The following is a 113699-nucleotide window of genomic DNA, read 5'->3' as shown; positions in this document are numbered from 1 at the left end:
AGTCGAAACCGCCAACCAGAGCCCGAATGGCACCGTCTTCGGGATTAATTGCCACGAAGGCCGACTCCACCTCAGGTAGCTGGGAAATCGACCACTTGCCGGCATCGTCCTTGATTACCCGGATGATGGCTCCACGGCGAATCCGCTTGTTGGGTGGCGCCTTGTCGTCGAGCATGCGTTGCGCGAAGCGGATGCCGTCTCCCGTGAGCGTCAGTAATTCGCCACCTTTGACATAGGCTTGAACGCTGTTCTGCGCTGTCTGCAAGACCAGGGCCGGGCGCAGGTCGCCAGCGTCGTGGATGTCCTGAAGCAGGATGTCGATTGTCTCGTCCTGATCGGAGCTCAGGCTGCTCATGTCGATGTAGGATTCCGCGCCGCGATAGCCATTGCGCCGGTCGTAGTCCATAACCCCCTTGCGCAGCGAGCGATAGGCAGCCTCCTGGTCCGCTCGGATCAAGGTGGTGTAGACCTTCATGCCTCGCGTATAGACGTCTTCCGGGAAGCTGTCGGCGGCAATCTGCCGCGCCATTTCGGCGACGAATTCGGCATTCACCGCATACTCGGAAAGCTCGCGTTTGATGACTAGCGGTTCCTTGAGTGCTTGCTCGTGTTGTGCTTCGGAGATAAAGCCGAGTTCGAGCATGCGGCGCAATACATATTGTTGGCGGATTCTGGCGCGTCGGGGATTGGCGATCGGGTTGTAGGCCGAGGGGGCTTTAGGTAGCCCTGCCAGCATTGCGGCTTCGGCAATCGAAACACCTTCCAGTGGCTTGCCAAAATAGATCTGGGCTGCCGCGCCGAAGCCATAGGCTCGCTGCCCAAGGAATATTTGGTTGATATAAAGCTCTAGGATTTGATCCTTGCTCAGGTTGCTTTCAATTTTCAGCGATAACAAGGCTTCATAGAGCTTGCGTGTATAGGTTTTTTCCGAAGTCAGGAAGAAGTTGCGTGCTACCTGTTGCGTGATTGTCGATGCCCCTTGTTTTTTTCCGCCGCTAAGAAGGTTGGAGGTGGCGGCGCGTATGATTCCGGTATAATCGATCCCCATGTGCTGATAGAAACGATCGTCCTCTGCAGAGAGAATCGCCTGCTTCATGATGTCGGGGACTTTTGCAATCGAAACGACAGCGCGCCTTTCCTCGCCGAACTCGCCAATTAGGTGGCCGTCGGCGGTGTAGATCCGGAGGGGGATCTTGGGGCGGTAATCGGTCAGTACTTCGAGCGAGGGCAGGTTCGGGTAGGCTAGGGCAATCACGATCATGGCGATCGCCAAGCCAACAAGAGCGATGCCAAGGATGGCGATGATTGGGTAAGCGATTAGGCGAAGCGCACGGGGCATGGATTATCGTCGGGTGTGGCAAGTGTGGGGGCATTATACGCTGAGGTCATTTTCGGGGTATAAAAGAGCTTTACACTGCTATGGCTTGTTGTTAGCATCTGAAGTGAATTATTGGTTTTTCTTCTAAGATCGTAATCCGTAAGGACTTTCTGGGGGTGTGGTGGGCTTCGATATCTCAGCTTTGCTTAATCCCAAGGCGCGCCCTCTGCTGGGGCTTGACATCAGTTCGTCGGCTGTAAAGCTTGTCGAACTGACCGCTAACGGGAGAGATGGCTATCGCGTCGAGCGGTACGCCATAGAAGTGTTGCCAAAGGACGCCGTTTCCGATGGCAATATCGCGAATCTCGATGCCGTGGTTGAGGCTGTCAAGCGGGCTTGGAAACGGCTTGGGACTTCGACGCGGAACGTCGCTATGGCGCTTCCAGCCTCCGCGGTAATCACGAAGAAGATTATTGTGCCTGCTGGGTTGCGGGAAGAGGATCTCGAGATTCAGGTCGAGACTGAGGCCAACCAGTACATTCCCTTTTCGATCGACGATGTAAATCTTGACTATCAGGTCCTGGGGCCTGCGCCTTCAGTGCCAGATGAGGTGGAGGTTTTGATCGCCGCTTCCAAGAAGGAACGGGTTGAAGATCGCGTAGCGGTTGCCGAGGCGGCCGGGCTCAAGGCCATTGTTGTCGACGTCGAGTCTTTCGCCACCTTGGCGGCTTTTGAGTTGGTGGAGCGCCAGCTGCCAGAGGGAGGCAAGAATCAGGTTGTCGCACTGGTCGATATTGGCGCCAACGTGATGAATCTCACGGTCATGCGCAACGGACAGCAAGTCTATGCGCGCGAGCAGGCGTTTGGCGGAAGTCAATTGACGCTGGATATATCCCGCCATTACGGAATGGCGCTCGAAGAAGCGGAACTGGCGAAGCGTTCAGGCAATCTGCCGGAAGGGTATGAGGCAGAGTTGCTTAACCCCTTCATGGAAAATTTGGCGCTTGAGGTTTCGCGATCGCTTCAATTCTTCTTCACTTCGACGCAGTTCAATCAGGTTGACCACATTGTTCTGGCTGGTGGGTGCGCGGTGATCCCAGGGATTGACGAGGTCGTGGCTACGAGAACGCAGTTCAATACCTTGGTTGCCAATCCATTTGCAAACATGCTGCTGTCCGATCGAGTTAGGGCGCGAAATCTGCTTGCCGACTCCTCGTCTATGATGGTGGCTTGTGGTTTGGCTTTGCGGAGGTTCGATTCAGCATGATACGTATCAACCTTTTGCCACACCGCGAAGAAGCCAGAAAGGCTAGGCGCGAGCAATTCTACGTCATGGCCGGGCTCGTTCTGGCGCTAGGCGTTCTTGTTGTGTTCGCAATTTACTCGCTGATTGATGCGAAAATTCAAGCTCAGAATGAGAGAAATGAATTTCTCAAGCAGGAAATTGCCGTTCTGGATAAGCAGTTGACTCAAATCAAGCGCCTCAAGGAACAAACCCAAGCCTTGCTGGCGCGCAAGCAGGTGATTGAGGATCTGCAGCGTGATCGCGGCGAGACGGTTCATTTGCTTAGTGAAATGGTTCGACAGGTCCCCGAGGGCGTATACCTCAAGTCCCTTAAACAGGAGGGGCTGAAGGTCAATATCACGGGCTATGCGCAGTCTAATGCCAGGGTGTCGGCCTTGATGCGCAATATCGAAGGTTCTCCTTGGCTTGAGAATCCTCGTCTCATCGAAACCAAGGCTGTCGTACTGGATGGGCGCAGGGTCAATGAATTTGGTATGGACTTCGCGCTGACCCGTGTGCCGCTTGAGGGGGCAAAACAGTGAGCCCAAAAATGCCTGCTTTGACTCAGAAAATGTCGAGTGTGAGTTACCAAGCAATCCTCGATGATTTTCGCTATATGAACCCCAATGATCCAGGGGCATGGCCTGTCATTCCGAAAGTCACCGTGTTGATGGGGGTTTTTCTGGTCATCTTGCTTGCTGGCTGGTGGTTTTTTTGGAGTGATCAGCTAGGGCAGCTCGAAGGCGCAGGACAGGAAGAATTGAGCCTGAAGGATCAGTACCTCGCCAAAAAGCGTCAAGCGGTCAACTTGGATCTCTACACTCAGCAACTGGCCGAAATTGATCGTTCTTTCGGTGCCTTGCTCAAGCAATTGCCGAATAAGTCGGAGATTGAGGCGCTGTTGATTGAGGTAAACCAAGCGGGCCTTGGCCGTGGTTTACAGTTTGAGTTGTTCCGTCCGGGGGCGGAGCAGATCAAGGACTTTTACGCCGAATTGCCCGTGACGGTGAAGATCAATGGTTCGTATCACGATATCGGAGCTTTCGCCGCCGATGTGGCAAAGTTGCCGCGTATCGTGACTCTGAACAGTATTTCCGTCGCCCCTCTGAAGAACAGTGAGACTCTTTCACTGGATGCAACGGTGAAGACTTTCCGTTATCTCGACGACGAAGAACTGGCCGAACAGAAGCGGGCGGAGGAGAAACTCAATCAATCAGACAAGGCAAAGGGGGGCGGCAAGTGAGACATATTGCGCTTGTGGCCTTGTGTATCGTTCTCTCCGCTTGTTCGGGTAGCGAGCAGGATGAACTTCGGTCGTGGATGGAAGAAAACTCCAGGGACTTGCGGGGCAAGGTTGAGCCTTTGCCTCAGGTTAAGTCTTACGAACCGGTGCCCTACGAGGCTGCTGACATGATCGAGCCGTTCCGGGCCAAAAAGATCGATCCGGATACGAAAAATCGCTTCGGTACAGGCAAGGGCGGGCAGTTTCAGCCTGATTTCGAGGCGAGGGAATTGCGTAACAGCGTCCTGGAAAAATACCCTCTTGAGTCCCTGACCATGATTGGCCGGCTGGTGGTGAATAAGCGTCCCATTGCGGTCATCAAGTATGAAAATAATGTCAAACAAGTGAAGGTTGGCGATTATTTGGGGCTGGATTTCGGCATGGTGACCGAGATTGGCGAGGGCGAACTGAAATTGAAGGAACTGATTCAGGATTCTGCCGGGGAATGGAGTGAGCGCCAGAGTTCGCTGTTCCTGCAGACCACGGAGGGGAGCAGTAAATGAAATTGGCCAACTACGTATCCGCCGTCGCGGCAATCTGCCTATTGATGGCTTCCCCGCTACGGGCAGAAACCGCTGCGGCGAACGCTATCGAGGCGCTCAATGTCGCACAGCAAGGCAACGAAACAGCTGTAAAGATCGATCTTAAGGAGGCTTTGACGACGCCTCCTGCTGGGTTTGCCGTCGCTAATCCCGCGAAGATTGCATTCGATTTTCCCGCTACCTCTAACGCTCTGGGTAAGACAACGGAGGTGCTCAATCAAGGTGATCTCCGCAGCGTGAATATTGTTCAGGTTGCCGGTAGGACGCGCTTGGTGCTGAATCTTGTGCGCAACATGAACTATCGGACTCGACTGGATGGAAAGTCCTTGTACGTCACCCTTACTCCAATCGAACGTCTGGGCGATGCCGTGGCAGAACGTTCCGTGCGCTTTGCCGAAGAAAGTTTGGTTGGCGCACGTCATGCTGTGCGAGATGTGATGTTCCGTCGTGGTAAGGATGGGGAAGGCCGTGTTGTGGTCGAGTTGAGCGACGCCGGTACGGGGATCGATATCCGCAAGCAGGGGACAGGGTTGATCGTCGATTTCATGAAGACGAGTGTTCCCGAGCATCTGCGTCGTAAGCTCGACGTGACTGATTTCGGTACTCCTGTCTTGGGGGTGGAAACCCGGGTCATGGGCGACAATGTGCGTATGACGATCACCCCGAAGGGCGTGTGGGAGCACAATGCATATCAGACCGACAATCAGTTTGTGGTTGAGGTCAAGGAGATTGTCGAGGATCCGAACAAGTTGGTTCAGGGGACCAAGATTGGCTACCAAGGGCCTCGCGTCAGCATCAACTACCAAAATGGCGATGTGCGTGCCCTGCTTCGTCTCATGGCGGAAGAGCTTGGATTGAACGCTGTGATCAGCGAGACGGTTACTGGAACCACCACCTTGGTACTCAAGGATGTTCCGGCCGATCAGGTGATCGACATAATTTTCCAGCAGAAGGGTCTCGACATGCGCAAGAAGGGCAATATCATCATGATTGCCCCGCGTGACGAAATTGCCACCCGCGAAAAGCTGGATTTTGAGTCGCGTCAGCAGATCAACGAGTTGGAGCCATTGCAGATGGAGCAGTTCATGCTCAACTATCAGCGGGCTGCTGATGTGGCTCGGCTGCTGTCGGGGGCCGAGCAGCGCGGAGGCTCCGCTGCCGAAGGTGGTGGGGCGATTGCTACCCAGAAAATTTTGAGCAAGCGCGGAAGTGCGGTGGCTGATCCGCAGTCGAACATCCTCTTCGTCACGGACATTCCGTCGAAGCTCGCCGAAATCCGCACCTTCATTAAAACGATTGACGTCGGTGCGCGTCAGGTGATGATCGAGGCGCGAATCGTCGAAGCTCAGGATAACTTTAACCGGGAGCTTGGGGCAAAGATCAACTTCATTAATTCCAAGGCAGTGCAGCTAGGCGGCTCTGGTATCTATACCGCGGGTGGTTCCATGACCCCCGCGACCAGTACCACTTCCGGTGGTGTTACGACGACTACGCCGCCGACCCTGGTTCAGAATCCGATGATGGGAATCAATTTGCCATCCTATTCGTCGACTGGGGGAACCTTCGCACTCAGTCTCTTCAATGCGGCGGCAACACGAATTCTCAATCTTGAGCTTGCCGCTCTGCAGAGCGATGGTCTAGGGAAGATCATTTCGAGTCCGCGGGTCGTAACTGCCAACAACGTCGAGGCCAAGATCGAGGACGGTACGGAGATTCCGTACGTAACTCCGGCTAGTGGCGATTCGCCAGCGACGATTACGTTCAAGCCTGCGAAGTTGATGTTGACTGTAACGCCGCAGATCACACCTGAAGGAACGGTGAAGATGAAGCTCGAAGTCAAGAAGGAAGAAGCGGACTGGACTAAGGCGGTGGCTATCACTGGTTCGAACGGCGTGTCTTATCTCAATCCGCCGATCAAGAGCTCCGTGGTTCAGACGAACGCCGTTGTTGAGAATGGTGGAACAGTCGTTGTTGGGGGCGTGTTCATCAACGATATTCAGAACGGTGTCGAAAAAGTCCCGTTCCTTGGTGATCTTCCGGCACTCGGGTGGCTCTTCAAGTACAAGTCTGAGAAGACCACGCGTCGTGAATTGCTGGTGTTCATCACGCCGAGGATTATTTCCGACAAGCTGCGTCTGAATTAATAGCAAGTCGTTTCGCGAGAAAAGTGAAGGCCGGCATTAGCCGGCCTTCTTTTTGGTGCTCCGGAAAGAGTCGGCTAGAATTCCAGGCGTGAAAAAACATACCAACATCTATTTGATCGGGCTGATGGGGGCCGGGAAAACCACGATCGGTCGCCAGTTGGCAAGACGCCTGGGGCGGCCGTTTTTCGATTCCGATCATGAAATCGTGGAGCGAACCGGTGTTCCCATTCCGACGATATTCGAAATCGAAGGCGAGGATGGTTTTCGCCGAAGAGAGGCGCAAACGATCTTCGAACTGACCTCGGTTAGCGGGATAGTCATGGCGACTGGCGGTGGTGTGGTGCTTGACCCAGAGAATCGGCGACGCTTGCGCGCGACCGGTTGGGTGGTCTACCTGAATGTTCCGCCGCTCATGCTGTATCAGCGAACGCGTCATGATCGGAATCGTCCGCTGCTTCAGGTGGAGGATCCGTTGGCGCGTCTTGAAAGTCTTCACGAAGCGCGCGATCCCCTGTATCGCGAGTCGGCGCACTTGGTAGTAGAGGGAGGGCAACTGGTGGCATCCGGTGTTGTCCAGTACCTGATTCGTGAATTTGACCAATTGTGCCTGGAGATGTGATGCATACCTTGGATGTGGCGTTGGGGGATCGGGCATATCCGATCCATATCGGCTCCGGCCTGCTGGCGCGTGAAGACTTGTTACTGCCCCATATACGTGGTCGCCAGGCGGTGGTGGTGAGCAACGAGACGGTTGCTCCTCTCTATCTGGATGTTCTGGTGGCGACACTCGCCCGTGGAGGCGTGAGCGCAATTCCCGTGATTCTTCCGGATGGTGAGGAATTCAAGACCTGGGAGACCTTGAATCTCATATTCGATGGTTTGCTGGCGAACAGGTGCGAGCGAAATACGACGCTCATCGCGCTGGGGGGCGGGGTGATTGGCGATATGAGCGGATTTGCCGCAGCCTGCTATCAACGAGGGATGCCTTTTGTGCAGGTGCCGACGACACTTCTGGCGCAAGTGGACTCCTCCGTCGGGGGGAAGACGGCAATCAATCATCCGCTGGGCAAAAACATGATTGGCGCGTTTTATCAGCCGCAGATGGTTCTGGCTGATGTGGCAACTCTGAATACCTTGCCGGACCGCGAGTTACGTGCGGGACTGGCCGAGGTCATCAAGTATGGTCTGATACGCGACCTGGACTTTTTGGCATGGGTCGAAGGAAATCTCGGGCTCCTGCTCAACCGTGACCCCACTGCATTGATCTATGCAATCGAGCGTTCCTGTCGAAACAAGGCAGAAGTCGTGGCGGCCGACGAGCGGGAAAGCGGAGAACGGGCATTGCTCAACCTTGGCCACACGTTCGGCCATGCGATAGAAACCGGTTTGGGCTACGGCCTGTGGTTGCATGGCGAGGCGGTTGCAGCGGGCACGATGATTGCTGCCCATTTGTCACGGGGGCTTGGGTGGTTATCGGAATGCGATGTGGCGAGAGTGCTTCGCTTGTTCGAACGCGCCGGCTTGCCGGTTCGGGCGCCGGATCTCGGCGCGGCGCGATATCTCGATTTAATGCGGCACGACAAGAAGGTTCTGGATGGCAGGTTGCGCTTGGTCTTGTTGCAGCGACTTGGGTGTGGGGTGCTCACGGAAGTGGCAACCGAGCAGCAGATAGTGCAGGCAATCGAGCAAGGATGCACCTGACTGGTGTCTGGCGCGCGCTCGAATGCCGATGTTGGTGCAAAACAGTTTCTTGAATAGAAAGAGCTTTTTCCGCTAAAATTAACGGTTGCCTGTGGGGTTTTGCTTGCCGGAGCGGATATTATCCAGCCCGGCTTTCTCATGATTGGTCGCTCAATCGACCAAATTATTTGAAGGAATGCGTGTGATGGAATCGGCTGTACCTGAGCGGCAGGGGTTGTACGACCCCGCCAACGAGCACGACGCTTGCGGTGTGGGCTTTGTGGCCCATGTCAAAGGCCAGAAGAGTCACAGCATCGTCGAGCAGGGGTTGTTGATCCTGAAAAACCTCGATCATCGTGGCGCTGTGGGTGCAGACCCTTTGCAGGGCGATGGTGCCGGTATCCTGATTCAGATTCCCGACCAGTTCTATCGCGAAGAAATGACCAGGCAGGGGGTCGAGCTGCCGCCTGCCGGCGAATACGGTGTTGGCATGGTCTTCCTGCCCCAGGAGGCTGCCTCGCGGCATGCCTGCGTTGAGGAGATCGAGCGCTCGATCAAGGCGGAAGGCCAGGTTCTGCTCGGCTGGCGGGACGTCCCGGTCAATGCCGCAATGCCGATGTCGCCTACCGTGCGTGCCACGGAGCCGGTGATCCGCCAGGTGTTCGTTGGTCGCGGCCCCGATGTCTTCGTTACCGACGCGCTCGAGCGCAAGCTGTACATCATCCGTCGGCGTGCCGCCAACGCGATCAAGTCGCTCAAGCTCAAGCACGGCCAGGAATTCTATGTTCCGTCGTTCTCGGCGCGGACGATCAACTACAAGGGTCTGCTGCTCGCCGACCAGGTCGGCGTGTACTACGAGGACCTCCAGGACAAGCGCACGGTTTCCGCGCTGGCGCTGGTGCATCAGCGCTTCTCGACCAATACCTTCCCGACCTGGGACCTCGCTCACCCGTTCCGCTACATTGCCCACAACGGTGAAATCAACACCGTGCGTGGCAACGTGAACTGGTTCAAGGCCCGCGAGCAGGCGATTTCCTCGCCGATCCTCGGTGACGATCTGGCCAAGGTCTGGCCGTTGCACTATCCCGGTCAGTCCGACTCGGCGTCCTTCGACAACGCGCTTGAACTGCTGGTCATGGGCGGCAGCTACTCGCTCGCCCAGGCGGTGATGCTGATGATCCCGGAAGCCTGGGAAAAGCACACGCTGATGGACGAAAACCGTCGTGCGTTCTACGAATACCACGCTGCCATGATGGAGCCTTGGGATGGTCCCGCCGCCGTCGCCTTTACCGATGGCAGGCAGATCGGCGCGACCCTGGATCGCAACGGCCTGCGGCCTGCGCGTTACCTGGTGACCGACGACGACCTGGTAGTCATGGCCTCCGAGTCCGGCGTGCTGCCGATCCCGGAAAAGAAGATCGTCAAGAAATGGCGCCTGCAGCCGGGCAAGATGTTCCTGATCGACATGGACCAAGGCCGTATCATCGACGACAAGGAACTCAAGGATTCGCTGGCCAAGGCCAAGCCTTACCGCGAGTGGATCGAGAAGATCCGCATCAAGCTCGACGAAGTGCCGTCTGCCGACGAGCAATGCGTCGGTGCCCGTGCTTCGTTGCTCGATCGCCAGCAGGCCTTCGGCTTCACTCAGGAAGACATCAAGGTCATCCTCGAGCCGATGGTGCAGAACGGCGAGGAAGCCACTGGTTCGATGGGGACGGATTCGGCCCTGCCGGTATTGTCGAGCAAGAACAAGGCGCTCTACGCCTACTTCAAGCAACTGTTCGCGCAGGTCACCAATCCGCCGATCGACCCGATCCGCGAGGAACTGGTCATGTCGCTGGTGTCCTTCATCGGACCGAAGCCGAACCTGCTCAACACCAACGACATCAATCCGCCGATCCGTCTCGAGGTGTCGCAGCCGGTGCTGACCTGCGCCGAGATCGAAAAGCTGCGCAACATCGAAAAGTACACTTCGAGCAAGTTCCGCTCCTTCGAACTCGACATCTGTTACCCGGTGGCCTGGGGCAAGGCTGGCATCGAAGCCCGTCTCGCTTCGCTGGCGGCCGATGCCGAAGATGCGGTGCGTTCTGGTGCCAACATCCTGATCGTCTCCGACCGCATGGTCGATGCCGAGCATGTCGCCATCCCGGCGCTGCTCGCCACCTCGACGATCCACCAGCATCTGGTCAAGAAGGGGCTGCGCACCAGCGCCGGTCTCGTCGTCGAAACCGGTTCCGCGCGCGAAGTGCATCATTTCGCGCTGCTCGGCGGCTACGGTGCCGAAGCCGTCCACCCCTACCTGGCGCTGGAAACCATCGAGGCGCTGGCCAAGGGCGACGCCGAGAAGGCCGAGAAGTTCGTCAAGAATTACATCAAGGCGATCGGCAAGGGGCTGTGCAAGGTGATGTCCAAGATGGGCATTTCGACCTACATGTCCTACACTGGCGCCCAGATTTTCGAAGCGATCGGTCTGCAGAAGGGGTTCGTCGAAAAGTACTTTACCGGTACGCCGTCGAACATCGAGGGGATCGGTGTTTTCGAAGTCGCCGAGGAAGCCATCCGTCTGCATCGCGATGCATTCTCCGGTGACCCGGTCCTGGCCAACATGCTTGATGCCGGCGGCGAATACGCCTTCCGTATCCGCGGCGAAGAGCACATGTGGACGCCGGATTCGATCGCCAAGCTGCAGCATTCGACGCGTTCGGGCAAGTACGAGACCTACAAGGAATACGCCAAGCTGATCAATGATCAGACCAAGCGTCACCTGACCCTGCGCGGCCTGTTCGAGTTCAAGCCGCAGGGTGCCCCGGTGCCGCTGGAAGAAGTTGAGCCGGCGAAGGAAATCGTCAAGCGTTTCGCCACTGGCGCCATGTCGCTCGGCTCGATCTCGACCGAAGCGCATACCACGCTGGCGATCGCCATGAACCGCATCGGCGGCAAGTCCAATACCGGCGAAGGCGGTGAGGACGCCAAGCGCTTCCTGCCGCTCAAGGCTGGCCAGAAGCTGTCGGAAGTCGTCGGCGCTTCGCGCATCGAGCGTGATTACGAATTCAAGGAAGGCGACTCTCTGCGCTCGGCGATCAAGCAGGTTGCTTCCGGTCGTTTCGGCGTCACCGCCGAGTATCTGGTCAATGCCGACCAGATTCAGATCAAGATGGCCCAGGGCGCCAAGCCTGGCGAAGGCGGTCAGTTGCCCGGCCACAAGGTGTCCGAGTACATCGGCTTCCTGCGCCATTCGGTGCCGGGCGTCGGCCTGATTTCGCCGCCACCGCACCACGACATCTACTCGATCGAAGACCTGGCACAACTGATCCATGACCTGAAGAACGCCAATAGCCAGGCCTCTATCTCGGTCAAGCTGGTATCCGAAGTCGGTGTCGGTACCGTTGCCGCCGGCGTAGCCAAGGCCAAGGCCGACCACGTCGTGATCGCCGGCTTCGACGGCGGTACCGGCGCCTCGCCGCAGTCGTCGATCAAGCACGCCGGCACGCCGTGGGAACTCGGCCTTTCCGAAACCCAGCAGACGCTGGTGCTGAATCGCCTGCGTTCGCGTATCCGCGTCCAGGTCGACGGCCAGATGAAGACCGGCCGCGACGTCGTCATCGGCGCCCTGCTCGGCGCCGATGAATTCGGCTTCGCCACCGCGCCGCTGGTTGTCGAAGGCTGCATCATGATGCGCAAGTGCCATCTGAACACCTGCCCGGTCGGCGTCGCCACCCAGGATCCGGAACTGCGCAAGCGCTTCACCGGCCAGCCGGAACACGTCGTCAATTACTTCTTCTTCGTTGCCGAGGAAGTGCGCGAAATCATGGCCATGCTCGGCATCCGCAAGTTCGACGACCTGGTCGGTCGTGCCGACCTGCTCGACACGCGCGCCGGTATCGAACACTGGAAGGCCAAGGGTCTCGATTTTTCCAAGGTTTTCTACCAGCCGCCGGTGCCTGCCGAAGTGCCGCGTCGCCACACCGAAGGGCAGGATCATGGCCTCGAGAAGGCGCTCGATCACAAGCTGATCGAACAAGCCCGTCCGGCGCTGGAGAATGCTCAGAAGGTCCAGATCGAAACCTCGATCATCAACGTCAATCGTACCTGCGGCACCATGCTCTCGGGCGAGGTGGCGCGCCGCTACGGCAACGCCGGCCTGCCGGACGACACCATCCACGTCAAGCTGACCGGTACCGCCGGCCAGGCCTTCGGCGCTTTCCTGGCCCGCGGCGTGACGCTGGAACTGAGCGGTGAAGGCAACGACTACGTCGGCAAGGGTCTGTCGGGCGGCCGCATCATCATCAAGCCGAGCCCGGATTTCCGCGGCGATACGCAACACAACATCATCTGCGGCAACACCGTGATGTACGGCGCGACCGAGGGTGAGTCCTTCTTCGCCGGTGTCGGCGGCGAACGCTTCTGTGTCCGCAATTCTGGCGCGACGGCGGTGGTCGAAGGCGTCGGTGACCACGGTTGCGAATACATGACCGGCGGTACCGTCGTCGTCCTCGGCATGACCGGGCGCAACTTCGCCGCCGGTATGTCCGGTGGCATCGCCTACGTCCTCGACGAGGAGGGCACGTTCAAGCAGCGCTGCAACCTGGCCCAGGTGGCCCTCGAGAAGGTCCTGCCGGCTGGCCGTCATGCTGCCGGCGAGCCCCTGCATCGCGGGCTGGCCGACGAGGTTCAACTGAAGGAACTGCTGACCCGTCACGTCGAATACACCGGCAGCGCCACCGCCAAGAATATTCTGGCGAACTGGGACGTCTACCGCGAGAAATTCGTCAAAGTCTATCCGCACGAATACAAGCGGGCGCTCACCGAGATGGCCGCTGCTGCACGCAAGGAGGCCGCATAATGGGTAAGCCGACTGGATTCATGGAATTCGAACGCCTCGAAGAGGCTTACGAACCGGTCGAACAGCGTCTGACGCACTACAAGGAATTCGTCCAGACCCTGTCGGACGACGCTGCCAAGACGCAGGGTGCGCGCTGCATGGATTGTGGCATCCCGTTCTGCAACAACGGCTGCCCGGTCAACAACATCATTCCGGACTGGAATGACCTGGTGTACAAGGGCAACTGGAAGCAGGCGCTGGAAGTGCTGCATTCGACCAATAATTTCCCCGATTTCACCGGCCGCATCTGCCCGGCGCCCTGCGAAGCTGCCTGTACGCTGGGCATCAACGCAGCGCCGGTGGGCATCAAGTCGATCGAGCACTTCATCATCGACAAGGGCTGGGAAATGGGCTGGGTCGTACCGCAGCCGGCCAAGGCCAAGACCGGCAAGAAAGTCGCCATCGTCGGTTCCGGCCCGGCCGGCATGGCCGCGGCCCAGCAACTGGCGCGCGTCGGCCACGACGTCACCGTGTTCGAGAAATCGAGCCGGATCGGCGGTCTGCTCGGCTTCGGCATTCCCGATTTCAAGCTCAACAAGTCGGTGATCGACCGTCGCGTCGCGCAGATGGAAGCCGAAGGCGTCGTCTTCCGGACCAAGGTCATTGTCGGTGACAAGTCCATCCCGGCCGGCATCAACAACGATGCCACCGAGACGGTTTCCGCCGCGCAGCTGAAGAAGGATTTCGACGCGGTGATCCTCGCCGCCGGTTCCGAAGTGCCGCGTGATCTGCCGGTGCCGGGCCGCGAGTTCAAGGGCGTCTACGCCGCACTGGAATTCCTGATTCCGCAGAACAAGGAAGTGCAGCAAGGGATCAAGAATCCGATCAACGTCAAGGGCAAGCACGTCATCGTCATCGGTGGCGGCGATACCGGTTCCGACTGTGTCGGTACCAGTTACCGTCACGGCGCAGCGTCGGTCACCCAGTTCGAACTGATGCCGGCACCGCCGGAGCAGGAGAACAAGCCGCTGACTTGGCCGTACTGGCCGCTGAAGATGCGCACCTCGTCGTCGCACAAGGAAGGCGCCACCGTCCGCGAGTTCGCCGTGGCGACCAAGGAATTCATCGCTGACGGCCAGGGCAACGTCAAGGCGCTCAAGGCGGTGCGTGTCGAATGGGCGGGCGGCAAGATGAGCGAAGTCGCCGGTTCGGAATTCGAACTGCCGTGCGACGCCGCCTTCCTGGCCATGGGCTTCGTCAATCCGGTGGGCAGCCTGCTCGATGCCTTCGGTGTCGCCAAGGATGGCCGCGGCAATGCCAGCGCGACGACCGACGGCGAAGGCTGCTACCGTACGAGCGTCGATGGCGTGTTTGCCGCCGGCGACGTGCGGCGCGGTCAGTCGCTGGTCGTCTGGGCGATCCGCGAAGGCCGTCAGGCCGCTCGCGAAGTCGATGCCTTCCTGATGGGATCGACCTCCCTGCCGCGCTGAAGCTGGATGAATAGAACATAAAACCCCGCCGGTTCCGACCCGCGGGGTTTTTGTTTGTGCAAGAATGCAGGGATATAAACAGGGGGAAATAATGGCATCGGAATTGCAGCAGGCATTCCATATGGATTTGCCGAGTCCGGTACTCGACGGACACATGCTTCTGATCCTGGCAATCATGGTACTGGCCGGGATTCTTGGGGGAACCGCCAACTTTTTTCTCGCCGAAAAGGCGAGCGAGCAGGACCGACGCAACTGGACGCGCTATGCGGTATTCGGGGTGATTGCGGCGCTCACTGTTCCTCTTTTCCTGAACATGATATCCAGCACCCTGCTCGAAGGGGCGCGCAACAAGCCGGTGGATTTCTATGTTTTTGCCGGTTTCTGCCTGATCTACGTGGTCGCCTCCCGGCGTCTGTTCGAGAATCTGGCCCAGCGTCTGCTCGGCCAGATCGAACAGGTTCGCGACGAGGTCGGCCACCTCAAGCAGGCGCGCGACGCCTTGCCGCCGGTGAAGGAGACGGCCGAGACCAACCCCAATGAAGTGCTCTCCTACAACGATGTCGAGATCCTGCGGGCGCTGGCCCAGGAGAAGTTCGTTTACGGCAATCTGGCTGCCGTCTGCGAACGCACCGGTTTACCCCGGGAATACGTCAGCCAGCGCCTGACCGTGATGAAGACGCTGGGCGTCATCGAAACCCGGATCAACGACAAGAACGTCCTCCACTGGTTCGTCTCCGCGCGCGGCAAGGCCGTGCTCGAGGAAATCATCGGCAACCACCAGGACAAGAAGCTCGCCTGAAATCAACGCCGGACGCCCGGCCATTACCTGAAAAATCACCATGAACATCGTCATCCTCGCTGCCGGTCAAGGCAAGCGCATGCATTCGAATTTGCCCAAAGTACTGCATCCGATCGCCGGCAAGCCGCTGGCCCAACACGTCATCGATACCGCGCGCCAGTTGGCGCCGGAAAAACTGATCGTGGTTTACGGCCACGGCGGTGAAATCGTCCGGGCGACGCTGTCCGCTCCCGACATCCTGTGGGCCGAACAGGCGCAGCAACTAGGCACTGGCCACGCACTGGCACAGGCCGTCCCGCAACTGGGCGACGGGGCACAGACGCTGGTCCTCTACGGCGATGTGCCGCTGACCTCGCTGGCAACCCTGAAACGGCTGCTGCAAGCTGGCCGCGACGGGCTGGCCATCCTCACCGTCGATCTCGCCGATCCCACCGGCTACGGCCGCATCGTCCGCGACGAGGGCGGCCAGGTCTGCCGCATCGTCGAACAGAAGGATGCGAGCGAGGCCGAGAAGGCGATCCGCGAAATCAACACCGGCATCATGGCGATGCCGACCGCAAGGCTGGGCGAATGGTTGTCCAGCCTGAAGAACGACAACGCCCAGGGCGAGTACTACCTGACCGACGTCGTCGCGCTGGCGGTCGCCGAAGGCCTGCCGGTGCGTACCGCGCAGCCGGATGGCGAGTGGGAAGTGCTCGGGGTCAACAGCAAGGTGCAACTGGCCGAGCTGGAACGCCAGCATCAGCGCAACATCGCCGATCAACTGCTGGTCGGCGGCGTCCGTCTGGCCGATCCGGCGCGCATCGACGTCCGCGGCCAGCTTGCCCACGGGCGCGACGTGGCGATCGACGTCGGCTGCGTTTTTGAAGGCCAGGTCGAACTGGGCGACGCGGTCGAAGTCGGCCCTTACTGCGTCCTGAAGAACGTCAAGGTCGGCGCCGGGACACGGATTGCCGCCTTTTGCCACTTCGAGGACGCGGTGATCGGTCCGGACGGCGTGCTCGGCCCCTACGCCCGTCTGCGGCCGGGCACCGAACTCGGTCCCGAGGTCCATGTCGGCAACTTCGTCGAGATCAAGAAGAGCGTCATCGGTGCCCAGTCGAAGGCGAATCACCTGGCCTACATCGGCGACGCCGAGATCGGCCAGCGGGTCAACGTCGGCGCCGGCACCATCACCTGCAACTACGATGGCGCCAACAAGTTCAAGACGGTGATCGAGGACGACGTTTTTATTGGCTCCGATACCCAACTGGTGGCGCCGGTCACCGTCCATCGCGGGGCGACCCTCGGTGCCGGCACGACGCTGACCAAGGATGCGCCGCCCGACGCACTGACCGTCTCGCGTCCCAAGCAAATCACGGTGGCTGGCTGGCAGCGTCCGGTCAAGGAGAAGAAGTGATGGATGGCTGGTTCGTCGCCTTCGCTATCATCAGTTCGCTGCTCATGGCCGGCGGTGGTACCTTGCTGCTGGTTGGCTACATCAACACCTTGCCGGCGGCACTGAGTTTCGGTTGGCGCACCGCCTTGCCGGTTGTCGTGCTGCCGGTGGTCGGCCCGCTCTGGTTCGCGTGGACCCAGGGCGAGGAATTCCGCCGGGCGCGCTACCAATTGATTGCCGCGCTTGCCCTGCTGGCCGCTGCCGGCGTTCTGATTCTTGCTTTTGGCCCTTATTTTGCGGGACGTTTGATCGCCGAAATGGTCGAGGCGGCGAAAATGCGTTAGCGTTGTACCGACAATTTGCTCAGGGAGAAGAAGATGTCCAAGTTCACCAGTGAATCCCTTCGTAGTGTCGTCCTCGTCGGCCACGGTGCCGCTGGCAAGACCACACTGGCCGAGGCGCTGCTCCACGCCACCGGCGCGATCGCGGCGAAAGGCAGCATCGAGCGTGGCAGTACCGTCTGCGACAGCGACCCGCAGGAAAAGGAAGCCGGCCATTCCCTGAGTAGTGCGGTTTTCTCGATCCGCCACGAAGGCATTACCATCCACGCCGTCGATACCCCGGGCTACCCGGATTTCGCCGGTCAGGCGATTGCCGCGCTGGCCGCCGCCGATACCGCGCTGGTGGTGATCAATGCCCAGGCCGGTATCGAACTGACCGCCGAAAGAATGATGCGCCTGGCCGGCGAGCGCGGCCTGTGCCGGATGATCGTCGTCAACAAGATCGACGCCGACAATCTCGACCTGCCCGGACTGGTCGCCGAGATTCGCGAACGCTTCGGCAGCCAGTGCCTGGTGCTTGACCTGCCGGCGCATGGCGCCGCCGACGTCGTCGAGGTCCTCGAACACGATGCCGGCGATGCCGACTTCGCTTCCGTCGCCGCCGCCCACCGGGCGCTCATCGACCAGATCGTCGAGGAGGACGAAGACCTGCTCGCCCGCTATCTCGACGAAGGCAGCGACCCGTCGACGAACGATCTGCACGCGCCCTTCGAGAAGGCGCTGCGCGCCGGTCACCTGATCCCCATCCTGTTCACCTCGGCGAAGACCGGTGCCGGCATTCCGCAGTTGCTGCACGTGCTGGCGACGCTGGCACCGAATCCGGCGGAAGGCAATCCGCCGCCGTTCTACCGGGGCGAACCCGGCGCCGCGAGCAGCGCCTTCGCTGCCCAGCCCGATCCCGACCTGCATGTGCTGGCGCATGTCTTCAAGGTCGTCGTTGATCCCTATCTGGGCAAGATCGGCGTCTTCCGCGTCCATCAGGGGACGGTGAGGAAGGACATGCAGCTCTTCGTCGGCGACGGCAAGCGGCCGTTCAAGGTCGCCCACCTTTACCGCCTGCAGGGCAAGGACACCGTCGAGGTCGATGCGCTGTTGCCGGGCGAGATCGGCGCCGTCGCCAAGGTCGAGGAAATCGAGTTCGACTGCGTGCTGCACGATACGCACGACGAAGACCACATCCACCTGGTGCCGCTCGAATTTCCGCGGCCGATGGCCGGGCTGGCGGTCGAGACGAAGAAGAAGGGCGACGAACAGCGTCTTTTCGACATCCTCGCCAAGCTGGCGATGGAAGACCCGACCTTCGTCATCGAGCGTCATCCGAGCAGCAACGAGACCGTCATTCGCGGCCTCGGCGACATGCACCTGAAAGCCAAGCTGGCGCGCATGCTCAGCCAGTACAAGCTGGAAGTCGACACCAAGCCGCCGCGCATTCCCTACCGCGAGACGATCACCGCGCCGGCCGAAGCGATGTACCGGCACAAGAAGCAGTCGGGCGGCGCCGGCCAGTTCGGCGAGGTGCATCTGCGCATCGAGCCGCGGGCGCGCGGCGAGGGCTTCGAATTCGTCGACGCGGTCAAGGGCGGCGTGATTCCCGGCGTTTTCATGCCGGCGGTCGAGAAGGGCGTGCGCCAGGCGCTGGCCGGTGGCGTCGTCGCCGGCTACGAAGTGCAGGACCTGCGCGTCACCGTCTACGACGGCAAGACCCACCCGGTCGACGGAAAGGAAGTCGCTTTCACCATCGCCGGCCGCAAGGCGCTGATCGAGGCGATCCGCAATGCGCGGCCGATCGTCCTCGAACCGATTGTCGGCATCGAGATCGTCGCCCCGGAAAATGCCATCGGCGACCTCGCCGGCGATCTCTCCGGGCGCCGCGGTCACGTCACCGGTACCGACGGGCGCGGCCACGGCTTCGCCGCGATCAGCGGCGAGGTGCCGCTGGCCGAGCTTGACGATTACCAGTCGCGGCTGAAGTCGCTGACCGGCGGCCAGGGTAGCTACACGATCGATTTCGCGCGCTACGCGGCGGTCCCGCCCAACGTCCAGCAGCAACTGGCGAGCCGCTTCCAGCTGCGCGACGAAGAAGAGTAAGCGCCTGCTTCCGCTGTTTGCCAAGGGCCGCTTTGCGGCCCGTTTTCTTTCAGTGGCCGTTGCCGGCGTCGCCCTCGTGCCACTCGACGGCGGCCAGGAAGAGGTAGCCGGCGCCGTACACCGTCTTGATGAAGGAGGGGCTTTCCGCGTCCGGCTCCAGCTTGCGCCGCAGGCGGGAGACGCGGACGTCGATGGCGCGGTCGCTGGGGCCGACGTCACGCGAACCCATCAGTTTTTCGCGCTGCAGGATGCGGTTCGGGTGGCTGACGAAGACCTTGAGCAGTTCGGCTTCCGCCGTGCTCAGTACCTGTTCGTTGCCGTCCGGCGCGCCGAGCGTGTTGTTCGCCAGGTTGAAACGCCAGCCGCCGAAATGGGCGATCTGGCTGGGCGTCTGTTCGCTGGCGCTTTCGCGGCGGCGCAGGATGCTGCGCACGCGGGCGACCAGTTCGCGCGGCTCGAACGGTTTCAGCACGTAGTCGTCGGCGCCCAGTTCGAGGCCCATGACGCGGTCGCTGACGTGGGCGCGGCCGGTCAGGATCATGATGCCGCAGGCGGTCTGTGCGCGCACCCGCTGCATGGCCTCGATGCCGTCCATGTCGGGTAGCCCGAGGTCAATGATGCACAGCGCCGGCGACAGGTTGCGCAGGCGGCGCAGCAGGTCGCCGCCGCTGCGGCACCACAGCGTGCGGAAGCCGAAATCGGCGAGTACCTGCTCGATGATGCGGGCGACGTCGGGGTCGTCCTCGACGATGGCGATCAGTTTGCCGCTGTCCTGCTCCTTCATGGGGTCTCCTCGCCCGCGGCGCGTTGCAGAGCACGTGCCAGTTCCTGCCTGAGGAAGGGCTTGGCCAGGATGGGAAAGTCCCGGCCGCGCGCGTCCTCGTCTTCGGTGTAGCCGCTCATCAGCACGATGCGCATCGACGGACATTCCCTTCGCAGCAGTCGCGCCAGTTGGCGGCCGTTCAGTTCGCCCGGCATCAGCACGTCGCTGACGACGATCGCGATGTCAGGAATGTGGCGCACCATGTCGCGCGCCTGGCTAGCGTTTTCCGCTTCGATCACCGGGTGGCCGAGGTCGATCAGTTGCTGGCGGACGACGCGGCGGACATTTTCGTCGTCCTCGACCAGTAGCACCAGGTCGCCGCTGGCTTCGGGCAGCGGCGTTTCGGCTACGGCCTGCCGGCTGGCGGGCGCGGCCGTCTGCGGCAGCACGATCTCGACCTGGGTGCCGCGCTCCGGTTCGCTGCGGATGCGCATGCCGCCAGCCGACTGGCGGATGAAGCCCTGCGCCATGGCCAACCCGAGGCCGTTGCCGAGGCCGAGGCGCTTGGTGGTGAAAAAAGGCTCGCAGGCATGCGCCAGCGTGTGCGGGTCCATGCCGCAGCCGTCGTCGGCGACGGCGATGGCGATGTAGTTGCCAGGCGCGACGTCGAATTCGGCGGTTTCCGGGGCGTCGGCCGGCAGTTCGGTGAGGTCGGCGGAAATCGTCAGACGGCCGCCTTGCGGCATCGCGTCGCGCGCATTGAGCGCGAAGTTGAGCAGGGCGCTTTCCAGCTGTGCCGGGTCCACCTTGGCGAACAGGTCCCCTTCGGCGCAGCGGCAATCGACGACGATGTTGTCCGGCAGCGAGCGGCGGATCAGGCGCGCCAGGTCGCCGATCAGCTGGCCGATGTCGACCGCCTGCGGTTCCAGCGGCTGTTGCCGCGAGTAAGTGAGCAGGCGGCGGATCAGTTGCACGCCGCGGCGCGCCGACTGCAGCGCCGGGCTGACGAAGTCGGCGATCCCCGGATCGTCCGGCCGGTGGTCCTGGAGCGCCGCCAGGTTGCCGATGATCACCGTCAGCAGGTTGTTGAAGTCGTGCGCCAGACCGCCGGTCAGGCGGCCGATCGCTTCCATCTTCTGCGCTTGCAGCAATGCGCTCTGCATCCGCTTCTGCTCGGTGATGTCGTGCGAGAAGACGAAGAAGCCGTGGGTGTCGCCATCGCTACCGATTTCCGGAACCAGCGTGCTGTGCGCGAAGACCGTCTGGCCGTGGCGCAGCATCCGGTACTCGTAACTGATCTGTTCGCCGGACAGCGCCCGCCGCACATGCTCGCCGACCTGGACATAGACTTCGGGACCGACCACCTCGAGCACCGAGCGGCCGATCACGCTGCCCGCCGGCAGGCAGTACCAGTCGGCGTAACCCTTGTTGGCATATTGGTAGATCTGCTGGCGATCGACGTAGCCAATGAGGATCGGGATGGTGTCGTTGATCAGGCGCAGGCGGGCCTCGCTGCGCCCCAGCGCGGCGGCGATCCGCTCCTTCTCGGCGTTGGCCTGGCGCAGGTTGGCGTTGGCGTTTTCCAGTTGGGCGGTACGGCGGCGGACGCGTTCGTCGAGCTGCAGGTTCTGGTGCTCGCTCAACTGCTCCAGGTAGCGTTGTTCGGTGATGTCGCTGTACAGCGTGACGAAGCCGCCGTGCGGCAGCGGCTCGCCGCGCAGCAGCAGGAGCCGGCCGTTCGGGCGACGGCGTTCGCTGACGTGGGCGACGAAGTGGCGGGCTTCGGCAATGCGCTCGGCGACCTGGCTTTCCGCATCACCGGGCCCGTACTCGCCGCGCTGCGCGTTGTAGCGGATGAAGTCGGCGAACGGCGTACCGATCCGCCCCAGTTCATCGGGAAAGCCGAGCAGTTCGAGGAAGGGGCGGTTCCAGGCGACCAGTCGCAGGTCGCGGTCGAAGACGCTGATTCCCTGGTCGAGCAGGTCGAGCCCGTCCTGCAATGTGGCGAGCCGGTTCGACTGGTCGGCGGGGAGGGAGGCATGAGGCATCGCGGGATTCTAGAGCAAGGTGCCACGGTTGAACGACAATGCAATGATTCGTTACATTGCGCCAATAGTTGTGCAAGAGTGTTCTGTAATGCTACGGCCCACAAGAAGGATACCGGCCGTTAAGGAGAACAGCACTCTGGCAGGTATTAAGAAGTAAATAGCGAGGAGATTGGCCGGGCCGGCAGGTCCGGCCATCCTTATCAGAAGCGTCATCGTCATGCCCGCCGCGGCGGGCCGCCTGGCGTCCGCGTCGCGGGCGCCGTCTTGTCTGAAAGGAAGCTGTGAATGAGTACTTACACCGCACCGCTGCGTGACATGCAGTTCGTTCTCAAGGATATCGCCGGTCTCGACGAGATCTGCGCCTTGCCGGGCAACGAGGAATGTTCCGTCGACCTGGTCGAATCGATTCTTGAAGAGGCGGCCAAGTTCGCCAGCGGCGTGCTCGATCCGATCAACCGCAATGGCGACCAGCAGGGCGCCGTGGTCAAGGACGGCGTGGTCACCACCTCGCCCGGCTTCAAGGACGCCTACCAACTGTTCTGCGAGACCGGCTGGAACGCCATGCCCTTCTCGCCGGAGTTCGGCGGCCAGGGCCTGCCGGCGGTGGTGACGATGGCGGTCAACGAAATGTGGAAGTCGGCCAACATGGCCTTCGCGCTGTGCCCGATGCTGACTTCCGGTGCGGTCGAGGCGATCAACCACCATGCCTCCGACGAACTGAAGCAGAAATATCTGCCGAAGATGGTCGAAGGCGTGTGGACCGGCACCATGAACCTGACCGAGCCGAACGCCGGCTCCGACCTGGCGGCGATCAGCACCAAGGCGAGAAAGCTCGACGACGGCACCTATCTGGTCACCGGCACCAAGATCTTCATCACCTGGGGCGAAAACGACGTCGCCGAGAACATCATCCACCTGGTGCTCGCCCGCCTGCCGGACGCGCCGCCGGGACTGAAGGGCATCTCGCTGTTCCTGGTGCCGAAGTTCCTGGTCAATGACGACGGCTCGCTCGGTGCGCGCAACGATCTGATCTGCGCCTCGCTCGAACACAAGCTCGGCATCCACGGCAGCCCGACGGCGGTGATGTCCTACGGCGACCAGGAAGGCGCCGTCGGCTACCTGATCGGCGAAGAGAACAAGGGCATCGGCTACATGTTCACGATGATGAACCACGCCCGCGTCAACGTCGGCCTGGAAGGCGTCGGCATCGCCGAGCGCGCCTACCAGCACGCGCTGTGGTACGCCAAGGAACGCATCCAGGGCGCCATCGTCGGCGACAAGTCGGGCGAGAAGAAGCCGATCCTGCATCACCCCGATGTCCGCCGCCTGCTGATGGACGTCAAGTCGCGCACCGAAGCGATGCGCACCCTGGCCTATTACGCCGCCGCCCAGATCGACAAGGCGCACGCCGGCGACGCCGCCGCGCAGGCGCGCATCGACCTGCTGACGCCGGTGGTCAAGGGCTGGAGCACCGAGCAGGGCGTCGAGCTGTCGTCGAACGCGCTGCAGGTCTTCGGTGGCGTCGGCTTCATCGAGGAAACCGGTGCCGCGCAGTACTACCGCGATTCCCGGATCACCACCATCTACGAAGGGACGACGGCGATCCAGGCGAACGACCTGGTCGGCCGCAAGCTGGCGCGCGAAAAGGTGCCGGGTGCCGGCATGAAGGCGATGCTCGCCGAGATCAACGCCACCGCCGACGAACTTGCTGGTAATGCCGGTCTCGCCAACATCGCCGCCAACCTGAAGAACGGTGCCGCGGCGCTGACTGCCGCCGCCGACTGGATTCTCGCCAACTACAACGACAAGCCGCAGGCAGTGCATGCCGGTTCGGTGCCCTTCCTCAAGCTGACCGGCATCGTCGCCGGCGGCTGGCTGATGGCCAAGTCGGCCGGCGTTGCCGCGGCGCGCATCGCGGCCGGCGACAGTGACCCGTTCTACCGGGCCAAGCTGGCGACCGCCGAGTATTTCGCGACGCACCAGCTGCCGTTCGCGGCGGCCTACGCGGCGGAAGTCATGGGTGGCGCCGAGGCCGTCTTCGGTCTCGCCGAAGACCTGTTCTGAGCGCCATCATGCGTACCGATCGCGATGCGATGGAGTACGACGTCGTGATCGTCGGCGGCGGCCCTGCGGGGCTGACCGCGGCGATCCGCGTCAAGCAGCAGGCGGCGGCCGCCGGCCGTGAGCTGTCGGTCTGCCTGCTCGAGAAGGGCTCGGAAATCGGCGCCCACATCCTGTCCGGCGCCGTCATCGAAACCCGCGCCCTGGCCGAGTTGTTCCCCGACTGGCAGGAACGCGGCGCGCCGCTCAACACGCCGGCCGGCGAGGACCGTTTCCTGTTCCTCACCGAAGGTGGTTCGTTCAAGCTGCCGACGCCGCCGCAGATGGCCAACCACGGCAACTACATCGTCAGCCTGGGCAACTTCTGCCGCTGGCTGGGCGAGCAGGCGGAAGCGCTCGGCGTCGAGATCTACCCCGGCTTCGCCGCCGCGGAAGTCCTCTACCACGAGGACGGCTCGGTCAAGGGCGTCGCCACCGGCGACCTCGGCATCGGCAAGGACGGCCAGCCCGGCCACAACTTCCAGCCGGGCATGGAACTGCACGCAAGGCAGACGATCTTCGCCGAAGGCTGCCGCGGTTCGCTGACCCGCGAACTGTTCGAGCGCTTCAAGCTGCGCGACGGCGCCGATCCGCAGACCTACGGCATCGGCATCAAGGAACTGTGGGAAATCGATCCGGCGAAACACCAGCCGGGGCTGATCGTGCACTCGGTCGGCTGGCCGTTGGCCAACGACACCTACGGCGGTTCCTTCCTCTACCACCTGGAAAACAACCTGGTCGCCGTCGGTTTCGTCGTCGGTCTCGACTACAAGAATCCCTGGCTGTCGCCGTTCGAGGAATTCCAGCGCTACAAGACACACCCGGCGATCCGCGGCTTCTTCGAAGGCGGCCGGCGCATTTCCTACGGCGCCCGCGCGTTGTCGGAAGGCGGCTTCCAGTCGCTGCCCAAGCTGACTTTCCCCGGTGGCCTGCTGGTCGGCGATACCGCCGGCTTCCTCAACGTGCCGAAGATCAAGGGCACGCACATGGCGATGCAGTCGGCGATGCTTGCCGCCGATGCCGTCGTCGCGCTGCTGGCCGACGCCGAAGGTGGCCGGGAAGCCCAGGCCTACCCGCTGGCACTGCGCGACAACTGGCTGTGGGACGAACTGCACCGGGTGCGCAACGTGCGCCCGGCGTTCAAGTGGGGGCTGTGGGGCGGACTTGCCTACGGTGCGCTCGACACCTTCCTGTTCCGCGGCAAGGCGCCGTGGACCATGGCGCATCACGACGACCACTCGCAGTTGGGTGAAAAGACCGCCTACGCGAAGATCGACTATCCGAAGCCGGACGGCAAGCTGACCTTCGACCGCCTGTCGTCGGTCTTCCTGTCGGCGACCAACCACGAGGAAAATCAGCCCAGCCACCTGCGGCTGAAGGACGCGATGGTGCCGGTGTCGATCAACTACGCGAAGTACGGCGCGCCGGAAACGCGTTACTGCCCGGCCGGCGTCTATGAAATCCTCGGTGAGGACGAAGGCGCGCCGCGCTTGCAGATCAACGCCCAGAACTGTCTGCACTGCAAGACCTGCGACATCAAGGACCCGACCCAGAACATCGTGTGGACGGTACCGGAAGGCGGTGGCGGGCCGAACTATCCGAACATGTGATCAGAGCAACTCTGCGTTGGAGATTTGAGGGAGAACAGCAAACGACCTCTGTCTTCATACTTTTCCGGGGCCGTAAGGCCCCGTTTTTTTTAATCTTTTTTACAAAATAAGCTCAAATCATGGTGGGCAGGAGTTAACATGTCCAGCCTCTTCCCGCAATGGCTTTACCGACTGTTCTACCCATGCGCATGTTGAATAACAGCAATCCGCTGAGGGTTCCCGGTTTGCTCGGCAAACTGGGGGTGATGACCTCGATCCGCGATACCGAGTTGCTCGAGCAAAGTCTGCTGCGCACGCTGGGGCCCTTGCTCGGTGTCCTCGATACCTCTCTCTACCGGCTCGACGAAGCGCAGTTGCTGGTCCGCGTCATCCATTACCACCGTTCTAAGGTCGTCGATGGCGATGGTGTTGCCCGCATGCTCGAACGGATCGAGGAAATCGTCCAGCTTTCCGACGTGGCGCCGGAAGTCCTCGCCCTGACCGACAATGTCCGCTTGCTCGGCAAGCCCTGCACCCGGGTGCTCGAAGGCGGCATGCTGATCGCCTACCCCCTGCTCGGTGCCGGCGAGGTCTGCGGCTATTTCGTCTTCCGCCGCGATCACGAGGTGTCGGCCAACGAGGATGCAACGATCCGCGGTGTCCTCGAAGTCTTCTCCAACTACTACGCGCTACTCGATGTCAGCCAGCGCGACCGCCTGACCGGGCTGTTCAATCGCCAGGCGCTGGAAAACAATTTCGAACGCATCTGGTCGGCGATGGCGCAGCCCGAGACCTTCCTCGAGCGCCAGGACGGCCGCCGCCACCAGGGGCAGGGCAAGTACTGGCTGGCGGTGATCGACATCGATCATTTCAAGCGGATCAACGATTCCTTCGGCCACATGGTCGGCGACGAGATCCTGCTTCTCGTCTCGCGCCTGATGCAGAACACCTTCCGTTCCTCGGACTTGCTCTACCGCTACGGCGGCGAGGAGTTCGTCGCCATCGTCGCCGCCGAGAACGAGGCGATCGCCCGCAACGTCTTCGAGCGCGTGCGGCTGGCGATCGAGGCGCACAGCTTTCCGCGCATCGACCGTCTGTCGGTCAGCATCGGCTACGCCGAAGTCGATCCGGAAATCCTGCCGGTGGAAGTTCTCAGCCGGGCCGACCGCAGCCTCTACCAGGCCAAGCAGGACGGCCGCAACCGCGTCTACGATTTCCAGGAACTGGTCGCCAGCGGCATTTTTCCCAGCCCCAGCTACGGCGACGCCGAACTGTTCTAAGCCGGTGCCGCCGCCTTGATCGGCAGCCAGATACGGAAGCGGCTGCCCTTGCCCGGCTCGCTGTCGACGTCGATGTAGCCGCGGTGCTTCTTGACGATGATGTCGTAGGAAATCGACAGTCCGAGACCGGTTCCCTTGCCGACCGGCTTGGTCGTGAAGAAGGGCTCGAAGATGCGCTGGCGTACCGCGTCGCTCATGCCGCGCCCGGTATCCTCGACCTCGAACCACACCCGTTCGCCGGCGACACCGGAGCGGACGGTGATCCTGCCATGTTCCTGAATCGCCTGTGCGGCGTTGACCAGCAGGTTCATGAAGACCTGGTTGATCTGCGCCGGGACGCAATCGACTTCCGGTATCTCGCCCAGTTCGAGAATGACGTCGGCCTTGTACTTCAGCTCGTTGCGCACGACGTTGAGCGTGCTCTGCATCGCCGCGTTGAGGTCGGCATGCTGGCGTTCGGTCTGGTCGACGCGGGAGAAGTCCTTGAGATCCTGGACGATGCGCGTCACCCGGCCGAGACCTTCCTGCGATTCGGCGAGCAGCGCCGGCAGATCATCGCGCAGGAAATCGAGGTCGGCGGCACGCCGCGCCGCGCCGATGGCCTCGGCGTTGCCGCCTTCGTAGGCGGCGATGACGGAGAGTAGCTGTTCGACGTAATGTTTGAGCGAACTCAGGTTGGAATTGACGAAGCCGATCGGGTTGTTGATTTCGTGGGCGACGCCGGCGGCCAGCTGGCCGATCGCCGCCATCTTCTCGGACTGCAGCAACTGCTGCTGTGCTTCCTCGACCTTGTGCAGCAGCGCGGTCAGCTCGGCTTGCTCGCGTTCCAGTTGTCGGTTGGCCTGTTCGAGGGCGCCGGTCCTTTCGGCGACCAGGGCTTCCAGTTGTTCCTGATGTTTGAGGAGCTGTTCTTCCGCGTGGTGCCGTTCGCTGACGTCCTGCAGGGTCTCGATGGCGCCGACGACAGCGCCGTCGGCATTGCGGATCGGCGCGGCGGTGAAGAACAGCCAGCGGCCGCCGTCGCCGAGATGGGGAAAGAAACTTTCGGCCTCGAAGGCGTCCGGGACCGTCGGCGAGCGGCGGAAGATATTGTGGTAATAGCTGTCGATGCGCTCTTCCAGGCTGCCATCGACGATCAGGTCGGCCATGATCGGCCGCGCTTCCGGATAGAAGGCCTTCCACTGCTCGCTGCTGCCGACCATCTGTTCCGCCGGCAGGCCGCAGATTGCCGCGCAGGCCTTGTTCCAGTGGGTGATTTTGTGCTCGGCGTCGATCACCAGTGTCGGCACTGGATCGCCGTCGATGATCTGCGACAGGAAGTGTTGCAGGTGGCGGCGGGCCTCGCTGGAGCGCCGATGTTCGGATTCGAGCAGTTTGCGGTTGCTTTCGCGCAGCGCGTCGGTACGCTCGGCCACCTTGGCTTCCAGGCTCCGGTTGGCCTCGTCCAGGGCATCGTTGCGTTCGCTGATGATGCGGAACAGCGCCGCCATCGCGTCGAGCATGCTGGAAGTCGCCGGGTCGGGGACGTGCGCGTCCTCGGCGGCATAGGCGGCAGCGGCGCTGCTGCCGGCGCGGATGGCGTTGATCTGGCGAGCCATCGACTGATCCATGCCGAGGATGTGCTGAGCCAGCCAGGCGGTGAGGTAATTGACCAGATTGGGCAGGGTGATGCTGCCGGCCGGCATGCTCTTCAGCTTGATCACCTGGTCGGCGAAACCCGTGTGCACGGCGGTGTGCTTGGCGATGAAGCGGGGATCGCAGCCGCATTCGGCCATCAGCGCCTCTTCGTTGGCGAAATGCAGGGCGGCATAGGCAACTAGCTGATCGAGGATGGTGGCAATGGTCGCCGTGTTGGCGTATTTCGATTGCGATTCGATGATCTGGTTGATCAGGCGGACCAGTTCCCGGTGCTCGGCGTCGACGCTTGGCTCGCCGGTGGTGAAGCGCTGGTCCCAGACAAAGGCGTCCATGGTCAATCCTCCCCGGCCTGCGGCCCGAGGACGCGCAGGATTTCTTCGAAAGTGGTGATGCCGGCGGCGACCCGCTCGGCGGCGTGGTGGGCGATGCTGCGCAGGCCCTGGTGGCGGACCAGGCGGCGGATTTCCAGGATGCTGGCGCTGCTGCCGATGCGGTCGCGCAACTCGTCGTTGAGCGTCAGTACCTCGTAGATGCCGACCCGTCCCTTGTAGCCGCTGCCGTGGCATTCGCCGCAACCCGCGCCGCGGCGGGTCTCGCGGATGTCGGCGAAGGCACCGCCGAGGCGAGCGCGCAGCAGCGGGTCGGCGGCGCCGACTTTGCTGCACTTCGGGCAGACGCGGCGCACCAGGCGCTGGGCGATGATGCCTTCGAGGGCGGTGGCGATCACGTAGGGCTTGAGCCCGAGGTCGAACAGGCGGGCGATGGTGGCGATCGCCGAGTTGGTGTGCAGCGTCGAATAGACGAGGTGGCCGGTCAGCGCGGCATGGAAGGCGACCTCGGCGGTCTCGAAATCGCGGATTTCGCCGAGCAGGATGACGTCCGGGTCCTGGCGGAGCAGGGCGCGCAGCACCATCGGGAAGGTCAGGCCGATCTTCTCCCGGATCAGCACCTGGCCGGCCATGTCGAGGTAGTACTCGACCGGGTCCTCGATCGTCACGTAGTTCTTGCCCGGCGTCGCGTCGTGCTGCAGCAGCGAGTAGAGCGTCGTCGTCTTGCCGCTGCCGGTGGGGCCGGTGGCGAGGATGATGCCCTGCGGTCGGGCCACCATGTCGGCGACCCGCGGCAGATCGACGGCGGAAAAGCCGAGGTGTTCCAGCGAGTGCACGGCGGCGTTGCGGTCGAGGATGCGCATCACCACCTTCTCGCCGTTGATCGTCGGTAGCGTCGAGATGCGCAGGTCGACGAGGCGCAGCGGCGTCTTCACCGTGATCCGTCCGTCCTGCGGCCGCCGGCGCTCGGAAATGTCGAGCTCGGCCATGATCTTCAGGCGCGACACCAGCGACTGGTGCAGCTGGTGGGGAATGCTGATCTTGTCGGCCAGCACCCCGTCGATCCGGTAGCGGACGACGACGCTCTTGGTGCGCGGCTGGATGTGGATGTCCGAACTGCCGAGACGGATCGCTTCGAGGATGATCGCATTGGCCAGCCGGATCGCCGGTGGCGCCGTCGTTTCCTGCAGCAACTCCTCGAGGCTGGCCTGCGCGTCGTCGTCGATGACGATCTCGATGCCCTCGTAGGGGTCGCTGGTGCTGATCAGCGTTTCCAGTTCCCGGAAATCGCTGGTGTCGGTGCCGTAAAGTTCCTCGATCTTGCGCTTGATCGCCGCGATGTCGGCGGTGACGACGTCGATGTCGAGGCCGGCGGCAAAACGCACCTCGTCGATCAGCCCCTCGTCGAGCGGATCGGCCATCGCCAGCAGCAGGCGGCGGCCCTGCAGCTTGAGCGGCACCACCAGTTGGCGGGCGCAGAAGCTGTGCGGGATCAGTTCGGTCAGTGCGCTGTCGACCTGGAATTCCGGCAACTGGACTTCGTCGATCAGCATTTCGCGGCGCAGCAACTCGCGGATGCGCCGTTCCGGCACCCAGTCCTTTTCCAGCAACAGGACGATCAACGCCTCCTTGCGCCTTTCCTGGAGCTGGCTGAGCTCCTGCAACTGGGCGGCGCTCAGCAACTGGTGCTTGTGCAGCATGATGCCCAGCCGGCTGCGGTGCGACGCCGCCAGCCGCGACAGAGCGGAGATTTCCTTCTGCTTCTTCTCGTTGTCCGCCTTCAGCACCCGGTTGCGGCTGATCAGGTCGTGCTGTTCGAGGGCCAGGGCGACGGTGATGCGCAGGTCGTCGTCGTTCCACGGCTTGAGGATGAACTTGTAGACCGCGCCGTCGTTGATCGCCCCCATCACCGCGTCGGTGTTGGCGTGGCCGGTGAGCATGATGCGGATGGTGTCGGGCGACTTCTCCTTGACCTCGCGCAGGAAGCGCGCGCCGTCCATGCCGGGCATCAGGAAGTCGCTGATCACCAGGTGGAAGCTGCCTTCGGCGAGGCGCTGCAGGCCTTCCTCGCCGCTGCTGGCGCTGATCACCTCGTAGTTTTCCTGGCGGAAGACGCGGACCAGCGCGCGCAGGATGCCCGGCTCGTCGTCGACCAGGAGCAGCCGGTAACGGGGGGGCGTCAGATGCGTGGCCGGGGCCTGGGCGACCGTCTGCTTGCCGGTGAACAGGTTGCTGTAGTCAGTCATCCGGGATCGGGAAGCTGAGGGTGACGGTGGTACCGGCGTCCACGGCGCTGTCGAGCGTGATCTTGCCGCCGTGGGCGACGACGATGCTGCGTGCGGTGGCCAGCCCGAGACCGACGCCATGGCCGACGTCGCGCGTCGTGTAGAAGGGTTCGAAGGCGTGGGCGAGTTGTTCCGGGCGCATGCCGATGCCGTTGTCGCGGATGCGCACGGTCAGCCGTCCGGCTTCGGCGGCGGAAGAGAGGATGATCGTGCCCGGCCGGCCGCTATCGATGATGGCCTGGAGGGCGTTGTGCAGAATGTTGTAGAAGGCCTGCTTGAGATGGCCGGGCAGGCAGACGATGGGCGGCAAGGGCAGCAGGTCGAGGCGCAGGCCGATGCCGGCCGGCAATTGGGCCTCGATCACGGCGGCGGCTTCGCGCAGGCAGGTGTTGAGGTCGGCGTAGGCTTCGCTGCTGCGGTCGACGTTGGAAAAGGCCTTGAGGTCGGCGACGATGTGGGCGATGCGTTCGAGTCCGGCGAGCGTTTCATCGAGCAGTTCGTCGCCGTCGGCGAGCAGGAAATCGAGGTCGAGCGCCTGCCAGGCGGCGCGGGCGTGGTCGAGATCGTCGCGCAGGGCGGCGAATTTCTGCAAATAGCCGCGGAAGCTGCCCAGGTTGCTGCGCGCGAAGCCCAGCGGGTTGTTGATTTCGTGTGCCATGCCGGCCGCCAGTTGGCCAATCGAGGCGAGCCTTTCCGCTGCGTAGAGCATCTGCTGGCGCTCTTCCAGTTCGGCAAGCTGGGTCTTGACCCGGGCGTCGAGCTCGCTCGCCAGTTGGCGGTAGCGGGCTTCCGATTCGGCGAGGCGCGCATGTTCGCGCTTCAGGCTGGCGAAATCCTCGGCCACCACTTCGAGATGCAGCGCCGACGCCATCCGGTAGCGGATACGGGTGCGCAGCAGGTCGTGCAGCAGCTCGCCGGCCGCCGTCAGGGCATCGGCGCTGGCGCTGGCGCTGCACAGGGTGGCGACGGGGTCGAGTTCGATCACCACCGCTTGCCGGCGGGCGCCTGGGCTGGCCGTGCCCCAGACGATGCGGCCGCTGCCGTCGGCCAGCGCCAGATCGCCGCCGAGCAGGCGGGCGAGGGCGGCGGCCAGTTCGGGTAGTTCGTGGCTGTCGATCAGCTCGCCGAGCTGCCAGTCATGGTCGAAATGCGCCCCGCTCATGGCGTCCCCATCAATCCGGCGACGAAGGCGGCCTCGTTCAGGCCATGTTCGCGGCTCAGGCCGCAGGCCTCGTCCTGGCGCCGGTAGAGGGCGCCGAGCAGGCTGGCGAAGGTCTCGCGTACGCCTTCGCCATGCAGCGCCGAGGCGAAATGCAGCGGCCACGGCGCCGACTGCCAGCGCTCGCGGATTTCCGTCTGCGGGATGGCGCTCGGCAGGTCGCTCTTGTTGAACTGGACGACCAGCGGCAGGCGCTCGAGGTCGATGCCGACGCGCGCACAGTTCTCGCTCAGGCTGCGGAAGGCTTCGGCATTGTTGGTTTCCTGGTTGCGCTGGAGATCGGCGACGAAGACGACGCCGTCGGCGCGCGACAGCACCGCCTTGCGGGTGCCGTCGTGGGCGACCTGGCCGGGTACGGTGAATAAGCGGCAGCGGATCGACAGCCCGGAGGGCGCGTGGAAACCGAGCGGCAGCAGGTCGAAGAACAGGGTGCGGTCGTCCTGCGTCTCCATGCTCATCATTTCGCCCTTCTGCTCGGGGGCCAGTTGTTCGTGCAGCGCCAGCAGGTTGGTCGTCTTGCCGCTCTGCGCCGGTCCGTAATAGACCAGCTTGAAGCTCAGGCGCTTGCCGTCCTGGTCAGGCATTTCAGTCGGCCCCTGCCTCGTCGAGCAGCACCGAGCCGTCCGGTCCCCAGTTGACCTTGGTGATGCCGGGTTCCAGGCGTTCCAGACGTTCCGCCTCGACCTGTTCCGGCGTCTTGTCGCCCATCTCGACGCGCACCAGGTCGGCGAGCTGGCGGTTTTCCAGCAGCAGCTCACGGTGCGCCAGCGCCTGGCCGATCGCCGACATCAGGTCGTAATCGTTCCACGGCTTGCCGATGAAGCGGTCGATGCCGACTTCGTTGACCGCCCGCACCAGGGCGTTGAGGTCGGCGTAGCCGGAGAGGATCAGGCGCGCCGCGTCGGGTTGCACGGCCTTGGCGTGCTTGAGGAACTCGATGCCGTCCATTTCCGGCATCCGGTAATCGCTGATGAAGAGGTCGAATTCTTCATGGCGGGCAAGTTCCAGGGCGTGCAGCGGCGAGGTCGCGGTGTGCACCTCGAGCGTGAAGCGGCGGTTGCCGTAGGTGCAGGGAGCGACCCGCAACAGGCGTTGCAGCGCCTTGAGGATCGATGCTTCGTCGTCGACGATCAGGATGCGGCTCATTTTTCCTCCTGGCGGATATAGACAGTGAGATTTTGCTGCTCGACCTGTTCCAGACGGATCAACTGGCCGATGATGTCGCTGTTGAGCACGCTGCCGGCGGCGAGCAGCAGGTAACCGTCGCGGTGCATCAGGTCGCGGCTGACCGTCATGCCGGGTTTCAGGTGCATGGTGCGCAGCGGGATTTCCTGCGGGCCGCCCTTGACGGTTTCGGCGACCAGCCTGACCAGCGCGTCGACCACTGCCGGGTCGTAGCGCTTGCCGCGATTCTCGATCAGGAAGTCGAGTGCCTCGGCCGGTTTCAGCGGGCGCTGCACCAGGGTGCCGACCTGCAGCGCGTCGTAATCGTTGGCGACGGCGAGGATGCGGGCACCCTGCGGAATCGCCATGGCGGCGAGATGGTCCGGGTAGCCGCTGCCGTCGTAGGACTCGTGGTGGTGGCGGACGAGCACCGCGGCTTCCTTGAAGCGTTCGATGCCGAGCAGGATGTTCTGGCCGACCACCGGGTGTTTCATTACCTGGGCACGGTGCTCGGCACTCAGCATGTTGAACGGGCGGCCGAGCAGTTCGTCGGGTAGGCCGAGCTTGCCGATGTCGTGCAGCAGGCCGGCGAGCAGGATGTTCTGGGCGTCGCTTTCGGCCAGGCCGAGGTGGCGGGCGAGGCTGCGCGCCAGTTCGGCGACGCGCCGGCCGTGGCCGGCCAGTTGCTTGCCGAGCGGGCCGCTGCGCAGTTCGATCAGGCCGGCGAAGACCTGGACACTGGTCATGAAGGATTTCTTCAGTTCGCCATGCGCCTGCTCGACGAAAGTCAGCGCCTGGCTGAGTTCGGCGGTGCGTTCGGCAACCTTCTGTTCGAGGCTGGCGTTGAGGGTTTTCAGGGCTTCGTTCTGGGCCTGGGTGAGTTCGGTCAGACGCCGGTTTTCCTGTTCCAGACGCTGGTGTTCGCAGGCTTCCCGGACGACGGCGAGCATTTCCTTGTCGTCCCAGGGCTTGGCGATGTAGCGGTAGATTTCGCCCTCGTTGATCGCCGAAACGGTGGAGGTGATGTCGGCGTAGCCGGTGAGCAGGATGCGTTTGGTCTGCGGCCAGCGTTCACGGACCTGTTTGAGGAAGGTGGCGCCGTCCATTTCCGGCATCCGCATGTCGGAAATCACCAGATTCACCGCTTCGCCTTCCATGATGGCGAGGCCGGCGGCACCGCCTTCGGCGGTCAGGATGCGGTAACCCTGCGGGCGGAACAGGCGGCGCAAGGCCGACAGGATGCTCGGTTCGTCGTCGACCAGGAGCAGGGTGGGGGCCTGACTGGTTTCGTTCATGGCTGGTCCTCGGGTATGCCGGTGCCGTGCGGGTGGATTGGCAGGATGACGCGAAAGGTACTGCCGCGGCCGGGTTCGCTGGTGACGGCGATGGAGCCGTGGTGGCGCTGGATGATGCCGTAGGCAAGCGAGAGACCGAGGCCGGTACCCTTGCCGACCGGTTTGGTGGTGAAGAAAGGCTCGAAGATGCGGTTGAGGTTCTCCGGGGCGATGCCGCAGCCGGTGTCGCTGATCTCGACGCTGACCCGTGCCTCGTCGAGTTGCCGGGTGCGGATGGTGATCGTGCCCTTGACGGCGATCGCGTGGCCGGCATTGACCAGCAGGTTCATGAATACCTGGTTGAGTTGCGAGATCAGGCAATAGACTGGCGGCAGGTCGCCGTAGTCCTTGACCACCTCGCACTTGTATTTGAGTTCGTTCCAGACGATGTTGAGCGTCGAATCGAGCCCTTCGTGGAGGTCGGCTTCCTGCCATTCCTGCTCGTCGACGCGCGAGAAGGTGCGCAGGTCCTGGACGATCTTGCGCACGCGGGCGAGGCCGTCCTTGGATTCCGCCAACAGCTTGAAGATGTCTTCACGGACGAAATCGAAATCGCGCTCCTCGCGCAGCAACTGCATTTCCTTCTGGTGCGGGTAGTCGTCGCCGCTTTTCGCGGCGTAAGCGTCGATGATTGCCATCAGGTCGCGGATGTAGCCGTCGAGGGTGCCGAGGTTGGAGTGCACGAAGCCGATCGGGTTGTTCAGTTCGTGGGCGACGCCGGCCGCCAGTTGGCCGATCGAGGCCATTTTTTCGGATTGCAGCAACTGGTTGTTGGCTTCCTCCAGGCGCTTGTTGAGAACCCGTTGCTGCGCCAGGGCGTCGGCGATCAACAGTTGCTGCTGCTTGCGTTCGCTGATGTCGGTGATCACACCGTCATAGTACGTCGGCTGATCCTGCGCGTCACGACTGACCTTGGTCCGGTCGACTACCCAGATCACCTCGCCCTGGGCGGTGATCAAGCGGTATTCCTGCTCGTAGGCGTTGAGCCCGGCGGCGGTGTGGCGGGCGACTTCGTCGCAGACCCGAGCGAGATCGTCGGGGTGGATGATGCTCGAGAAGGAGGGGGTGCCGGACTGCAACTGCTCCTGGGTATAGCCCCACTGGCGGACGTTTTCGGAAACGAAGACGACCGGCCAGCCAGTGGTCGCCGCCCAGCGGAAACAAACCACCGGGCTCGCGTTGACCACCTGCATGGCCAGGCGCAAGGCCCGGTCCGCCCGCAGGCGACGGACGATGCGCCAGGTTTCGTTGGCGATCAACTGCACCGTCTCGCTGTCGTAAGCCGCGTAGTCGCTTTCCCGGTTGCCGACGCCGGCGAGCATGCGGACGACACCATTTTCGACCACCGGCACGCTGAGCAGGCGAGTCAGTTGCGAATGGCCTTCCGGCAGGCCGCGCTTGTTTTCGGCGGCGGCGTAATCGTTGACCATCACCGCCTGTCCGGTGCGGGCGGCGTCGGCCCAGATGCCTGCCTGGCTGATCGGGTAGTGGCGATCGGCGACTGCCGTGCAGTAGTGCTCGACCGTTTTGCGGGTCCAGATCGCCAGTTCGATGTTTTCGCCGTCGTCGTTAACGAAATGCATGAAGCCGATCCGGCTGCCGGTCAGCGCCTCGGCTCGCTCCAGCGCGTAGCGCATGAATTCCCGCTCGTCGAGGAGTTCGGCCTGGCGCGGCAGTTCGATCAGGACCAGCGAACGGTTCACCTGGTTGGCGAACTGCGTTTCCGCGACCTGGCGTTGGGTGATGTCCTCGATCATCATGAACAGCGAGTCGAGTTCGCCGCTGTCGCCACGGATCGCCTGCATCCCGAGATTGACGAAGACGATGCTGCCGTCACGGCGCAGGCAGCGCACTTCGAGCGTGCCGGTAGCGCGTTCGCCGTGGCGGATGGCGTCGAGCAGGCGTTGGGTGACCGGGCGGTCTTCCGGGTGCACGAAGTCGAGCCAGTCGACGGCGGTCAGGTTTGCCACGCTTTGGTCGAGGATCTGGCAAAGGGTCGGGTTGGCGTCGGTCCAGCGCAACGCCGGGGTCGAATTGGCCATGCCGACCAAGGCATTGTCGAAAATCGCCTGGTAACGCCCTTGCTCCGCCCGCAGGCCGGCGATGCGCCAGCGCTGATGGATCAGCAGTCCGCTACCGAGGGCGACGAGCGCCCAAACCAGGAAGGGCAGTTCGCTCATGTCTGGTGGCTGGTGGCGAAGTGCTGGCGTCTTTCCTTGACCAGGCGGAAGGCGTCGCGGATTTCCTCGCGCAGCGCGTCGTCGTCCCAGGGTTTGGTCAGGAACTTGTAGATGGCGCCCTGGTTGATCGCGCTGGTCACGCTGTCGAGGTCGGTGTAGCCGCTGAGGACGATGCGCACGGTGTCCGGGTAGAGCTGGCGGACGCGGGAGAGGAATTCGCTGCCCGACATTTCCGGCATGCGCTGGTCGGAGAGGACGACCTGCACCGGGTGCTTGGCCAGGTGTTCGAAGGCGGCGGACGGGGTTTCAGCAGTCAGGATATGGAAGCCCTCGCGGCGTAGCAGGCGCGACAGGGCGGCCAGGATGTTCGGTTCGTCATCGACGATGAGCAGCGTGTTCTCGCCGACCGACGGTAGATCGGCGATCGGCAGCGTCTGGCGGCCGGTCAGCAGTTGTTCGAATTCGTTGACCGGCAGCGCCGGGGCGAACAGGTAGCCTTGAATCGCGTCGCACCGGCGGCCGCGCAGGAAGCGGGCCTGGGCCTCGGTTTCGACGCCTTCGGCGAGGATCGCCAGGTTCAGGCTACGCGCCATGACGATGGCGGCAGTGGCGATGGCGGCGTTGACCGGGTTTTCGATGATGTCGCAGACGAAGCTCTGGTCGAGCTTGATCTTGTCGAAGGGGAAGCGTGAAACGTAGGACAGCGACGAGTAGCCGGTGCCGAAGTCGTCGAGCGACAGCTTGACGCCGAGCTTCTTCAGGGCGTGGCACATGGCGATCGCCTGGTCGACGTCGTCGATGAAGGCGCTTTCGGTGATTTCAAGTTCCAGCGCGGCGGCCGGCAGACCGCTGTCGCTGAGGGCGTGGCCGACCATACGGGTCAGGTCGGCCTGGCGGAACTGGCGAGCCGACAGGTTGACCGCCAGCCGCAGCGGCGAGCCGATGCCCAGATCGAGCCAGCGCCTGGCCTGGCGGCAGGCGGTTTTCAACACCCATTCGCCGATCGTCACGATCAGGCCGTTGTCTTCGGCGAGCGGGATGAACTCGCCGGGCGAGACCGTACCGAACTGTGGGCTGTGCCAGCGCAGCAAGGCTTCCATGCCGATCAGCCGCCCGCTGTCGAGACTGACCTGGGGCTGGTAGTAAACCGCCAGCTCGCAGTTGTCCAGCGCGCTGCGCAGCGCGCTTTCCAGGGCCAGGCGGCGGGTGGCGTCGGCATCCATCTCCGGCGAATAGAAGCGGAAGACGTTGCTGCCGGCGTGCTTGGCGCGCGACAGTGCGACGTCGGCGGTCTTCATCAGTTCGTCGACAGAGCCGCCGTCGCGCGGGCTGAGGCTGATGCCGATGCAGGCATTGAGCGAGACCGATTGGCCGTTGATCGTGAAGGGCTGGCTGAGAGCGTCGAGCAGGCGCTGGGCGAGAGCGATGATGTCGCTCTCATGCTCCAGGTTGACCATCACGAAACCGAACTCGGCGCCGGACCGGCGGCCGACGGTGTCGCCGTCGCGCACCAGCGTCTTCAGCCGCAGGGCGACTTCCTGCAGCAGCGCGTCGCCGAACAGGGCGCCGAAGCTCTCGTTGATCACCCTGAAGCGGTCGAGGTCGAGCAGCAGGATCGCCGTCTGGCGCGCCATGCGGGTGGCGTTGTGCAGTGCCTGGGCGAGGCGGTCGCTGAGCAGGGTGCGGTTCGGCAGGTCGGTCAGCGGGTCGAAGCTGGACAGGTACTGGATGCGCTCGGCTGCCTCCAGGCGTTCGGAAATGTCGCTGATCAGGCCGACGTAATGGGTGACGCGGCCATGCGGGTCGCGGATCGCGGAAACGCTCAGCCAGGCCGAATAGAGCTCCCCGTTCTTGCGCCGGTTGGTGATTTCACCCTGCCAGCCCCCGCTCTGCTCCAGGCTCTGCCACAAGCTGCGGTAGAAGGTCGGGCCGTGTTTGCCGGAACGCAGGATGGCGGTGGTCTGGCCGATCGCTTCCTCGGCGCTGTAGCCGGTGATGCGGCAGAAAGCTTCGTTGACGCTGAGGATGCGGCTGGCCGGGTCGGCGATGCAGATGCCGTCGTTGATGCCAGTGAAGACGACCGAGGTCAGTTGGCGCTCGATCTCGATTTCCTTGCGCCGGGTAATGTCGGCGATGGTGCCGGCGCTGACCAGCGGCTCGCCATCCGCATCACGATAGAGCGCCTGGCCGCGGCCTTCGACCCAGAGCCAGTGGCCGTCGGCGTGGCGCAGGCGGAATTCGCGGACCTGCGCTTCGCTGCCCTGCGGTGGCGGCTTGCGGATGGCGGCCATGACCAGCCGCCGTTCGTCGGGATGGATCAGCGGCAGCGCGGCGGCTAGCGTACCCGGCGCCTGGTCGACGCCCAGTATGCGGCAGAGGTCGGGATTCCAGTCGAGGCGGTCGTCGTCGTGATGGTATTCCCAGATGCCGAGATCAGAGGCCGACAGGGTCAGTTGCAGGCGGGCGGCGAGGTCCTGGTTTTCCAGCAGGCGGCGCTGCACCTCGATTTCCAGGTTGGCATTGTGGCGGGCCAGGCGGTCGCGTGCCCACTTCAGTTCGAGGTGGTTCTTGACCCGGGCGCGCAAGGTCGAAGCGGTCAGCGGCTTGGTGATGTAATCGACGGCGCCTTCGAGCAGCCCGCTCTGCTCGTCGTTGGGCGAGTTGAGGGCGGTGACGAAGATCACCGGGATCTGGCTGGTGGCGGGGTCGGCACGCAGGCGGGCGAGCACGGCATGGCCGTCCATCCCCGGCATCATGACGTCGAGCAGGATGAGGTCGGGCTGGGGGGGCTCAACGGCGGCACGCAGCGCGGCTTCCCCACTTTCGGCGCAGCGGACCTCAATCTCGAGGTCTTCGAGCATGGCCACGACGATGGCCAGGTTTGCCTTCATGTCATCGACGGCAAGCACTACCGGACGGGGTGTCTTGGCATCGGAGGCAGCAAGGTCAGCCATCGTGTTTCCTCTTACATTTGTTATTGTTGTCATTTTGGCCTGCGCCAGCCGTTCAGGCAAGCGTCAAGCGTTAAAATACCGCAACTCCATTTTTCTGGGCGGATTGTCCAGGCGCCGGCGGCGTTTTCGCCCCGTTTTTTTGTAGGGAACCCGATGCTGAAGAAACTCGACTCCTTTGCCGGCGTGGCCGGTCCGCTCGTCGTCGTCGTCATGGATGGCTACGGTCTGCCGGAAAACCCCGTCGGCAGTGCCATTGCCGAAGCGCGCCAGCCGAATCTCGACCGCCTGTTCGCGAGCAGCCCGCACATCCGTTTGCGCGCGCACGGCACCGCGGTTGGCATGCCGTCCGACGACGACATGGGCAATTCGGAAGTCGGCCACAACGCGATCGGCGCCGGTCAGGTTTATGCGCAAGGGGCGGCGCTGGTCGCCAACGCGATCGCTGAGGGCACGATCTGGGCCGGTCAGGCCTGGCAGGAGATCGTCGGCGCGGCGCGCAGCGGCGTTCTCCATTTCATCGGTCTCTTTTCCGACGGCAACGTGCATAGCCACATCGACCACCTGCGGGCGATGGTCGAGCGGGCCAAGGCGGAAGGGGTGAAGACGGTACGCATCCACGTCCTGCTCGACGGCCGCGACGTGCCGGAGACCAGCGCCCTCGACTACGTCGTGCCGTTCGAGGCCTTCCTCGCCGGCATCAGCGATGCCGGCTTCGACGCCCGCATCGCTTCCGGCGGTGGCCGCCAGAACATCACGATGGACCGCTACGACGCCAACTGGCCGATGGTCGAACGCGGCTGGCGCACCCACGTGCTCGGCGAAGGACCGCAGTTCGCCAGTGCCAGCGCGGCGGTCGAAGCCTTGCGCGCGCAGTATCCCGGCACCATCGACCAGGACCTGCCGCCCTTCGTCATCGCCGCCGACGGCAAGCCGCTCGGCAGCATCGAGGACGGCGACGCCGTCGTCTTCTTCAACTTCCGCGGCGACCGCGCGCTGGAAATCACCCGCGCCTTCGTCGAGGCCGATTTCGACAAGTTCGACCGCGTCCGCCATCCGCGCGTCACTTACGCCGGCATGCTCCAGTACGACGGCGACCTGCACCTGCCCGAGCGCTTCCTGGTGCCGCCGCCGGCGATCCGCGACACTTCCGGCGAATGGTTCAGCAAGGCCGGGATCACCCAGTTCGCCTGTTCCGAGACGCAGAAGTTCGGCCACGTCACCTATTTCTGGAACGGCAACCGCTCCGGCAAGTTCGACGGCGAAACCTATCTCGAAGTGCCGAGCGACGTCGTTCCCTTCGAGCAGCGGCCGTGGATGAAGGCGGCGGAAATCGCCGACGCCATGGTGGCGGCAATCGCCTCCGGCCAGTACAAGGTCCTGCGCTGCAACTTCGCCAACGGCGACATGGTCGGCCACACCGGCAACTTCCGCGCCGCGACGATGGCCGTCGAAGCCGTTGACCTGGCGCTCGGCCGCGTGCTGAAAGCGGTCGAAGCGGCCGGCGGCGTGGCGTTGATCACCGCCGACCACGGCAACGCCGACGAGATGTTCGAACTCGACAAGAAGAGCAAGCAGCCGGCACGCAACGCCGACGGTTCGTTCAAGGCGAAGACCGCGCACACCCTGAACCCGGTGCCGCTGATCCTCTTCAACGCCAGCGGCGATGCCCGCCTCGGCCTGCGCCAGACGGCGGACGCCGGCCTTTCCAACATCGCGGCGACGGTCGCCAACCTGCTCGGTTTCGACAAGCACCCGGCCTGGGACGAGAGCCTGCTGACCCTCGGCGAGTGACGCCGCTCAGCGCGCCGGCGCGAAGTCGGCGCGCGGCAGGCTGAGGACGAAGGCGACGCCGTCGGCGCTATTGCGGGCGACGATGGTGCCGCCCATCTTGGCCATGTAGGTGCGGGCGACGAACAGCCCCTGGCCGCGGTTGCCGGCGGCGCCGGCGTCGGCCTGGTCGGAGACGCCGTACTCGAAGATGCGTTCCAGCATCTCTTCGGCAATGCCCGGCCCGCGGTTGGCGACGCTGACGCTGGCCTGGTGTTCGTCGGCGCTCAGCGTCAGGGTGATCGGCGAGCCAGGCGCGCGGTAGCGTTCGGCGTTGCGCAGCAGATGGGCGAGGACGTCTTCCAGCGCGAATTCGTCGGCGCGCACGAGCACCGGTGCGTCGACGCCGGCGCAGCTCAGGTCGGCGATACCGGCGTTTTCGGCGACGTGCCGCAGGAAGGCGGCGAGGTCGAGGCTGGCGATTTCCAGCTGGCTGCCGGCGAAGGCCTCGCTCGGGCTGGCGCTGCCGTAGAGCACGCGCACCGCCTGCTGCATGCGGCTGATGTAGCGATGGCTGGGGTCGGCCGGGTCGCCGTGCAGCGCCAGCAGGCTCTGCAGCGGCGACATGATCTCGTGGCCGACGGCGTGCCACATGTCCTTTTCCTGCGCGGCGCGGATGCGCTCGCGCCCGGCGTCCTCGCGCACCCGGCGCAGCAGGTCGTCGAGGCCGCTGGCGAGCAGGCCGAGTTCGTCGCGGCCGCGCAGGTCGGCCAGTTCGTAGCGCTCCAGCCCGCCGTCGGCCTGCACCGAGCGCGACAGGCCGCGGGTGCGCCGGGTCAGCCGGGCGATGCGGCGGATCAGCCCGGCCTCGATGACCAGCCAGGCGACCGCGATGGCGCCGAGCATGGCGCTGAAGAACCAGGACAGCCGGGTGGCGACCGCCGACAGCCGCTGGTCCACGCTGCGCGCGTCGCCGACCAGGCGCAGCCGGTAACTGCCCAGCCCGGTGACGATTTCGTCCTCCAGTTCGACCACCGGGGTGTCCAGAGTGTCGACCGGCAGGTGGCGGATCAGCCGGGTCAGTAGCGGCGACGACGTCTCGCCGGCCTCGTCGCGGCCGGCCAGGCGCGCTACCGGGAATTCGCGCTCGTCCTGCAGGCGGGCCAGGGTCAGGGTTTCGCCCGGCTGCAGCAGGCGGGCCATGGCGTCGAGCGCGAAGGGCGGCGGTTCGACGCCGGGGCGGTCGCTGGCGAAGCGTGGCGGGCCGTCGCCGGGCGGCAGCACTTCGACCTGCACCCGGTACTGATCGAGGTCGGCCGGCGGCCAGGCCGGTTTTCCCGGCTGCAGGATCGCCGCGCGCAGGCTTTCGATCGGCAGGCGCAGCGAGAAGAAGGCTTTGCGTCGGCAGTTTTCGGGGTCGTCCGCCGCTTCCAGGCAGCGGCCGCGCTGCCAGACCCAGCCGCGGAATTCGCGCTGCGGGCGGGCGCCGGTGTAATCGCGGCCTGGCCGTTCGAGATAGCCGGTGAAGCGGCCGCGGACGCCTTCATCGGCCCCCGCCGGGGCACCGTTCACCGTTTCGAAGGGGGCGATCCAGCGCCAGCTTTGCTCGCCGAGGCGGACCGTGACACGCAGCCGGTGCGCGCCGTCGAGGAATTCGTCGCCGATGCGGTGGGCGAGCAGCGGCTCGCTGGCGAAGGTGCCGGCAACGTAGATGAAACCACCGGCCCAGGGGTTGTTGCCGATGGCGACGCAGAGGCTGCCATGATCGGGATACTGGATCAGGCAGTTGGCCATCTCGATGGCGTTCCTGACCTTGTTCTGGTCGTCGAAATCGATGCCGGAAAAAGGCAGCACCAGCGGCCGCCCGGCCGCCGCCGAAGCGGCGTCCCAGCGCGGGTTGAGCAGCGCCAGCTGGCCGGCCGGGTGATGCAGGCGGGCGACGATCTGCTCCTTGGTCTTCTCCAGGCCGGCCTGGTAGTTGTTGAAGCTGCGCTGCTTTTCCTCCTGCAGCACGCTGACCGTCATCAGCACGACGACCAGCGCCAGGAACAGGAAGGAGGTGCGCAGCAGGATGCGCAGACGGAACGAGGCGAGCCAGCCGAGAAAGGCGCGCATCGCCGTCAGCGTCCCGTTTCGGTCCAGCGGAAGCCGCGCATCGGCACGTTCTCGATGCGGTCGAAATCGGCGTCGAGTTCGCGGAAGGCCTCGCGGATGGTGCTGATGTGCTTGCGGATGTTGTCGCGGTTGCGGCCGCTTTTGACCACCGCGAACAGTTCGTCGTAGGAAACCACCTCGCCGCGCCGCTGGTAGAGCGTCGCCAGGATGCGCTGCGCGGTGAGCGGCAGGTTGACGCGCTGGCCGCGCCACAACGGCGTGCTCTGGCGCAGCGGGTCGAGGGCGAGTTCGCTGGCCGGTGCCGCGGCCGGCGTCTGGCGGTCGCGTCCGGCGCGCAGGATTTCGAGGAAGGTCTCGATGAAGTCGGCTTCCTCGAAGCTGGTTTTCTGCAGGTAGTCCCAGGCGTCGAGCGCCTTCATGATGCTGCGGTAGATCGCCGCCGGCATCGCCGAGACGACCAGCACCGGCGTGCCGCGCCCGGTCTTGTTGATGGCGTTGATGACGGCGACGCCGGCGTGGCGTTCGCGCCCGAGCTCGATGTCGAGCGTGACCAGCGCGTAGTCCTCGCGGGCGATCGCGGCTTCCGCGTCGTCGCGGTTGAACCACTGGTCGACCTGGAGGTCGGGGCGGGCGGCGAGGATCCAGTCCTTCAACTGCTTGCTGGTGGGGATGTCGTCTTCGATGACGGCGACCTTGATCATGTCCGGCTCCTAGTCAGAGGAGCGAAGTATCCGCGTTTTTCCCCGTCCTTGCATGCCGCCGGCGTGAGCTTTCGTTCACGCGCCGGCGGCGCCGCTTCCGGTGCCTGACTGAAGTCGCCCGCCGTCGGCATGGCTTCCTCCACGGCGGGCGCGGCACGATGCACGACATGCCGGACGACATGCAAAACCCGCCCGGCCAACGCTGATTCCGGGCCTGCGGCCCACCATTCGAGGAGAAAGATCATGAAGGAAAGACTGTCCAGACTGGGCGAAGGAATGTACGACGCGCTGGCCTTTGCCGCCACGCGCACTGCCGGTGCCGCCGCCGGCCTGGGGCGCCAGGCCTTGCGCGCCCGCGTCGGCATCATCGCCCTGTCGCTCGCCGCCATCGGCGGCTATGCGCTCTACCAGCGGCCGCCGATGCAGTCGGTGGCGCGCGGCGAAGCGGCGGTACGGATCAACCAGCTCACCGGCGGCGTCGCCGAGGTGCGCGAAGGCGCCGTGCTGGTCATCCCCGGCCTGCACGAACTGCGCCGCTTCCCGCTGCGCGACCAGGTCTACCGGGCGCAGGGCGGCGACGTCTTCCAGACCGTCGAAGGGCTGTCGATCGGCGTCGACATCACCGTCCGCTACGCGCTCGAACCGGCCAGTCTGGCCAGCTTCGCCCGCAACCTGCCCGACGACATCGGTGGCCAGGTGGTCGAGCCGGCGGCGCAGGGCGTCATGTACAAGACGCTGGCGCGCTACACGGTGCGCGAAATCTTCTCCACCAAGCGCCAGGAAATCCGCGACAGCATGGAAGGCGAACTGCGCGCCGCTCTGGCGCGTGACGGCATCAAGCTGCAGTCGGTGCTGATCGGCAAGGTGGAACTGCCGGAAGAATACCGCGCCGGCATGGATCGCCTGCTGGCCGAGGAACTGGCCAGCGAGAAGATGCTGTACACGCTGCAGCTCAAGGAAAAACAGGTCAAGGAGAGCGACCTCGACGCCGAAGCCGACAAGGTGCGCCGCGAAAAGGCGGCGGAAGCCGCCGGTCAGGAGCAGATCATCGCCGCCAAGGCGCAGGCCGAGGCGATGAAGCACATCCTGCCGTTCAAGCAGAAGCAGATCGAACAGCGCGGCCTGGAAGCCGAGGCCGACAAGATCAGCCGCATCAAGGCTGCCGAGGCGAATGCCCAGGCGCGCCAGATCGAGGCCCAGGGCGAAGCCGAATCGCGCCGCAAGCTGGCCGACGCCGAGGCCTACCGCCAGGAAAAGCTGGGCAGGATCGCCAGCGAACAACTCGAACGCGACGGCGCGCTGATCCAGAAGAACCCGTTGCTGATCCAGAAGGCGATGGCCGACAAGCTGTCCGACAAGGTCTCGGTTATCATCGCCCCGCCGCCTGCCGCCGGCGGTTTCATCGGTAGCGCCCTGCTCGGCCAGACGGCCGCCAGCAACGAGGGAGAATGAGCATGCTGGCCACCGCCTTGACCGTGATCGCCATCGTCACCCAGGATCAGTCGGCGCTGCGCGCCGCGCCGCGCAACTCCGCCGCCCAGCAGGCCGTGCTGTGGCAGGGCGATAGCCTGGAAATCCGTGGCGAGAAGGGCGATTTCCTGCAGGTCTACGATCACCGCCGCGAGCGCGCCGGCTACATCCGGGCCAGCCAGGTCCGCGTCCAGTCGCTGCAGCCCGCAGCGGCGCCGGAGCTGCTGGCGGTGCTGCGCTTCCTCAAGGACAGCCCGGGCTCGGAAGCGCTCGGCATCGCCTACGCCGCCGCTTACCTGCGCGCCGCGCCGGCCGGCGCGATCGACGGCGAACCCTTCGCCGCCCTCGGCGAAATGGCCGACCGTCTGGCCCGCCGGGCGAGCGCCGGGCGCAGCGGCAAGGCCGCCGAAGCGGCGGCAGCCCATGTCGAAGTGGCGGCCCACTACGGGGTGCGCCTGCTCAGCCACGAAAGCGACGGCACGGTCCGCCTGTGCAGCGATGGCGAGGCCCAGCGCCGGGTATTCACGCTGTCGTCGACGGAAATCCACAAGGCGCTGGCGGCACTGTCGCTGACCGATCACGACTGCGTGCCGCCGATGCTGACGCCGAGCGAGCGCTTTGCCTACGACAACTGGCGCGCCGACCTGCTCGAGCGGGTGGCGCTGCACGCCCTGCCGGGAATGCTGAAGAACCGCCTGCACCTGCGTCGCGCCGGCGTCTGGGCGAGCCTCGCCTACCAGCGGGCGCGTCGTCCGGAACTGGCGGCGACGGCGGCGGCCGAGGCGGCGCGCCGCTCGCTCGACGAACTGGCGGCGATCGATCCCGGCGAACTGATGGAAAGCGATGCCGCCGCCTACAGCGACGCCGCCATCCGCGTCGGCGCCTCGCGCTGGGCGGCGGCACCGGGAACACCGGCGACGCCATTCAAGGCCGGCGCGGGCTTGGCGGTGCGGGTACGGCCGGGGCAGCCGGGGGAAAGCTGCGTCGATCTGCTCGATGCCAGGGACGAAAAGAAAGCCCCTTTGTTCAGCCGCTGCACCTGGGGCGTGGTCTGGCCGGCGTCGGCCGCCCCGTCGCCGCAGGGCGACGCGCTGACCCTGGCGGTGCAGCCGCTCGATACCTGGCGCGAGATGTGGGTGTTCCGCAAAGGGGCGGCCGGTTGGCAACTGGATGTGCTGCCGCCGGCGCTCGACAATCCCGACCTCGGCTATATCGAGTTCGCCGGCTGGGTGCCTGGCGGCCAGCAGATGCTGGCGGCGCGCGAACTGCGCGCCGGGCAGCAATACCGGACCAGCTTCGAGACCGTTTCCCTGAGCACCCTGCTCACCGACCGGCAGGCCGACCGGCCGTCCAGCCTGACGCCGTTCTACCGCTGGCAGAGTCCGCAGTGGAAGGCAGGGACTGTGGCGGTGCGCTGAGCCGTCGTAATGACTAGCGAATATTCATATGTCGTGAAATAATGCCGCCCTTTTGGTCGTTTCCGGAGTTCCCCATGACTTCTCCTTCCCTGATCGGTTCGCTTGCGGTGACACCGGTCGCCGCTTACCGTCACGAGAAAACCCTGTTCGCGATCCTGGCGGTGTTTGCCGGGCTGTTCTGGCTGTTGCTCACCGTCGGCACCATCGGCATCGTCTGGCTGTACATGCTGCTGATGTACCTGTTCGCGCTGTTTGCCCATTCGGCGCTGATTTCCTACCTGCAGGGCAACGCCGTGCGTATCAGTGCGACGCAGTTTCCCGATCTGCACGAGCGTCTGCAGCGCTGCGCCGGGCGTCTCGGCGTCAAGCTGCCGGAAGCTTTCCTGATGACCGGCGACGGCATGCTCAATGCCTTTGCCACCCGCTTCCTGCGTCGCTACTACGTGGTCCTGCTGTCCGACGTGGTCGACGCGCTGGAAGAGGATCCGGAAGCGATCAACTTCTACATCGGTCATGAACTCGGCCACATCGACCGCAAGCACATCGCCAATGGCTGGTGGATGGCGCCGGCGATGCTGCTGCCGCTGATCGGTGCCGCCTACCGCCGGGCCCAGGAATACACCTGCGACCAGTACGGCCTCGCCTGCTGCGCCGATCAGGCGTCGGCGGCGCGCGCCCTGGCCGTCCTCGCCGCCGGCACCCGGCGCTGGAAGAGCCTCGACGCGGCCGCCTACGTTGCCCAGTGCGAGCGCACCGGTGGCTTCTGGATGTCGCTCAACGAACTGGCCAGCGACTATCCCTGGCTGTGCAAGCGCATGGCGCACTTGCGCGAACCGATGGCCAAATTGCCGTCGCGTCATCCGCTGGCCTGGCTGCTGGCGCTGTTCATGCCGCGCGTCGGCGCCGGCGGTCCGCTGCTCGGCATCGTCATGCTCTTCGCACTGATCGGCGTGCTCCTCGCCATCGCCCTTCCCGCCTACCAGGAACACGTCAATCGTGCCGCGGCGCAGCCGGCGTTCAGCTATGGCGACCAGATCACCCGGGCGACCGGCAGCTACATCCTCGAACACAGCCAGATTCCGGGCGATCTCGGCGGCCTCGGCATCGCCGCGCCGGGCAGCGGCGTGCAGGGCAGCATCGACGCCGAGTCGGCGATCATCACCCTGACCCTGAAGGGCGAGCAGACGATCACCTACACGCCGACGCTGGACGACGAAGGCGACCTCTACTGGAGTTGCGAGACGACGCTGGCGGCTAGCGCGGTTCCCGCCGGTACCGCGTGCGCGAGCCTGGCGGCGACCGGCGTTGAGCAGGATGGTGGCTGGGCTGGCCTGTTGGGTCGTCTGCGCTGAAATCGCTGAGCGATATTGGAAAGGCCGCCGGCTCAGCCGGCGGCCTTTTTTTTCAGACTACTGCAGCCATTGCTGCAGCTTGGCGAAGAGGTCTTCGGGGCGGGCCGGTTTGGCGATGAAGTCGTTCATGCCGGCTTCGAAACAGCGCGCCTTGTCTTCGGCAAAAGCATTTGCCGTCATCGCCAGGATCGGCACCCCGGCGTAGCCGGGCAACAGGCGGATGCGCCGGGTGGCCTCGAGGCCGTCCATGTTCGGCATCTGCATGTCCATCAGGATCAGGTCGTAATGCTCTGCCGCAGCCATCTGCAGCGCGATGCTGCCGTCCTCGGCGCAGGCCGAGTCGAGGCCGATCTCGTCGAGCAGCATCCGGGCGATTTCGCGATTGACCGGTTCGTCTTCAGCGAGCAGTACGCGCCGGCCCACCAGACTGTCGGCCGGGCGGGCGGAGCTGGCCGTTTCCGTTTGGCTTCTGTCGTCGGGATCGCGCCGCAGGCGCGCGGTGAACCAGAAGCAGCTACCTTCGCCTGGCGTGCTGATGACGCCGACCTCGCCGCCCATCGATTCGGCGAGCTTGCGGGTGATCGCCAGCCCCAGTCCGGTGCCGCCGAATTTGCGGGTGGTTGAATTGTCGGCCTGCTCGAAGGCCGAGAAGAGGCGGGACTGCGCCTGCGGTTCAATGCCGACGCCGGTGTCGGTGACGGTGAAACGGATCAACGCGCTGTCATCTTCGCTGGCAACGGTCTCGGCGGCCAGCCGGACCCAGCCTTCGCTGGTGAACTTGATGGCGTTGGCGGCGTAATTGAGCAGGGCTTGCTGCAGGCGCGTCGGGTCGCCGAGCAGCTTGCCCGCTGGCGTGCCGGGTTCGACGATCAGCGTGATGCCGCGGTCTTCGGCGCGGCTGTGCAGCATCGAGACGATGTTGCTGAGGATGCTGCCGATATTGACCGGGATTTCCTCGAGCGTCAGCTTGCCGGCTTCGATCTTCGACAGGTCGAGCACGGCGTTGATGATGTCGAGCAGATGGTTGCCGGCGGCTTCCAGTTTGTCCAGGCGTTCGCTCTGCTCCGGATTGAGGCCGCCGCGCCGGATCAGGTGCGCCATGCCGGTGATGGCGTTGAGCGGGGTGCGGATTTCGTGGCTGATGTTGGCCAGGAAGGCGCTCTTGGCGATGTTGGCGGCTTCTGCTGCCTCCTTGGCGACGGCAAGTTCGGTGGTGCGCTGTTCGACCAGTTCCTCGAGGTGTTGCCGGTAGTGTTCCAGTTCGGCTTCGGTGCGCCGTTTCTCGGTGATGTCGCGGGCAATCACCATCAGCGCCTGCGGCGTGCCGTCGGCGGCGCGGCTGGCGATCTTGCGCACTTCGCAGATGCGGATCGGTGCGTCGCCCGGGTTCAGATATTCGATGCTGTGGCTGATGCCGTTTTCGCGCCAGGCGATTTCGTCGGTGTCGGCGGCGGCGCTGTGGAAGCTGCGGAAGTTCGGCCGGATTTCCGCCAGTTCCCGGTTGGTCCTGCCCTGCCAGGCGGTGTCGTGCAGCTCGAAAACTTCCTCGGCGGCGTGGTTGATCTGCTGCCAGCGGTTCTGTCCGTCCTTGATGACGACGATGTCGGGCAGTGCGTCGATGAAACGGGTCAGGCGGGCGTTGCTCTCGCGCAGCGCGGCGGTGGCGCCGATCAGGTCGGTGATGTCGCTGAAGGCGACGATGGCGCCGCAGTGCCGGCCCTCGCGCCAGAGTGGATTGACCGTCAGCATGACCGGGATGCCGCTGCCGTCGCGGCGCCAGAACCAGTCGTTGCCGCTGCGCCGCAAGCCGTCGATGACGGTCTTGTGCACCGGGCACTCGGCTTCCGGGAAGAAACTGCCGTCGGGCCGGGTGTGGTGGAAGAGGCGGTGCGTGTCCTGGCCGAGCAGGTCGTCGGGCAGGTAGTGCAGGAGTTCGCAGGCGGCCGGATTGACGAAGATGCAGCGATGCTGTTCGTCGATCCCGAAAACGCCTTCGCCGAGCGCGTCGAGGATCGATTTCTGGCGGCTCAGGTGGGCGGCCAGTTCCTCGATCCGGGTTTCGACGGCATTCGCCATCGCCGCGAAATTGTGGCTGAGGGCGCCGATCTCACCGGTTTCGCTGATCGGCAGCGGCGCCCGGTAATCGCCGGCGGCAATCCGGCTGCTGGCCGCGGCCAGCGTGCTCAGGTGACGGGTCAGCCAGTAGCCGGTGGCGGTCAGCACCAGCGTCGTCAGCAGGATGCCGGCGAGGGCGATCAGCACGCCCTGGGCGAGCAGCTCCTGGCGGGCGGCGATCATGAACTTCTGCGACAGGCCGTACTGAAGTTCGCCGTAATGCTGGCCGTAAATTTCGATCGGGAAACGGATATGGACGATGTCGGCGCCCTGCAGGTCGGCGCCGGGCGGTGGCAGGGGCTGGTTTTCCGGCCAGCGGCTGCTGGCCAGCCGGTGGCCTTCGGGGTCCGTCAGGGCGAGGTAGACGATTTCCTCGCTTTCCTGCCAGCCATCGAAAATGTCGCGCAGCGTCGCGTAGTCGCGGGTTGCCAGCGGCACCGCGACGGCGACCTTGTAGGCCTGCTGGATGGCGGCGTGATGGCGCAGCGACTGCTCGCCGAGGTGGTGGTTGATCAGGCGCACTCCGTTGCCGATCAACAGCGTCAACACCAGAAGTTCGATCAGCAGGCTGCTGATCACCAGGCGGAACCGCAGGCTGCGCGTGAAGGCAGGCAGGGGCAAGGGCTTACCTCATCATCTGCACGGTCAGATCGACGAAGGGACGCAGCTTCTCGATGTCGTCTGGCGTCACGGCGACATAGCCGTTGTAGCCGGTGTCGCGGAAAAAGGTTTCGCCGGCCGGGGTTTTCTGAAAGCTGAGCAGCGCTTTGCGCACTTGTTCGATGGCGGGCGCGCCAAGGCGCCCGTGGGCCAGCGTCATCAGGTGCGGCATGTGGATTTCGCTGGACAGCAGGCGGACCTGTTGCCGCAGGTCGGCCGGTATCTGGCGCAGTGGCGTGTAAGTCGTCACCGCCGCATCGGCGGCGCTGGCGGCGACAGCGGCGATGGCGGCGCCGTGCGAGCTGTATTCGACGACGCGGAAGTCGACATTCGGACGCAAGCCCTGCTGGTGCAACCAGTCGACGCCGCCGATCGAGGAGATCGACAGCCGGCTCGACAGGGCCAGCGTCTTGCCGGCGAACTGCTTTGCCTGATGGATGGTCGAATCGTCGCGGACGACGAAGACCGGCTGCAGGTCGGCGGCGTAGCGGAAGAGCAGGGTCATGCCGCGCTGCGAGGCCATGGCGCCGAAATGCGGGCCGGTGATGGCGAGGTCGAAATCGCCGGCGAGCAACTGGTTGATGTGGGTGAAGTAGTCGGGCGAGGTAAGGACGATGACCTTGCGGCCGAGCTGGCGCTCCAGATGTTCGGTCAGCGGCTGGTGGGTGCGGATCAGCGCCAGCGGGCTGTTGAAAGGCATGATGCCGAGCTTGAGCGGTGCCTGCTGGGCGCCGGCGGCGGACAGCCAGCCAGCGAGGAACAGCGCCACAACCATCCGCAGGATGCCGGGAGAACGAATCAGGGCGGACATGGCGATCTTCCTTTTGCTGACGGCACAAGGGTAACGCTGCAATTTTCCTCCTGTAGTGGCTGGCGGGCAACCGTGCTGAACATCAACCGGTAACACAGTTTCGCTAGCCTGCATGTTTCAGCCAGTTTCCACATGCGTGCCGCAGGGATCGTGTTCCGGCAGCCGTGCTTGAAGAGGGGGAGCAATGAGACCTGACGTAGACAAAGTGATTGTTTCACCGCGGGCCACACCCAGCATTGCGTTGCCGGACGGGTGCCGGAAGCGTGGCCAATGGCTCGAGCATCTGATCAAGGTGCATGGCTGGTCATGCGGTGCCGAACTGGGGGTCTGGCGGGGCGAGACCTTCACCCATCTGCTCGCCAATTGCGCTGGCTTGAGTTGCCTTTACGGCGTCGATCTCTGGGCGTCGCAGCCGGATAACGACGGCCCCGAGTCCTACGTTGACTGGCCGCACGATGAGAACGAGCGACGTGTCCGCGCCGTTGCCGCTCGCCATGGCGATCGCGGACGGGTCCTGAAGATGTGGACCCACGAGGCGGCGCGCCTGGTGCCAGACGAGAGTCTCGATTTCGTCTATATCGATGCAGATCACAGCGAGCAAGGCGTGCGCCGGGATATCGCGGACTGGCTGCCGAAGGTCAAGGCGACGGGCTGGATATTGGGGCACGACATCAACTGGGATACGGTCAGGCGTGCCGTCGACGATCTGCTGCCGGGCTATGTGATCGGCCCCGACAATGCCTGGGGCCGCCCCAAGTCGGAGGTTGCGGCGGGTATCGCCGCCTACCTGGCGGTACGTGGCGTGCCGGTCAGCCGGCGGCACAAGACGCTTGTCCAGCGCCTGCGTCAGTGGCTGCGCCTCAACAAGTTGCAGGATGCTCAGCCCAGGCCTGGCGGCGTCGCCTGATCGCCGTTCTCCACCCAGTGTCGGCGATAGTAGGCCGGCGCCATGCCGGTCCATTCGACGAAGGCGCGATAGAAGGCCGAGGTATCGGTATAGCCGAGATCGGCGGCGATCCGGGCGACCGGGTCGCGGGTCTTGACCAGGCGGGCCAGCGCCATGTCGCGACGCAGCGCGTCCTTGATGCCGCGGAAGCTTGAGCCTTCCTCCTCCAGCCGGCGGTGTACCGTGCGCGGCGACAGGTGCAGGCGTGCCGCCACTTCGTCGAGGCTCAGCGGGGTGGGCAGGGCGGCGCGCAGCAGGTCGCGGACGCGGGTCACCATCGCCCGGTCGCGCCGGTAGAGGCTCGTGATCTTGCCCGGCGCGCCGTCGAGGAAGGCGGTCAGCGCCGCCTCGTCGCGGCGCAGCGGCAGTTCGAGCAGGTTGGCGTTGAAGCTGGCGAGCAGTACGCCCTTGCCGCCGGGCAGGGTCGGCGCGAAATGCGAATCTTCGGTGAAGATCAGCGCGTAGTCGGCGAAATGCACCGGTTTGCGGTACGGGAAGATAACGCTGTCGAGGCCGATGCCGCGCCCGGCAAGCCAGCACGACAGGCCATGCAGCAGGCGCAGCAGCCATTCGAAGGCGAAGATGCGCCCGGGGTCGTCGGGGTCGGCGGCGAGGTGGCGGGTTTCGGCAATCACCAGGTCGGCGCGTCCCTGGCTGCGCCGGACGCTGACCGCCAGGTCGGGCAGCACCAGGTGCAGGAAGCGGCTGGCGCGCTGCAGCGCTTCGGCCAGCGTCGGCGCCGTCAGGCAGCCGCGGCAGAGAAATTCGAAGCTGCCGACGCGCATCGGCTGGGCGAACAGCGCGAAGCCCTCGTCGTCGAGTTCGCGGTTGAGCAGGTTGTACAGCGCGGCGTAGCGTTCGACCGGAATCCGTCTGGCGGGGTCTGCAAGATCGACGCCGGCGGCGTGCAGCAGCGGCGCCGGATCGATGTTGCGGCGGGCAAGCCCGGCCAGCATCCCGGTGACAAATCCCATTGCAACAGTGGTTTGGCGTTTGGTTTCGCGTTGGCTCATGGTGCGGCGCAGCAATCGAGCTGCGCTCCGGCGGTAGACGGCGCCAGCATATCACCTTGGCGGAATTTGCATGATTGTCGTCAGGGCTGGCAATGGCGGGGCGCGCAAAGCGTCCTAAGATGAGCGCCTTCCCGTCAATTTCGCGAGGCCGATGTCATGACCGATCTTTCCGTCGCCAAGAAACTCGTTCCCTACAAGCCCAGGAACAAGGTCCGTTTCGTCACCGCCGCCTCGCTGTTCGATGGTCACGATGCGTCGATCAACATCATGCGCCGTATCCTGCAGGCGACCGGCGCCGAAGTGATCCATCTCGGCCATAACCGCTCCGTGCAGGAGATCGTCAATGCCGCACTGCAGGAAGATGCCCAGGGCATCTGCATCACCTCCTACCAGGGCGGCCACGTCGAATTCTTCAAGTACATGATCGACCTCCTGAAGGCCAACGGCGGCGAGAACATCAAGGTCTTCGGCGGCGGTGGCGGCGTCATCGTGCCGGCCGAGATCAAGGAATTGCACGCCTACGGCGTGACCCGCATCTACGCGCCGGAAGACGGCGTGCACATGGGGCTGCAGGGGATGATCAACGAAGTCGTCGAACAGTCCGACTACGACCTCGCCGGCGCAGGCATCCCGAAAGCCGACAAGGTGCTCGAAGGCCTGCGCGCCGGCGATCGCCGCCTGCTCGCCCGGGTCATCACCCTGCTCGAGAACGGCGCCGCGCCGACGCTCAAGGAGCCGCTGCTCAAGGCCGCTGCCGCGACGTCGATCCCGGTGCTCGGCATCACCGGCACCGGCGGCGCCGGCAAGTCGTCGCTGACCGACGAACTGGTCCGCCGCTTCCGCCTGGACCAGGAAGACAGCGTCAAGATCGCCCTGATCTCGATCGACCCGTCGCGCAAGCGCACCGGCGGCGCGCTGCTCGGCGACCGCATCCGGATGAACGCGATCGAGCACCCGAACATCTTCATGCGCTCGCTGGCCACCCGCGACACCGGCTCGGAAATCTCCGCCGCGCTGCCCGAAGTGATCGCCGCCTGCAAGCTCGCCGGCTTCGACCTGGTCGTCGTCGAAACCTCGGGCATCGGCCAGGGCGACGCCGCCATCGTGCCCTTCGTCGATGTCTCGATGTACGTGATGACGCCGGAGTTCGGCGCCGCCTCGCAACTGGAGAAGATCGACATGCTCGACTTCGCCGATTTCGTGGCGATCAACAAGTTCGACCGCAAGGGCGCCGAGGACGCGCTGCGCGACGTGCGCAAGCAGTACCAGCGCAACCGCGAGCTGTTCACGACGCCGACCGAGAACATGCCGGTGTTCGGCACCATGGCCGCCCGCTTCAACGACGACGGCGTCACCGCGCTCTACCAGGCGCTGGTGCCGGTGCTCAGCGAAAAGGGGCTGCACCTGAAGTCCGGCAAGCTACCGCTGGTCACCGTCCGCCAGTCCACGGCCAGCCGCGCCATCGTGCCGACCGCCCGCATCCGCTACCTGGCCGAGATCGCCGACACGGTGCGCGGTTACCACAAACACGTCGACGAGCAGGTGAAGATCGCCCGCGAGCGCCAGTCGTTGCGCATTGCGAAGCAGGTCTTCGCCGGTTGCGAGAAGCCGGTGGGCGATTTCGACGAGATGCAGGCGTTCACGGACAGCCAGCAGGACCCGAAGGCGAAGAAGCTGCTCGACATGTGGCCGCAGACGCTGGAAGCCTATTCCGGCGACGAATACGTGGTGAAGATCCGCGACAAGGAAATCCGCACCAAACTCACGTCCGAATCGCTGTCCGGCACCAAGATCCGCAAGGTCATCCTGCCCAAGTACACCGACGACGGCGAGATCCTGCGCTTCCTGATGAAGGAAAACGTCCCCGGCTCCTTCCCTTATACCGCCGGCGTCTTTGCCTTCAAGCGCGAAGGCGAGGATCCGACCCGGATGTTCGCCGGTGAGGGCGATGCCTTCCGTACCAACCGCCGCTTCAAGCGCGTCTCCGAAGGCATGCCGGCGCACCGCCTGTCTACGGCCTTCGACTCGGTGACGCTGTACGGTTGCGACCCCGACGAGCGCCCGGACATCTACGGCAAGATCGGCAATTCCGGCGTCTCGATCGCCACCCTCGACGACATGAAGGTGCTCTACGACGGCTTCGATCTGGTCTGCCCGACGACCTCGGTGTCGATGACGATCAACGGCCCGGCGCCGATCATCCTGGCCTGCTTCTTCAACACCGCGATCGACCAGCAGATGGCCAAGTTCGAAAAGGACAACGGTCGTCAGCCGACCGAGGACGAAGCCGAGAAGATCCGCGAATGGGTCCTCAAGACCGTGCGCGGCACCGTCCAGGCCGACATCCTCAAGGAAGACCAGGGCCAGAATACCTGCATCTTCTCGACCGAATTCGCGCTGAAGATGATGGGCGACATCCAGGAGTTCTTTGTGCACAACCAGGTGCAGAACTTCTACTCGGTGTCGATCTCCGGCTATCACATCGCCGAAGCCGGCGCCAACCCGATCAGCCAGCTCGCCTTCACGCTGTCCAACGGCTTCACCTACGTCGAGAGTTACCTGGCGCGCGGCATGCACATCGACGATTTCGCGCCCAACCTGTCCTTCTTCTTCTCCAACGGCATGGACCCGGAGTATTCCGTGATCGGCCGCGTCGCCCGCCGCATCTGGGCGGTGGCGATGAAGAACAAGTACGGCGCCAACGAGCGCAGCCAGAAGCTGAAGTACCACATCCAGACTTCCGGCCGCTCGCTGCACGCGCAGGAGATGGACTTCAACGACATCCGCACGACGCTGCAGGCGCTGATCGCCATCTACGACAACTGCAACTCGCTGCATACCAACGCTTACGACGAGGCGATCACGACGCCGACCGAGGAAAGCGTGCGCCGTGCCATGGCCATCCAGCTCATCATCAACCGCGAGTGGGGCGTCGCCAAGAACGAAAACCCCAACCAAGGTGCTTTCGTCATCGACGAACTGACCGACCTCGTCGAGGAAGCGGTGTTGAAGGAATTCGAAGCCATTGCCTCGCGCGGCGGCGTGCTCGGCGCCATGGAAACCGGCTACCAGCGCGGCAAGATCCAGGAAGAGTCGATGTACTACGAGCACAAGAAGCACGACGGCTCCTACCCGATCATCGGCGTCAATACCTTCCTCAATCCGAAGGGCATGGCCCAGCAGGAGATCGAACTGGCCCGCTCGACCGACGAGGAAAAGCAATCGCAAATCCAGCGCCTGCGCGACTTCCACGCCCGCAACGCCGACCGCGCGCCGGCCATGCTGGCGAAGCTCAAGCAGACGGTGATCGAGGACGGCAACGTCTTCGCCGTGCTGATGGACGCCGTGCGCTGCTGCTCGCTCGGCCAGATCAGCTCGGCGCTCTACGAAGTGGGTGGGCAGTACCGCAGAAGCATGTAAGCGAGACCCCGGAAGGGGAACGGCATTCCGGACCCGAACAGGGCGGAGGAGTAATAACACGGCGAGGCGATGTACCTCGCCGTTTCAATTTTGTCGTTCCTTGCCACGCCGTTTGCCTCAGCCCGGCGAGTACAGGCCGACCGTATTGCCTTCGCTGTCGGCGAACAGCGCGATATGGCCGACGTTGTTGCCGAGGTCGGTCTTCGCCATGATGAGCTTGGCGCCCGCTGCAAGCGCACGGGCAAGCGGTACGGCGAGGTCGTCGCCGCCGTGGAGATAGACCAGCGTGCCGTTGTCGCGCGGCTGCAACTGCGGCATCGCCACCAACGCGCCGCCGGGCGCCGGGCATTCGTAGGGGAAGATGGCCATCTCGCCGCCGCCGCAGTTCTCGCGGCGCAGGGTGACGGCGAAGACGTTTTCGTAGAAGGCGATGGCGCGCTCCAGATCGGTCGTGGGGATTTCGAACCAGGCGATGGGGGTTTGCATGAGGTTTTCTCCGCTGAAATGCAGCGACGGGCTGTCGTTGCTGGCCGCCATTCTCGAACCGGGCTCCTGACAACAGGGTGTCAGGAGGCTCGGCCTGGCCGGGAAAAAGCGCGTGCTATCCTGAAAATTCTCCCGTTCCGGACTAGCCCCATGCGCCCCGCCGATCGCCTCTTCCAGATTATCTTGCTGCTGCGCCACGGCCGCGTCGTCACCGCCGCCGCCTTGGCCCAGGCGCTGGAAGTGTCCGAGCGCACGATCTATCGCGACATTGCCGACCTGGTGAAGAGCGGCGCCCCGATCGACGGCGAAGCCGGCGTCGGCTACCGTCTGCGCCGGGGTTACCAGGTGCCGCCGCTGATGTTTGCCGGCGACGAACTGGAAGCCCTGGCGATTGGCGCCAAGCTGGTCCGCGCCTGGGGCGACAGCGCGCTGGGCAAGGCGGCGGAACAGGCGCTGGCGCGCATCGACGCGGTATTGCCGCGCCATCTGGAAGAAAAACTGGAAGCCAGCCGCCGCCGTTTTCTCGCCCTCGATTGCCTGTTGCCGGCGGCGCTGCGCGAACCGATGGCGGTCTTGCGCGCCGGCATGGAGGGCGGGCGCAAAGTCCGCGTTGCCTACCGGCGCGGCGACGGCGAAACCTCCGCACGCACGCTCTGGCCGCTCGGCCTCGTCTTCTGGGGCCACTGCTGGACCCTCGGCGCCTGGTGCGAACTGCGCGACAGCTTCCGTACCTTCCGCGTCGACCGGATCGGCGCCGCCGAACTGCTCGTAGAAAGCTTCGACGATCGCTACGGGCACCTGTGGGAGACGTATCTGCAGAACGCCAGGGAAGCGGCGAAGTAGCGCTCCGACAAGGCGGGCGCTGTCCTTCCGGGTTGCTTGCCACCGGTAGCGCTGAAGCCGCCTTGCCGACGCCACACGCCCAAGTATCGTCCCGTCATGGACGGGGGCGCGCCACTCACGGTAGCATTATCCCGATTTCATGCGTGGGGGCGGTTAATGATAGTTGGCATTGATCTGGGGACGACCAACAGCCTGATCGCGGTCTGGGAAGGAAACGGGCCGCGCCTGATAAAGAACAGTCTCGGCGAGGTACTGACGCCATCCTGTGTCAGCCTCGACGAGGACGGGACGATCCTGGTCGGTCGTGCCGCCCGCGAGCGCCTGCAGACCCACCCGGAACTGACGGCGAGCGCCTTCAAGCGCCACATGGGCAGCAACAAGCAGATCCGGCTTGGCAAGCGCGATTTCCGGGCCGAGGAACTGTCGGCGTTGGTCCTGCGCTCGCTGCGCGAGGACGCCGAGGCCGATCTCGGCCAGCCAGTCAGCGAGGCGATCATCACCGTACCTGCCTATTTTTCCGACGCCCAGCGCAAGGCGACCCGTGTCGCCGGCGAGCTGGCGGGCCTGCGCGTCGAGCGCCTGCTCAACGAGCCGACCGGCGCGGCCCTTGCCTACGGCATCCACAACCGGGACGGCGAGTCGCGTTTCCTGGTATTCGATCTCGGCGGCGGCACCTTCGACGTCTCCGTGCTCGACCTCTTCGAGGGCGTCATGGAGGTGCGCGCTTCGGCCGGCGACAACTGGCTGGGCGGCGAGGATTTCGTCAGCTGCCTGGTTGATCACTTCTTCGAGCACAACAAACTGTCGGCCAAATTGAAACAGAACCGGGAGTTCATGCAGCGCCTGGCGGCGCAGGTCGAAATCGCCAAGCGCCAGCTCAGCGAATCCGCAAAGGCCACGGTACGCGTGCACCATGACGGTCAGGACCATTCGCTACCGCTCGACGAGCCCATGCTCGAAAGGCTTTGCGCCCCCTTGCTCGGCCGTCTGCGGACGCCGGTGGAACGCGCCTTGCGCGATGCCAACCTGCGCAGCAACGAACTCGACAACATCGTTCTCGCCGGCGGGGCGACGCGCATGCCGGTGGTGCGTCGCCTGGTCGCCCGCATGTTCGGGCGCTTTCCCGCCAGCGAGATCAACCCGGACGAGGTCGTCGCGCTGGGGGCCGCCGTTCAGGCAGGATTGAAGATGAAGGACGCCGCCCTCAGCGAAGTCGTGATGACCGATGTGACGCCGTATTCGCTGGGTATCGCGCTGTCGATCCAGATCGGCGAAAACCAGTTCTCGGACGGGCACTTCGATCCGGTGATCGAGCGGAACTGCGCGGTTCCGATCAGCCGGGTGAAGCAGTATTTTCCCGCCCGCGAAGGACAGCACCTGTTGAACCTGGAGGTTTTTCAGGGCGAGGCGCGGATGGTCAAGGACAACATTCACCTGGGCACGCTGAAAATTCCGCTGCCCGCCGGCAAGATCGAGGAATGCGGTATCGACGTCCGCTTCACCTACGACGTCAACGGCTTGCTGCAGGTTGAGGCCACCGTCCTGAAAACCGGTGAGCGTTTCTCTCTGGTCATCGAGGGCAATCCGGGCTTGCTGAGCGAGGAGGAAATCGCCGATCGCCTGAGCGCGCTGGCCGAGTTGAAGATACACCCGCGCGACCGCCTCGAGCACCGGACGCTGCTGGCGCGGGCGGAACGCCTCTACCAGCAGTTGCGCGGCGAACAGCGCGAGTGGTTCGCGATGCAGATCCTGAAATTCGAAAAGATCCTGGCCGCCCAGGATGGCCGCTCGATCGCGGCGAACCGGAAGAACTTCGAGGAACTTCTCGACGCCGTCGAACGCGATACCTTCATCAACCCGCCGGCCAACCAGCCCTGAATGTCGGGGTCGAAACCATGACGCAACTGGCTTTCCTCGACTACCTGGGGGTCGACGATTCCGCCGACGAGCGCGCCATTCGTCGGGCTTATGCGCGCCAACTCAAACTGATCGATCAGGAGAAGGATGCCGCCGCTTTCCAGGCCTTGCGCGAGGCTTACGAGGTGGCCTTGCAATGGAGTCGCTGGCAGCAGCAACAGAACGCGGCACCGCCAGCCGAGCAGCTTGATCCCGCGCCGGCAGCCGTGGCTGACGCCGAGTCTCCGCCGCCGCCCCCGTTGTCCGAAGCGGCGCCGGAGGCGATGCCAGAGACGCTTCCGCCGGCCGACCTGGCCGCTGTCCCACCGGAGGTCGAAGCGCGGGCGGTGTTTGAGGAGTTGATGGCGGAACTCGCCGCAATGTCCAGCGCGAGCGGCTGGTCGTCGGACAAGGTGCATCGGGAGAAGCTGCTGCGTTGCCTCGACGATCCACGTCTCCTGTCGATTGCCGCCCGCGATATCTTCGAGTGGTTCGTCGCCGAGGTCCTGGTTGCCGGCTGGCGGCCCGGCCACGAGGCGCTGCTGGTCGCCGCCTCCCGGGTCTTCTGCTGGCAGGACGACCCGCGGCGTCTGACGCGTTTCGGCTGGGTGGGCAACGCCCTGAACCGCGCCATCACCGAGCGGGCGGTGTTCGACCAGCAAACCGAAGGCGAGCGCAAGCTCCAGCGCGATCTGATCGCGCGCCTGCGCGACCCGGCGCCACCCAGCGATGGCGAATTGATCGCCAAGATGCCGCAATTGGAATGGTTGATTGCCCGATTCCCCGTCTGGTTGCCGATGATCGCCAGCATGGAGAACCTGCAACGTTGGCGGGAACGGGATAAACAGGTGCCGGCGTGGAAACGCCGTTTCTCGTTCCAGCGCAAGAAGGTGGTCAGGGAAACCAGCACTTTTGCCTATGCTTCAGCCGGGCAGGGGATCAACTGGCGCTGGAGTAGCGTTTTCCTGGTGCTTGTCATGGTGCGCATGCTCTCTGCCATGGTGGCCGATAACTCGTCGCCGCCACCGGTTTCGACATCGGCCATGTCCAGCGTTCTGCAGCAACAGGCGAACGGCATCGGAGGCGGCTACCGGGCCTATGCGCCGGGCGCAACGTCTCTCCCCGCGGTCGCCGGCAAATTCACGGCGAGCGATCCGCTGATGCCGGAACGTAGCGAACAGCCTCCCGGCAAGGCGCAGCTGAAGGTGTTGGTGACGGGCAAGCCGAACCGGGAGAAATGTACCGAAATCGGCCGTTTGACGAAGGTCTTCATGGTCGGTACGCCACTGGCGCAAATCCGTTTCCCTCCCGCCTTCGAGCGACAAGTGATCAACTGCGTCAACGCCGGCCTGTGGCCTTATCCCTTGCAAGGAGATGCTGCCATCCAGGAGGCGACAAGTCACGAGTTGGCCAGGAATGTGGCAGCCATCGAAGCCGTTTCGCGCGACCATTCGCTTCCCGTCAAAAACCTCCAGCTGCTGGCAACGGTGTCCGATGCGCCGCCTCCCGGCCAGGCAACGGCGTATTCCGGTGCGCCGGCGGGGGACGGCAATTCCGTCAGCCCCCAGGGTTTCAGGCCGATCGAGCCTTTCTGGTCGGCGGATACGTCTCCCGACAAGTACAAGTTGAATCCCGCGGGCGTGCAGCTCAAAGCCAAGGAGTGATGCTCCGTTCGCTGGCAGAGGGCGGTATTTCATACCCTCGGGCGCTTGCGCCGGGGGCTTTATTGGCAGATCGATTGCTGCCCGTACGTTTGCTGTCGACACCGTGGCAGATTTCGACGCGCTCCCTGAGTTCGACGTCGCGCGCCTGGCCGTCGGTGTAACTCGCAGCGAATGGTGATGAATTCGCCCTGCTCGTAATAGCCGCCGAGGCTGTAGTTGCCCGAATCGTCGTCCGGCGCGAGATAGACGAGATCCTTGGGGGCGCCGACGCAGATGTAGATCAGCCGCACCTTGCCGCTGGCCGGGCAGACCTTGAACGGGGCGGCAAAGGCGGCGCTGCTGGCCAGCAGGAGCAGTGGCAGCAGGAATGGACGCAGGCGTTTCAACGACATGGCGGCTTTCCGATGATCACGGTGGAAGAGTCTCGATCCGGTTCGCGGCATGCGGGGGTTCCGGGCGGCGCTGCGTCGGGCGATATCGATCGCCGCTGGTGCGAGGAGGAGGAATTTATACCGACCGCTTGGTTGATGACAATGGATTTGCCCGGCAAGGCGTGCTTTTCGGGGGGCTGTGAGTGTCTGTTCACGCGCCGGCGGAAAGTCGCCCGCCGCCGGCGTGGCTTCCTCCTGGCATGGCGCGGCACGATGCGAAGCATGCCGCCGGTGATCGCGACGATCTTCCAGACATTGGCGCAACAGCAGTTTTTTTCCTGGGTGAAGATCGAAATGCGAGGAGAAGTATCATGAAAGAGAAGGGCATATTGCGTGGGCTGGCGGCGCTTGGTTTGTCGCTGGGGGCGGCGACGGCTTTCGCCGGCGAGGTGAATGTGCAGGTCTTGAGCGCGGTGGTGAAGGACCAGCGCCTGCCCGGTGCCACCGTCATCGTGCAGAAGAACGGCGCCAGGAGCGTCACCGCGACGACCGATGCGCAGGGGATGGCGGCGCTCGGCACGGAGTTTGCCGACAACGCGGACAGCCTGGTCATCATCAAGAAGCCGGGTTACTCCAACCTGGTCGCCAAGTGTCCGTGCGCCGGGATGACATACGCCCTGAGTCCGGTGATGACCAGTCTTGACGGTTTGCGCATCGTTCTGAACTGGGGGGCGCAACCCGCCGACCTCGATTCGCACATCGCTTTTCCCGGCAATCACATTTATTGGGAAAAGAAGCTCGGCGCCGAGGGCAATCTGGATGTCGATGACGTCAATGGCTTCGGGCCGGAGACCATCACCATCAACCGGAAGCACGCTGGCGAATCGTATGTTTACGCCGTCCACGATTTCACCAACATGCATAGCCCGGCTGCCGACGCCCTCGCCAGGAGCCAAGCCAAGGTACTGGTTTATATCGGGCAATCGCTGGTCCGTAGCTACTATGTGCCCAATCAACCGGGCAACCTGTGGACGGTGTTCCGGATCACCGCCGATGGCGAGTTCCAGGATATCAACACCATGCGCGGCACCTCGGTCAGCGCGGCGAGCGTCCTCGGCAGCGTGGACAATTACCTGAAGGCATCGACCGAAGTTGCGGCAGTTCAAGTGAGCGAGAGTGATGTCGCGCGTGCTAGCGCGCTCAACAAGGCGGGCGAGGCGGCGTATCACGCGGGCGATTTGGCGCAGGCCATCGATCTTTACCGGCAGGCGATCGACATCGATTCGAACTTCGGTCAGGCCTACGGCAACCTGGGACTGGCGCATGGCAAGGCCGGGCATACCGCCGAAGCGATCTGGGCCAACCGCAAGGCGATCGCCCTGGCCAGCGGGCCGACCGCCGCCACGGTACGGGCCGGCGCCCATTACAACATCGCCCGCATCTACGAGGCGGCCGGCCAGTACGCCGATGCCCTGCAGCAGTACCAGGCGGCGCGCCGGGAGAAGGCCAACCCGGTGTACGACAAGGCGATCGATCGCGTCGGCAGGCTGGTGAAGTGAGAACTGCGGGCCGGCAGCCGCCGGCCCCTCCCGAAGCTGCTTTGAAGGGGAATCGATAATGAAACGCGAACTCGCGATCGGCCTGCTGTTCTGCCTGTCCATCCTGCCGGTGCAGGCGGCTGGTCCGGCGTCGATTGCCCGCGTCGAGCGGGCGCTGTGGCCGGACGGGGTGGCCACGGTGGCAGACTACAACCGCGCTTCGCGCGCCGAGGCGCTGGTCTTCGTCAACGCCCTGAACGAGTTGGCCGATCGGGATGACGCAACACTGAAGACGTCGTTGCGCATCAAGTCGGTCGATCGGGGATCGGTCGAGCACCTGCGCGAGCGCGTACTGCGCCGCCTGTTCGAAAATTACCGGATCGCCCGGCAGAGTTGCGTGCCCGAAGAGGTTTTTTGTGCGCCGGTGGAGAGCCCTGCCGCCCTGGTCGAGCTAGGCGGGCAACTGGCGGAGCAACTGCCCGCCCGCTACCGTCCCTGGTTTGCCGGCGCCGATGCCTTTCATCGCCGCTACGCCGCCGAACTGTTGCGGCTGGCCGCGCTTTTTCCCAAGGTGTCGAGCGAGATCGACAGTTTCGGTGCCCATGAGCGGAACGGGCTGGAACTGGCCGACGGCCATTTTCTATGGACCTTCGACGACGGCCCGACCGCCGCCGGTGGAACGACCGACGCGCTGTTGCCGGTGCTGGCGCAACAGGGCATGCACGGCATGTTCTTCGTCCTGGGCGAGCGTTTGCAGAAGCGTCTGCAGAAAGACGGCAGGCCCGCCGTAGAAACGCTGTACGCCGGCCAGTGCGTGGCCTTGCACGGCTGGGCGCACGAGAGTCACCAGAAATCGCCGGGCTGGCAGGCGTCGATCCTGGACACGCAAAAACTCATCCAGGACGCGTTGGGGACGGCCTATCGCCCCCATTTCCGGCCGCCCTACGGCCAGCGCCGCGCCGACAGTGGCCCCTTCTTCGTCGAAAACGGGCTTTCCGTGGCGCTCTGGAACATCGATTCGCAGGACTGGAACGGCGGCCTCGACGCGCGTCAGGCCGGCGAGCGTGTGCTCACCCTGATGCTGCTCTGGCGGCGCGGCGTGATCCTGTTCCACGACAGCCATGACAAGGCCGCCACGGCCATTCCCTGGGTCGTCGCGCAGACGCGGGGGGCCGGCCTTACCTGGGAGGATTGCCGGCGCTATTAGAGGCGGGCGGGGCGACGACGATTGCCAGGCGGCGGGCGGCGTGTCAGCATCCGGCATGATGACATATGCGTTAATGCCGGGCTTCCGGCGTGACCGCCCTTTCCCGAGTACTCGCGCCCGATGAAAAGTATCCTCAAAGTTCTCGCCATCACGATGGCCCTCCTCCTGCTCTTGCTGGTCGCAGGATTGAGCGCCCTGCTTGTCGCCAATCGGCAGGACGAAGCGCTCGATCCGGCGCTGGCATCCCTGCTGGCCACCGAGCCGCCGCAGATTCCGGTGGCGGAGAACGGCTACTTCGCCTGGGTCGGCGTCTTGGGGCCGGAGCGGGAAGCGCCGCATGCCTGGGGCTATCGCTGGTTCCAGGAGGCCTTGCGCGCCGATCGGGCGCCCTTCGGCGAGACGCAGACGCTGGCGATCGACGCCGAAGCGCGCAAGGACGGCTTGCGGCTCGAGGACTTCGGCTGCCGCGAGATCGAATCCTGCCTGGCGGCGGTTGCCAAATGGCCGGCCGACGCCCGGGCCGTGCTCGACAAGGGGCGCGTCACCCTGGCGCGCGGCGACCTCGCGCTCGCCATGCTGGCTTACCAGGAGCCCTGGCGGCCGAATTTTTCCTATGCCTCGCCGCTCCCGCGAACGCCGCAGCACTACCGGCTGCTCGGCGCAACCCGCTTTGCCCTTGCCGTCAGCGAAGGGCGCCACGACGCGGCGCTCGATCTGCTGGCGCGGGCGATGGCCTTTCACCGCCGGCAGGCGCAGGGGGCGACGACGCTGATCGAGAAACTGCTGGCGCTGGCAAATCTGCATACCGATTTGCAGTTGCTGAATCAGTACATGCTGCACGCGCCGGCGGCGGCACGGCAGCGGCAGGCGCGCGTCGCCGAATTGCTGGCGCCGCTGCCCGCCGACGCGACGAGCATGCAGCGGGCGCTCCTGACCGAACTGCGCGGCGGTGTAAGCCTGTTCCTGAACCTGGGCGAGCAGAACCTGTTCGCGGCCGCCAGCAGCGAAAGTCGCTTGCCGCGCTGGCTGGCCAACTCGCTGGGGCGCAGCCTGTATCTGCCCAGGGCGAGCGCGAACGAGCATTTTCAATTGAACCGGGGCTGGCTCGCCGCCGATGCGTTGGCAGACGAGGACTACCGGCGGGCGCTGGCCGAGGTCCGCCGCGACCAGGAAAGTGCCGCCGACGACACCTACGCGCTGCGCAACTCAGTTGGCCACATCCTGATCCGCGTCGCGGTGGCCGATTACGGGAGCTTCTTCCTGCGCTGCGACGACCTGCTCGCCCTGCACGCCATGGTGGCCTTGCAGTTCGCACTGCTGCGCAGCCAGACCGCCGATGACGAGGCAATCGCCCGCGCCGCCGCCGGTCTGCGCCATCCTTACACCGGTGCGGCGCCGGTCTGGGACAAGAACAGCCGCCGCCTGATCCACGCCGCGCTGGCCGAACGGCGTGGCAAGCAGCCGCTGGCCATCGGGCTGTGAGGCGGCGGCAAGGGCGTTCCGGGCTGCGGTTTCGCGGCGCCCGGCTTTCGGTTAAGGTGTATTGCTCATGACGAGCGGGAGGTGGTGCGATGCGTATCCTTGATTGGGGAAAATGGCTGGCCGGCGTTGCGGTCTGGTGTGTGTCGTGGCAACTGGCGACCGCCGGAACCGGCGATGCCGCGCTCTTCGAAAGCTGCGTCGATGCCCGGGGACGGCTGCTCAAGGCGGTCAGCGACCCGCAACTGCCGGTGCTGGTGCGCGCCACGGGCGCAGCGGGCGATACCAGCCTGCGTTACAACCCCGACCTGTTGCCCCGCTTGAGCCAGGGCGCCCGCTTTTTCCTCTATGCGCAGGAGTGTGCCCGCGTCGGTTTGACTGACACCGGGGCCGCTCTGGCAGCGGAACGCGCCAGGCGAGCCGACTGCAAGGCGGTGGATGCGCTGCTTGCCAGCGGCGCGGTGACGCGCCGGGAGTTGCCTGCCGTGCAGGCCGAGCTTTCCTTCACGCCCGAGGAATGGTCGTTGCTCTCTGGACCGCCGCGCGATTTCGATCTCGGCCGCTGCCAGTCGCGGCGCGGCAACGTGCTGGCCATCCCGCGCGCCGCGCCGACGGCGCAGCAGGCGGGCTGGAACGATTGCGTGCGGGCCTGCGGTGATCGGCTGTGGGCCTGCCAGAAACGCGGCTGTGCCGGCGCCGATTGCCCATCCTGCCAGGGCGCCTATGAAAGCTGCCAGGCGGCCTGCGCCGGCGGGCCGGGGAAATAGGAGCGGCGGCTCAGTCGCCCGCCCCGAGGTAGCGGCCGATTTCCACGCCGATGACGATCATCCAGGTCAGGATGGCGATGCCCACCGCGGCCGCGGCGATGTCCTTGATCACCTTGATCTTCTCGTTGTGTCTTTCCTCGACGAAGTCGCAGAGGGCTTCGATCGCGCTGTTGACGATTTCGGCAACCAGCACGAAGGCGGTCACCACCAGGATCAGCAGGAAATCGAGCCAGGCTCGCAAGGCGAAGGCGCCGGCGAGGACGACCACCGACAGCGCGAGCTTGTAGGCCACCGACCAGTCGTAGAGCACCGCGTAGCGCAGGCCGGAAACGACGGTGGCGATCTTGCGCAGCGGGTGATAGCCGGGTTCGCCGACGCCTAGGAATTTGTGTCGCATCGTCCGCTCCATCGCCAGAAAGCTAGCCGGTAGCACAGGCTGCTCCACAGGAAGCCGAGGACGACCCCGGCCAGGATGTCGCTCAGGAAATGCACCTGCAGGTAGGTCCTCGAGACGGCGACCAAGCCGACCAGCGCTATCCCGATCGCCAGCGCTCCAGCCTGCTGCGTCCGCTCCCGCCACAGCAGCCAGGCGGTGACGCAGGCCGTGACCTGCATCGCATGGGCGCTCGGGAAGCTGGCGTCGGCCGGCATTGCCGCCAGCGCCGGGAAGAGGTCGGGGCGCTCGCGATCGATCAGCCACTTCAGTATCTGCGCCAGCCCGGCCGCGCCGAGCACGGTGAGCGGCAGGAAGAGGCGCTGCCGCCCGTTCCCCGGGCCGTACCAGGCGAGGCCGGCGGCCAGCGGCAACAGCACGGCCAGCGAACCGAGCCAGGTGACGGCGCTCATGGCACTGGTCAGCAGCGGGTGCTGCCAGGCGTGCATCAGCGAGAGCCAGGCGCCGTCCATCGCCCGCTCACCCCTCGCGCTCGCTGCCCTGGCGGGCGAGCAGCTTCTCCTTGTGCAGCGAGAGGGCGATCGAGATGCCGATGAAGGTGGCGACGATGGCCAGCGAGAAGCCGATCGGAATCTGGTAGATATCGATGAACAGCATCTTGACGCCGATGAAGACGAGCACCGCCGCCAGGCCATACTTGAGCAGCGAGAAGCGGCTGGCCATGTCGGCGAGCAGGAAGTACATGGCGCGCAGGCCGAGGATGGCGAAGATGTTCGAGGTCAGGACGATGAAGGGGTCGCCGGTGATGGCGAAGATGGCCGGGATCGAATCGACGGCGAAGATGAGGTCGGAAATCTCGACCAGCACCAGCGCCAGGAACAGTGGCGTGGCGTAGCGGATGCCGTCCTGGTGGACGAAGAAGCGTTCGCCGTGCAGGCCGTCGGTGATCTTCATGTGGCCGCGCAGCCACTTGAGCAGCGGGTTGTTGGCGAGGTCCGGCTGTTCGTTGGCGAACCACCACATCTTGATGCCGGTGACCAGCAGGAAGGCGCCGAACAGGTAGAGAATCCAGTGGAACTGGGCGATCAGCCAGGCACCGGCGAAGATCATCCCGGTACGCATCAGGATGGCGCCCAGCACGCCGTAGATCAGCACCCGTTTCTGCAGTTCTAGGGGGATGCCGAAGAAGGCGAAGAGCATCAGCCAGACGAAGACGTTATCGACGGCCAGCGATTTCTCGATCAGGTAGCCGGTGATGAATTCCAGCGTCTTCTGGTTGGCCAGTTCGCGGCCGGCGGCGCCGTCGAGATACCACCACAGACCGGCGGCGAACAGGAAGGACACGGAAACCCAGATCACCGACCAGGTGGCGGCCTCGCGCATGCTGACGCGGTGCTGTTTGCCGCCGCCGACCAGAAACAGGTCGATGGCCAGCATGACCAGCACGATGCTGCCGAAAGCCGCCCATAACCAGACATTGCCGATGGTTTCCATGATCCCTCCTATGCTTCGGCTTTAACTTGTTCAGCTGATGTGGATGGCGTTGCGCGCTGCGGTGCCGGCCAGACCGTTACCCCAGGCGTCGAGCGCGCCAAGGAACAGGCGTTCCTCGCCCCGCGCCAGGTGGCCGTCGCTGCTGATCACCGAGATGATCAGCCGGAGCACCGCATGCCGGGCCTGCACCTCGGTCACCTCGGCGAACAGGCCGGCCAGCAGGTCGGGCGAGACACGCCAGTCGGCGGCACCGCCGGCCAGCCGCGAGACATCGGCGCAGAACTCGTGCAGGACCTGGACGAAGCCTTCGCGGCTGATGCCCAGCGCGGCGAAGCTACCGCGCCGGTTGAGCACTTCCAGCTCGCATTCGTCGAGTCGGCCGTCGGCAAGCAGGGCGAGGACGACCAGCCGTGCCTTCGCGGAGGCACTGTTGATCGGGTAGGCGCGCAGCGGGTGGCGGGGTTCGCTGGGCTGCGGGAACATGGCACGGGCCTGCATCGTCATCATCATCGTTTCCTTTCGTTCGAACGGCATCATTGCATGGCGTGGGGCAGCGAAACCTCCCTGCGTCTGGGCGCGGGCAAAAGCCAGCACCGGGGGCAGTCCCTCGCGGCAGGCGACTTCCTCGACCTGGCCGAGCGGGGCATCGCAAAAGGCGTTGCAATCTTCGACGGTGATCATGGGGGCTCCTCTGGGTATCGGCTGCGGGAAGTCCGCGGCACATGGGCGCAATTTACGGCCGCATCGATTTCCAATGAATGGATAATATTGGTGTTCCAACTTCCGTTTCATGGAAACGTATGAAGCCCGACGATCTCAACTTCCGTCATCTGCTCTACTTCTGGGCGGTCGCCAAGGAAGGCAGCATCACTCGCGCCGCCGAGCGTCTCGGCCTGTCGGTGCAGGCGATCAGCACCCAGCTCGGCCAGCTCGAACGTCAGCTCGGTCAGGCTCTGCTCGCGCCGCGCGGCCGTTCGCTGACCCTGACCGAGGCGGGGCGGACCGCGCTCGCCCATGCCGACCAGATCTTCCAGCTCGGCGACCACCTGCGCGATGCGCTGGCCGAGCCGTCGGCCGGCCGCATCCGGCTCGCCGTCGGCATCACCGACGCGGTGCCCAAGCTGATCGCCTTCCGCGTGCTCGAAGGCGTCCTGGGCGCGCATCCGCAACTGCGCCTGGAATGCAGCGAAGGCGAGTTCGACCACCTGCTCGGCGAACTTGCGGTCAATCGGCTCGACCTCATGCTCGCCGACCGTTCGGCGCCGCAACGCGCCAATTTGCGCCTGCAGTCGAAACTGCTCGGCAATCTGGCGATTGCCCTTTACGCGGCGCCGCAGTTGCATGACCGGTACGCCAGCGCTTTCCCGGCCGCCATGCAGGGCATGCCGCTGCTGCTGCCGGTACGTGGCGATCCGCTGCGCGCCGGCATCGATGCCTGGCTGGAAGCGAACGACATCGTCCCGCAGGTGATCGGCGAGTTTTCCGACAGCGCCTTGCTCAAGACCTTCGGTCGCGCCGGCCTCGGCATCTTTCCGGCGCCGCTCGCCCTGCGGGAAGACATCCGCGTCCAGTTCGGCGCCCTGCCCATCGGCGAACTGCCGGGCGTCAGCGAAAGCTGGTACGCGATCGCCACCCAGCGCCGTCTGCAGCATCCGGCAGTGGTGACGGTGCTCGAGGCGGGCGGCGGGTTCATCGGTGGCGGGGCGGGCTGAATCGCCCGCGCTCAGCGGTAGTGAATTTCTCGGGCGAGGAATGGTGGTTTGTCAGGGTGTTGAGGTTAAATTGCGGATGTCATGAATTCTTCGGGGCGTTGCGCATGGAGAAAATCGGGTTCTGGTCGGGTATCGTCGGCGCTTGGCCGCTCTGCCTGTTGGCACTGACGGTGAATGCCTCGGCGGCGGGCATCGTCTGCGCCAAGGCCAGCAGTCCTGTCGAGCGCGCGATCTGCGCCGACGAGCAGTTGTTGCGTCTGGATGGCTCGCTCGCCGAAATCCATGCCCATCTGCAACGCGCCTTGCCGGATCAGGCTGCCGGCTTGCGGCGGGCGCAAAAGGACTGGCTACTCAGCCGCGACCAATGCGCCGGCAACTCGAGCTGCCTGGAGCAGCTTTACAGAGAGAGAATTGGCGTTCTGTCCACGCAATGGCAGGCTACTGTCGCTACGACAATGCCGGACCAGACCGACCGACAGGCACTGCAGGTCTTGCGCGCGGCGGTCGAAACGCGTCTGCAGAGCGATCGCGAGTTCCCCTTGGAAAAGACCCTCGACGCCTTGCGCATCCGTCAGGGAATGACGCACTTCAGCAACACGCCAGACGCTGGGGCGGACGACTCGGTCGCCCGCTTTCCCCGCCATCGGCCGCCCGGAGTAACGACCGACGAGTGGCAGGCGCTGCGCAACTCCAGGATCGATGGCGACGGCGAGCATGGTCAGGCCAGTTACACCCTGCACGACCTCGACGGCGATGGCCGACGCGACCTGATCGTCGATTCCTATGTCGGCGGCACCGGCCTGTTCAACTACATCAGCGTCCTGCGGCGCCAGGGTGACCGCTTCAGCGGTGCCCACGCCGCCAATGCTTCCCTGTATTCGCTCAACGGTCGCGGCAGCAACCAGCAGGCCGTGTGGATCCGACTGGCCGGCAGGGTTTATGCTGTCTACCGCAACAGCGTCTATGGCCGGGACGATCTTTACCTACTGCGTCCTTTCGGCCTGCCGGGCAAGGTGCCGACGCTGACGTTGCGCTATCGCTATGATTGGTCGGTACCGACGGAGCAGAGGGGCGATGGCCGGCCGCCCTTCACGCTCGACGCGTCAACCCATGCGGCATTGACGCGGGCGCTGGCCGGCTTCGTCCGGCAGGACTCCGCTGGCGCCGGGACGCCGGATGAACTTCTGTGCCCGATCCCGGAGGGGGCCGACCCCGCGTCGCGCGACAGATATGTCGGCTTTGGCGCTGGACATTACACCTATGAGATGCTCGGCGACGTGCCGGTGTGGATCGGCCAGGAATGTCTGCTCGGCCGGGTCGTCGACTGGTTTGGCAACTACGCTGCCGACAGCGGTCTGTTTGCCGCGCTGTGGACGCGTCACCCCGAGACGGACGAGGAGCGCAGTTTCGAACTCCGGGCCCGTCGTCAGGTCAGCAAGCTGGAAAGCCGGTTCGGTCCAGTGGAGGGCGACATGGGGCGTTAGGCCCGTGCCGGCAAATCGTCGGAAGGGCAATTTGCCGTTTCGCCGGTGCGCTTTTTCCAGCAAAATTCCGAAGCCTGTCTGTTTTCGCAAGGAGAACGCCATGAACGATCACGATTCCCTGAGTGCCGCGCTGCAGCGCAACCGCCTCAACCGCCGCCAACTGCTCTGGTTGTTCGGCGCGGCGGCGTTGTCCGGCTGTGCGCAGTCGCCGGTTGGCGGCAAGTCGATCCTGGTTGGCATGAGCGAGGACGACGAAAAGGCGGTGGACAAGCAGGTGGCGCCGCAGCAGTTCTCGCAGGACATGGGGCCGGTCCAGGACGGCGAGGTCAATCGCTACCTGAGTTCGGTCGGCGAGCGCATGGACAAGCTGACGCACCGGCCGCAGATGCCGTACTCCTACCGCGTGCTCAACGCCAACCACGTCAATGCCTACACCTTTCCCGGTGGGGCGATGGGGGTGACGCGCGGGATCATGGTCGATCTGCAGAACGAAGCCGAACTGGGCGCGTTGCTCGGCCACGAACTGGGCCACGTCAATGCGCGGCACGCGGCGCAACGCCAGGGGCAGGCGATGGTCGCCCAGGTGGCGGTGGCCGGGGCCAGCATCGCCGCCTCGTCCACCGAGTGGGGCGGGCTGGTCGCGGTCGGCGGCCAGCTTGGCGCCAGCGCGCTGCTCTCCAGCTATTCGCGCGACAACGAGCGCGAGGCCGACGCCCTGGGCCAGGAATACATGGTGCGCGCCGGCTATCCGGCAAGCGGCATGACCGGCCTGCACCAGTTGCTGGTCGACCAGCAGAAGGAAGCGCCGGGCCTGCTGCAGACCATGTTCTCGACCCATCCGATGAACGTCGAGCGGCGCGACACTGCGCGTCGGCTGGCCGAGGGCAAGTATGCGGCGAGCCTGAAGCGCGACCCCGGGCGCGAGCGCTTCATGGACAACACGGCGTCGCTGCGCCGCATCAAGCCGACCATCGAATCCTGCCAGAAGGGCGAGGTGGCGATGGCCGACAAACAGTACGGCAAGGCCGAAGGGCAGTTCCGCGAGGCCCTGAAGAAAACACCGCGCGACTATCCGGCCAACCTGCTGATGGCGCAATGCCTGCAGGCGCAGGATCGCGACCGCGACGCGCTGGGCTACGCCGAATCGGCGAAGGCGATCTATCCGCAGGAAGCGCAGGCGCACAAGCTGGTCGGCGTGCTGGCGCTCGGCCTCAAGGACCCGGCCGCCGCTTACGCCGGACTCGACCGTTACGACCGGCTGCTGCCGGGCGATGCCGGCATCGGCTTCCTCAAGGGGGTGGCGCTGGAAGGCATGGGCAAGCGCCAGGAAGCGGCGCAGCAGTACGCCGGCTACCTGCGCAACAACCGTCAGGGCAAGGCCGCCGAATACGCCTACAGCCGGCTCAAGGGCTGGGGCTACGCCAAGTAGGGTGAGCGCTTACTCGCCGAAACTGCGCAGGCCGTCGAGGTCGATGACATTGATGCCGCCGTATTCGCTGCGCACCAGGCCAGCTTCCTCAAGCACCTTGAGGCCCTGGTTGGCCCGTTGCCGGGAGACGCCGGCGAGGTAGCCGAGTTCTTCCTGGGAAATCTGCAGCAGGCGGTTGGTGCCGGGGTAGAGCACCGGGTTGAACAGCGCCGCCAGGACGCGGGCGATGCGGGTGTCGATGTCGAGCATGCGCTCGTTTTCCATCATGCCGATGAACTGGCCGAGGCGTTCGTTCAACTGGGTGATCATGAAGCGGTTGAAGGCGATGCTGTGGTCGAGCAGCCACAGGAAGGTGCCGCGGCTCATGAAGGCGACGCGGGTGTCGCGGATCGCCATGACGTCGTAGCGGCGCGGTTCCTCCTTGAGCAGCGAGCCTTCGCCGAACCAGGCGCCGCTGCTGATGCCGGTCAGCGACGTGGTCTTGCCCGAGGTCCAGTGGCTGGCCATCTTGCCCAGCCCGTCGACGATGCCCATCCAGTGCGTGACCGCCTCGCCCTTCATGCAGATGAAGGCGCCGGCCGTGAAGCTGCGTTCGACGGTGCCGGCCAGCGCGCGCTGCATCTCCTCCTCACTCAGCGCCTGTCCCCACTGGGAGCGCCGCAGCAATTCCTCAGCGTTCTTCATTTTTTATCCGGATTGTCTGCCAGACGACAATTGTACGCCGCGCCTGTGCTTACACTGGCCCGCAGGTCAGGAAAAGGCGGCGTCTGCAAGACTGGTGTAAGAAAGCCGGCGCCACAATGAACCTAATGACACATGACCGCGAACGATGAGTCGCGGCGGAGGAGACAATTTATGCCCACGCAGGCGAAACACGCCGCGCCGGATGGTCTGCACACCTTCCCGCGGCTGCTCATGCATCATGCGACGACCCGGCCGCAAGCGCCGGCGATGCGCGAGAAATACCTCGGCATCTGGCAAACCTGGACCTGGTCCGACGTCGCCGACCGCGTCCGCGCGCTGGCCTGCGGTCTGGCAGCGCTCGGTTTCAAGCGCGGCGACAACCTGGCGATCATCGGCGACAACCGGCCGCACCTGTACATGATGATGACCGCCGCCCAGTGCCTCGGTGGCGTGCCGGTGCCGCTTTACCAGGACGCGGTGGCGGCCGAAATGCTCTTCGTGCTGCAGGACGCCGGTATCCGTTTCGTCGTCGTCGAGGACCAGGAACAGGTCGACAAGATGCTCGAAGTGCGCGAGCAGGTGCCGACGCTGGAACACGTCATCTACGACGACCCGCGCGGCATGCGCCACTACAACCAGCCTTTCCTGCACGACATCCACGAGTTGATGGAAATGGGCCGCATCCATGACCGCAACCACCCGGATTTCCTCGACGCCGAAATCGCCCAGGGGCATTTCGACGATACCTCGGTGATGCTTTACACCTCGGGCACCACGGGCAAGCCGAAGGGCGTCTGTCAGACGCACGCCGCTTTCATCGCCGCCGCGCGCGGCGGCATCGAGGTGGACCGCATGAGCGCCGACGGCGACATCCTGTCCTACCTGCCGATGGCCTGGGTCGGCGATCACCTGTTCTCCTTCGCCCAGGCGATGGTCGCCGGCTTCACGATCAACTGTCCGGAATCCGGCGACACGGTGATGACCGACCTGCGCGAGATCGGCCCCACCTACTATTTCGCGCCGCCGCGCGTCTTCGAAAGCCTGCTGACCTCGGTGATGATCCGCATGGAGGACGCCGGCAAGCTGAAACAGAAGATGTTCCATCACTTCATGGCGGTGGCCAAGCGCTGCGGCGCCGACATCCTCGACGGCAAGTCGGTTGCCGCCGGCGATCGCTTCCAGTACTGGCTGGGCAACCTGCTGGTCTATGGCCCGCTGCGCAACGTGCTCGGCCTCAGCCGGGTACGCGTCGCCTACACCGCTGGTGCCGCTATCGGCCCCGAATTGTTCAAGTTTTACCGCTCGATCGGCATCAACCTCAAGCAGTTCTACGGTCAGACCGAAACCTGCGCCTACGTCTGCCTGCAGCCGGACGGCCAGATCAAGTTCGATTCGGTCGGCCAGCCGGCGCCCGGCGTCGACATCCGGATCGCCGACAACGGCGAGGTGCTGGTCAAGGGGCCGATGCTGCTCAAGGAATACTACAAGCGCCCCGACGCCACCGCCGAGTCGATCAACGCCGACGGCTGGTTCATGACCGGTGACGCCGGCTTCCTCGACGAGGACGGCCACCTGAAGATCATCGACCGCGCCAAGGACGTCGGCAAGCTCGGCAACGGCGCGATGTTCGCGCCCAACTACATCGAGAACAAGCTGAAGTTCTTCCAGCACGTCAAGGAAGCCGTCTGCTTCGGCGCCGACCGCGACATGGTCACCGCCTTCATCAACATCGACATGGGTGCCGTCGGCAACTGGGCCGAGCGGCGCGGCATTGCCTACTCCGGCTATACCGACCTCGCCGCCAAGCCGCAGGTCTATGAACTGATCCAGCAATGCGTCGAGGAAGTGAACGCCGGCCTGGCGCACGACGTCATGGTCGCCGATTCGCAGATTCACCGCTTCCTGATCCTGCACAAGGAGCTCGATCCCGACGACGACGAACTGACCCGCACGCGCAAGGTCCGCCGCAACTTCGTCTCGGAAAAGTACAAGGTGCTGATCGACGCCCTCTACGCCGGCAAGGACAGCCAGTTCATCGAGACCGAGGTCAAGTTCGAGGACGGACGGCGCGGCAAGGTGTCCGCCGACCTGCGCATCGTCGATTGCAAGACCTTCCCGATTGCCAGAAAGGCCGCCTGAGATGAGCAAACAAATCGGTGAGGTCATCCTCGACCTGCAGAACATTTCGCTGCGCTTCGGCGGCGTCAAGGCGCTGACCGACATTTCCTTCGACGTCCGCGAACACGAGATCCGCGCCATCATCGGCCCCAACGGTGCGGGCAAAAGCTCGATGCTCAACGTCATTAACGGCGTCTATCACCCGCAGGAAGGCAAGGTCTTCTGGCGCGGCAGCGAGCGCAGGAAGATGGAGCCGCACATGGCGGCGCAGCAGAACATCGCCCGCACCTTCCAGAACATCGCGCTGTTCAAGGGCATGAGCGTGCTCGACAACATCATGACCGGGCGCATCACCAAGATGAAATCGACCTTCCTTGAGCACGCGCTGTGGTTCGGCCGCGCCCGCCAGGAAGAGCTCGAACACCGCAAGAAGGTCGAGGAGGTGATCGACTTTCTGGAAATCCAGCACATCCGCAAGACGCCGGTCGGCCGCCTGCCCTACGGTCTGCAGAAACGCGTCGAACTCGGCCGGGCGCTCGCCGCCGAACCGAAGATGCTGCTCCTCGACGAGCCGATGGCCGGCATGAACGTCGAGGAGAAACAGGACATGTGCCGCTTCATCCTCGACGTGAACGACCAGTTCGGCACCACCATCGTGCTGATCGAGCACGACATGGGCGTCGTCATGGACATCTCCGACCGCGTCGTCGTCCTCGACTACGGCAAGAAGATCGGCGACGGCGTCCCGGACGAGGTCAAGAACAACGAAGACGTGATCAAGGCCTATCTGGGCGCCGGTCACTGAGGAGACACGCATGGAAATCGTATTCGCCGCGACACTGCTGTCGCTCCTGCTCTGGGTCGCTGCCCGTTCGCACGCTGCCCGCCGGCAACGTCAGACCGCCCGCGCCGACTTCCGGGAGTAAGCCATGGAATTCTTCCTTGAAGTCCTCATCGGCGGCCTGCTCTCGGGTGTCATGTACGCCCTGGTGGCCCTCGGCTTCGTCCTCATCTACAAAGCCTCGGGCGTCTTCAACTTCGCCCAGGGGGCGATGGTCTATCTCGCCGCGCTGTCGGTGGTCGGCATCATGGAGTGGGGGGCGCCGCTGTGGCTGGCGGTGATCCTCGCCTTCGCCATCATGACCGCCTTCGGCATCGCCACCGAGAAGTTCGTGCTCAGGAAGCTGGTCAACCAGCCGCCGATCGCGCTGTTCATGGCCACCATCGGCCTGACCTTCTTCATCGAGGGCCTGGCGCCGATGATCTTCGGCTCCGACCCGCGCGCCCTGGATATCGGCATCGTCGACGAGCCGATTCCCTGGATTCTCGACAACTGGAACATGGTCATTTCCAAGTTCGACCTGATCGCTGCCGGCGTTGCCGCCGTGCTGGTCACCGTGCTCGCGCTGTTCTTCCAGTACACCCGCATCGGCCGCGCCCTGCGCGCCGTCGCCGACGATCACCAGGCGGCGCTGTCGATCGGCATCCCGCTGCAGCACATCTGGGCCATCGTCTGGGGCGTCGCCGGTTTCGTCGCGCTGGTCGCCGGCATGATGTGGGGCGCCCGCAACGGCGTGCAGTTTGCGCTCACCTTCACGGCATTGAAGGCGCTGCCGGTGCTCATTCTCGGCGGCTTCACCTCGGTGCCGGGTGCCATCGTCGGCGGCCTGATCATCGGCGCTTCGGAAAAGCTCGCCGAAATCTACATCCCGCCGGTGATGCAGGACCTTTTCGGCGGCAACTTCGGCGGCATCGAAGGCTGGTTCCCCTACGTGCTGGCGCTGCTCTTCCTGCTGGTCAGGCCGGAAGGCTTGTTCGGCGAACGCCACATCGACCGCGTCTAGTTTGCAGCCATGCTTGCCGCAACTTCGTTACTCGTCCTTGCCGTACTAATCGTACTGTCTGCGTCCTCGCGCCTCGTTGCGTCGGCGCATGATCTGCAAACCGGAGTTTGAACCATGCTTTACCGTGAAGCCGGTCAATTCAAGACCTCCTACGCCGCCGACCAGCAACTGTTCCCGATCCGCCAGGACCGCATCGGCCTGCTGTTGCTGCTCGCCCTCGCCTTCGTCGGGGTGCCGATGTTCGCCAGCGAGTACTGGTTCTCGGCGATCCTGATTCCCTTCCTGATCTTCTCGCTGGCCGCGCTCGGGCTCAACATCCTGACCGGTTACGCCGGCCAGTTGTCGCTGGGCACCGCCGCCTTCATGGCGGTTGGCGCCTACGCCGCCTACAACTTCCAGCTGCGCGTCGAGGGCATGCCGATCCTGGTTTCCTTCATCTGTGCCGGCCTGACCGCGGCCGGCGTCGGCATCCTGTTCGGCCTGCCCAGCCTGCGCATCAAGGGTTTCTACCTGGCGGTGGCGACGCTGGCGGCGCAGTTCTTCATCGTCTGGTGCCTGACCAAGTTCCCCTGGCTGTCGAACAACTCGTCGTCCGGGGTGATCTCGGCGCAGAACATCGAGATCCTCGGCTACGCGTTCGACACGCCGCGCGACAAGTACCTGCTGGTCCTGGCGATCGTCGTTCTGCTCGCCCTGGCGGCCAAGAACATGGTCCGCTCGACCACTGGCCGGGCCTGGATGGCGGTGCGCGACATGGACGTCGCCGCCTCGGTGATCGGCATCCGCCTGATGCGCACCAAGCTGCTCGCCTTCGCCGTCAGTTCCTTCTACTGCGGCGTCGCCGGCGCGCTCTATGCGTATTGCTACCTGGGTTCGGTCGAACCGGACGGCTTCTCGCTCGACATGTCCTTCCGCATCCTGTTCATGGTCATCATCGGTGGCGTCGGCTCCATCCTCGGTTCCTTCCTTGGCGCCGCCTTCATCCTGCTGCTGCCGATCTTCCTCGACATTGCCCTGCCGTTCTTCGCCGGCCTGTTCGGCCTGCCGTTTTCCAGCGCCACCGTGTCGCACATCCAGATTCTGGTGTTCGGTGCGCTGATCATGTTCTTCCTGATCGTCGAGCCGCACGGGTTGGCCCGTCTGTGGCAGATCGCCAAGGAGAAGCTGCGCCTGTGGCCGTTCCCGCACTGAGAACCGGCCGTTTTTCGTAACACTGGAGGAGACATACACATGAAAAAAGTTTTCAAACCCGCTGTTGCCGCTGCCGCGGTTTCCCTGGCCATGCTGTCGCAGGCTGCCTACTCTGCCGAACAATTCTTCCCCATCCCGAGCTACCGCGTCGGCGCCTACGGTGCCAACGGTCAGGCCTTCTACGGTGGCTTCATCGACTACCTGAACTACGTGAACATGAAGGACAAGGGTGTGAACGGCGTCACCCTGACCTGGGAAGAATGCGAAACCGAGTACAACAACGCCAAGGGCGTCGAGTGCTACGAGCGGATGAAGGGCAAAGCGGCGCAGTCGGCCGGGCCGATCCACACCATGTCGACTGGCATTTCCTACGCCCTGATCGACAAGTCGGCGCAGGACAAGCTGCCGCTGGCGATGATGGGTTACGGCCGCACAGATGCCGTCGATGGCTCGGTCTTCCCCTACGCCTTCCCGCTGGTCACCACCTACCAGATGCAGGCCTCGGCCATCGTCAAGTTCGTCAAGGACAAGCTGGGCGGCAGCCTGGCCGGCAAGAAGATCGTCTATCTCTACCATGACTCCGCCTACGGCAAGGAAGCGATCGTCGCCCTCAACGCCGAAGCCGGCCTGAACAAGTTCGAACTGGTGCAGATTCCGGTCGCCCATCCGGGCAACGAGCAGGGCGCGCAGTGGCTGAAGATCCGCCAGGAAAAGCCCGATTTCGTGATCTTCTGGGGCTGGGGCGTGATGAACCAGACGGCGCTGAAGGCGGCGCAGAAGGTCGGTTTCCCGCGCGACAAGATGATCGGCTCGTGGTGGACCGGTTCCGAGGAAGACGTCATCCCGGCCGGCGAAGCGGCCAAGGGCTACATGGCGGCGACCTGGAACGTCGCCGGCAAGCAGGTGCCGGTGATCGCCGACATCGAGAAGGTGGTTTATGGGGCCGGCAAGGGCAACCTGCAGGACAAGGGCAAGATCGGCACCATCCTCTACAACCGCGGCGTTTCCGCCGCCGTGCTGTCGGTCGAGGCGATCCGCAAGGCGCAGGACAAGTTCGGCAAGGGCAAGGCGATGAACGGAACCCAGGTCGCCTGGGGGCTGGAAAACCTCGACATCACCGACGCCCGCCTGAAAGCACTGGGCGCCACCAACCTGCTGCCGACCATCAAGACCTCGTGCAGCAACCACGAAGGTTCCGGCAAGGTGAAGATCCAGCAGTGGGACGGCGCCAAGTGGGTGCCGGTGTCCGACTGGATCGAAGGCAACAAGGGCTTGATCCACCCGCTCTTCGAGGCGTCCGCCAAGCAGTACGCCAAGGAAAAGGGCATCACGCCGCGTGACTGCAGCAAGGAAAAATAAGCCGGGCCGCCGGGCGCGCTGCCGCGCCCGGCGCTTCCTTCCGTGATGGGAGAAGACATGAACACACAAGCTGCAACGGCTGAAAACTACCTGAGCATCAACAACATCGAGGTCATCTACGACCACGTGATCCTGGTCCTCAAGGGCGTGTCGCTGGCCGTGCCGAAAGGCAAGATCGTCGCCTTGCTGGGCGCCAACGGCGCCGGCAAATCGACGACGCTGAAGGCGATTTCCAACCTGCTGCGCGCCGAGCGCGGCGACGTGACCAAGGGCTCGGTCGAATACAAGGGGCAGCGCATCGACCAGTTGTCGCCCAACGAACTGGTCAAGCGCGGCGTCATCCAGGTCATGGAAGGCCGCCATTGCTTCGGCCACCTGACCATCGAGGAAAACCTGCTGACCGGCGCCTACACGCGCAGCATCTCGCGCGGCGAACTGAAGGACAGCCTGGAAAAGGTCTACCACTACTTCCCGCGCCTGAAGACGCGACGCACCTCGCAGGCCGGCTACACCTCAGGCGGTGAGCAGCAGATGTGCGCGATCGGCCGGGCGCTGATGGCCAATCCCGAGATGGTGCTGCTCGACGAGCCGTCGATGGGCCTGGCGCCGCAGATCGTCGAGGAAATCTTCGAGATCGTGAAGGATCTGAACGCCCGCGAACAGGTCAGCTTCCTGCTCGCCGAACAGAACACCATGGTCGCGCTGCGCTATGCCGATTTCGGCTACATCCTGGAAAACGGGCGGGTGGTGATGGAAGGCGACGCGGAGGAGCTGCGGACGAACGAGGATGTGAAGGAGTTCTACCTTGGCCTGAGTTCGGCGGGGCGCAAGTCGTTCAAGGACGTCAAGCACTACAGACGCCGCAAGCGCTGGCTTTCGTAGAGGGTTGCAGGGCGCCCCGCATGGCGGCGTTGTCGGCCGGCTTGTTGGCAGGAGCCAACGGCGCCGGCCTCCGCCTTGCCCTGCGGGGCTACTTTGCAACCCTTGGCGCAGAGGTACAGGCACAGGCACAGGTACAGGCACAGGCACAGGCACAGGCACAGGCACAGGCACAGGCACAGGCACAGGCACAGGCACAGGCACAGGCACAGGCACAGGCAGCTGGCGCTGGCACAGGCAGCTGGCGCTGGCGCTGGCGCTGGCGCTGGCACAGGCAGCTGGCGCTGGCGCTGGCAGAACCGCTTTTCCGCGGTGACCGTCAAAACGGAGAAAATTGAAATGAGCTTCTACGATCCGCTCGAAACCCGCGATCCGGAGGACCGGGAAGCGGACCTGATGGCCCGTCTGGCACGTCAGGTGGCGCACGCCCGCTCGGGTACCGCCTATTACCGGCAGGCGCTGGCCGGGGTCGAGGCGGCGGCGTGTGCGACGCGGGCGGCGCTGGCGCGCCTGCCGCTGACGCGCAAGCGCGACCTGATCGAACTGCAGAAGGCGGCGCCGCCGTTCGGCGGGCTGAACGCCTTGGCGCCGGGCGAGGCGCGGCGGGTTTTCGCGTCGCCCGGGCCGATCTACGAATTGCAGGGCGGCGACGTCGATCACTGGCGCATGGCGCGCGTCCTGTTCGCAGCCGGTTTCCGCCGCGGCGACCTGATCCACAACTGCTTCTCCTACCACTTCACGCCCGGCGCCTTCCTCATGGAGGGCGGCGCCCGCAAACTCGGCTGCGCGGTCTTTCCGGGCGGCGTCGGGCAGACCGAGCAGCAGGTGCAGGCGATGGTCGACCTGCGGCCTGACGGCTATGTCGGCACGCCGTCCTTCCTCCGGATCATCGTCGAGAAAGCCGAAGAACTGGGCGCCGACATTTCTTCGCTGAAGAAGGCGCTGGTCTCCGGCGAAGCGCTGCCCGGCGTCACCCGCGCCTGGTTGAAGGAGCGCGGGATCGCCGTCCGCCAGTGCTACGCGACCGCCGACATCGGGGCGATCGCCTACGAAAGCGAGGCCGCGGACGGCATGGTGGTCGAGGAGGACCTGCTGGTCGAGATCGTCCGTCCGGGCACCGGCGATCCGGTGCCGGTCGGCGAAGTGGGCGAGGTGGTGGTGACTAGCTTCAACACCGACTATCCGCTGATCCGCTTCGCCACCGGCGATCTGTCGGCGATCCTGCCCGGCATCTCGCCCTGCGGCCGGACCAATATCCGCCTGCGCGGCTGGCTCGGCCGGGCCGACCAGACGACCAAGATCAAGGGCATGTTCGTCCATCCCGAGCAGATTGCCGAGATCGCCCGGCGCTTTCCGGAAGTCGCCCGCATGCGCCTGGTGGTCGACAACCCGGATGCCCAGGATCGCATGGTCCTGCACTGCGAAACGGCGGCAAATCCGGACGGCCTGGCCGGGAAATTGGTGGAAAGCCTGCGCGAACAGACGAAATTGCGCGGTTCAGTCGAATTTGTTGCGCCCGGGGGCTTGCCGAACGATGGAAAGGTGATTGAAGATAGACGGGTCTACTGACCTGGAATCCCGTCAATGCGCGTACTTGCTCTCGCCCTGGCCCTGCTGGCCGTGCCGTTGCAAGCCGAGGAAGCCTCGCTGCGTCCGTCTGCCAGCCTGTTGTTCAAGTATCCCGAGCTGCTGCGCCCGGGCAGTTGCACGGTGTACCGCGAGGGCGGCGCCGGCTGGATCATGGTCGAACCGATGTATTACCTGCGCGGTACCGTCGTCAGCAGCGAGGTGACGACGCGCAAGCTGCAGCAGTGTCCGGCGGTGCCGGGCAAGACCCGCGAACAATACACGCGCCAGGAGTACGTCCGCCTGGTCGAGGCGACGCCCTGTCTGGCGGTCGGCGAAGCCGAGCGCGACGCGCAGGTCGGCGTCGTCCGCCTGCGCGTCGACGACTGGGAGACGCCGCACCTGCGCAAGGCGGAAAACACCGGCCGCCTCTACCGCGGCCTCTTCCTCGACCGGCCCCTGCAGAAGGGCATGGAGATCGAGCTCGAGGCCGACCTGCTCGGCCCCTGCGATCCCTGATCCGGTTCAGTCGGCGGCCGACGGCCGCAGCGTGACGGCGCCGAGCGCCGCCAGTCTTTCGATTTCCTGATCGTCGAGACCGAGCGCGGCCAGCCGTTCGCGGCTATGTTCGCCGAGCAGCGGTGGCGCCGATTGCACGGCGCCCGGCGTCCGCGACAGGCGGGGTGCCGGTGCCGGTTGACGCACCCCGGCCAGCTCGATGAACGCACCGCGCGCCCGGTTGTGCGGGTGGTCGGCGGCTTCGCCCAGCGCCAGCACCGGCCACACGCAGTCGTCGCTGTCGGCGAACAGGGTTTCCCAGTGGCGGCGCGGCTGGGCACGGAAGATTTCCGTCAGGCGCCGCTTCATTACCGGCCAGCGGCGGCTGTCGTACTGCGCGCCGCTGAAGTCGGGGTCGCCGGCCAGACCCAGCCGTTCGACGAAGCTGGCGTAGAACTGCGGTTCGAGCGGGCAGACGCTGAGCCAGAGCTCGTCGGCGCACTGATAGACGTCGTAGAACGGGGCGCTCGAATCGATCGCGCAATTGCCCTGCCATTCGCCGAGCGCTTCCAGGTTGAACAGGCCGTGGCCGAGCAGCGCCGCGCCTTCGCACATGGCGGCGTCGATCACCTGGCCGCGGCCGCTGCGCTGCGCCTCGAACAGCGCGCAGGCGATGCCCCAGGCCAGAACCAGGCCGCCGCCGCCCATGTCGCCGACCAGCGTCGGCGGCGCCCACGGCGCACCGCCATGGCGCCGGCCGCTGTCGAGAACGCCGGCGATCGCCGCGTAGTTGGCGTCGTGACCGGCGCGCGGGGCGAGCGGGCCGTCCTGCCCCCAGCCGGTCATGCGGCCGTAGATCAGGCGCGGATTCTCCGCCAGGCAGACGTCGGGGCCGAAGCCCAGGCGTTCCATGACGCCGGGCCGGAAACCTTCGATCAGCACGTCGGCGTCGGCGATCAGGCGTAGCACCAGCGGCCGGACTTCAGGATTCTTGAGGTCGATGCACAGCGATTTCTTGCCGCGGTTGGCCACCGCCTTGCGGCCGCCGCCGAAGAGTTGCGAGGCAAAGGTGCCGCCGGCGCGTTCGAGCAGCGTGACTTCGGCGCCCATGTCGGCGAGCAGCATGCCGCAGAAGGGGCCGGGGCCGATGCCGGCGAATTCGACGACCTTGACGCCGGCCAGCGGGCCGCTGGCGGGTGGGTTGCTGACTGTCTCCATGATTCTCCGTTGTCGGTTGTGTTTTGCCGAAGTATCGCATGCGTTTGGCGCGGGCGCGGGGCTTCGGGCATGATTGGGGATTGACCGGAGGACAGCGATGAAGAGCAGGATCGACGAACTGCTGGCGCGGATTGCCGCGCTACAGGACGAACTCGAGGGCGAGTACCGCAACACGCGGGAGGAGTGGGCGCGCCGCAAGGCCGATCTGGCCGACGAATTTGCCCGCCAGCAGCGGCGCTACAAGACTGGGCTGTTCCGTTTCCTGATCCGCTCGCGTCTGCTGGTGATCCTGACCGCGCCGGTGATTTACGCCGGCTGGGTTCCCTTCCTGCTGATGGACCTGTTCGTCAGCGTTTACCAGGCGGTCTGCTTTCCGATCTATCGCATTCCCCGGGTGCGTCGTGCCGACTACATCGTTTTCGACCGCGCCGACCTGCCCTACCTGAACATCATCGAGAAGTTCAACTGCTTCTATTGTTCCTACGGTAACGGTGTCGCCGCCTATACGCGCGAGGTCGCCGCCCGTACCGAGCAGTACTGGTGTCCGATCAAGCATGCGCGGCGGGTCAAGGCGGCGCACGACCATTACCCGAAATTTTTCGACTACGGCGACGCCGAGGCCTTCCAGCAGGGCCTGAACCGGCTGCGCCGGCAATACGACGACGAACGCCGCGACTGACGCCCGCTCCCTTCGGCTCAGTGCGCCTGGGCGTAGCGGGCGTTCTTGCAGGCGTACATCCGTTGGTCGGCCAGTTCGAGGAGGGCGGCGATGTCGTCGCTGTCGTGCGGGAAGGCGGCGGCGCCGATGCTGGCGCGTAGCGGCAGCGCCAGGCCGTCGACCGAAAAAGGCTGGCTGATCTGCTGTTCCAGGCGGTCGACCGCCGCTTCGATGCCGTGCGGTATCGGCTCGACCGGTTGCAGGATGATCGCGAATTCGTCGCCGCCCAGGCGGGCAACAGTGTCGGAGTGGCGGGCGGTGGCGTGGATGCGCTGGGCGAATTCGCGGATCACCAGATCGCCGGTGCGATGGCCGTAGGTGTCGTTGATGCGCTTCAGGCCGTCCATGTCGATCATCAGCACGCCGGCCGGTGCGGTGGTCCGGGGCCGGCGGGCGATGACGTTGCGCAGACGGTCCATGAACAGGGCGCGGTTGGCGAGTCCGGTCAGCGGGTCGTGGGTGGCACGATGGAAGAGATCGTCGCTGCCCAGTTGCGTGGCGTGGTACATCGCCGCACTGACGCTTTCCGAAAGCAGGTTGAGCAGGGTTTCGTCGGCGGCGCTGAAGCCCTTCGGGGTGATCGACATCGCCTTCAGGACGCCGATTGCCTGTTCCCGGTAAATCAACGGCAACACCAGCATCGAACGCAGGCCGACGCGCCGGCAGGCTTCGCGGTCGACGCGCGGGTCGGCGTCGGTGTCGTCGCTGCGCAGCGTCTTGCCGATGGCGATGCAAGCGCCGGATAGGCTGCCTTCGCGCTGCAGGCGCAGGCCGAGGTGGGCGGCGCCGATGCCGGAGGCCGCCCGGTAAACCATCTCGTCGCCTTCGGCGAGTTCGATGACCGCGCCGTCGGCGGCGATCAGCGGAACGATGGTGTCGACCACCAGCGACAGCACGGCACCGAGGTCGGGGCCGAGCTTGATGATCGCGGTCTGCAGCGCGTTGATTTCCAGCAGCTGATTTTTGGTAGGCATGGCGATTGGCGCGGGCGGAAATGGGGGGCGCGCGCCAGTATAAGACTATGCCAAAAGATATGGTCGGTCTCGGCCGATAAAACCGGGATGCTGTTGCAATGTTACAACCCGGCTTCTGGCGTCAGCCCTTGCGGCCGAGCAGGCCGCGCACCGCGTCCTGGAGATCGGCGGGGAGAACGACCAGCTTGGCGTTGTCCTTCTCGCCCAGGCGCTCCATTGCCGCGATGTATTTCTCGCCGAGCAGGAAGGCCATCGGCCCGGTCTGCTCGCCGATCGCCGCGCTGACCCGGCGGATCGCCTCGGCCGACGCCTCGGCCATCATCACCTGGGCGTTGGCGTCGCGCTTGGCCGACTCAAGGCGGGCTTCCGCTTCGAGGATGGCCGATTGCTTGGCGCCTTCCGACTTGGTCACCACCGCCTTGCGCTCGCGCTCGGCGGCGGCCTGCATTTCCATCGCCTTCTGCATCGACTGCGACGGCTTGATGTCCTGGATTTCCACCGACTTCACCGTCAGGCCCCAGTCGATCGCTTCGTCGGCGATGCTTTCGCGCAGCCGAGCCTTGATCTTGTCGCGCGACGACAGCGCTTCGTCGAGTTCCATTTCGCCGACGATCGAGCGCAGCGTGGTCATGATCAGGTTGCGGATCGCCTCGGAAAAGTCGGTGACGCCATAGACTGCCTTGACCGGGTCGGTCACTTTGACGAAGGCGATGGCGTTGGTCAGGATCACCGCGTTGTCGCGGGTGATCACTTCCTGCTCCTGGACGTCGAGAATGATGTCCTTGGTGACCAGTTGGTAGGCGATGCGGTCGATGTAGGGAATGACCACGTTGAGGCCCGGCTTCAGCGTGCCGTGGTATTTGCCCAGGCGCTCGACGATCCATTCCTCACCCTGCGGCACGATGCGCACGCCCTTGGCGATGGTGACGACGACGAAGGCAAGCAGGGCGAGGGCAACGACGAATCCGGCTTCCATGGGGAACTCCCTTCAGTTTTTGACGACTTTCAGATAACTGCCTTCAACGGCGACGACGCGCACCCGCTCACCGGCGGCGATGGCGCTGTCGGCGAGACAGACCCACTCGTCGGCGCCGAGCAGCGGCCGCTGGAAACGCACGCGGCCCTTCTGGAACGGTTCGATGGCGCCGGTCAGCAGGCCGATCTCGCCGATCGCTTCGCCGTCGGCGGTGCCGCTCTGGGTCGCCTGCTGCGCCTGGCGGAAGACGCGGAACCAGAGCACGGTCATGGCCAGCGAGGCGACGATCCAGCACAGCACCTGCGCAGTCAGCGGCAAGCCGGGGGCGAGCAGCAGGAGCAGCCCGACGAGCAGCGCGCCGAGGCCGAACCAGATGATGTAGAAGGCCGGCATGGCGAGTTCGGCGAGCACCAGGGCAATGCCGCCGACGATCCAGTGCCACCATTCGGGTTGCATGACGATATCCATGCCGCCGAGTATTTCGGGTTTGTCCGCCGTGGTCAAGGCGGGCTGTGGTTTTTACGGATTCAGCCGGGCCGTGTCGCGGCTTAGAATGGGCCGATGCAAACCGTTCTCCTGCTGCTCCCCGACTTCTCGCTGATCCTGCTCGGCGCCGCGATCCGGCGCTGGATGCACCTGGGCGACCATTTCTGGAGCGGGGTCGAGAAACTGGTCTATTTCATCCTGTTTCCCGCGTTGCTGGTGAATGCGATCATGCGCACCCAGCTCGATCTCGGTGCGGCGCTGCCCCTGCTCGCCACCGCCTTCGCCGCGATGGCCGGCGGCATGCTGCTCGGCCTGCTGCCGCGTGTCTTCCTGCAAGTGCCCGCGCTTAGCTTCGCCTCGATCTACCAGTGCGCCTACCGTTTCAACTCCTACATCGCGCTGGCCGTCGCCGGCATGTTGTTCGGCCGCCCGGGGATCGCCACCATGGGCCTGGTGGTCGGCGCCGCGGTGCCTTTCGCCAACCTGGTCTCGGTGTGGATGCTGGCTCGCCACGGTGAGATCGGTCTGTGGCGGGAAGTGGCGCGCAACCCGCTGATCTGGGCGACGGCCGGCGGTTTCCTGCTCAACCTCGCCGGTTTCCTGCCGCCGCCTCCGTTGCAGGCCTTTCTCGGCCGCCTGGCCGACGCCTCGATCGCCCTCGGCCTGATTGCCGTCGGTGCAGCCTTGCGTCTTGACGGTACGGCGGGCCTGCGTTTGCTCTCCGGCTGGCTGCTCGCCGTCAAATTGCTGGCACTGCCGCTGATCGCCATCGCCGTCGGGCGGGCGGTCGGCCTGAGCGGGTTGAACTTCCAGATTGCCGTGCTGTTCGCGGCGATGCCGACTGCATCGTCGGCCTACATCCTGGCCATGCGCATGGGCGGCGACGGGCGCAGCGTTGCCTGGCTGATCTCGGCGAGCACGCTGCTGGCGATGCTCAGCCTGCCGCTGTGGGCGGCCTGGCTGATCGGCTGACGGCTTATTTCTTGGGCGCCGGGCGACGCGCTTTGGATTTCTCTTCGGGGACCGGCTCGGCGGCTTTCGCCTGGGCGGCGGCTTCGACGTTCTGCTGCAGGTGCTCGCGCATCTGCTGCATCATCTGCCACGGCCACAGCGCCGCTTCCGAGAAGGCTTTGCCGGCTTCCTCGGTGGGCGCTTCCGGGGCGGCCGGCTCATTCATCTGACGGGCGGCGTCGGAGGCCATCTGGCCCATCGCCTGCATCGTGCTCACCGTGCTGCGTTGCATTTCCAGGCCCTGGATGGTCATCTGCAGCATCGACAGGTTCATCCGCAGCCAGCCTTCGACCGCCTTGAGGTCCTTGATCCGCTTGTCGAGTTCTTCCAGGTCGAAGGTTGGGGTGACCATGCCGGGCAGACCGAAACCCATGTTGCTCCAGATGTTGCGCATGAAGTTGAGCGGGTCGTTGGCAGATGCTTGGTTCATTTTTGTCTCCTCCGGGGTCATCTGATGCAACGATCTTAAACCACTTTTATCGTGCAAAATGATAAATTAGCGCCTGCTATGAAAAAGGAATAACCGATGCTCAAGCTGTTGGTGGTTGAAGATCACGCATTGGTCCGCGAGGGACTGGTCGGCCTGCTTTCCCAGGTGGAAGACGGTGTGCACGTATTCGAGAGCGCCGATTTCGAGAGCGCGCTGAGCGTGCTCGACAGCGAAGGCGATTTCGATCTGGTCCTGCTCGATCTTGCCCTGCCGGGGATCGACGGCTTCGCCGGGCTCGACATCCTGCGCCGTCGCTATCCGGCGATGCCTGTGGCGGTGGTTTCGGCTTTCGACGACCAGCCGACGGTGACCCGGGTGATGAACCTCGGCGCTTCCGGCTTCATTCCCAAGGCACTCAACGGTGAACGTCTGCTGCTGGCGGTGCGCGACGTGCTGGCCGGCAATATCGTCCGCCCGAGTGGCCAGATGCCGGCGCGTCTCGACGACGCGGTGCCGCTGCCGCCCTCCAGCGTCAGCGTCAAGCCCGGCGAAATCGGCCTGACCGAGCGCCAGGCGCAGGTGCTGTGCCTCATGGTGCGCGGTCTGTCGAACCGCGACATCGCCGATCAGCTCGACCTCTCCGAAGGTACGGTGAAGATTCACGCGACCGCGGTCTTCAAGGCGCTCGGCGTCACCAGCCGGACCCAGGCGCTGGTCACGGCGGCCCGCTACGGCATCGATTTCAGCGACGTCTTCTGAGACTCAGGCAATCGGCCCGCGCGGCGCGCTGGCGCGCAACAGGGCGCGCAGGCGCGCTGGCCGGACCGGCGGCGCCAGCACGTGGGCGTTGGCCGGCAGGGGGGCGCCGCCGCTCGGGCCGATGACGATCAAGGCCATTCCCGGATCGAGATCGGGAACCCAGGCGGCGTCGCAGACGACGATGGTGTCGCTGCGCAAGCGCTCCACCGACTGCCGGTCGCCGCTGCTCGTGGCGTAGCTCCACGAAGCGATCAGTTCGCGGCAGGCGGCCAGTTCTTCCGATTCGCCGACGAAATGGACGGCGCCGTTGCTGGCTTCGCGGTTGCTCCGGACGCTTGGTGTCGCCTGTTCCGCCGCTCGTTCGACGAGCAGCGAGAAGGTCGTCCCATTGCCGATCTGCGAGGCTAGCGAAACTTCGATACCCAGCCCCTTGGCCAGTCGCTGGACGATGGAGAGACCGAGGCCGAGGCCGCCGTCCTGTTCGCGGGCGACGTTGGCGACCTGATAGAACTCGGCGAAGATCGCCGCCCGGTGTTCGCGGGCGATGCCGATGCCGCTGTCGCGTACCTCGATGCGCAGGCGGTCGCCCTGAAGGCGGGCACCGACCACGATGGCGCCGCCGGCCGGCGTGTAGCGCAGGGCGTTGGAAATCAGGTTGCCGAGCATGCGTTCGAGGAGTTGCGGGTCGCTATAGACGAAATAGCGCGGCGTGTGGAAGCGCAGGCGCAACTGGTGGGCTTCGGCCTGCCGGAAAAAAGCGTCGTGCAGGCGCTGAAAAACCGCGGCCAGCGGGAAGGGCTGCAGATTGGCACGGACCCCGTCGATGTCGAGGCGGGAAATATCGAGCAGGGCGTTGAGCATGTCGCCCAGGGTTTGCGTCGAGGCGGCAATCTGTTCGGCAATGCGCGGCACTTCGCGCAGTTTGCCAGCGGCGGCTTGGCGCAGCAGGTCGGTGGTGAACAGCGAAAGCGCGTGCAGCGGCTGCCGGAGGTCGTGGCTGGCGGCGGCGAGGAAGCGGCTCTTGGCGGCGTTGGCGCGCTCGGCGGTGTCTTTTTCGGCAGCCAGCGCGGCGGTCGCCTGGTCGATGCGCTCTTCCAGCAGGTCGCGGCTGTCGGCGAGGGCTTCGGCCATCGCCCGCAGGTCGCGCACCTGGCGGCGGACCAGGACGGCGCCGAAGAAGAGCAGGGCGCTGAGCATGATGCCAAGGGTGCCGATTTCGAACAGGCGGTTGCGCCAGTTGGCGAGCAGCGAATCGGTCGGCATCATCGCCACCATGCGCAGATCGGAGAAGCCGGGGACGGGCGTCGTCGAGATCAGCAGGCCGCTGACTTCGACGATGCCGGTTTCCGGGATCATGCCGGCGGCGCGGCCGCCGAACAGGGCGACCCCAGCTTGCTGGCCGAGAATGCCGGAGCGGGGGCTGAGATCGCTGGGCCGGCAGGAGGCGACGATTTCCCCCTTGGCATTGGTCAGCACCGCGTCGAAGTCGTCGGAAAGACGGTTTGCCCAGCAGAAATCCTGCATGTAGGCCGGTTCGATCGCGGCGAAGGCGGCGCCGGCGAAGCTGTTGCCCGGGCCGCTCAGGCGGTGGGCAATGGCGTAGGTGTAGTGGTCGGAATTGCGCCCGACATAGGGGCCATAAGTGGTCCACGGTGTGCCGCGGGCGAGGGTGGCGAAATAGGGGCGGTCGCTGATGTTGATCTGCGGGCTGGGAAAATAGCTGGAGATGAAGCGCTGGTTGCCCAGGGCGTCGAAGACGCTCAGGTCGCGTAACTGGGGCATCGCGCGGGAATGGCGCTGGGCGATGTACTCCCAGCCTTTGACCGGCTCCCAGTCCGGCCAGTCGGCGCGATTGAGCGAGAGATCGGTTGCCACTTCCTTGACCAGGACGTCGACCGCTTCGAAGGCGCGGGCGGTGTGTTCGGCCATCATCACCGAGAACTGCTTGAGGCGGGTTTCGCCGCTGTCGATGTCGCGCTGGTAGGAAAGCACCAGGTCGGTAAGGAAAATGACCAGCACCGTCAGCGTCCCGAGCAGGGCCACCAGCAGGGCGAGTTTTTCCGGCTTGCGCGTCAGCTGCATGCGGGATCAGATCCGGTAGCAGTACAACGGCCGCGGCGGCGAGCAAGCGACCTCGACAATGCACTCCGGCGTCACCCCGGGTACCGGGAAACTGTTGCTGACGAAGAGGCTGCCCGGTTTCATTTCGGCCCTGGCCTTTTCCCACAGCTTGGGCATCGGCACCGGCGACAGGAAGGCATAGACCAGATCGTGTTCGCCGAGCGGCATCTGCCACAGGTCCTCCCACAGCCAGTGGAGGTTGGGCCGGCCGACGCCGAGGATGCGGCCAATCAGCCAGGTCAATGGCGCGTTTTCGGCGCCGGTGAATTGGCGATCCGGCCAGCGGTCGGCGAGCGGGATGAGTGTGCTGCCGATGCCGGCGCCGAGGTCGAGGAAGCGTTGGCTTTCCTCCTTGCCGATCAACTCGTCGAGGGCGGCGACGGTCTCGCGGTTGGAGAGGTAGAGCGGCACCTGCCCGGAAAGCGCGCCGCGATAGACCAGCAGCAACAGGATGAAAGCGAGCAGGAACCAGCCGGGGTCGATGTTGAGCGTCCAGGTCAGCCAGACCAGGGGCATGAACAGGGCGTGGATCAGGCGCCACCACCAGGCCTGGCGGGTGATCGTCGCCAGCGCCAGGGCGACGGCGCCGATCAGCAGGCTGGTCTGCTGCCAGGGCATGCTGCCGCCGGCCCAGCCATAGTAGGGCCAGGCCAGCGAGAGGACGAGGATGACGGCGGCGCCCTGCAGGGCGAACTGGCGAAGCGGGGTCGATGACATCCCGCGATTCTACCCAGATTTATGCCATGCTCGCCGCGCGGGCTTGCTCCCGTTTCTGCCTGGCCGGCGCCAGCGCCGCCTCGCGCACCGGGCCGTAGCCCCGGACTTCGGCTGGCCAGGCGGCAAGGTTCCGCGCCGAGCTTGGGCGATGCTTGAGGATCAGCTCAAGGTCGGCCTCGTAGTCGGCGAGCAGGGCGCGATCCGTTTTTCGCTCGACACTGTTGCGCAAGGGGTCCAGCCAACTGCCGCGCAGCCGCCGGGCCTTGGCGAGCAGCGCGAGAGCGGGCTGTAGCCAGGGACCGAAACGCCATTTCTTCGGCCGCCCGTCCGGCCCCGGGCGGTGCAGTCCCGGCGGCGCCAGATGGAAGGCAAGCTTGCCGCCCTGGAAAGTTTCCGCCAGGCGCTGGGCGAAGTCGCCCTCTGTATACAGCCGCGCCACCTCGTATTCGTCTTTGGGGGCGAGGAGGCGGGCGTACTGCTCGGCCACCGTGCGCGTCAGCGCCTCGTCGCCGAGGGCGCGGATGGCGGCGACGCGCTGCGTGTAGCGCTCGGCCAGCGCCGCGTCCTGGTAGGCAGTGAGGTGGGTGGCGCGGTGGGCGATCAGTTCGGCTAGCGTCATTTCCTGGCGCTGCGTCTGCAGCGGCCCGGCGATGCTTTCGACTTTCTGCCGGTCGACCGCCGCGCGCCGGCCCCACTGGAAGGCCTGGCGGTTGGCGGCCACCGCCGTGCCGTTGAGTTCGATGGCGCGGTCGAGCGACGCCGCCGACACCGGCACCAGCCCCTTCTGCCAGGCGTAGCCGAGGAGCAGGGCGCCGGCGAACAGGGTGTCGCCGAGCAGGCGTTCGGCGAGGTGCTGGGCGTCGAGGAAATCGACGGCGTCGGCGCCGAGGGTGTCGGTCAGCTGCTTCTGCAGGCCGGCCTGCGGGAAGCGCCAGTCGCGGTTGCGGGTGAATTCGGCGGTCGGCGTGTCGGTGCTGCTGACCACGGCGCGCGTCTTGCCTTCGAGCATCTTGGCGAGCGCATCGCTGCTGGCGCTGACCACCAGGTCGCCGCCGAGGATGGCGTGCGCCTCGCCGGTGGCGATGCGGGCGGCGTGGATGTCCTCCGGCCGGTCGGCGATGCGCAGGTGCGAGAAGACGGCGCCGTACTTCTGCGCCAGCCCGGTCATGTCCAGCGTCGACACGCCCTTGCCGTCGAGGTGGGCGGCCATGCCGATCAGTGCGCCGAGGGTGATCGTGCCCTGGCCGCCGACGCCGGTGATGATCAGGTTCCACGGTGTTGCCGTGGACGGCAGCGCAGGCGCCGCCAATATCGGCCAGTTTGTGCTGTCGACCGCAGGGCTCGGTTTTTTCAGCGTACCGCCCTCGATAGTCACGAAACTCGGGCAGAAGCCCTTCAGGCACGACAAATCCTGGTTGCACGCCGATTGGTTGATCCGCCGCTTGGTCCCGAATGCGGTTTCAACCGGCTCGACCGACAGGCAGTTGGACTGCACCGAGCAGTCGCCGCAGCCTTCGCAGACGTCCTCGTTGATGAAGGCGCGCTGCGTCGCCGCCGGCATTTTGCCGCGCTTGCGGCGCCGGCGCGCTTCGGTAGCGCAGACCTGGTCGTAGATCAGGATGGAGACGCCGGGGAATTCGCGCAGCTCGCGCTGCACGGCGTCGAGTTCGTCGCGGTGGCGGACCGGCACGTTCGGCGCCAGATCGCGGATCGTCGCGTATTTTTCCGGCTCGGCGGCGACGATGACCATCTTGCCGACGCCTTCGGCCTCCAGTTGGCGGGTGATGCGGGCGACGCTGAGGACGCCGTCCACCGGCTGGCCGCCGGTCATGGCGACGGCGTCGTTGTAGAGGATCTTGTAGGTGATCGGTACCTTGGCCGCGATCGACTGCCGGATGGCGAGCAATCCCGAGTGGAAATAGGTGCCGTCGCCAAGGTTGGCGAAGATGTGCTTCTCTTCGGTGAATGGCGCCTGGCCGACCCAGGGCACGCCTTCGCCGCCCATGTGGGTGAAGGTTGAGGTTTGCCGATCCATCCAGGTCACCATGTAATGGCAGCCGATGCCGGCGACGGCGCGCGAGCCTTCGGGGACTTTGGTGGAGGTGTTGTGCGGGCAGCCGGAGCAGAAGTGCGGTTTGCGCTCGGCCAGCACCAGCGGGGTCTTCAGCGCCTGCTGCTTGCCTTCGATCAGTTTGAGCCGCGCCTCGATGGTCGGCGAGGTGAAGAAGCGCCCGATGCGTCGGGCGATGACGCGGGCGATGCTCGCCACGGGCAGTTCGCCGGCGGCCGGCAGCAGCCAGTCGCTGTGCGCCAGGTAGCCGGTGTCGCCCGCGGTCCACTCGCCTTTTTCGTCAAATTTGCCGACCACGCGCGGGCGCACGTCATCGCGCCAGTTGTACAGCTCTTCCTTCAACTGGTATTCGAGCAACTGGCGTTTCTCTTCGACGACGAGGATTTCCTCCAGCCCCTCGGCAAAGTGGCGCACGCCTTCCGGCTCCAGCGGCCAGACCATGCCGACCTTGTACAGGCGGATGCCGATCTGCGCGGCGAGCGCGTCATCGATGCCCAGTTCGTCGAGCGCCTGGCGCACGTCGAGGTAGCTTTTCCCCGCCGTCAGGATGCCCAGGCGCGGCGCCGGCGAATCGATCACCACGCGGTCGAGCCGGTTCGCCCGGCAATAGGCGAGCGCCGCGTAAAGCTTGTAGTTGAGCAAGCGCGCTTCCTGGAGCAGCGGCGGGTCCGGCCAGCGGATGTTGAGACCGTCGGGCGGCAGGCTGAAATCGGTCGGGATCTTGATATCGACCGCAGCCGGGTCGATATTCACCGACGCCGAAGTTTCAACCGTGTCGGCCAGCGCCTTGAGCGCCACCCAGCAGCCGGAATAGCGGCTCATTGCCCAGCCGTGCAGGCCGAAGTCGAGGTATTCCTGCACATTGGCCGGGTAGAGCACCGGCATCATCACTGCCTTGAAGACATGCTCGGTCTGGTGCGGCAAGGTTGACGACTTGGCCGCGTGATCGTCGCCGGCAATGACCAGGACGCCGCCAAACTTGGCCGAACCGGCGGCGTTGGCATGGCGGAAAACATCGCCGCAGCGGTCCACGCCCGGCCCCTTGCCGTACCACATGCCGAACACGCCGTCGTACTTTGCGCCGGGGAAGAGTCCGACCTGCTGGCTGCCCCAGACGGCAGTCGCCGCGAGGTCTTCATTGACGCCCGGCTGGAAGGTGACGTGGTGGTCGGCGAGGTGGGCCTTGGCCTGCCACAAGCCAAGGTCGAGATTGCCGAGCGGACTGCCCCGGTAACCGGAAATGAAACCGGCGGTGTTCAGCCCGGCGGCGAGGTCGCGCTCGCGCTGCAACATCGGCAGGCGGATCAGCGCCTGGGTGCCGGTCAGATAGACGCGGCCGGTGTGGCGGGAATACTTGTCGTCCAGCGTCGCGGTGATCGATGCCGGCAGATCGGGTTTGCCCATGTTTGTCTCCATTGTCTGCGGCCTTGTGAGCCGGTTGTGATCTCCCTGCTCGCCGGGGGTAGTGGCGGGCGGGATTTGGAGTTTGGAGTATCGGGGGGAGGGGATGGTTCTTGCAACAAGGGGACTTGGTTTTTTGACCGCTGTGTTTCGCGTTTGACGCGCGAGCGTTTTCGTTTGCTGAGCCGCTGGGTTCCGCCGTTGACCGGCGGGCGTACTTTCTTCTTGTTTCGCCAAGAAGAAAGTAGCCAAAGAAGAAGGCGACCCTAGGTCGGCGCCCGCTGCGCGGGTGCCCTGCGCTACTCGGCCCTGGCGGGGGCTGCGCAACTCGCCGCTACGCGGCTCAGACAGTGCTCGCCCTTTTTCCGCCAGGCCCTGCGTTGCTCGGCGCCTCCCAAGGGGCCCGGAAAACCAAACGTTGCTGGAAGCACCGCGGATTTTTCAACCGCCAGTTTTCGTGAACCGCTGGTTTTCGGGGTCCCCCTGAGAGGCGCTGAGCAACGCAGGCGTGCCGGGGGAAGTCGGCGAGGACTGTCTGAGGCCCGCAGGGCCGAGTTCCGCAGCCGCCCGGCGCGTCGAGTAGCGCAAGGGACCGGGCGCAGCCCGGCGCCGACCTGGGGGTGGCTTTCTTTTTGGCTACTTTTTCTCAGCCACACAAGAAAAAGTACGCCCGCCGGTCAGCGGCGGAACCCAGTGGTTCAGCAAACAAGCACGCACGCCCGTCAGACGCGAAACACAGCGCTTCAGCAATAACAAACGCCCGCCTGGCAAAAGCGGATCCCGTCGCCTCGGAAACCAACCCCGCCCGAATATCAGCGCGGATAACCCCGCTTCTCGGCGACAATCAGTCCAAACGCGCCAGCCGCCGCGATTTTAGGGATATTCCGTATTGACGATGCGCTATCTGTATGCGCAGAATCGGTCCCTGTTGTTTCGAGCAGATTTCCCGCCCCCCAATTCAGGAGACTTACCGATGCAAGCCAAGCTTTCCGCAGTAGCCCTCTCCATTGCCGCCGCTTTCGCGCTGTCCGCTTGCGGACCGAAGGAAGAGGCGCCGCCGCCGGTCGCCGCGCCCGCCGCACCCGCCGCCAAGCCCGAAGTCGTCGTCAAGCTCGGCCATGTCGCGCCGATGACCGGCCCGCAGGCCCACCTTGGCAAGGACAACGAGAGCGGTGCCGTTCTCGCCGTCGAGGAGCTGAATGCTCAGGGTCTCGAAATCGGTGGCGCCAAGGTCAAGTTCCAGTTGGTATCGGAAGACGACCAGGCCGACCCGAAGCAGGGCACCATCGTTGCCCAGAAGCTGGTTGACGAAAAGGTCAATGGCGTTGTCGGCCACCTCAACTCCGGTACGACGATCCCGGCTTCCAAGCTGTACGCGGATGCTGGCCTGCCGCAGGTTTCGCCGTCGGCGACCAACCCGAAGTACACCCAGCAAGGTTTCAAGACGGCCTTCCGCGTGATGGCCAACGACGTCCAGCAAGGCAAGGTGCTCGGCGAGTTTGCCGCCAAGCAGGGCGTCAAGACCGTCGCCATCATCGACGACCGTACCGCTTACGGTCAGGGTCTGGCCGACGAGTTCCGCAAGGCGGCCGAAGGCCTGGGCCTGAAGGTGGTGGCTAACGAATACACCACCGACAAGGCGACCGACTTCAAGGCGATCCTGACCAAGATCAAGTCGACCAAGGCCGATCTGGTCTTCTACGGCGGCATGGACGCGCAGGGCGGGCCGATGGTCAAGCAGATGAAGGAACTCGGCATCAAGGCCAAGTTCCTCGGCGGCGATGGCGTCTGCACGCCGGAGTTCATGAAGCTGGGCGGCCCGGCTGCCGACGGTCAGTTCTGCTCGCTGCCGGGCGTGCCGCTGGAACAATTGGCGAAGGGTCCGGAATTCAAGACCAAGTTCAACACCCGCTTTGGCTACGACATCCAACTCTACGCGCCGAACGCCTACGATGCGGTGATGGTGATTGCCGATGCGATGAAGCGTGCTGATTCGGTCGAGCCCGCCAAGTACCTGCCGGAAGTTGGCAAGACCAACCTTGAAGGCGTTACCGGCAAGATCGAGTTCGACGAATTCGGCGACCTGAAGAGCGGCGCAATTTCGCTCTACCAGTACAAGGGCGGCACGTTGAGCTATGTCGAAACCCTGGGTGGTGCCCCGGCTCCGGAAGCTGCCCCGGCGGCGCCGGCCGAGCCCGCCGCCGCGCCGGCAGCTCCTGCGGCCCCGGCCGAAGCGAAGAAGTAAGCAGCCAGTCGGCTCAATGAAACGGCACCGCAAGGTGCCGTTTCCGTATCTTGCAGTCAACGGATTCCAAATGGATATTTTCCTGCAGCAGATTGTCAATGGCCTGGTCCAGGGCAGCATTTACGCGCTGGTCGCGCTGGGTTACACGATGGTCTACGGCATCATGGGCCTGATCAATTTCGCTCATGGCGAGGTGGTGATGATTGGTACGCTGGTTGCCATCACCGTCACCGGTTCGCTGACCGCCGCCGGCATGCCGGTCGGCATTGCCGGCCTGTGCGGTCTGGTCGTTTCCATCCTTTCCTGCATGGCCATCGGCTGGAGTCTGGAGCGAGTGGCGTACCGGCCCCTGCGCGGCTCGCCGCGGCTGACGCCGCTGATCACGGCGATCGGCATGTCGATCGTCCTGCAGAATCTGGCGATGATCCTCTGGGGACGCAATTACATGACCTTTCCGCCGCTGTTGCCGAAGGTCAATTTCGAATTCGCCGGCGCCCATTTCACGCTGGTCCAGGTGGTTATCGTGCTTTTGTCGGCGGCAATGATGACCGGCCTCGTGCTGCTCGTCTATCGCACCAAGCTCGGCATGGCGATGCGTGCCACGGCGCAGAATCCGGCGGTGGCCAGCCTGATGGGGGTGAACATCAACCGGGTCATCTCCGCCGCTTTCGTCATCGGTTCGGCGCTGGCCGCGGTGGCCGGCGTCATGGTTGGCAGCTACTACGAAGTGGCGCACTACCAGATGGGTTTCATCCTCGGCCTGAAGGCCTTCACCGCCGCCGTCCTCGGCGGCATCGGCAACCTGGTCGGGGCGATGGTCGGCGGTGTCCTGCTCGGTATCATCGAGGCGCTCGGCGCCGGTTACATCGGCGACCTCACCGGTGGCTTCCTGGGCAGCCATTATCAAGACATCTTCGCCTTCGCGGTGCTGATCGTCGTGCTGATGTTCAAGCCGTCCGGCCTGTTTGGCGAGAAGACGGGAGATCGCGCATGATGCATGCACCGCTGCTCGCCAATATTTCGTTGGCTGCGCCGTCCGCTTCCTCGCCGTGCCGCAGCACTGTCTCGTCAGCGGCCAGCTTGCCGCCTCGTCTTGCCATCGCATCGGAGCGTGCATGAAAAACTGGCTCAACCCCCGTTCCACCCTGGGGATCGTGCTCATCGCCGCCGCCCTGATCGCCTTGCCCTTCGTCGTCGGCATGGCCGGTCAGGCCTGGGTGCGCATCCTCAATTTCGCCATTCTCTACATCTTCCTGGCGCTCGGTCTGAACATCGTCGTCGGTTTTGCCGGCCTGCTCGATCTCGGCTACATCGCCTTCTATGCGGTTGGCGCCTACACCTGGGCCTTGTTGGCGAGTCCTCACTTCAGTCTGCACTGGCCGATCTGGGCGATCCTGCCGGTCGGCGCCTTGCTCGCCTGTTTCTTTGGCGTATTGCTCGGCTCACCAACGCTGAAGTTGCGAGGCGACTATCTGGCCATCGTCACGCTCGGCTTTGGCGAAATCGTCCGCATCTTCATGAACAACCTGAATGCGCCGATCAACATCACCAACGGGCCGCAGGGGATCACCCTGATCGACCCGGTGAAGTTTGGCGATTTCAGCTTCGCCACGCGCAGCGAGTTCTTCGGTGTGACGCTGACCGGGCCCTACAAGTATTACTACCTGCTGGTGGCGCTGGCGATTCTCATCGTCATCGTCAACCTGCGCCTGCAGGATTCGCGCATCGGCCGGGCCTGGCAGGCGATCCGCGAGGACGAGATCGCCGCCAAGGCGGTCGGTATCAACACGCGCAACGTCAAGCTGCTGGCCTTCGCGATGGGGGCTTCGTTCGGCGGTATCGCCGGCGGCATCTTCGCGGCGATGCAGGGCTTTGTCTCGCCGGAGAGCTTCTCGCTGATCGAATCGATCATGGTCCTGGCGATGGTCGTGCTCGGCGGTATGGGCCACATTCCCGGCGTCATTCTGGGCGCCATCCTGCTCACCTTCCTGCCGGAGATGGCGCGCTATGCGGTGACGCCGGCGCAGGTGGCGCTGTTCGGCAAGGTGCTGATCGATCCGGAAAGCCTGCGCATGCTGTTGTTCGGGCTGGCGCTGGTGCTGGTGATGCGCTTCAAGCCGTCCGGGCTGTGGCCGTCGCCTGAACGTTCCCGTGAATTGGCGGAAAAGACGGCGGGAGTGGCGAAATGAGCGAAGTCCTTCTCGAAGCCCGTTCGGTCGCCAAACATTTCGGCGGGGTCAAGGCCCTGCAGGACGTCTCGCTGTCGATCCGCCAGGGCGAGGTTTATGGCCTGATCGGCCCGAACGGCGCCGGCAAGACGACCTTCTTCAACTGCATGACCGGCCTCTACGTGCCGGACGGCGGCGGTTTCACCTTCGCCGGTGCGCCGTTGCAGGCCGATGCGCCGCAGCGCGCGGCGGAGCGCGGCATTGCCCGTACCTTTCAGAACATCCGCCTGTTCGGCAACATGACGGCACTGGAGAACGTCATGGTCGGCCGCCACGTGCGGACCAAGGCCAGCGTTTTTGGCGCCATCTTCCGCGATCCGAAGACGCGCGCCGAAGAGGCGGCGATCCGCCAGCGTGCGCTCGACCTGCTGCATTACGTCGATATCGCCGACCGCGCCGACGACCTGGCCAAGAACCTTTCCTACGGCGATCAGCGCCGTCTGGAAATCGCCCGGGCGCTGGCCACCGAACCCAAGCTGCTCTGTCTCGACGAGCCGGCAGCGGGGATGAACGCCACCGAAACCGAAGAACTGCGCGTGCTGATCGAAGGCATCCGCAAGGACGGCACGACGGTGCTGCTGATCGAGCATGACGTCAAGCTGGTGATGGGCTTGTGCGACCGGGTCGCGGTGCTCGAATACGGGGCGCTGCTGATCGAGGATGTGCCCGCGATCGTGCAGAAGGATCAACGAGTGATTGAGGCTTATCTAGGTGCTTGAAGTTACCGGACTCCGCGTCGCCTACGGCGGCATCCAGGCGGTGCGCAGCATCACCTTCCATGTGAACGAAGGCGAAACCGTTGCCTTGATCGGTGCCAATGGCGCCGGCAAGACGACCACGCTGAAGGCGATTTCCCGGATGATCGGGATCGCCGGCGGCGACGTTCATTTCTGTGGCGAGAAGATCGTCGGCATCGCGCCGCACGACATCATCCGCAAGGGAATCGCGCTGGTGCCGGAGGGGCGCGGCGTCTTCCCCCGCCTGACGGTGCTGGAAAACCTGCGTATGGGCGCTTTCCTGCGCGACGATAAGGACGGCATCGCCGCCGACACCGAGCGCATGTACGGCTATTTCCCGCGTCTCAAGGAACGTGCCGACCAGCTGGCCGGCACCCTTTCCGGCGGCGAGCAGCAGATGCTGGCGATTGCCCGCGCGCTGATGAGCCGGCCGAAGATGCTGCTGCTCGACGAGCCGTCGATGGGGCTGGCGCCGATCATGGTGCAGAAGATCTTCGAGGTGGTGCGCAACGTCGCCGCCGCCGGCATGACCATCTTGCTGATCGAGCAGAATGCCAAGCTGGCGCTCGAATCGAGCCAGCGCGCCTACGTGCTGGAAAGCGGGGAGATCACGTTGAACGGCGAATCCGCCGCCCTGCTGCACGATCCCAAGGTACGCGCCGCCTATCTCGGTGAGTGAGTCTCAGCGTTCGCCGAAGAGGCGGACGCCGAAGGCAATCAGCGCCACGCCGGCCAGCTTCTCCAGCCAGCGCGCCAGCGGCGAGCCGCTTTGCAGGCGGTTGCCCAGCTTGCGGAACAGCGTCATCACGGTGATGCAGTAGAGGAAGGTCAGCGTGGCGATGCTGCCGGCCATGAAGGCAAAGGTCAGCAGGCCGCGGTGCCGCGCCGGATCGACGAAGAGCGGGAAGAAAGCCATGTAGAAGATGATCGCCTTCGGGTTGAGCAGGGTGATCGTCATCGCCTGCCGCAGGTAGTGGTAAGGCTTGATGTCGAGCAGCGGCGCGGCGCCCGGCTTGGCAAAGAGCATGCGCAGGCCGAGCCAGGCCAGGTAGGCGGCGCCGCTCCACTGGATGGCGGCAAAGGCCGCCGGGTGTGCGGCGAGCAGCGCGGCGACCCCGGCCACCGCCGCCCACATCAGCACCTGGTCGCCGAGGATGACGCCGAACGTCGCCGCCAGGCCGCCGCGCACGCCGCCCTTGGCGGTCGAGGTGAGCAGCGCCAGGTTGCCCGGGCCCGGGATCGCCAGGAAGATCAGCACGGCGACGACAAACGCGCCGTAATCGGCAACGCCGAACATGCTCAGGTCGTCGAGAAGGTGAAAGCGTCGGAGAAGAACTCTTCTTCCGGCAAGCCGCACTGGCTGATGAAGTCCTTGCGCGCGATGTCGATCATCACCGGTGAGCCGCAGGCATAGACCTGGTGGCCGGAGAGGTCGGGGAAATCGGCCAGCACGGCGTGATGGACGAAACCGGTACGGCCGGTCCAGGCATCGTCGGCGGCCGGTTCGGAAAGGACCGGTACGTAGTGGATGTTGGCGTGGTTGGCCGCCCACATTTCCGGCAGCGCGTTCTGGTAGAGGTCGACGCGGGCCTTGGCGCCCCAGTAGATGTAGAGCGGGTGCGGGTAGCGGTCAGCGATGGCCTGTTCGACGATGGACTTGATCGGCGCAAAACCGGTGCCGCCGGCGAGCAGGACGATCGGCTTGCCGGCGTCGTTCTGCAGGCTGAAGCTGCCGTGCGGGCCGTCGAAGCGCAGGATGTCGCGCACCTTCATCGTGGTGAATACCTGTTCGGTGAAGAAGCCACCGGGAACGTGCCGGATGTGCAGTTGCAGCAGATTGTCCTCGTAGGGCGCGTTGGCCAGCGAGAAGCTGCGCTTGCGGCCGTCCTTGAGCAGGATGTCGATGTACTGGCCGGCGAGGAACTGCAGGTGTTCGGCGGCCGGCAGGCGCAGGTGCATGTCGATCACGTCGGGCGCCAGTTTTTCCATCTTCTCGATGCGGGCGGGCAGGGTCTTGACCGGGATGTCGTGTGCCGAGCGCAGTTGCTTGCACTCGATGACCAGGTCGGAACTGGCGTGGGCGCAGCAGTAGAGTGCCAGACCGGCGGCCTTTTCGTCTTCGCTCAAGGCGGCGGCGTGACGGTGTTCGACGCTGCCGTCGAGCACCTTGCCCTTGCAGGCACCGCAGGCGCCGTCCTTGCAGCCGTAGGGCATGGTCAGCCCCTGGCGCAGCGCGGCATCGAGCAGCGATTCATCGGACTCGGCCTCGAACTGGCGGCCGCTCGGCTGGACTGTCACTTGGTAGCGCATCGGTTCCCCTTGGTCGTCGGCTACAATGCCGACGTGCAAAAAATCCTGATTGTCGGCAGCGGGGACGTCGCCCGCCGCATCCTTACCCAGCTTGCGCCGCATTACCGCGTCTATGCCCTGCTGCGCGACCCGGCACGCCATGCGGACTGGCGCCGCGCCGGTGCGCTGCCGGTGGCGGGCGATCTTGACGAGCGGCGCAGCCTCGGTCGCCTCGGCGGCCTCGCCGACATCGTCCTGCACCTGGCGCCGCCGCCAGCCAGCGGCAACCGCGATACGCGAACCCAGCACCTGCTGGCCGCACTGGAAAGCGCGAAAAGTCTACCACGTCGTCTGGTCTACGTAAGCACCACGGGCGTTTACGGCGATTGTGCCGGTGCCCGGATCGACGAGACCAGAGCTTGCTCGCCGGCCAACGCGCGGGCGCAGCGCCGGGTCGATGCCGAACGCCGGTTGCGGGCCTGGGGGGCGCGGCGCGGCGTCGCCGTCAGCATCCTGCGCGCGCCCGGTATCTACGCCGCCGATCGTTTGCCGCTGGCGCGGCTGGAACAGCGGTTGCCGGCGCTGTCCGCCGACGAGGACGTATTCACCAATCACATCCACGCCGACGATCTCGCCGCCGCCTGCCGCGCGGCGATCCGGCGCGGTGCCGCCAATCGCGCCTACAATGCGGTCGATGACTCGGACCTGAAAATGGCCGATTACTTCGATCGCGTCGCCGCTGCCTTCCATCTACCGCGGCCGCCGCGTCTGCCACTGGCGCAATTGGCGCAAGCCGTCTCGGGCGCGCAGTTGTCGTTCATGCGCGAATCGCGGCGCATCGGCAACCGCCGGCTGAAAACAGAATTAAAACTACGCCTCGCTTATCCGACGGTCGACGCCGGCATTGCCGAGGCACTCTCAAGGAGAAACGCATGCTCGTCGTGAAGACCCTGCACATCTGGATGGTGGTTTCCTGGTTCGCCGGCCTGTTCTACCTGCCGCGCATCTACGTCAATCTGGCGATGGTGCCGGCCGACAGCGTTGCCGAGCGCGAACGTCTGCTGCTGATGTCGGGCAAGCTCTACAAGTTCATGACGCCGCTCGGCATCCTGGCGGTGGCGACCGGGCTGTGGCTGTGGTTTGCCTACGGTTTTTCCGGTGCCTGGCTGCATGCCAAGACCACGCTGGTCGCCGGTCTGGCCGTCTATCACCTGTATTGCGGCCGACTGCTCGGCGATTTCAACCGCGGGCGCAACACCAAGTCGCACGTCTGGTACCGTTTCTTCAATGAAATCCCGGTGATCGTCCTGCTGATCGTTCTTTTCCTCGTTGTCCTCAAGCCTTTCTGACATGAACGAATATTTCGCCATCTGCCCGCGCGGCCTCGAAGAACTCCTGCTTGAAGAACTGCGGGGCATCGGCGCGGAAAACCTGCGCACCACCCACGGCGGCGTCCATTTTTCCGGCGACTGGGCAGTGTGCTACCGCGCCAACCTGGAGTCGCGCCTGGCGACACGCATTCTTTGGCACCTGGTGACCGGTCCCTACGTCAAGGAAGACGACATCTACCGGCTGGCGCTGCGCCAGTTGTGGCCGAACCATTTCGCGGTGACGCGGACGATGCGCGTGGTGACGACGGCGATCAAGTGTCCGCTGAAGTCGCTCGACTACGTCACCTTGCGCGTCAAGGATGCCGTCTGCGACCGTTTCCGCGAGGACTTCGGCGAGCGCCCCAATATCGAGACGCGCGATCCCGACGTCAGCATCCACGTCTTCCTGACCGAGAACCGTTGCACGCTGTATCTCGATACTTCCGGCCGACCGCTGTGGCAGCGCGGCTTCCGCAAGGCGAGCGTGGACGCGCCGCTGAAGGAAAACCTTGCCGCCGGCATCCTGAAAATGACCGGCTGGCAGCCGGGAACGCCGCTGATCGACCCGATGTGCGGCAGCGGCACCTTCCTGCTCGAAGCCGTGCAGGTGGCGCTCGACCGGGCGCCTGGCCTCGATCGCGGTTTCGCTTTCGAGTTGCTGAAGAAGTTCGATGCCCTGGCCTGGGCGCAGATCCGCGCCGCCGCCGAGGCGCGGGTGAAACCGGCCGGGCCGCTGCCGATCTACGGTTCAGACAACGACGAGCGTGCCGTCCGTGCCACCCGCCGCAACCTGCAGGAAGCCGGTTTCGCCGACTGCGTGCGGGTCGAACTCGCCGATTTGCTGGATATCGAGGCGCCTGCTCCGGCCGGCATCCTGCTCAGCAATCCGCCCTACGGCGAACGCATCGGTGAACAGGAAGAGCTGGCGGCTTTTTACCCCCTGCTGGGCAGCGCCCTGAAGCGGCGCTGGGCGGGCTGGAACTGTTTCTTCTTCACCGCAGACCTGCGGCTGCCCAAGCTGGTCGGCCTCAAGCCGAGCCGCAAGACACCGCTGTTCAACGGGCCGCTCGAATGCCGGCTGTTCGAGATCCGCATGGTGGCAGGCAGTAACCGGGATCGCTGAAGCTGGACAGAGGCTGCGTTGGTGTTTGACTCTCCGGGTTTTTCCGCGACAATGCGGAGCGAGCCATCCGGCTCAAAATAAAAAACAACACAGGAGATCAGCATGTCCGTCCAGAATCTTTACGAAACCAAACGCATGTCGGCTGCCGACGCCATCCAGGTGCTCAGGGATGGCGATACCATCGTCGTGCCGACCGGCGTTGGCGAACCGCCCAGTCTGCTGACCGCGCTTTCCGACGCGCGGCGCAACTACCGCGGGATCACCGTTTCGCAGATCCTGCCCTTGCGCAAGTACGGCTACATCGACCCGGAGACGGTCGATCACGTCCGTCACAGCGCCTATTTCTTCGGTGGTGCGACCCGTCCGGGCGGCCAGGAAGGCTGGATCGATTTCGTTCCCGCCTATTTCTCCGAGCTGCCGATGCTGCTCAAGCGTGGCCTGACGCCTTCCGACGTCGTCTTCACGCTGGCTTCGCCGATGGACGAACACGGCTACTTCTCGCTGTCGCTGGCGCCGGACTACACGATGGCGGCGATCGAGAAGGCGCGGGCGGTGGTGCTCGAAGTCAATCCCAATGTGCCTTTCGCCAACGGCGATTGCCACATTCACATCTCTCGCGTTGCGGCCCTGACCGAAAGCAGCGATCCCCTGCTCGAAGTCGGCCTGCCGAAGATCGGCCCGGTCCAGGAAGCGATCGGCGCTCACGTCGCCGAGATGATTCCCGACGGCGCCACCCTGCAGATCGGCTACGGCGGCATTCCCGACGCGGTGGTCATGCAACTGACCCACAAGCGTGACCTCGGTATCCACACCGAAATGATCGGCGACGGCATCATGACCCTGGTCGAAGCCGGCGTCGTCACCAACCAGCGCAAGAACGTCCATCGCGGCAAGATGCTGGCGACTTTCGCGCTTGGCTCGAAGAAGCTCTACGATTTCATGCACCGCAACCCGGCGCTGGAAATGCACCCGGTCGATTTCACCAACGATCCCTTCCTCGCCGGCCAGAACGACAACCTGCATTGCATCAACGCCACCATGCAGATCGATTTCCTCGGCCAGTGCGGTTCGGAAAGCCTGGGACCGAAGCCCTATTCCGGCACCGGCGGCCAGTCCGACTTCGTTCGCGCGGCAAACCGCTCGAACGGCGGCAAGGCTTTCATCGTGCTGCCGTCGACGGCCAAGGACGACACGATTTCCCGGATCGTGCCGACGCTGACCCCGGGAGCGCACGTCAGCACCAGCAAGAACGACATCAACTATGTCGTCACGGAGTTCGGTGTTGCCCAGTTGCGTGGCAAGAGCGCCAAGCAGCGCTGCGAGGCGCTGATCGCCATCGCCCATCCCAATTTCCGCGAGGAACTGCGGGCGGCAGCGAAGAAGCTGAATCTTCTGTGAGGCACTGAGATGGGTTTGCCGAAGCGATTTTCCGACCAGGAACTGGAACAGATCGTCGAAGAGGCAACCATCTACATGTGCGCATGTCCGGGTCAGGTGGCGGCGCAGTTGCGCAGTTTGCGCGAACTGCACCGCTACCAGATGTGCTGCGCGACCGAGCCGGAAAATGACGGCAGCGTGCACCGCAGCATTGCCGAAGCCACCGAGCGCTCCCACGCCATCATGGAAGCCTGCCTGGAGCAGGTCCTGGCGCTCGAAGGCTGGGACCGGCAGACGCTGAAGATGCCGGAAGGACTGCGCCGCAAGCGAGCGGAACTGCTCGAACGGGATATTTCCTGATCCATCGGCAATTACAATCTGTAGCAATTTTCAATTGGCTCCGGCGGGTTTGAGCACTTAAGCTTTCTCCATTAGCCAGGGGATTTCGATGAAATACGCCAAAGTCTTTTTGCTGTGTTGCGGCCTGCTCGCACTGACCAGCCAGGAAGCGCTGGCCCATGGACGCCGGACGCATGTCGGCGTGGTCATCGGAGCGCCGCTCTGGGGGCCGTTCTGGGATCCCTTCCCCTGGTATCCCTACTATCCTCCCTATCCGCCGGTGGTCGTCACGCCGCCACCGCCGCCGCCCGTCTATATCGAACAGGCCGAACCGGCTCCGGCGCCGGCCAGCGAGGATTACTGGTATTACTGCAGCAGCGCCCGGGCCTATTACCCCGAAGTCCGCACCTGTCCTGAAGACTGGGTGCCGGTACTGCCTCGCTCCGGCAAATGAAAGGCTGAAAACCATGTCCAGCGCATTCCGTTTTTCCCTGCTTCCCTGTCTGCTGGCGCTCGGCGCCTGCACGGTCTTGCCGACCGGGCCCAGTGTCATGGTCTTGCCTGGCAGTGGTCGGAGCATCGAGAGTTTCCGGGCCGACGAGGCCTGGTGCAAGGACGACGCGATGCGCCAGATCGGCGGCACCAATGCCGGCGAGGCGGCGCGCGAATCGGCGGTGACCAGCGCCGCCGTCGGTGCCGCGGTCGGTGCCTTGGCTGGTGCGGCGATCGGCGGCAACAGCCGGGGCGCCGGAGTGGGTGCCGGGGTCGGCCTGCTCGGCGGAACCGCCGCCGGCGCCGAGCATGGTCGGGCTTCGCGGGTTGGCACGCAGCGCCAGTACGACAACGCCTACGTGCAGTGCATGTACGCCAAGGGACACCGCGTGCCGGTGTCGGGCAATTTCAGTCAGGGGCGCGCGCAGCGCGCCGAGGACGCCGGAATTCCGGCGCCACCGGCGGGCAAACCGCCGGCGCCGCCGCCCGGCGTGCGCTGACTCAGGTGTGACTTTGGTAAGTCAATGAGAAAAACAGCCACAAATTCACTGAAAATTATAGAAGTCAGCGAGAATTTTTTGTAAGTCGGCGATACTAAGTCTAGTATTTTGGTAAGTGCGTGATCTTAGATTGGAGAATGCCTTGCCTGTCAGAAAAATTCCCAAGAATTACCTTGGGGTGACCGGAGGATTCGCCAGCCAGAAGAACGGCCGGATGCTCGGTTTCGAGTCCTTGCTCGAAAAGGACTTGTTCGTCTTGCTCGAGTACGACGATGAGGTACTGTCATTCGAGGAACAGCCGGTCAGGATTCCGTTGGCTGGGAAAGCGAAATCCTATGTCCCCGATGTGTTGATCCATTATCGCCAGACTCCTTCCTCCAGGGCAAAGAAGTCGATTCTTGCCGAAGTTAAGACGGCCGAGGATCTTGAGAAAAACAAGGCCAAATACGCCAACAAATTTGCTGTGGCAAAGCGCTGGGCAGCAAGTAAGGGGTGGGTCTTTCAAACTCGCTCAGACAAAGAGATTCGTAGCCAGCGACTTGCATTTCTTAAGTTCTTGCGCGAGTACCACTACATCGAAGCGGAGGCGGCGCAGATCAGCCGGGTACTTGTGGGGCTCCGCGACTTAGGCGGACATGCGACCTACACAAAATTGCTGCATGCCCTTTGCCCCAGTGAAGAGGCTCAACTCACGACGATTCCAGTGATCTGGCATCTGGTTGCAACAAGGCAAATTGTCGTCGATCTGAATCAAGCTATTTCGGATGAGGTCGTTCTTGAACTGCCTAAGAGTCGGGGGGAGGAATGACAAATAACGCTCCGCTGCTTCAGATTCTCCCTGGAAGTCTAGTCAAGTGTGGCGCTCACCAGTATGTGGTGACCCACATTCTTGATCTCGAGAATGTGCTGGCCAGAAACACCGAGACACGCGAGCTAGTGACGCTGGCCATCAAGGAACTTCGCCCAATTGTGACGGACGAGTCATCTGCCAATAAGGGTACGAACTGCGATCTGGATATTGCAGACGTTTCAGAGGAGCGCTGGAGCGAAGCTAAGCGTCGCTTCAATCTTATTCAAGCACTGACATCTAGCGAAAGAGGACAGGCAGAAGCGGTTCGAATCGCAGAACAACAAGGGATCGGCAAGGCCACTCTCTATCGGTGGCGACGAGAATTTTTGAACTCGGGGCTGCTGTCTTCTTTGCTGCCGAGGAAGCCCGATGGTGGGCGCGGGCATGGACGGTTACAAAATCCGGCTGTGGAGACGATCATCTCCGACACTATCCGCGACTATTACCGCTCCGATGCTCATCCTTCGGTTGCATCGACCCACAGATTGATCAAGGAACGCTGTCAGGCGGCCAATCTGCCCGTCCCGGATTATCAGACGGTTCGCCTGCGGATTGTGTGGCAATCCGGTCGGGAAATGACTGAAGATCGATATGGGAGAAAAGTGGCGCACGAGTTGCACGCCCCGAACCTAGGTTCGGTTCCCGATGCCGATTGGCCGTTGTCTTTGGTCATGGTCGACCACACCGAGTTGCCGGTGATCATCGTTCACGACGAGACGCGACGACCCATTGGCCGGCCGTGGGTAACGTTCTCCATTGATGCTAATAGTCGGGTTGTGCTCGGAATGTACTTGTCACTCGACCCACCCTCGGCGATGTCGGCCGGAATGTGCCTTTCACACTCAATCTTGCCTAAGGAGAAATGGTTGGCCGACAGGGGGATTGAGGCCGACTGGCCCTGCTGGGGCGTCATGGGGATTCTGCATCTCGATAATGCCAAGGAGTTCCGGGGCAATATGCTCCGAGCCGCTTGCGAGGAATACACGATCGACCTCCACCTAAGGCCTGTGAAAACTCCGCATTACGGTGCCTACATCGAACGCCTGATGGGGACAGTGTCTGAGGAACTTAAGGATATTCCCGGAACCACCTTCGGCAATTTCAAGGAGAAAGGCGAGTACGACTCTGAGGGCCACGCGATCATGACTTTGGCAGAACTGGAGCGCTGGTTGGTTCTGTTTATTGCAAAATACCACCACCGCTTGCATACCGGGATCGGTACCAGTCCGCTGGTCAAATATCGAGAAGGGTTGTTAGGCACCAAAGGGAAGCCCGGACGGGGATTGCCCGCGCGTCGACTCGATGAAGAAAAAGTGCGTATCGATTTCATGCCGTTCGAGGAGCGGACAGTCCAAGAATACGGAATCCAGTGGGATCTGACGTACTACGCCGACGTATTGCGTCCGTGGATTAACGCCGTTGACCCGAACAACCCAAAGATCAAGCGCAAGTTTCGCTTTCGGCGAGACCCGAGAGATATCAGCGTTCTGTACTTCCTGGATCCGAACACCAAACGCTATTTTCCGATCCACTATCGCGACCTGTCGCAACCGGCGATCAGCCTTTGGGAATACCGGGAAGCGAAACAAGCCGCGCGCAAAGATGGGCTGAAAAATATCGATGAGCGGGTCGTCTTCGGTTATGCGAAGAAAATGCGCGCGGAGGTCGAGGTGGCCAAGACGAAAACCAAGTCAGCGCGGCGGAAGGCTCAACGCAATGCCGAGCATGCGAGGGCTCGCGAGAAAAAAGCGGTGGAGTTGCCGAAAGTATCCGCCGCAAGCAAACCCACAACTCTGCCACCTGCCGTCAAGGGGTACGATCCGGATGCCGTCACGGCCTATGACGATGATTGATAGTGCTGCCAAATACCCGCATCTGCGTGAAGCTACTGCCAGGCTTGCTGACTTGGATAATGAGGCGCGCATCAAGGCCATACAGCAGGGCTTCTGGATTGGGTACGATCGCGCCAAGGAAATCCTCGGCGATATGGAAACCCTTTTAAATCATCCGCCGATCGACCGGATGCCGCACATGCTTCTGGTTGCGCCGAGCAACAACGGCAAGACGCAACTGTTGAAGCATTTTCTGGCGAGTCATCCATCAGACCCCAATCCGAATGGCGAAGCCGCCAAGTGTCCGGTGATCTATGTTTCGGCGCTGGGGCCCGATATCGGCGACCTGTGTGTCCGTATACTCGAGTCGGTTCGTGCGCCTTATCGGGAGAAGGCGACGCCGGCGGAGCGCATTCGAACGGTGTCCAAGATATTGCCGCAACTGGGGACGCGCATTCTGTTGCTGGATGAAATCAATAATATGACGACCGGCGGGGCGGTCAAACAGCGGGAGTTCCGTAACGGCATCAAGGACCTGGGCAACGAATTGCGGATATCGATCGTGGCCGCCGGCATCGAGGATGCCTACACGGTCTTTTCGACGGACCCGCAGTTGTCGAACCGGTTTGTGCCGGCCGCATTGCCGCTATGGGGACTGAACAAAGCAGGCGGCTCATTGCTGGCCTCGTTTG

Annotated in this window: 94 protein-coding genes (2 of these 94 running past the window's edge); 60 read left to right on the top strand and 34 right to left on the bottom strand. The window is 64.4% G+C overall.

Annotated features, from left to right (window positions below):
* A protein-coding gene (locus tag ACLIIZ_RS07160; protein ID WP_416691436.1) for a penicillin-binding protein 1A crosses the window boundary here: on the bottom strand, positions 1 to 1339 show its 5' portion. The gene continues 1007 nt to the left of window position 1, outside the view; 1339 of the gene's 2346 nt are visible here — the first part of the coding sequence; the start codon lies at positions 1337 to 1339; the stop codon falls past the left edge of the window.
* Between the two features lie 160 nt (positions 1340 to 1499).
* Between ACLIIZ_RS07160 and ACLIIZ_RS07155 the strand changes: the two genes are divergently transcribed.
* From ACLIIZ_RS07155 to fusA, 13 genes are all read left to right on the top strand, one after another.
* Complete coding sequence (locus ACLIIZ_RS07155; protein WP_416691435.1) at positions 1500 to 2585, top strand: pilus assembly protein PilM; 1086 nt, start codon at positions 1500 to 1502, stop codon at positions 2583 to 2585.
* Positions 2582 to 3145 (top strand): PilN domain-containing protein, encoded by a 564-nt coding sequence (locus tag ACLIIZ_RS07150; RefSeq protein WP_416691434.1) that lies wholly within the window; start codon positions 2582 to 2584, stop codon positions 3143 to 3145. The genes ACLIIZ_RS07155 and ACLIIZ_RS07150 overlap by 4 nt, the downstream gene beginning before the upstream one ends.
* 8 nt (positions 3146 to 3153) lie before the next feature.
* Complete coding sequence (locus ACLIIZ_RS07145; RefSeq protein WP_416691433.1) at positions 3154 to 3846, top strand: type IV pilus inner membrane component PilO; 693 nt, start codon at positions 3154 to 3156, stop codon at positions 3844 to 3846.
* Positions 3843 to 4388: a pilus assembly protein PilP gene (locus tag ACLIIZ_RS07140; protein WP_416691432.1), complete on the top strand. Its 546-nt coding sequence runs from the start codon at positions 3843 to 3845 to the stop codon at positions 4386 to 4388. Before ACLIIZ_RS07145 ends, ACLIIZ_RS07140 begins: the two co-directional genes overlap by 4 nt.
* Positions 4385 to 6571 carry a type IV pilus secretin PilQ gene (pilQ, locus tag ACLIIZ_RS07135; RefSeq protein ID WP_416691431.1) on the top strand — a complete coding sequence of 729 codons (2187 nt, stop codon included), beginning with the start codon at positions 4385 to 4387 and terminating at the stop codon, positions 6569 to 6571. The genes ACLIIZ_RS07140 and pilQ overlap by 4 nt, the downstream gene beginning before the upstream one ends.
* A gap of 124 nt (positions 6572 to 6695) precedes the next feature.
* On the top strand, positions 6696 to 7190 hold the full coding sequence (locus tag ACLIIZ_RS07130) for a shikimate kinase (protein ID WP_416691492.1): 495 nt from the start codon (positions 6696 to 6698) through the stop codon (positions 7188 to 7190).
* Positions 7190 to 8272, top strand: coding sequence for a 3-dehydroquinate synthase (gene aroB, locus ACLIIZ_RS07125; RefSeq protein ID WP_416691429.1), 1083 nt, complete (start codon positions 7190 to 7192; stop codon positions 8270 to 8272). Before ACLIIZ_RS07130 ends, aroB begins: the two co-directional genes overlap by 1 nt.
* Positions 8273 to 8456: 184 nt before the next feature.
* Positions 8457 to 13094, top strand: coding sequence for a glutamate synthase large subunit (gene gltB, locus ACLIIZ_RS07120; RefSeq protein WP_416691428.1), 4638 nt, complete (start codon positions 8457 to 8459; stop codon positions 13092 to 13094).
* Positions 13094 to 14563 (top strand): glutamate synthase subunit beta, encoded by a 1470-nt coding sequence (locus tag ACLIIZ_RS07115; protein WP_416691427.1) that lies wholly within the window; start codon positions 13094 to 13096, stop codon positions 14561 to 14563. The genes gltB and ACLIIZ_RS07115 overlap by 1 nt, the downstream gene beginning before the upstream one ends.
* Positions 14564 to 14717: 154 nt before the next feature.
* Entirely contained in the window at positions 14718 to 15362 is a 645-nt protein-coding gene (locus ACLIIZ_RS07110; protein ID WP_416691426.1) for a YEATS-associated helix-containing protein, read from the top strand.
* Positions 15363 to 15402: 40 nt separating this feature from the next.
* A complete protein-coding gene (glmU, locus tag ACLIIZ_RS07105) occupies positions 15403 to 16761 on the top strand; it encodes a bifunctional UDP-N-acetylglucosamine diphosphorylase/glucosamine-1-phosphate N-acetyltransferase GlmU (protein WP_416691424.1) in 1359 nt (452 codons plus the stop codon).
* Positions 16761 to 17084 (top strand): hypothetical protein, encoded by a 324-nt coding sequence (locus tag ACLIIZ_RS07100; protein ID WP_416691422.1) that lies wholly within the window; start codon positions 16761 to 16763, stop codon positions 17082 to 17084. The genes glmU and ACLIIZ_RS07100 overlap by 1 nt, the downstream gene beginning before the upstream one ends.
* A gap of 33 nt (positions 17085 to 17117) precedes the next feature.
* Entirely contained in the window at positions 17118 to 19169 is a 2052-nt protein-coding gene (gene fusA, locus ACLIIZ_RS07095; RefSeq protein WP_416691420.1) for an elongation factor G, read from the top strand.
* Between the two features lie 49 nt (positions 19170 to 19218).
* On the opposite strand, the gene ACLIIZ_RS07090 is transcribed toward fusA, so the two are convergent.
* Together ACLIIZ_RS07090 and ACLIIZ_RS07085 are read right to left on the bottom strand one after the other, a co-directional pair.
* Positions 19219 to 19953, bottom strand: a complete 735-nt coding sequence (locus ACLIIZ_RS07090; RefSeq protein WP_416691419.1) for a response regulator transcription factor — start codon at positions 19951 to 19953, stop codon at positions 19219 to 19221.
* Positions 19950 to 21980 (bottom strand): PAS-domain containing protein, encoded by a 2031-nt coding sequence (locus tag ACLIIZ_RS07085; protein WP_416691418.1) that lies wholly within the window; start codon positions 21978 to 21980, stop codon positions 19950 to 19952. Before ACLIIZ_RS07085 ends, ACLIIZ_RS07090 begins: the two co-directional genes overlap by 4 nt.
* Before the next feature lie 285 nt (positions 21981 to 22265).
* Here ACLIIZ_RS07085 and ACLIIZ_RS07080 point away from each other — a divergent pair, with 285 nt between their 5' ends.
* The 3 genes from ACLIIZ_RS07080 (at position 22266) to ACLIIZ_RS07070 (ending at position 26949) form a co-directional block, all read left to right on the top strand.
* Positions 22266 to 24044: an acyl-CoA dehydrogenase C-terminal domain-containing protein gene (locus tag ACLIIZ_RS07080; RefSeq protein WP_416691417.1), complete on the top strand. Its 1779-nt coding sequence runs from the start codon at positions 22266 to 22268 to the stop codon at positions 24042 to 24044.
* A gap of 8 nt (positions 24045 to 24052) precedes the next feature.
* Positions 24053 to 25690 carry an electron transfer flavoprotein-ubiquinone oxidoreductase gene (locus tag ACLIIZ_RS07075; protein ID WP_416691416.1) on the top strand — a complete coding sequence of 546 codons (1638 nt, stop codon included), beginning with the start codon at positions 24053 to 24055 and terminating at the stop codon, positions 25688 to 25690.
* A 182-nt stretch (positions 25691 to 25872) separates the two neighbouring features.
* Positions 25873 to 26949 carry a GGDEF domain-containing protein gene (locus ACLIIZ_RS07070; protein ID WP_416691415.1) on the top strand — a complete coding sequence of 359 codons (1077 nt, stop codon included), beginning with the start codon at positions 25873 to 25875 and terminating at the stop codon, positions 26947 to 26949.
* Here ACLIIZ_RS07070 and ACLIIZ_RS07065 read toward each other — a convergent pair.
* From ACLIIZ_RS07065 to ACLIIZ_RS07030, 8 genes are read right to left on the bottom strand one after another with little or no spacing between them, the layout of a single operon-like run.
* On the bottom strand, positions 26946 to 28919 hold the full coding sequence (locus ACLIIZ_RS07065; protein WP_416691414.1) for a bacteriohemerythrin: 1974 nt from the start codon (positions 28917 to 28919) through the stop codon (positions 26946 to 26948). The genes ACLIIZ_RS07070 and ACLIIZ_RS07065 overlap by 4 nt on opposite strands.
* 2 nt (positions 28920 to 28921) lie before the next feature.
* Entirely contained in the window at positions 28922 to 31162 is a 2241-nt protein-coding gene (locus tag ACLIIZ_RS07060) for an ATPase, T2SS/T4P/T4SS family (protein ID WP_416691412.1), read from the bottom strand.
* A complete protein-coding gene (locus tag ACLIIZ_RS07055) occupies positions 31155 to 32363 on the bottom strand; it encodes a sensor histidine kinase (protein ID WP_416691411.1) in 1209 nt (402 codons plus the stop codon). The genes ACLIIZ_RS07060 and ACLIIZ_RS07055 overlap by 8 nt, the downstream gene beginning before the upstream one ends.
* Positions 32360 to 33004: a GTP-binding protein gene (locus ACLIIZ_RS07050; RefSeq protein ID WP_416691410.1), complete on the bottom strand. Its 645-nt coding sequence runs from the start codon at positions 33002 to 33004 to the stop codon at positions 32360 to 32362. Before ACLIIZ_RS07050 ends, ACLIIZ_RS07055 begins: the two co-directional genes overlap by 4 nt.
* A 1-nt stretch (position 33005) precedes the next feature.
* On the bottom strand, positions 33006 to 33566 hold the full coding sequence (locus ACLIIZ_RS07045) for a response regulator (RefSeq protein ID WP_416691409.1): 561 nt from the start codon (positions 33564 to 33566) through the stop codon (positions 33006 to 33008).
* A complete protein-coding gene (nosR, locus tag ACLIIZ_RS07040) occupies positions 33563 to 34879 on the bottom strand; it encodes a response regulator c-di-GMP phosphodiesterase, NosR family (RefSeq protein WP_416691408.1) in 1317 nt (438 codons plus the stop codon). Before nosR ends, ACLIIZ_RS07045 begins: the two co-directional genes overlap by 4 nt.
* Positions 34876 to 37098 (bottom strand): PAS domain-containing protein, encoded by a 2223-nt coding sequence (locus ACLIIZ_RS07035; protein ID WP_416691407.1) that lies wholly within the window; start codon positions 37096 to 37098, stop codon positions 34876 to 34878. Before ACLIIZ_RS07035 ends, nosR begins: the two co-directional genes overlap by 4 nt.
* Positions 37095 to 40052 (bottom strand): EAL domain-containing protein, encoded by a 2958-nt coding sequence (locus ACLIIZ_RS07030; protein WP_416691406.1) that lies wholly within the window; start codon positions 40050 to 40052, stop codon positions 37095 to 37097. Before ACLIIZ_RS07030 ends, ACLIIZ_RS07035 begins: the two co-directional genes overlap by 4 nt.
* Positions 40053 to 40205: 153 nt before the next feature.
* Here ACLIIZ_RS07030 and gpmI point away from each other — a divergent pair, with 153 nt between their 5' ends.
* A complete protein-coding gene (gene gpmI / locus ACLIIZ_RS07025; RefSeq protein ID WP_416691405.1) occupies positions 40206 to 41843 on the top strand; it encodes a 2,3-bisphosphoglycerate-independent phosphoglycerate mutase in 1638 nt (545 codons plus the stop codon).
* A gap of 6 nt (positions 41844 to 41849) precedes the next feature.
* Here gpmI and ACLIIZ_RS07020 read toward each other — a convergent pair whose 3' ends face one another.
* The 3 genes from ACLIIZ_RS07020 to ACLIIZ_RS07010 are packed head-to-tail and all read right to left on the bottom strand — an operon-like array spanning position 41850 to position 44880.
* The gene (locus ACLIIZ_RS07020; RefSeq protein ID WP_416691404.1) at positions 41850 to 43934 is read right to left on the bottom strand and encodes a sensor histidine kinase; all 2085 of its coding nucleotides are present in this window, start codon (positions 43932 to 43934) and stop codon (positions 41850 to 41852) included.
* A gap of 5 nt (positions 43935 to 43939) precedes the next feature.
* Complete coding sequence (locus tag ACLIIZ_RS07015) at positions 43940 to 44635, bottom strand: response regulator (RefSeq protein WP_416691403.1); 696 nt, start codon at positions 44633 to 44635, stop codon at positions 43940 to 43942.
* Complete coding sequence (locus ACLIIZ_RS07010; RefSeq protein ID WP_416691401.1) at positions 44632 to 44880, bottom strand: hypothetical protein; 249 nt, start codon at positions 44878 to 44880, stop codon at positions 44632 to 44634. Before ACLIIZ_RS07010 ends, ACLIIZ_RS07015 begins: the two co-directional genes overlap by 4 nt.
* Here ACLIIZ_RS07010 and ACLIIZ_RS07005 point away from each other — a divergent pair.
* The 3 genes from ACLIIZ_RS07005 to ACLIIZ_RS06995 all read left to right on the top strand — a co-directional run bounded on the left by ACLIIZ_RS07005 (position 44879) and on the right by ACLIIZ_RS06995 (position 48875).
* On the top strand, positions 44879 to 46087 hold the full coding sequence (locus ACLIIZ_RS07005) for an SPFH domain-containing protein (RefSeq protein ID WP_416691400.1): 1209 nt from the start codon (positions 44879 to 44881) through the stop codon (positions 46085 to 46087). The genes ACLIIZ_RS07010 and ACLIIZ_RS07005 overlap by 2 nt on opposite strands.
* Positions 46088 to 46089: 2 nt before the next feature.
* The gene (locus ACLIIZ_RS07000) at positions 46090 to 47523 is read left to right on the top strand and encodes an SH3 domain-containing protein (RefSeq protein WP_416691399.1); all 1434 of its coding nucleotides are present in this window, start codon (positions 46090 to 46092) and stop codon (positions 47521 to 47523) included.
* A gap of 74 nt (positions 47524 to 47597) precedes the next feature.
* Complete coding sequence (locus tag ACLIIZ_RS06995; RefSeq protein WP_416691398.1) at positions 47598 to 48875, top strand: M48 family metalloprotease; 1278 nt, start codon at positions 47598 to 47600, stop codon at positions 48873 to 48875.
* Between the two features lie 57 nt (positions 48876 to 48932).
* Here the strand turns inward: ACLIIZ_RS06995 and ACLIIZ_RS06990 are convergent, their stop codons facing one another.
* Both ACLIIZ_RS06990 and ACLIIZ_RS06985 read right to left on the bottom strand, forming a co-directional pair.
* Positions 48933 to 51611, bottom strand: a complete 2679-nt coding sequence (locus ACLIIZ_RS06990) for a response regulator (RefSeq protein WP_416691396.1) — start codon at positions 51609 to 51611, stop codon at positions 48933 to 48935.
* Positions 51612 to 51615: 4 nt separating this feature from the next.
* Positions 51616 to 52461, bottom strand: coding sequence for a phosphate/phosphite/phosphonate ABC transporter substrate-binding protein (locus ACLIIZ_RS06985; RefSeq protein ID WP_416691395.1), 846 nt, complete (start codon positions 52459 to 52461; stop codon positions 51616 to 51618).
* 292 nt (positions 52462 to 52753) lie between these two features.
* Here ACLIIZ_RS06985 and ACLIIZ_RS06980 point away from each other — a divergent pair, with 292 nt between their 5' ends.
* On the top strand, positions 52754 to 53368 hold the full coding sequence (locus ACLIIZ_RS06980; RefSeq protein ID WP_416691394.1) for a class I SAM-dependent methyltransferase: 615 nt from the start codon (positions 52754 to 52756) through the stop codon (positions 53366 to 53368).
* Here the strand turns inward: ACLIIZ_RS06980 and ACLIIZ_RS06975 are convergent.
* Entirely contained in the window at positions 53341 to 54381 is a 1041-nt protein-coding gene (locus ACLIIZ_RS06975; protein ID WP_416691393.1) for an AraC family transcriptional regulator, read from the bottom strand. The genes ACLIIZ_RS06980 and ACLIIZ_RS06975 overlap by 28 nt on opposite strands.
* 195 nt (positions 54382 to 54576) lie before the next feature.
* On the opposite strand from ACLIIZ_RS06975, the gene icmF reads away from it, so the two are divergent.
* Positions 54577 to 57840: a fused isobutyryl-CoA mutase/GTPase IcmF gene (icmF, locus tag ACLIIZ_RS06970; protein ID WP_416691392.1), complete on the top strand. Its 3264-nt coding sequence runs from the start codon at positions 54577 to 54579 to the stop codon at positions 57838 to 57840.
* 117 nt (positions 57841 to 57957) lie between these two features.
* Here icmF and ACLIIZ_RS06965 read toward each other — a convergent pair whose 3' ends face one another.
* Positions 57958 to 58326 carry a VOC family protein gene (locus ACLIIZ_RS06965; protein WP_416691391.1) on the bottom strand — a complete coding sequence of 123 codons (369 nt, stop codon included), beginning with the start codon at positions 58324 to 58326 and terminating at the stop codon, positions 57958 to 57960.
* A gap of 150 nt (positions 58327 to 58476) precedes the next feature.
* On the opposite strand from ACLIIZ_RS06965, the gene ACLIIZ_RS06960 reads away from it, so the two are divergent.
* The 3 genes from ACLIIZ_RS06960 (at position 58477) to ACLIIZ_RS06950 (ending at position 62729) form a co-directional block, all read left to right on the top strand.
* A complete protein-coding gene (locus ACLIIZ_RS06960; protein ID WP_416691390.1) occupies positions 58477 to 59169 on the top strand; it encodes a helix-turn-helix transcriptional regulator in 693 nt (230 codons plus the stop codon).
* A 156-nt stretch (positions 59170 to 59325) separates the two neighbouring features.
* Positions 59326 to 61047 carry a molecular chaperone HscC gene (locus ACLIIZ_RS06955; protein ID WP_416691389.1) on the top strand — a complete coding sequence of 574 codons (1722 nt, stop codon included), beginning with the start codon at positions 59326 to 59328 and terminating at the stop codon, positions 61045 to 61047.
* 17 nt (positions 61048 to 61064) lie between these two features.
* Positions 61065 to 62729 (top strand): hypothetical protein, encoded by a 1665-nt coding sequence (locus tag ACLIIZ_RS06950; RefSeq protein WP_416691388.1) that lies wholly within the window; start codon positions 61065 to 61067, stop codon positions 62727 to 62729.
* A gap of 59 nt (positions 62730 to 62788) precedes the next feature.
* Here ACLIIZ_RS06950 and ACLIIZ_RS06945 read toward each other — a convergent pair whose 3' ends face one another.
* Positions 62789 to 63121: a hypothetical protein gene (locus ACLIIZ_RS06945; RefSeq protein ID WP_416691387.1), complete on the bottom strand. Its 333-nt coding sequence runs from the start codon at positions 63119 to 63121 to the stop codon at positions 62789 to 62791.
* Between the two features lie 12 nt (positions 63122 to 63133).
* Between ACLIIZ_RS06945 and ACLIIZ_RS06940 the strand changes: the two genes are divergently transcribed.
* The 5 genes from ACLIIZ_RS06940 to ACLIIZ_RS06920 all read left to right on the top strand — a co-directional run bounded on the left by ACLIIZ_RS06940 (position 63134) and on the right by ACLIIZ_RS06920 (position 68091).
* Positions 63134 to 63475, top strand: coding sequence for a hypothetical protein (locus tag ACLIIZ_RS06940; RefSeq protein ID WP_416691385.1), 342 nt, complete (start codon positions 63134 to 63136; stop codon positions 63473 to 63475).
* Complete coding sequence (locus ACLIIZ_RS06935; RefSeq protein ID WP_416691383.1) at positions 63472 to 64659, top strand: tetratricopeptide repeat protein; 1188 nt, start codon at positions 63472 to 63474, stop codon at positions 64657 to 64659. The genes ACLIIZ_RS06940 and ACLIIZ_RS06935 overlap by 4 nt, the downstream gene beginning before the upstream one ends.
* A gap of 58 nt (positions 64660 to 64717) precedes the next feature.
* Positions 64718 to 65845 carry a polysaccharide deacetylase family protein gene (locus ACLIIZ_RS06930; RefSeq protein ID WP_416691381.1) on the top strand — a complete coding sequence of 376 codons (1128 nt, stop codon included), beginning with the start codon at positions 64718 to 64720 and terminating at the stop codon, positions 65843 to 65845.
* A 120-nt stretch (positions 65846 to 65965) separates the two neighbouring features.
* A complete protein-coding gene (locus ACLIIZ_RS06925) occupies positions 65966 to 67327 on the top strand; it encodes a hypothetical protein (RefSeq protein ID WP_416691380.1) in 1362 nt (453 codons plus the stop codon).
* An 89-nt stretch (positions 67328 to 67416) separates the two neighbouring features.
* Positions 67417 to 68091 (top strand): hypothetical protein, encoded by a 675-nt coding sequence (locus tag ACLIIZ_RS06920; RefSeq protein WP_416691379.1) that lies wholly within the window; start codon positions 67417 to 67419, stop codon positions 68089 to 68091.
* A gap of 10 nt (positions 68092 to 68101) precedes the next feature.
* Here ACLIIZ_RS06920 and ACLIIZ_RS06915 read toward each other — a convergent pair whose 3' ends face one another.
* From ACLIIZ_RS06915 to ACLIIZ_RS06900, 4 genes are read right to left on the bottom strand one after another with little or no spacing between them, the layout of a single operon-like run.
* Positions 68102 to 68488, bottom strand: a complete 387-nt coding sequence (locus tag ACLIIZ_RS06915) for a diacylglycerol kinase (RefSeq protein WP_416691378.1) — start codon at positions 68486 to 68488, stop codon at positions 68102 to 68104.
* Positions 68470 to 68997: a phosphatase PAP2 family protein gene (locus ACLIIZ_RS06910; protein WP_416691377.1), complete on the bottom strand. Its 528-nt coding sequence runs from the start codon at positions 68995 to 68997 to the stop codon at positions 68470 to 68472. The genes ACLIIZ_RS06915 and ACLIIZ_RS06910 overlap by 19 nt, the downstream gene beginning before the upstream one ends.
* Positions 68998 to 69004: 7 nt before the next feature.
* Positions 69005 to 69979 (bottom strand): TerC family protein, encoded by a 975-nt coding sequence (locus ACLIIZ_RS06905; RefSeq protein ID WP_416691376.1) that lies wholly within the window; start codon positions 69977 to 69979, stop codon positions 69005 to 69007.
* 30 nt (positions 69980 to 70009) lie between these two features.
* Positions 70010 to 70660 (bottom strand): tellurite resistance TerB family protein, encoded by a 651-nt coding sequence (locus tag ACLIIZ_RS06900; protein ID WP_416691375.1) that lies wholly within the window; start codon positions 70658 to 70660, stop codon positions 70010 to 70012.
* A 119-nt stretch (positions 70661 to 70779) separates the two neighbouring features.
* Here ACLIIZ_RS06900 and ACLIIZ_RS06895 point away from each other — a divergent pair, with 119 nt between their 5' ends.
* The 3 genes from ACLIIZ_RS06895 to ACLIIZ_RS06885 all read left to right on the top strand — a co-directional run bounded on the left by ACLIIZ_RS06895 (position 70780) and on the right by ACLIIZ_RS06885 (position 74604).
* On the top strand, positions 70780 to 71691 hold the full coding sequence (locus ACLIIZ_RS06895; protein WP_416691374.1) for a LysR family transcriptional regulator: 912 nt from the start codon (positions 70780 to 70782) through the stop codon (positions 71689 to 71691).
* 104 nt (positions 71692 to 71795) lie between these two features.
* Complete coding sequence (locus tag ACLIIZ_RS06890; RefSeq protein WP_416691373.1) at positions 71796 to 73175, top strand: lysozyme inhibitor LprI family protein; 1380 nt, start codon at positions 71796 to 71798, stop codon at positions 73173 to 73175.
* A gap of 100 nt (positions 73176 to 73275) precedes the next feature.
* The gene (locus tag ACLIIZ_RS06885) at positions 73276 to 74604 is read left to right on the top strand and encodes a M48 family metalloprotease (protein ID WP_416691372.1); all 1329 of its coding nucleotides are present in this window, start codon (positions 73276 to 73278) and stop codon (positions 74602 to 74604) included.
* Positions 74605 to 74613: 9 nt separating this feature from the next.
* Here ACLIIZ_RS06885 and ACLIIZ_RS06880 read toward each other — a convergent pair whose 3' ends face one another.
* Positions 74614 to 75288 (bottom strand): Crp/Fnr family transcriptional regulator, encoded by a 675-nt coding sequence (locus tag ACLIIZ_RS06880; RefSeq protein ID WP_416691371.1) that lies wholly within the window; start codon positions 75286 to 75288, stop codon positions 74614 to 74616.
* 171 nt (positions 75289 to 75459) lie between these two features.
* On the opposite strand from ACLIIZ_RS06880, the gene ACLIIZ_RS06875 reads away from it, so the two are divergent.
* From ACLIIZ_RS06875 to ACLIIZ_RS06835, 9 genes are all read left to right on the top strand, one after another.
* Positions 75460 to 77427, top strand: a complete 1968-nt coding sequence (locus ACLIIZ_RS06875; RefSeq protein WP_416691370.1) for an AMP-dependent synthetase/ligase — start codon at positions 75460 to 75462, stop codon at positions 77425 to 77427.
* A gap of 1 nt (position 77428) precedes the next feature.
* Complete coding sequence (locus ACLIIZ_RS06870) at positions 77429 to 78211, top strand: ABC transporter ATP-binding protein (RefSeq protein WP_416691369.1); 783 nt, start codon at positions 77429 to 77431, stop codon at positions 78209 to 78211.
* 124 nt (positions 78212 to 78335) lie between these two features.
* Positions 78336 to 79250 carry a branched-chain amino acid ABC transporter permease gene (locus tag ACLIIZ_RS06865; RefSeq protein ID WP_416691368.1) on the top strand — a complete coding sequence of 305 codons (915 nt, stop codon included), beginning with the start codon at positions 78336 to 78338 and terminating at the stop codon, positions 79248 to 79250.
* 114 nt (positions 79251 to 79364) lie between these two features.
* Positions 79365 to 80441: a branched-chain amino acid ABC transporter permease gene (locus ACLIIZ_RS06860; RefSeq protein ID WP_416691367.1), complete on the top strand. Its 1077-nt coding sequence runs from the start codon at positions 79365 to 79367 to the stop codon at positions 80439 to 80441.
* 39 nt (positions 80442 to 80480) lie between these two features.
* A complete protein-coding gene (locus tag ACLIIZ_RS06855; protein WP_416691366.1) occupies positions 80481 to 81800 on the top strand; it encodes an ABC transporter substrate-binding protein in 1320 nt (439 codons plus the stop codon).
* Between the two features lie 57 nt (positions 81801 to 81857).
* Positions 81858 to 82682, top strand: coding sequence for an ABC transporter ATP-binding protein (locus ACLIIZ_RS06850; protein WP_416691365.1), 825 nt, complete (start codon positions 81858 to 81860; stop codon positions 82680 to 82682).
* Positions 82683 to 82702: 20 nt separating this feature from the next.
* Complete coding sequence (locus tag ACLIIZ_RS06845; protein WP_416691364.1) at positions 82703 to 83017, top strand: hypothetical protein; 315 nt, start codon at positions 82703 to 82705, stop codon at positions 83015 to 83017.
* A gap of 1 nt (position 83018) precedes the next feature.
* Complete coding sequence (locus ACLIIZ_RS06840) at positions 83019 to 84248, top strand: phenylacetate--CoA ligase family protein (protein ID WP_416691363.1); 1230 nt, start codon at positions 83019 to 83021, stop codon at positions 84246 to 84248.
* A 15-nt stretch (positions 84249 to 84263) separates the two neighbouring features.
* Positions 84264 to 84764, top strand: coding sequence for a hypothetical protein (locus tag ACLIIZ_RS06835; protein WP_416691362.1), 501 nt, complete (start codon positions 84264 to 84266; stop codon positions 84762 to 84764).
* A gap of 6 nt (positions 84765 to 84770) precedes the next feature.
* On the opposite strand, the gene ACLIIZ_RS06830 is transcribed toward ACLIIZ_RS06835, so the two are convergent.
* Complete coding sequence (locus ACLIIZ_RS06830) at positions 84771 to 85961, bottom strand: CaiB/BaiF CoA transferase family protein (protein WP_416691361.1); 1191 nt, start codon at positions 85959 to 85961, stop codon at positions 84771 to 84773.
* Between the two features lie 97 nt (positions 85962 to 86058).
* Between ACLIIZ_RS06830 and ACLIIZ_RS06825 the strand changes: the two genes are divergently transcribed.
* Entirely contained in the window at positions 86059 to 86640 is a 582-nt protein-coding gene (locus ACLIIZ_RS06825) for a hypothetical protein (protein ID WP_416691360.1), read from the top strand.
* Between the two features lie 17 nt (positions 86641 to 86657).
* On the opposite strand, the gene ACLIIZ_RS06820 is transcribed toward ACLIIZ_RS06825, so the two are convergent.
* The 3 genes from ACLIIZ_RS06820 to ACLIIZ_RS06810 form a co-directional block, all read right to left on the bottom strand.
* Positions 86658 to 87653, bottom strand: coding sequence for a sensor domain-containing diguanylate cyclase (locus tag ACLIIZ_RS06820; RefSeq protein WP_416691359.1), 996 nt, complete (start codon positions 87651 to 87653; stop codon positions 86658 to 86660).
* Between the two features lie 121 nt (positions 87654 to 87774).
* Positions 87775 to 88629: an SPFH domain-containing protein gene (locus ACLIIZ_RS06815; RefSeq protein ID WP_416691358.1), complete on the bottom strand. Its 855-nt coding sequence runs from the start codon at positions 88627 to 88629 to the stop codon at positions 87775 to 87777.
* Between the two features lie 12 nt (positions 88630 to 88641).
* On the bottom strand, positions 88642 to 89085 hold the full coding sequence (locus ACLIIZ_RS06810; protein ID WP_416691357.1) for an NfeD family protein: 444 nt from the start codon (positions 89083 to 89085) through the stop codon (positions 88642 to 88644).
* Between the two features lie 105 nt (positions 89086 to 89190).
* Between ACLIIZ_RS06810 and ACLIIZ_RS06805 the strand changes: the two genes are divergently transcribed.
* Positions 89191 to 90087 carry an AEC family transporter gene (locus ACLIIZ_RS06805; protein WP_416691356.1) on the top strand — a complete coding sequence of 299 codons (897 nt, stop codon included), beginning with the start codon at positions 89191 to 89193 and terminating at the stop codon, positions 90085 to 90087.
* A gap of 4 nt (positions 90088 to 90091) precedes the next feature.
* On the opposite strand, the gene ACLIIZ_RS06800 is transcribed toward ACLIIZ_RS06805, so the two are convergent.
* Positions 90092 to 90556, bottom strand: a complete 465-nt coding sequence (locus tag ACLIIZ_RS06800; RefSeq protein WP_416691355.1) for a PhaM family polyhydroxyalkanoate granule multifunctional regulatory protein — start codon at positions 90554 to 90556, stop codon at positions 90092 to 90094.
* A 96-nt stretch (positions 90557 to 90652) separates the two neighbouring features.
* On the opposite strand from ACLIIZ_RS06800, the gene ACLIIZ_RS06795 reads away from it, so the two are divergent.
* A complete protein-coding gene (locus ACLIIZ_RS06795) occupies positions 90653 to 91315 on the top strand; it encodes a response regulator (protein WP_416691354.1) in 663 nt (220 codons plus the stop codon).
* Between the two features lie 3 nt (positions 91316 to 91318).
* Here the strand turns inward: ACLIIZ_RS06795 and ACLIIZ_RS06790 are convergent, their stop codons facing one another.
* Genes ACLIIZ_RS06790 through ACLIIZ_RS06780 form a run of 3 tightly spaced genes read right to left on the bottom strand, consistent with a single transcriptional unit; the run spans position 91319 to position 97628 of the window.
* A complete protein-coding gene (locus tag ACLIIZ_RS06790; protein ID WP_416691353.1) occupies positions 91319 to 93397 on the bottom strand; it encodes a sensor histidine kinase in 2079 nt (692 codons plus the stop codon).
* A 6-nt stretch (positions 93398 to 93403) separates the two neighbouring features.
* Positions 93404 to 94153 carry a class I SAM-dependent methyltransferase gene (locus ACLIIZ_RS06785; protein ID WP_416691352.1) on the bottom strand — a complete coding sequence of 250 codons (750 nt, stop codon included), beginning with the start codon at positions 94151 to 94153 and terminating at the stop codon, positions 93404 to 93406.
* Between the two features lie 19 nt (positions 94154 to 94172).
* Complete coding sequence (locus ACLIIZ_RS06780) at positions 94173 to 97628, bottom strand: indolepyruvate ferredoxin oxidoreductase family protein (protein ID WP_416691351.1); 3456 nt, start codon at positions 97626 to 97628, stop codon at positions 94173 to 94175.
* A gap of 970 nt (positions 97629 to 98598) precedes the next feature.
* Between ACLIIZ_RS06780 and ACLIIZ_RS06775 the strand changes: the two genes are divergently transcribed.
* The 5 genes from ACLIIZ_RS06775 (at position 98599) to ACLIIZ_RS06755 (ending at position 103514) form a co-directional block, all read left to right on the top strand.
* Positions 98599 to 99870 (top strand): branched-chain amino acid ABC transporter substrate-binding protein, encoded by a 1272-nt coding sequence (locus tag ACLIIZ_RS06775; RefSeq protein ID WP_416691350.1) that lies wholly within the window; start codon positions 98599 to 98601, stop codon positions 99868 to 99870.
* A 70-nt stretch (positions 99871 to 99940) separates the two neighbouring features.
* Positions 99941 to 100864, top strand: a complete 924-nt coding sequence (locus ACLIIZ_RS06770; protein WP_416691349.1) for a branched-chain amino acid ABC transporter permease — start codon at positions 99941 to 99943, stop codon at positions 100862 to 100864.
* A 121-nt stretch (positions 100865 to 100985) separates the two neighbouring features.
* Positions 100986 to 102059: an ABC transporter permease subunit gene (locus ACLIIZ_RS06765; protein ID WP_416691348.1), complete on the top strand. Its 1074-nt coding sequence runs from the start codon at positions 100986 to 100988 to the stop codon at positions 102057 to 102059.
* Complete coding sequence (locus ACLIIZ_RS06760; protein ID WP_416691347.1) at positions 102056 to 102817, top strand: ABC transporter ATP-binding protein; 762 nt, start codon at positions 102056 to 102058, stop codon at positions 102815 to 102817. Before ACLIIZ_RS06765 ends, ACLIIZ_RS06760 begins: the two co-directional genes overlap by 4 nt.
* Positions 102810 to 103514, top strand: a complete 705-nt coding sequence (locus ACLIIZ_RS06755) for an ABC transporter ATP-binding protein (RefSeq protein ID WP_416691346.1) — start codon at positions 102810 to 102812, stop codon at positions 103512 to 103514. The genes ACLIIZ_RS06760 and ACLIIZ_RS06755 overlap by 8 nt, the downstream gene beginning before the upstream one ends.
* 3 nt (positions 103515 to 103517) lie before the next feature.
* Here the strand turns inward: ACLIIZ_RS06755 and ACLIIZ_RS06750 are convergent, their stop codons facing one another.
* Positions 103518 to 104132, bottom strand: coding sequence for a LysE family translocator (locus ACLIIZ_RS06750; protein WP_416691345.1), 615 nt, complete (start codon positions 104130 to 104132; stop codon positions 103518 to 103520).
* A gap of 2 nt (positions 104133 to 104134) precedes the next feature.
* A complete protein-coding gene (locus ACLIIZ_RS06745) occupies positions 104135 to 105145 on the bottom strand; it encodes a CDP-6-deoxy-delta-3,4-glucoseen reductase (RefSeq protein ID WP_416691344.1) in 1011 nt (336 codons plus the stop codon).
* A 33-nt stretch (positions 105146 to 105178) separates the two neighbouring features.
* On the opposite strand from ACLIIZ_RS06745, the gene ACLIIZ_RS06740 reads away from it, so the two are divergent.
* The 10 genes from ACLIIZ_RS06740 to ACLIIZ_RS06695 all read left to right on the top strand — a co-directional run.
* Entirely contained in the window at positions 105179 to 106069 is an 891-nt protein-coding gene (locus tag ACLIIZ_RS06740) for an NAD-dependent epimerase/dehydratase family protein (protein ID WP_416691343.1), read from the top strand.
* Positions 106057 to 106473, top strand: a complete 417-nt coding sequence (locus ACLIIZ_RS06735) for a CopD family protein (protein ID WP_416691342.1) — start codon at positions 106057 to 106059, stop codon at positions 106471 to 106473. Before ACLIIZ_RS06740 ends, ACLIIZ_RS06735 begins: the two co-directional genes overlap by 13 nt.
* A gap of 1 nt (position 106474) precedes the next feature.
* Entirely contained in the window at positions 106475 to 107617 is a 1143-nt protein-coding gene (locus ACLIIZ_RS06730; protein ID WP_416691341.1) for a THUMP domain-containing class I SAM-dependent RNA methyltransferase, read from the top strand.
* A 102-nt stretch (positions 107618 to 107719) separates the two neighbouring features.
* Positions 107720 to 109015 (top strand): acetyl-CoA hydrolase/transferase family protein, encoded by a 1296-nt coding sequence (locus tag ACLIIZ_RS06725; protein ID WP_416691340.1) that lies wholly within the window; start codon positions 107720 to 107722, stop codon positions 109013 to 109015.
* Positions 109016 to 109030: 15 nt separating this feature from the next.
* Complete coding sequence (locus ACLIIZ_RS06720; protein ID WP_416691339.1) at positions 109031 to 109354, top strand: hypothetical protein; 324 nt, start codon at positions 109031 to 109033, stop codon at positions 109352 to 109354.
* Between the two features lie 88 nt (positions 109355 to 109442).
* The gene (locus ACLIIZ_RS06715) at positions 109443 to 109787 is read left to right on the top strand and encodes a hypothetical protein (protein ID WP_416691338.1); all 345 of its coding nucleotides are present in this window, start codon (positions 109443 to 109445) and stop codon (positions 109785 to 109787) included.
* A gap of 13 nt (positions 109788 to 109800) precedes the next feature.
* Positions 109801 to 110325, top strand: a complete 525-nt coding sequence (locus ACLIIZ_RS06710) for a YMGG-like glycine zipper-containing protein (protein WP_416691337.1) — start codon at positions 109801 to 109803, stop codon at positions 110323 to 110325.
* 142 nt (positions 110326 to 110467) lie between these two features.
* Positions 110468 to 111133: a TnsA endonuclease N-terminal domain-containing protein gene (locus ACLIIZ_RS06705; protein WP_416691336.1), complete on the top strand. Its 666-nt coding sequence runs from the start codon at positions 110468 to 110470 to the stop codon at positions 111131 to 111133.
* Positions 111134 to 111201: 68 nt separating this feature from the next.
* Entirely contained in the window at positions 111202 to 113028 is a 1827-nt protein-coding gene (locus ACLIIZ_RS06700) for a Mu transposase C-terminal domain-containing protein (RefSeq protein ID WP_416691335.1), read from the top strand.
* On the top strand, positions 113015 to 113699 hold the 5' portion of the coding sequence (locus ACLIIZ_RS06695; protein ID WP_416691334.1) for a TniB family NTP-binding protein. It continues 224 nt past the right edge of the window; the window shows 685 of its 909 coding nt (coding positions 1-685); it begins with the start codon at positions 113015 to 113017; its stop codon lies off the right edge, out of view. Before ACLIIZ_RS06700 ends, ACLIIZ_RS06695 begins: the two co-directional genes overlap by 14 nt.

Origin of the sequence: Azonexus caeni, assembly GCF_048146105.1 — a bacterium.
GTDB classification, from domain to species: domain Bacteria; phylum Pseudomonadota; class Gammaproteobacteria; order Burkholderiales; family Rhodocyclaceae; genus Azonexus; species Azonexus aromaticus_B.
The sequence above is the reverse complement of the archived record's forward strand: the minus strand, read 5'-3'. Positions and strand labels throughout refer to the sequence as shown.

Excerpts from the sequence above, each read along its gene's own strand:
- ACLIIZ_RS07150 (WP_416691434.1), top strand. The coding sequence starts at position 2,582 with ATGATACGTATCAACCTTTTGCCACACCGCGAAGAAGCCAGAAAGGCT.
- ACLIIZ_RS07145 (WP_416691433.1), top strand. The coding sequence starts at position 3,154 with ATGCCTGCTTTGACTCAGAAAATGTCGAGTGTGAGTTACCAAGCAATC.
- pilQ (WP_416691431.1), top strand. The coding sequence starts at position 4,385 with ATGAAATTGGCCAACTACGTATCCGCCGTCGCGGCAATCTGCCTATTG.
- ACLIIZ_RS07130 (WP_416691492.1), top strand. The coding sequence starts at position 6,696 with ATGGGGGCCGGGAAAACCACGATCGGTCGCCAGTTGGCAAGACGCCTG.
- aroB (WP_416691429.1), top strand. The coding sequence starts at position 7,190 with ATGCATACCTTGGATGTGGCGTTGGGGGATCGGGCATATCCGATCCAT.
- gltB (WP_416691428.1), top strand. The coding sequence starts at position 8,457 with ATGGAATCGGCTGTACCTGAGCGGCAGGGGTTGTACGACCCCGCCAAC.
- ACLIIZ_RS07115 (WP_416691427.1), top strand. The coding sequence starts at position 13,094 with ATGGGTAAGCCGACTGGATTCATGGAATTCGAACGCCTCGAAGAGGCT.
- ACLIIZ_RS07110 (WP_416691426.1), top strand. The coding sequence starts at position 14,718 with ATGCTTCTGATCCTGGCAATCATGGTACTGGCCGGGATTCTTGGGGGA.
- glmU (WP_416691424.1), top strand. The coding sequence starts at position 15,403 with ATGAACATCGTCATCCTCGCTGCCGGTCAAGGCAAGCGCATGCATTCG.
- ACLIIZ_RS07100 (WP_416691422.1), top strand. The coding sequence starts at position 16,761 with ATGGATGGCTGGTTCGTCGCCTTCGCTATCATCAGTTCGCTGCTCATG.
- fusA (WP_416691420.1), top strand. The coding sequence starts at position 17,118 with ATGTCCAAGTTCACCAGTGAATCCCTTCGTAGTGTCGTCCTCGTCGGC.
- ACLIIZ_RS07090 (WP_416691419.1), bottom strand. The coding sequence starts at position 19,953 with ATGAAGGAGCAGGACAGCGGCAAACTGATCGCCATCGTCGAGGACGAC.
- ACLIIZ_RS07085 (WP_416691418.1), bottom strand. The coding sequence starts at position 21,980 with ATGCCTCATGCCTCCCTCCCCGCCGACCAGTCGAACCGGCTCGCCACA.
- ACLIIZ_RS07080 (WP_416691417.1), top strand. The coding sequence starts at position 22,266 with ATGAGTACTTACACCGCACCGCTGCGTGACATGCAGTTCGTTCTCAAG.
- ACLIIZ_RS07075 (WP_416691416.1), top strand. The coding sequence starts at position 24,053 with ATGCGTACCGATCGCGATGCGATGGAGTACGACGTCGTGATCGTCGGC.
- ACLIIZ_RS07070 (WP_416691415.1), top strand. The coding sequence starts at position 25,873 with ATGCGCATGTTGAATAACAGCAATCCGCTGAGGGTTCCCGGTTTGCTC.
- ACLIIZ_RS07065 (WP_416691414.1), bottom strand. The coding sequence starts at position 28,919 with ATGGACGCCTTTGTCTGGGACCAGCGCTTCACCACCGGCGAGCCAAGC.
- ACLIIZ_RS07060 (WP_416691412.1), bottom strand. The coding sequence starts at position 31,162 with ATGACTGACTACAGCAACCTGTTCACCGGCAAGCAGACGGTCGCCCAG.
- ACLIIZ_RS07055 (WP_416691411.1), bottom strand. The coding sequence starts at position 32,363 with ATGAGCGGGGCGCATTTCGACCATGACTGGCAGCTCGGCGAGCTGATC.
- ACLIIZ_RS07050 (WP_416691410.1), bottom strand. The coding sequence starts at position 33,004 with ATGCCTGACCAGGACGGCAAGCGCCTGAGCTTCAAGCTGGTCTATTAC.
- ACLIIZ_RS07045 (WP_416691409.1), bottom strand. The coding sequence starts at position 33,566 with ATGAGCCGCATCCTGATCGTCGACGACGAAGCATCGATCCTCAAGGCG.
- nosR (WP_416691408.1), bottom strand. The coding sequence starts at position 34,879 with ATGAACGAAACCAGTCAGGCCCCCACCCTGCTCCTGGTCGACGACGAA.
- ACLIIZ_RS07035 (WP_416691407.1), bottom strand. The coding sequence starts at position 37,098 with ATGAGCGAACTGCCCTTCCTGGTTTGGGCGCTCGTCGCCCTCGGTAGC.
- ACLIIZ_RS07030 (WP_416691406.1), bottom strand. The coding sequence starts at position 40,052 with ATGGCTGACCTTGCTGCCTCCGATGCCAAGACACCCCGTCCGGTAGTG.
- gpmI (WP_416691405.1), top strand. The coding sequence starts at position 40,206 with ATGCTGAAGAAACTCGACTCCTTTGCCGGCGTGGCCGGTCCGCTCGTC.
- ACLIIZ_RS07020 (WP_416691404.1), bottom strand. The coding sequence starts at position 43,934 with ATGCGCGCCTTTCTCGGCTGGCTCGCCTCGTTCCGTCTGCGCATCCTG.
- ACLIIZ_RS07015 (WP_416691403.1), bottom strand. The coding sequence starts at position 44,635 with ATGATCAAGGTCGCCGTCATCGAAGACGACATCCCCACCAGCAAGCAG.
- ACLIIZ_RS07005 (WP_416691400.1), top strand. The coding sequence starts at position 44,879 with ATGAAGGAAAGACTGTCCAGACTGGGCGAAGGAATGTACGACGCGCTG.
- ACLIIZ_RS07010 (WP_416691401.1), bottom strand. The coding sequence starts at position 44,880 with ATGATCTTTCTCCTCGAATGGTGGGCCGCAGGCCCGGAATCAGCGTTG.
- ACLIIZ_RS07000 (WP_416691399.1), top strand. The coding sequence starts at position 46,090 with ATGCTGGCCACCGCCTTGACCGTGATCGCCATCGTCACCCAGGATCAG.
- ACLIIZ_RS06995 (WP_416691398.1), top strand. The coding sequence starts at position 47,598 with ATGACTTCTCCTTCCCTGATCGGTTCGCTTGCGGTGACACCGGTCGCC.
- ACLIIZ_RS06985 (WP_416691395.1), bottom strand. The coding sequence starts at position 52,461 with ATGTCCGCCCTGATTCGTTCTCCCGGCATCCTGCGGATGGTTGTGGCG.
- ACLIIZ_RS06975 (WP_416691393.1), bottom strand. The coding sequence starts at position 54,381 with ATGGGATTTGTCACCGGGATGCTGGCCGGGCTTGCCCGCCGCAACATC.
- icmF (WP_416691392.1), top strand. The coding sequence starts at position 54,577 with ATGACCGATCTTTCCGTCGCCAAGAAACTCGTTCCCTACAAGCCCAGG.
- ACLIIZ_RS06965 (WP_416691391.1), bottom strand. The coding sequence starts at position 58,326 with ATGCAAACCCCCATCGCCTGGTTCGAAATCCCCACGACCGATCTGGAG.
- ACLIIZ_RS06960 (WP_416691390.1), top strand. The coding sequence starts at position 58,477 with ATGCGCCCCGCCGATCGCCTCTTCCAGATTATCTTGCTGCTGCGCCAC.
- ACLIIZ_RS06955 (WP_416691389.1), top strand. The coding sequence starts at position 59,326 with ATGATAGTTGGCATTGATCTGGGGACGACCAACAGCCTGATCGCGGTC.
- ACLIIZ_RS06950 (WP_416691388.1), top strand. The coding sequence starts at position 61,065 with ATGACGCAACTGGCTTTCCTCGACTACCTGGGGGTCGACGATTCCGCC.
- ACLIIZ_RS06945 (WP_416691387.1), bottom strand. The coding sequence starts at position 63,121 with ATGTCGTTGAAACGCCTGCGTCCATTCCTGCTGCCACTGCTCCTGCTG.
- ACLIIZ_RS06940 (WP_416691385.1), top strand. The coding sequence starts at position 63,134 with ATGATCACGGTGGAAGAGTCTCGATCCGGTTCGCGGCATGCGGGGGTT.
- ACLIIZ_RS06935 (WP_416691383.1), top strand. The coding sequence starts at position 63,472 with ATGAAAGAGAAGGGCATATTGCGTGGGCTGGCGGCGCTTGGTTTGTCG.
- ACLIIZ_RS06930 (WP_416691381.1), top strand. The coding sequence starts at position 64,718 with ATGAAACGCGAACTCGCGATCGGCCTGCTGTTCTGCCTGTCCATCCTG.
- ACLIIZ_RS06925 (WP_416691380.1), top strand. The coding sequence starts at position 65,966 with ATGAAAAGTATCCTCAAAGTTCTCGCCATCACGATGGCCCTCCTCCTG.
- ACLIIZ_RS06920 (WP_416691379.1), top strand. The coding sequence starts at position 67,417 with ATGCGTATCCTTGATTGGGGAAAATGGCTGGCCGGCGTTGCGGTCTGG.
- ACLIIZ_RS06915 (WP_416691378.1), bottom strand. The coding sequence starts at position 68,488 with ATGCGACACAAATTCCTAGGCGTCGGCGAACCCGGCTATCACCCGCTG.
- ACLIIZ_RS06910 (WP_416691377.1), bottom strand. The coding sequence starts at position 68,997 with ATGGACGGCGCCTGGCTCTCGCTGATGCACGCCTGGCAGCACCCGCTG.
- ACLIIZ_RS06905 (WP_416691376.1), bottom strand. The coding sequence starts at position 69,979 with ATGGAAACCATCGGCAATGTCTGGTTATGGGCGGCTTTCGGCAGCATC.
- ACLIIZ_RS06900 (WP_416691375.1), bottom strand. The coding sequence starts at position 70,660 with ATGATCACCGTCGAAGATTGCAACGCCTTTTGCGATGCCCCGCTCGGC.
- ACLIIZ_RS06895 (WP_416691374.1), top strand. The coding sequence starts at position 70,780 with ATGAAGCCCGACGATCTCAACTTCCGTCATCTGCTCTACTTCTGGGCG.
- ACLIIZ_RS06890 (WP_416691373.1), top strand. The coding sequence starts at position 71,796 with ATGGAGAAAATCGGGTTCTGGTCGGGTATCGTCGGCGCTTGGCCGCTC.
- ACLIIZ_RS06885 (WP_416691372.1), top strand. The coding sequence starts at position 73,276 with ATGAACGATCACGATTCCCTGAGTGCCGCGCTGCAGCGCAACCGCCTC.
- ACLIIZ_RS06880 (WP_416691371.1), bottom strand. The coding sequence starts at position 75,288 with ATGAAGAACGCTGAGGAATTGCTGCGGCGCTCCCAGTGGGGACAGGCG.
- ACLIIZ_RS06875 (WP_416691370.1), top strand. The coding sequence starts at position 75,460 with ATGCCCACGCAGGCGAAACACGCCGCGCCGGATGGTCTGCACACCTTC.
- ACLIIZ_RS06870 (WP_416691369.1), top strand. The coding sequence starts at position 77,429 with ATGAGCAAACAAATCGGTGAGGTCATCCTCGACCTGCAGAACATTTCG.
- ACLIIZ_RS06865 (WP_416691368.1), top strand. The coding sequence starts at position 78,336 with ATGGAATTCTTCCTTGAAGTCCTCATCGGCGGCCTGCTCTCGGGTGTC.
- ACLIIZ_RS06860 (WP_416691367.1), top strand. The coding sequence starts at position 79,365 with ATGCTTTACCGTGAAGCCGGTCAATTCAAGACCTCCTACGCCGCCGAC.
- ACLIIZ_RS06855 (WP_416691366.1), top strand. The coding sequence starts at position 80,481 with ATGAAAAAAGTTTTCAAACCCGCTGTTGCCGCTGCCGCGGTTTCCCTG.
- ACLIIZ_RS06850 (WP_416691365.1), top strand. The coding sequence starts at position 81,858 with ATGAACACACAAGCTGCAACGGCTGAAAACTACCTGAGCATCAACAAC.
- ACLIIZ_RS06845 (WP_416691364.1), top strand. The coding sequence starts at position 82,703 with ATGGCGGCGTTGTCGGCCGGCTTGTTGGCAGGAGCCAACGGCGCCGGC.
- ACLIIZ_RS06840 (WP_416691363.1), top strand. The coding sequence starts at position 83,019 with ATGAGCTTCTACGATCCGCTCGAAACCCGCGATCCGGAGGACCGGGAA.
- ACLIIZ_RS06835 (WP_416691362.1), top strand. The coding sequence starts at position 84,264 with ATGCGCGTACTTGCTCTCGCCCTGGCCCTGCTGGCCGTGCCGTTGCAA.
- ACLIIZ_RS06830 (WP_416691361.1), bottom strand. The coding sequence starts at position 85,961 with ATGGAGACAGTCAGCAACCCACCCGCCAGCGGCCCGCTGGCCGGCGTC.
- ACLIIZ_RS06825 (WP_416691360.1), top strand. The coding sequence starts at position 86,059 with ATGAAGAGCAGGATCGACGAACTGCTGGCGCGGATTGCCGCGCTACAG.
- ACLIIZ_RS06820 (WP_416691359.1), bottom strand. The coding sequence starts at position 87,653 with ATGCCTACCAAAAATCAGCTGCTGGAAATCAACGCGCTGCAGACCGCG.
- ACLIIZ_RS06815 (WP_416691358.1), bottom strand. The coding sequence starts at position 88,629 with ATGGAAGCCGGATTCGTCGTTGCCCTCGCCCTGCTTGCCTTCGTCGTC.
- ACLIIZ_RS06810 (WP_416691357.1), bottom strand. The coding sequence starts at position 89,085 with ATGCAACCCGAATGGTGGCACTGGATCGTCGGCGGCATTGCCCTGGTG.
- ACLIIZ_RS06805 (WP_416691356.1), top strand. The coding sequence starts at position 89,191 with ATGCAAACCGTTCTCCTGCTGCTCCCCGACTTCTCGCTGATCCTGCTC.
- ACLIIZ_RS06800 (WP_416691355.1), bottom strand. The coding sequence starts at position 90,556 with ATGAACCAAGCATCTGCCAACGACCCGCTCAACTTCATGCGCAACATC.
- ACLIIZ_RS06795 (WP_416691354.1), top strand. The coding sequence starts at position 90,653 with ATGCTCAAGCTGTTGGTGGTTGAAGATCACGCATTGGTCCGCGAGGGA.
- ACLIIZ_RS06790 (WP_416691353.1), bottom strand. The coding sequence starts at position 93,397 with ATGCAGCTGACGCGCAAGCCGGAAAAACTCGCCCTGCTGGTGGCCCTG.
- ACLIIZ_RS06785 (WP_416691352.1), bottom strand. The coding sequence starts at position 94,153 with ATGTCATCGACCCCGCTTCGCCAGTTCGCCCTGCAGGGCGCCGCCGTC.
- ACLIIZ_RS06780 (WP_416691351.1), bottom strand. The coding sequence starts at position 97,628 with ATGGGCAAACCCGATCTGCCGGCATCGATCACCGCGACGCTGGACGAC.
- ACLIIZ_RS06775 (WP_416691350.1), top strand. The coding sequence starts at position 98,599 with ATGCAAGCCAAGCTTTCCGCAGTAGCCCTCTCCATTGCCGCCGCTTTC.
- ACLIIZ_RS06770 (WP_416691349.1), top strand. The coding sequence starts at position 99,941 with ATGGATATTTTCCTGCAGCAGATTGTCAATGGCCTGGTCCAGGGCAGC.
- ACLIIZ_RS06765 (WP_416691348.1), top strand. The coding sequence starts at position 100,986 with ATGAAAAACTGGCTCAACCCCCGTTCCACCCTGGGGATCGTGCTCATC.
- ACLIIZ_RS06760 (WP_416691347.1), top strand. The coding sequence starts at position 102,056 with ATGAGCGAAGTCCTTCTCGAAGCCCGTTCGGTCGCCAAACATTTCGGC.
- ACLIIZ_RS06750 (WP_416691345.1), bottom strand. The coding sequence starts at position 104,132 with ATGTTCGGCGTTGCCGATTACGGCGCGTTTGTCGTCGCCGTGCTGATC.
- ACLIIZ_RS06745 (WP_416691344.1), bottom strand. The coding sequence starts at position 105,145 with ATGCGCTACCAAGTGACAGTCCAGCCGAGCGGCCGCCAGTTCGAGGCC.
- ACLIIZ_RS06735 (WP_416691342.1), top strand. The coding sequence starts at position 106,057 with ATGCTCGTCGTGAAGACCCTGCACATCTGGATGGTGGTTTCCTGGTTC.
- ACLIIZ_RS06730 (WP_416691341.1), top strand. The coding sequence starts at position 106,475 with ATGAACGAATATTTCGCCATCTGCCCGCGCGGCCTCGAAGAACTCCTG.
- ACLIIZ_RS06725 (WP_416691340.1), top strand. The coding sequence starts at position 107,720 with ATGTCCGTCCAGAATCTTTACGAAACCAAACGCATGTCGGCTGCCGAC.
- ACLIIZ_RS06715 (WP_416691338.1), top strand. The coding sequence starts at position 109,443 with ATGAAATACGCCAAAGTCTTTTTGCTGTGTTGCGGCCTGCTCGCACTG.
- ACLIIZ_RS06710 (WP_416691337.1), top strand. The coding sequence starts at position 109,801 with ATGTCCAGCGCATTCCGTTTTTCCCTGCTTCCCTGTCTGCTGGCGCTC.